At 38.4% G+C, this 115,343-nt stretch carries 118 protein-coding genes, 18 tRNA genes, 3 rRNA genes and 1 pseudogene (2 of these 140 cut by a window edge); 22 read left to right on the forward strand and 118 right to left on the reverse strand.

Features of this window, described 5'->3' with window-relative positions; translation table 11 throughout:
- Both LEGAS_RS08455 and hflX read left to right on the forward strand, forming a co-directional pair.
- Positions 1-567 carry the 3' portion of a histidine phosphatase family protein gene (locus LEGAS_RS08455; protein ID WP_013231980.1) on the forward strand. It extends 99 nt beyond the left edge of the window, so the window shows 567 of its 666 coding nt (coding positions 100-666); its start codon lies beyond the left edge, outside the window; it ends in the stop codon at positions 565-567.
- A 199-nt stretch (positions 568-766) separates the two neighbouring features.
- The gene (gene hflX / locus LEGAS_RS08460; protein ID WP_013231981.1) at positions 767-2,065 is read left to right on the forward strand and encodes a GTPase HflX; all 1,299 of its coding nucleotides are present in this window, start codon (positions 767-769) and stop codon (positions 2,063-2,065) included.
- 103 nt (positions 2,066-2,168) lie between these two features.
- On the opposite strand, the gene LEGAS_RS08465 is transcribed toward hflX, so the two are convergent.
- Positions 2,169-3,125, reverse strand: a complete 957-nt coding sequence (locus tag LEGAS_RS08465) for a Dyp-type peroxidase (RefSeq protein WP_013231982.1) — start codon at positions 3,123-3,125, stop codon at positions 2,169-2,171.
- Between the two features lie 185 nt (positions 3,126-3,310).
- Here LEGAS_RS08465 and LEGAS_RS08470 point away from each other — a divergent pair, with 185 nt between their 5' ends.
- On the forward strand, positions 3,311-4,672 hold the full coding sequence (locus LEGAS_RS08470) for an MFS transporter (RefSeq protein WP_010389964.1): 1,362 nt from the start codon (positions 3,311-3,313) through the stop codon (positions 4,670-4,672).
- A gap of 306 nt (positions 4,673-4,978) precedes the next feature.
- Here LEGAS_RS08470 and rpsI read toward each other — a convergent pair whose 3' ends face one another.
- From rpsI to LEGAS_RS08500, 6 genes are all read right to left on the reverse strand, one after another.
- Positions 4,979-5,374 (reverse strand): 30S ribosomal protein S9, encoded by a 396-nt coding sequence (rpsI, locus tag LEGAS_RS08475; protein WP_010389963.1) that lies wholly within the window; start codon positions 5,372-5,374, stop codon positions 4,979-4,981.
- A gap of 18 nt (positions 5,375-5,392) precedes the next feature.
- Complete coding sequence (gene rplM, locus LEGAS_RS08480) at positions 5,393-5,836, reverse strand: 50S ribosomal protein L13 (protein WP_010389961.1); 444 nt, start codon at positions 5,834-5,836, stop codon at positions 5,393-5,395.
- Positions 5,837-6,070: 234 nt separating this feature from the next.
- The gene (gene truA, locus LEGAS_RS08485; RefSeq protein WP_013231983.1) at positions 6,071-6,838 is read right to left on the reverse strand and encodes a tRNA pseudouridine(38-40) synthase TruA; all 768 of its coding nucleotides are present in this window, start codon (positions 6,836-6,838) and stop codon (positions 6,071-6,073) included.
- Positions 6,839-6,911: 73 nt separating this feature from the next.
- A complete protein-coding gene (locus tag LEGAS_RS08490; protein ID WP_013231984.1) occupies positions 6,912-7,718 on the reverse strand; it encodes an energy-coupling factor transporter transmembrane component T family protein in 807 nt (268 codons plus the stop codon).
- On the reverse strand, positions 7,711-8,568 hold the full coding sequence (locus LEGAS_RS08495) for an energy-coupling factor transporter ATPase (RefSeq protein ID WP_010387915.1): 858 nt from the start codon (positions 8,566-8,568) through the stop codon (positions 7,711-7,713). The genes LEGAS_RS08490 and LEGAS_RS08495 overlap by 8 nt, the downstream gene beginning before the upstream one ends.
- Positions 8,544-9,365: an energy-coupling factor transporter ATPase gene (locus tag LEGAS_RS08500; protein WP_013231985.1), complete on the reverse strand. Its 822-nt coding sequence runs from the start codon at positions 9,363-9,365 to the stop codon at positions 8,544-8,546. Before LEGAS_RS08500 ends, LEGAS_RS08495 begins: the two co-directional genes overlap by 25 nt.
- Positions 9,366-9,552: 187 nt before the next feature.
- Between LEGAS_RS08500 and LEGAS_RS08505 the strand changes: the two genes are divergently transcribed.
- Together LEGAS_RS08505 and LEGAS_RS08510 are read left to right on the forward strand one after the other, a co-directional pair.
- Complete coding sequence (locus LEGAS_RS08505) at positions 9,553-11,223, forward strand: FAD-dependent oxidoreductase (protein WP_013231986.1); 1,671 nt, start codon at positions 9,553-9,555, stop codon at positions 11,221-11,223.
- Between the two features lie 93 nt (positions 11,224-11,316).
- Positions 11,317-12,315 carry a polyprenyl synthetase family protein gene (locus LEGAS_RS08510; RefSeq protein ID WP_010391472.1) on the forward strand — a complete coding sequence of 333 codons (999 nt, stop codon included), beginning with the start codon at positions 11,317-11,319 and terminating at the stop codon, positions 12,313-12,315.
- Between the two features lie 61 nt (positions 12,316-12,376).
- Here the strand turns inward: LEGAS_RS08510 and rplQ are convergent, their stop codons facing one another.
- The 36 genes from rplQ to rpsL all read right to left on the reverse strand — a co-directional run bounded on the left by rplQ (position 12,377) and on the right by rpsL (position 35,031).
- Entirely contained in the window at positions 12,377-12,760 is a 384-nt protein-coding gene (gene rplQ / locus LEGAS_RS08515; RefSeq protein ID WP_010391469.1) for a 50S ribosomal protein L17, read from the reverse strand.
- A 38-nt stretch (positions 12,761-12,798) separates the two neighbouring features.
- Positions 12,799-13,743: a DNA-directed RNA polymerase subunit alpha gene (locus LEGAS_RS08520; protein ID WP_010391467.1), complete on the reverse strand. Its 945-nt coding sequence runs from the start codon at positions 13,741-13,743 to the stop codon at positions 12,799-12,801.
- Between the two features lie 46 nt (positions 13,744-13,789).
- Positions 13,790-14,176, reverse strand: a complete 387-nt coding sequence (rpsK, locus tag LEGAS_RS08525; RefSeq protein ID WP_010391465.1) for a 30S ribosomal protein S11 — start codon at positions 14,174-14,176, stop codon at positions 13,790-13,792.
- Positions 14,177-14,306: 130 nt separating this feature from the next.
- Positions 14,307-14,678 carry a 30S ribosomal protein S13 gene (rpsM, locus tag LEGAS_RS08530; protein WP_010687979.1) on the reverse strand — a complete coding sequence of 124 codons (372 nt, stop codon included), beginning with the start codon at positions 14,676-14,678 and terminating at the stop codon, positions 14,307-14,309.
- Positions 14,679-14,754: 76 nt separating this feature from the next.
- Positions 14,755-14,874 carry a 50S ribosomal protein L36 gene (gene rpmJ, locus LEGAS_RS08535; protein ID WP_002816013.1) on the reverse strand — a complete coding sequence of 40 codons (120 nt, stop codon included), beginning with the start codon at positions 14,872-14,874 and terminating at the stop codon, positions 14,755-14,757.
- Positions 14,875-14,919: 45 nt separating this feature from the next.
- Positions 14,920-15,135: a translation initiation factor IF-1 gene (infA, locus tag LEGAS_RS08540; RefSeq protein WP_002816015.1), complete on the reverse strand. Its 216-nt coding sequence runs from the start codon at positions 15,133-15,135 to the stop codon at positions 14,920-14,922.
- Positions 15,136-15,240: 105 nt separating this feature from the next.
- The gene (locus LEGAS_RS08545; RefSeq protein ID WP_010391461.1) at positions 15,241-15,804 is read right to left on the reverse strand and encodes an adenylate kinase; all 564 of its coding nucleotides are present in this window, start codon (positions 15,802-15,804) and stop codon (positions 15,241-15,243) included.
- Positions 15,797-17,131 (reverse strand): preprotein translocase subunit SecY, encoded by a 1,335-nt coding sequence (gene secY / locus LEGAS_RS08550; RefSeq protein ID WP_013231987.1) that lies wholly within the window; start codon positions 17,129-17,131, stop codon positions 15,797-15,799. Before secY ends, LEGAS_RS08545 begins: the two co-directional genes overlap by 8 nt.
- A complete protein-coding gene (gene rplO / locus LEGAS_RS08555; RefSeq protein WP_010391457.1) occupies positions 17,131-17,565 on the reverse strand; it encodes a 50S ribosomal protein L15 in 435 nt (144 codons plus the stop codon). Before rplO ends, secY begins: the two co-directional genes overlap by 1 nt.
- Positions 17,566-17,593: 28 nt before the next feature.
- Positions 17,594-17,776, reverse strand: a complete 183-nt coding sequence (gene rpmD, locus LEGAS_RS08560) for a 50S ribosomal protein L30 (protein WP_010391454.1) — start codon at positions 17,774-17,776, stop codon at positions 17,594-17,596.
- 11 nt (positions 17,777-17,787) lie between these two features.
- On the reverse strand, positions 17,788-18,294 hold the full coding sequence (gene rpsE / locus LEGAS_RS08565; RefSeq protein ID WP_010391452.1) for a 30S ribosomal protein S5: 507 nt from the start codon (positions 18,292-18,294) through the stop codon (positions 17,788-17,790).
- Positions 18,295-18,313: 19 nt separating this feature from the next.
- Entirely contained in the window at positions 18,314-18,667 is a 354-nt protein-coding gene (gene rplR, locus LEGAS_RS08570) for a 50S ribosomal protein L18 (protein WP_010391448.1), read from the reverse strand.
- 94 nt (positions 18,668-18,761) lie between these two features.
- The gene (gene rplF / locus LEGAS_RS08575) at positions 18,762-19,298 is read right to left on the reverse strand and encodes a 50S ribosomal protein L6 (protein ID WP_013231988.1); all 537 of its coding nucleotides are present in this window, start codon (positions 19,296-19,298) and stop codon (positions 18,762-18,764) included.
- Positions 19,299-19,322: 24 nt separating this feature from the next.
- Positions 19,323-19,721, reverse strand: a complete 399-nt coding sequence (gene rpsH, locus LEGAS_RS08580; RefSeq protein ID WP_010391488.1) for a 30S ribosomal protein S8 — start codon at positions 19,719-19,721, stop codon at positions 19,323-19,325.
- 142 nt (positions 19,722-19,863) lie between these two features.
- Complete coding sequence (gene rplE, locus LEGAS_RS08585; RefSeq protein ID WP_010391489.1) at positions 19,864-20,406, reverse strand: 50S ribosomal protein L5; 543 nt, start codon at positions 20,404-20,406, stop codon at positions 19,864-19,866.
- Between the two features lie 23 nt (positions 20,407-20,429).
- Positions 20,430-20,738 carry a 50S ribosomal protein L24 gene (gene rplX, locus LEGAS_RS08590; protein ID WP_010391490.1) on the reverse strand — a complete coding sequence of 103 codons (309 nt, stop codon included), beginning with the start codon at positions 20,736-20,738 and terminating at the stop codon, positions 20,430-20,432.
- 23 nt (positions 20,739-20,761) lie between these two features.
- Positions 20,762-21,130, reverse strand: a complete 369-nt coding sequence (gene rplN, locus LEGAS_RS08595; RefSeq protein WP_010391491.1) for a 50S ribosomal protein L14 — start codon at positions 21,128-21,130, stop codon at positions 20,762-20,764.
- Positions 21,131-21,182: 52 nt separating this feature from the next.
- Positions 21,183-21,449: a 30S ribosomal protein S17 gene (gene rpsQ, locus LEGAS_RS08600; RefSeq protein ID WP_010391492.1), complete on the reverse strand. Its 267-nt coding sequence runs from the start codon at positions 21,447-21,449 to the stop codon at positions 21,183-21,185.
- 22 nt (positions 21,450-21,471) lie between these two features.
- On the reverse strand, positions 21,472-21,678 hold the full coding sequence (rpmC, locus tag LEGAS_RS08605; RefSeq protein ID WP_010391493.1) for a 50S ribosomal protein L29: 207 nt from the start codon (positions 21,676-21,678) through the stop codon (positions 21,472-21,474).
- Positions 21,678-22,091 (reverse strand): 50S ribosomal protein L16, encoded by a 414-nt coding sequence (gene rplP, locus LEGAS_RS08610; protein WP_010391495.1) that lies wholly within the window; start codon positions 22,089-22,091, stop codon positions 21,678-21,680. The genes rpmC and rplP overlap by 1 nt, the downstream gene beginning before the upstream one ends.
- Positions 22,092-22,105: 14 nt before the next feature.
- Complete coding sequence (rpsC, locus tag LEGAS_RS08615; protein WP_010687971.1) at positions 22,106-22,777, reverse strand: 30S ribosomal protein S3; 672 nt, start codon at positions 22,775-22,777, stop codon at positions 22,106-22,108.
- Positions 22,777-23,133 (reverse strand): 50S ribosomal protein L22, encoded by a 357-nt coding sequence (gene rplV, locus LEGAS_RS08620; RefSeq protein ID WP_004899456.1) that lies wholly within the window; start codon positions 23,131-23,133, stop codon positions 22,777-22,779. Before rplV ends, rpsC begins: the two co-directional genes overlap by 1 nt.
- A gap of 16 nt (positions 23,134-23,149) precedes the next feature.
- Positions 23,150-23,431, reverse strand: a complete 282-nt coding sequence (rpsS, locus tag LEGAS_RS08625) for a 30S ribosomal protein S19 (protein ID WP_010391499.1) — start codon at positions 23,429-23,431, stop codon at positions 23,150-23,152.
- Between the two features lie 17 nt (positions 23,432-23,448).
- On the reverse strand, positions 23,449-24,282 hold the full coding sequence (rplB, locus tag LEGAS_RS08630; RefSeq protein WP_010391500.1) for a 50S ribosomal protein L2: 834 nt from the start codon (positions 24,280-24,282) through the stop codon (positions 23,449-23,451).
- A 23-nt stretch (positions 24,283-24,305) separates the two neighbouring features.
- Positions 24,306-24,593 (reverse strand): 50S ribosomal protein L23, encoded by a 288-nt coding sequence (gene rplW, locus LEGAS_RS08635; RefSeq protein WP_010391501.1) that lies wholly within the window; start codon positions 24,591-24,593, stop codon positions 24,306-24,308.
- Positions 24,593-25,216 carry a 50S ribosomal protein L4 gene (rplD, locus tag LEGAS_RS08640; protein ID WP_010391502.1) on the reverse strand — a complete coding sequence of 208 codons (624 nt, stop codon included), beginning with the start codon at positions 25,214-25,216 and terminating at the stop codon, positions 24,593-24,595. The genes rplW and rplD overlap by 1 nt, the downstream gene beginning before the upstream one ends.
- A 31-nt stretch (positions 25,217-25,247) precedes the next feature.
- The gene (rplC, locus tag LEGAS_RS08645; RefSeq protein WP_013231989.1) at positions 25,248-25,931 is read right to left on the reverse strand and encodes a 50S ribosomal protein L3; all 684 of its coding nucleotides are present in this window, start codon (positions 25,929-25,931) and stop codon (positions 25,248-25,250) included.
- Between the two features lie 75 nt (positions 25,932-26,006).
- Complete coding sequence (rpsJ, locus tag LEGAS_RS08650; protein ID WP_002816040.1) at positions 26,007-26,315, reverse strand: 30S ribosomal protein S10; 309 nt, start codon at positions 26,313-26,315, stop codon at positions 26,007-26,009.
- Between the two features lie 283 nt (positions 26,316-26,598).
- Positions 26,599-27,678 (reverse strand): ABC transporter substrate-binding protein, encoded by a 1,080-nt coding sequence (locus LEGAS_RS08655; RefSeq protein ID WP_010390482.1) that lies wholly within the window; start codon positions 27,676-27,678, stop codon positions 26,599-26,601.
- 1 nt (position 27,679) lies between these two features.
- Positions 27,680-28,507 (reverse strand): ABC transporter permease, encoded by an 828-nt coding sequence (locus LEGAS_RS08660; RefSeq protein WP_013231990.1) that lies wholly within the window; start codon positions 28,505-28,507, stop codon positions 27,680-27,682.
- A 3-nt stretch (positions 28,508-28,510) separates the two neighbouring features.
- The gene (locus LEGAS_RS08665; RefSeq protein WP_013231991.1) at positions 28,511-29,332 is read right to left on the reverse strand and encodes an ABC transporter permease; all 822 of its coding nucleotides are present in this window, start codon (positions 29,330-29,332) and stop codon (positions 28,511-28,513) included.
- Positions 29,319-30,431 (reverse strand): ABC transporter ATP-binding protein, encoded by a 1,113-nt coding sequence (locus LEGAS_RS10370; protein ID WP_013231992.1) that lies wholly within the window; start codon positions 30,429-30,431, stop codon positions 29,319-29,321. Before LEGAS_RS10370 ends, LEGAS_RS08665 begins: the two co-directional genes overlap by 14 nt.
- A 79-nt stretch (positions 30,432-30,510) precedes the next feature.
- Entirely contained in the window at positions 30,511-31,701 is a 1,191-nt protein-coding gene (locus tag LEGAS_RS08675; protein ID WP_013231993.1) for a CynX/NimT family MFS transporter, read from the reverse strand.
- Positions 31,702-31,815: 114 nt separating this feature from the next.
- On the reverse strand, positions 31,816-33,927 hold the full coding sequence (gene fusA, locus LEGAS_RS08680) for an elongation factor G (protein ID WP_010383884.1): 2,112 nt from the start codon (positions 33,925-33,927) through the stop codon (positions 31,816-31,818).
- Between the two features lie 204 nt (positions 33,928-34,131).
- Positions 34,132-34,602, reverse strand: a complete 471-nt coding sequence (rpsG, locus tag LEGAS_RS08685) for a 30S ribosomal protein S7 (RefSeq protein ID WP_010383886.1) — start codon at positions 34,600-34,602, stop codon at positions 34,132-34,134.
- 15 nt (positions 34,603-34,617) lie between these two features.
- Entirely contained in the window at positions 34,618-35,031 is a 414-nt protein-coding gene (gene rpsL, locus LEGAS_RS08690; RefSeq protein ID WP_010383887.1) for a 30S ribosomal protein S12, read from the reverse strand.
- 274 nt (positions 35,032-35,305) lie between these two features.
- Here rpsL and LEGAS_RS09930 point away from each other — a divergent pair, with 274 nt between their 5' ends.
- On the forward strand, positions 35,306-35,977 hold the full coding sequence (locus LEGAS_RS09930) for a prepilin peptidase (protein WP_013231994.1): 672 nt from the start codon (positions 35,306-35,308) through the stop codon (positions 35,975-35,977).
- Positions 35,978-35,994: 17 nt separating this feature from the next.
- On the opposite strand, the gene LEGAS_RS08700 is transcribed toward LEGAS_RS09930, so the two are convergent.
- From LEGAS_RS08700 to LEGAS_RS08960, 53 genes are all read right to left on the reverse strand, one after another.
- The gene (locus tag LEGAS_RS08700) at positions 35,995-38,469 is read right to left on the reverse strand and encodes an ATP-dependent Clp protease ATP-binding subunit (protein WP_013231995.1); all 2,475 of its coding nucleotides are present in this window, start codon (positions 38,467-38,469) and stop codon (positions 35,995-35,997) included.
- A 132-nt stretch (positions 38,470-38,601) separates the two neighbouring features.
- The gene (gene prfB, locus LEGAS_RS08705; protein ID WP_013231996.1) at positions 38,602-39,720 is read right to left on the reverse strand and encodes a peptide chain release factor 2; all 1,119 of its coding nucleotides are present in this window, start codon (positions 39,718-39,720) and stop codon (positions 38,602-38,604) included.
- A 112-nt stretch (positions 39,721-39,832) separates the two neighbouring features.
- Positions 39,833-42,247 (reverse strand): preprotein translocase subunit SecA, encoded by a 2,415-nt coding sequence (gene secA / locus LEGAS_RS08710; protein ID WP_013231997.1) that lies wholly within the window; start codon positions 42,245-42,247, stop codon positions 39,833-39,835.
- A 127-nt stretch (positions 42,248-42,374) separates the two neighbouring features.
- On the reverse strand, positions 42,375-43,685 hold the full coding sequence (gene serS, locus LEGAS_RS08715; protein ID WP_010382544.1) for a serine--tRNA ligase: 1,311 nt from the start codon (positions 43,683-43,685) through the stop codon (positions 42,375-42,377).
- A 335-nt stretch (positions 43,686-44,020) separates the two neighbouring features.
- Positions 44,021-44,094, reverse strand: a tRNA-Ile gene (locus LEGAS_RS08720).
- 30 nt (positions 44,095-44,124) lie between these two features.
- Positions 44,125-44,195, reverse strand: a tRNA-Gly gene (locus tag LEGAS_RS08725).
- A gap of 35 nt (positions 44,196-44,230) precedes the next feature.
- A tRNA-Phe gene (locus LEGAS_RS08730) sits at positions 44,231-44,303 on the reverse strand.
- Positions 44,304-44,328: 25 nt separating this feature from the next.
- Positions 44,329-44,402, reverse strand: a tRNA-Asp gene (locus LEGAS_RS08735).
- 2 nt (positions 44,403-44,404) lie between these two features.
- Positions 44,405-44,478 (reverse strand) — tRNA-Met (locus LEGAS_RS08740).
- A gap of 27 nt (positions 44,479-44,505) precedes the next feature.
- Positions 44,506-44,595, reverse strand: a tRNA-Ser gene (locus LEGAS_RS08745).
- Between the two features lie 33 nt (positions 44,596-44,628).
- Positions 44,629-44,702: transfer RNA gene (locus LEGAS_RS08750), tRNA-Ile, on the reverse strand.
- Between the two features lie 13 nt (positions 44,703-44,715).
- Positions 44,716-44,789, reverse strand: a tRNA-Met gene (locus LEGAS_RS08755).
- Between the two features lie 25 nt (positions 44,790-44,814).
- Positions 44,815-44,888 (reverse strand) — tRNA-Pro (locus LEGAS_RS08760).
- 65 nt (positions 44,889-44,953) lie between these two features.
- A tRNA-Arg gene (locus LEGAS_RS08765) sits at positions 44,954-45,027 on the reverse strand.
- A gap of 5 nt (positions 45,028-45,032) precedes the next feature.
- Positions 45,033-45,116, reverse strand: a tRNA-Leu gene (locus LEGAS_RS08770).
- Positions 45,117-45,121: 5 nt separating this feature from the next.
- Positions 45,122-45,193: transfer RNA gene (locus tag LEGAS_RS08775), tRNA-Gly, on the reverse strand.
- A gap of 8 nt (positions 45,194-45,201) precedes the next feature.
- A tRNA-Thr gene (locus LEGAS_RS08780) sits at positions 45,202-45,274 on the reverse strand.
- Positions 45,275-45,323: 49 nt separating this feature from the next.
- Positions 45,324-45,396 (reverse strand) — tRNA-Val (locus LEGAS_RS08785).
- Between the two features lie 3 nt (positions 45,397-45,399).
- A tRNA-Ser gene (locus LEGAS_RS08790) sits at positions 45,400-45,488 on the reverse strand.
- A gap of 74 nt (positions 45,489-45,562) precedes the next feature.
- Positions 45,563-45,679, reverse strand: a 5S ribosomal RNA gene (rrf, locus tag LEGAS_RS08795).
- Positions 45,680-45,767: 88 nt separating this feature from the next.
- A 23S ribosomal RNA gene (locus tag LEGAS_RS08800) occupies positions 45,768-48,681 on the reverse strand.
- Positions 48,682-48,874: 193 nt separating this feature from the next.
- Positions 48,875-48,947: transfer RNA gene (locus LEGAS_RS08805), tRNA-Ala, on the reverse strand.
- 116 nt (positions 48,948-49,063) lie between these two features.
- Positions 49,064-50,613, reverse strand: a 16S ribosomal RNA gene (locus tag LEGAS_RS08810).
- The 16S, 23S and 5S rRNA genes sit together here with 16 tRNA genes alongside, the layout of an rRNA operon.
- A gap of 548 nt (positions 50,614-51,161) precedes the next feature.
- Positions 51,162-52,571, reverse strand: a complete 1,410-nt coding sequence (gene cysS / locus LEGAS_RS08815) for a cysteine--tRNA ligase (RefSeq protein ID WP_013231998.1) — start codon at positions 52,569-52,571, stop codon at positions 51,162-51,164.
- Between the two features lie 164 nt (positions 52,572-52,735).
- On the reverse strand, positions 52,736-53,953 hold the full coding sequence (locus tag LEGAS_RS08820) for a phosphoglycerate kinase (protein ID WP_013231999.1): 1,218 nt from the start codon (positions 53,951-53,953) through the stop codon (positions 52,736-52,738).
- 81 nt (positions 53,954-54,034) lie between these two features.
- Positions 54,035-54,868, reverse strand: a complete 834-nt coding sequence (locus LEGAS_RS08825; protein WP_013232000.1) for a glycosyl transferase — start codon at positions 54,866-54,868, stop codon at positions 54,035-54,037.
- Positions 54,865-56,313 carry a glycosyltransferase gene (locus LEGAS_RS08830; protein ID WP_010388564.1) on the reverse strand — a complete coding sequence of 483 codons (1,449 nt, stop codon included), beginning with the start codon at positions 56,311-56,313 and terminating at the stop codon, positions 54,865-54,867. The genes LEGAS_RS08825 and LEGAS_RS08830 overlap by 4 nt, the downstream gene beginning before the upstream one ends.
- A gap of 138 nt (positions 56,314-56,451) precedes the next feature.
- Positions 56,452-57,129, reverse strand: coding sequence for a DUF4811 domain-containing protein (locus tag LEGAS_RS08835; RefSeq protein ID WP_013232001.1), 678 nt, complete (start codon positions 57,127-57,129; stop codon positions 56,452-56,454).
- Position 57,130: 1 nt separating this feature from the next.
- Entirely contained in the window at positions 57,131-58,633 is a 1,503-nt protein-coding gene (locus tag LEGAS_RS08840; RefSeq protein WP_010388566.1) for an MDR family MFS transporter, read from the reverse strand.
- A 122-nt stretch (positions 58,634-58,755) separates the two neighbouring features.
- Positions 58,756-59,430, reverse strand: a complete 675-nt coding sequence (locus tag LEGAS_RS08845) for a nucleoside/nucleotide kinase family protein (RefSeq protein WP_013232002.1) — start codon at positions 59,428-59,430, stop codon at positions 58,756-58,758.
- Positions 59,423-61,792, reverse strand: coding sequence for an RNA polymerase recycling motor HelD (helD, locus tag LEGAS_RS08850; protein WP_013232003.1), 2,370 nt, complete (start codon positions 61,790-61,792; stop codon positions 59,423-59,425). Before helD ends, LEGAS_RS08845 begins: the two co-directional genes overlap by 8 nt.
- Before the next feature lie 120 nt (positions 61,793-61,912).
- A tRNA-Glu gene (locus LEGAS_RS08855) sits at positions 61,913-61,984 on the reverse strand.
- A 109-nt stretch (positions 61,985-62,093) separates the two neighbouring features.
- A complete protein-coding gene (locus LEGAS_RS08860; protein WP_013232004.1) occupies positions 62,094-63,338 on the reverse strand; it encodes an NADH-dependent flavin oxidoreductase in 1,245 nt (414 codons plus the stop codon).
- Positions 63,339-63,451: 113 nt separating this feature from the next.
- Entirely contained in the window at positions 63,452-65,029 is a 1,578-nt protein-coding gene (locus LEGAS_RS08865; protein ID WP_010390338.1) for a polysaccharide biosynthesis protein, read from the reverse strand.
- Between the two features lie 187 nt (positions 65,030-65,216).
- The gene (locus tag LEGAS_RS08870; protein ID WP_013232005.1) at positions 65,217-65,837 is read right to left on the reverse strand and encodes a LysM peptidoglycan-binding domain-containing protein; all 621 of its coding nucleotides are present in this window, start codon (positions 65,835-65,837) and stop codon (positions 65,217-65,219) included.
- Between the two features lie 145 nt (positions 65,838-65,982).
- Entirely contained in the window at positions 65,983-67,488 is a 1,506-nt protein-coding gene (locus LEGAS_RS08875) for a bifunctional metallophosphatase/5'-nucleotidase (protein WP_013232006.1), read from the reverse strand.
- A 48-nt stretch (positions 67,489-67,536) separates the two neighbouring features.
- On the reverse strand, positions 67,537-68,346 hold the full coding sequence (phnE, locus tag LEGAS_RS08880; protein ID WP_010381688.1) for a phosphonate ABC transporter, permease protein PhnE: 810 nt from the start codon (positions 68,344-68,346) through the stop codon (positions 67,537-67,539).
- 12 nt (positions 68,347-68,358) lie between these two features.
- Complete coding sequence (phnE, locus tag LEGAS_RS08885) at positions 68,359-69,180, reverse strand: phosphonate ABC transporter, permease protein PhnE (protein ID WP_013232007.1); 822 nt, start codon at positions 69,178-69,180, stop codon at positions 68,359-68,361.
- Positions 69,177-69,926: a phosphonate ABC transporter ATP-binding protein gene (gene phnC / locus LEGAS_RS08890; protein WP_010381686.1), complete on the reverse strand. Its 750-nt coding sequence runs from the start codon at positions 69,924-69,926 to the stop codon at positions 69,177-69,179. The genes phnE (LEGAS_RS08885) and phnC overlap by 4 nt, the downstream gene beginning before the upstream one ends.
- A 160-nt stretch (positions 69,927-70,086) precedes the next feature.
- Positions 70,087-71,133, reverse strand: coding sequence for a phosphate/phosphite/phosphonate ABC transporter substrate-binding protein (locus LEGAS_RS08895; RefSeq protein ID WP_013232008.1), 1,047 nt, complete (start codon positions 71,131-71,133; stop codon positions 70,087-70,089).
- A gap of 341 nt (positions 71,134-71,474) precedes the next feature.
- On the reverse strand, positions 71,475-72,380 hold the full coding sequence (locus LEGAS_RS08900; protein ID WP_156415759.1) for an IS3 family transposase: 906 nt from the start codon (positions 72,378-72,380) through the stop codon (positions 71,475-71,477).
- On the reverse strand, positions 72,323-72,823 hold the full coding sequence (locus LEGAS_RS08905) for a helix-turn-helix domain-containing protein (RefSeq protein ID WP_010388672.1): 501 nt from the start codon (positions 72,821-72,823) through the stop codon (positions 72,323-72,325). The genes LEGAS_RS08900 and LEGAS_RS08905 overlap by 58 nt, the downstream gene beginning before the upstream one ends.
- A 117-nt stretch (positions 72,824-72,940) precedes the next feature.
- Complete coding sequence (locus LEGAS_RS08910; protein ID WP_010381871.1) at positions 72,941-73,390, reverse strand: F0F1 ATP synthase subunit epsilon; 450 nt, start codon at positions 73,388-73,390, stop codon at positions 72,941-72,943.
- A 14-nt stretch (positions 73,391-73,404) separates the two neighbouring features.
- On the reverse strand, positions 73,405-74,805 hold the full coding sequence (gene atpD / locus LEGAS_RS08915; protein WP_010381874.1) for a F0F1 ATP synthase subunit beta: 1,401 nt from the start codon (positions 74,803-74,805) through the stop codon (positions 73,405-73,407).
- 183 nt (positions 74,806-74,988) lie between these two features.
- On the reverse strand, positions 74,989-75,897 hold the full coding sequence (locus tag LEGAS_RS08920; RefSeq protein WP_010381880.1) for a F0F1 ATP synthase subunit gamma: 909 nt from the start codon (positions 75,895-75,897) through the stop codon (positions 74,989-74,991).
- A 15-nt stretch (positions 75,898-75,912) separates the two neighbouring features.
- A complete protein-coding gene (atpA, locus tag LEGAS_RS08925; protein ID WP_010381883.1) occupies positions 75,913-77,427 on the reverse strand; it encodes a F0F1 ATP synthase subunit alpha in 1,515 nt (504 codons plus the stop codon).
- A 12-nt stretch (positions 77,428-77,439) separates the two neighbouring features.
- The gene (atpH, locus tag LEGAS_RS08930; RefSeq protein WP_013232010.1) at positions 77,440-77,982 is read right to left on the reverse strand and encodes an ATP synthase F1 subunit delta; all 543 of its coding nucleotides are present in this window, start codon (positions 77,980-77,982) and stop codon (positions 77,440-77,442) included.
- Between the two features lie 11 nt (positions 77,983-77,993).
- The gene (gene atpF, locus LEGAS_RS08935; RefSeq protein ID WP_010382571.1) at positions 77,994-78,503 is read right to left on the reverse strand and encodes a F0F1 ATP synthase subunit B; all 510 of its coding nucleotides are present in this window, start codon (positions 78,501-78,503) and stop codon (positions 77,994-77,996) included.
- Between the two features lie 26 nt (positions 78,504-78,529).
- The gene (gene atpE, locus LEGAS_RS08940; protein WP_010016495.1) at positions 78,530-78,757 is read right to left on the reverse strand and encodes a F0F1 ATP synthase subunit C; all 228 of its coding nucleotides are present in this window, start codon (positions 78,755-78,757) and stop codon (positions 78,530-78,532) included.
- 246 nt (positions 78,758-79,003) lie between these two features.
- On the reverse strand, positions 79,004-79,729 hold the full coding sequence (atpB, locus tag LEGAS_RS08945; RefSeq protein WP_013232011.1) for a F0F1 ATP synthase subunit A: 726 nt from the start codon (positions 79,727-79,729) through the stop codon (positions 79,004-79,006).
- Positions 79,730-80,148: 419 nt separating this feature from the next.
- Positions 80,149-81,420: a solute carrier family 23 protein gene (locus LEGAS_RS08950; RefSeq protein WP_013232012.1), complete on the reverse strand. Its 1,272-nt coding sequence runs from the start codon at positions 81,418-81,420 to the stop codon at positions 80,149-80,151.
- A gap of 556 nt (positions 81,421-81,976) precedes the next feature.
- On the reverse strand, positions 81,977-83,488 hold the full coding sequence (locus LEGAS_RS08955) for a peptide chain release factor 3 (protein WP_013232013.1): 1,512 nt from the start codon (positions 83,486-83,488) through the stop codon (positions 81,977-81,979).
- A 48-nt stretch (positions 83,489-83,536) separates the two neighbouring features.
- Positions 83,537-84,163 (reverse strand): carbonic anhydrase family protein, encoded by a 627-nt coding sequence (locus tag LEGAS_RS08960; RefSeq protein WP_013232014.1) that lies wholly within the window; start codon positions 84,161-84,163, stop codon positions 83,537-83,539.
- Positions 84,164-84,298: 135 nt separating this feature from the next.
- Between LEGAS_RS08960 and LEGAS_RS08965 the strand changes: the two genes are divergently transcribed.
- Positions 84,299-84,970, forward strand: coding sequence for an NAD(P)H-hydrate epimerase (locus tag LEGAS_RS08965; RefSeq protein WP_010385385.1), 672 nt, complete (start codon positions 84,299-84,301; stop codon positions 84,968-84,970).
- Between the two features lie 72 nt (positions 84,971-85,042).
- Here LEGAS_RS08965 and LEGAS_RS08970 read toward each other — a convergent pair whose 3' ends face one another.
- Entirely contained in the window at positions 85,043-85,888 is an 846-nt protein-coding gene (locus LEGAS_RS08970; protein ID WP_010385387.1) for an undecaprenyl-diphosphate phosphatase, read from the reverse strand.
- Positions 85,889-86,077: 189 nt separating this feature from the next.
- Here LEGAS_RS08970 and LEGAS_RS08975 point away from each other — a divergent pair.
- Positions 86,078-86,150: transfer RNA gene (locus LEGAS_RS08975), tRNA-Lys, on the forward strand.
- A gap of 83 nt (positions 86,151-86,233) precedes the next feature.
- Here LEGAS_RS08975 and trhA read toward each other — a convergent pair.
- From trhA to LEGAS_RS08995, 4 genes are all read right to left on the reverse strand, one after another.
- Positions 86,234-86,872 (reverse strand): PAQR family membrane homeostasis protein TrhA, encoded by a 639-nt coding sequence (gene trhA / locus LEGAS_RS08980; protein WP_010385389.1) that lies wholly within the window; start codon positions 86,870-86,872, stop codon positions 86,234-86,236.
- 111 nt (positions 86,873-86,983) lie between these two features.
- Positions 86,984-87,865, reverse strand: a complete 882-nt coding sequence (locus LEGAS_RS08985; protein ID WP_010385391.1) for a DegV family protein — start codon at positions 87,863-87,865, stop codon at positions 86,984-86,986.
- 44 nt (positions 87,866-87,909) lie between these two features.
- Complete coding sequence (locus tag LEGAS_RS08990) at positions 87,910-88,260, reverse strand: fluoride efflux transporter FluC (RefSeq protein WP_010385394.1); 351 nt, start codon at positions 88,258-88,260, stop codon at positions 87,910-87,912.
- Entirely contained in the window at positions 88,257-88,655 is a 399-nt protein-coding gene (locus LEGAS_RS08995) for a fluoride efflux transporter FluC (protein ID WP_010385396.1), read from the reverse strand. The genes LEGAS_RS08990 and LEGAS_RS08995 overlap by 4 nt, the downstream gene beginning before the upstream one ends.
- 187 nt (positions 88,656-88,842) lie before the next feature.
- Here LEGAS_RS08995 and LEGAS_RS09000 point away from each other — a divergent pair, with 187 nt between their 5' ends.
- Together LEGAS_RS09000 and LEGAS_RS09005 are read left to right on the forward strand one after the other, a co-directional pair.
- Entirely contained in the window at positions 88,843-89,094 is a 252-nt protein-coding gene (locus tag LEGAS_RS09000; protein ID WP_013232015.1) for a hypothetical protein, read from the forward strand.
- A 169-nt stretch (positions 89,095-89,263) separates the two neighbouring features.
- Entirely contained in the window at positions 89,264-89,878 is a 615-nt protein-coding gene (locus tag LEGAS_RS09005) for a helix-turn-helix domain-containing protein (RefSeq protein WP_013232016.1), read from the forward strand.
- Between the two features lie 351 nt (positions 89,879-90,229).
- Here LEGAS_RS09005 and LEGAS_RS09010 read toward each other — a convergent pair whose 3' ends face one another.
- The 3 genes from LEGAS_RS09010 to LEGAS_RS09020 all read right to left on the reverse strand — a co-directional run bounded on the left by LEGAS_RS09010 (position 90,230) and on the right by LEGAS_RS09020 (position 92,496).
- On the reverse strand, positions 90,230-91,051 hold the full coding sequence (locus tag LEGAS_RS09010) for an oxidoreductase (RefSeq protein ID WP_013232017.1): 822 nt from the start codon (positions 91,049-91,051) through the stop codon (positions 90,230-90,232).
- A 101-nt stretch (positions 91,052-91,152) separates the two neighbouring features.
- On the reverse strand, positions 91,153-91,872 hold the full coding sequence (locus tag LEGAS_RS09015; RefSeq protein WP_013232018.1) for an SDR family NAD(P)-dependent oxidoreductase: 720 nt from the start codon (positions 91,870-91,872) through the stop codon (positions 91,153-91,155).
- A gap of 42 nt (positions 91,873-91,914) precedes the next feature.
- Complete coding sequence (locus LEGAS_RS09020) at positions 91,915-92,496, reverse strand: helix-turn-helix domain-containing protein (RefSeq protein WP_010385405.1); 582 nt, start codon at positions 92,494-92,496, stop codon at positions 91,915-91,917.
- Between the two features lie 529 nt (positions 92,497-93,025).
- On the opposite strand from LEGAS_RS09020, the pseudogene LEGAS_RS09935 reads away from it, so the two are divergent.
- The 6 genes and pseudogenes from LEGAS_RS09935 to LEGAS_RS09050 all read left to right on the forward strand — a co-directional run bounded on the left by LEGAS_RS09935 (position 93,026) and on the right by LEGAS_RS09050 (position 97,789).
- Positions 93,026-94,185: pseudogene (locus LEGAS_RS09935) on the forward strand (PTS sugar transporter subunit IIC).
- Between the two features lie 14 nt (positions 94,186-94,199).
- Positions 94,200-94,547: a MupG family TIM beta-alpha barrel fold protein gene (locus tag LEGAS_RS10330; RefSeq protein WP_013232019.1), complete on the forward strand. Its 348-nt coding sequence runs from the start codon at positions 94,200-94,202 to the stop codon at positions 94,545-94,547.
- 41 nt (positions 94,548-94,588) lie between these two features.
- Positions 94,589-95,287, forward strand: coding sequence for a phospho-sugar glycosidase domain-containing protein (locus tag LEGAS_RS10335; protein ID WP_013232020.1), 699 nt, complete (start codon positions 94,589-94,591; stop codon positions 95,285-95,287).
- Positions 95,288-95,315: 28 nt separating this feature from the next.
- Entirely contained in the window at positions 95,316-95,624 is a 309-nt protein-coding gene (locus LEGAS_RS09040) for a PTS sugar transporter subunit IIB (protein WP_013232021.1), read from the forward strand.
- 1 nt (position 95,625) lies between these two features.
- Positions 95,626-95,946, forward strand: coding sequence for a PTS lactose/cellobiose transporter subunit IIA (locus LEGAS_RS09045; protein ID WP_010385414.1), 321 nt, complete (start codon positions 95,626-95,628; stop codon positions 95,944-95,946).
- 244 nt (positions 95,947-96,190) lie between these two features.
- Positions 96,191-97,789 carry an APC family permease gene (locus LEGAS_RS09050; RefSeq protein ID WP_010385416.1) on the forward strand — a complete coding sequence of 533 codons (1,599 nt, stop codon included), beginning with the start codon at positions 96,191-96,193 and terminating at the stop codon, positions 97,787-97,789.
- Positions 97,790-97,910: 121 nt separating this feature from the next.
- On the opposite strand, the gene LEGAS_RS09055 is transcribed toward LEGAS_RS09050, so the two are convergent.
- Genes LEGAS_RS09055 through ulaG form a run of 7 tightly spaced genes read right to left on the reverse strand, consistent with a single transcriptional unit; the run spans position 97,911 to position 103,584 of the window.
- Positions 97,911-98,639 (reverse strand): L-ribulose-5-phosphate 4-epimerase, encoded by a 729-nt coding sequence (locus LEGAS_RS09055; protein ID WP_010385418.1) that lies wholly within the window; start codon positions 98,637-98,639, stop codon positions 97,911-97,913.
- A gap of 2 nt (positions 98,640-98,641) precedes the next feature.
- Positions 98,642-99,505 carry an L-ribulose-5-phosphate 3-epimerase gene (locus LEGAS_RS09060; protein WP_013232022.1) on the reverse strand — a complete coding sequence of 288 codons (864 nt, stop codon included), beginning with the start codon at positions 99,503-99,505 and terminating at the stop codon, positions 98,642-98,644.
- Between the two features lie 2 nt (positions 99,506-99,507).
- Positions 99,508-100,146 carry a 3-keto-L-gulonate-6-phosphate decarboxylase UlaD gene (locus tag LEGAS_RS09065; RefSeq protein ID WP_013232023.1) on the reverse strand — a complete coding sequence of 213 codons (639 nt, stop codon included), beginning with the start codon at positions 100,144-100,146 and terminating at the stop codon, positions 99,508-99,510.
- Positions 100,147-100,156: 10 nt separating this feature from the next.
- Positions 100,157-100,462: a PTS sugar transporter subunit IIB gene (locus LEGAS_RS09070; protein WP_010017203.1), complete on the reverse strand. Its 306-nt coding sequence runs from the start codon at positions 100,460-100,462 to the stop codon at positions 100,157-100,159.
- 36 nt (positions 100,463-100,498) lie between these two features.
- Positions 100,499-102,010 (reverse strand): PTS ascorbate transporter subunit IIC, encoded by a 1,512-nt coding sequence (locus tag LEGAS_RS09075; RefSeq protein ID WP_013232024.1) that lies wholly within the window; start codon positions 102,008-102,010, stop codon positions 100,499-100,501.
- 10 nt (positions 102,011-102,020) lie between these two features.
- On the reverse strand, positions 102,021-102,500 hold the full coding sequence (locus LEGAS_RS09080; protein ID WP_013232025.1) for a PTS sugar transporter subunit IIA: 480 nt from the start codon (positions 102,498-102,500) through the stop codon (positions 102,021-102,023).
- A 10-nt stretch (positions 102,501-102,510) separates the two neighbouring features.
- Positions 102,511-103,584 (reverse strand): L-ascorbate 6-phosphate lactonase, encoded by a 1,074-nt coding sequence (ulaG, locus tag LEGAS_RS09085; protein ID WP_010384106.1) that lies wholly within the window; start codon positions 103,582-103,584, stop codon positions 102,511-102,513.
- A gap of 214 nt (positions 103,585-103,798) precedes the next feature.
- Between ulaG and LEGAS_RS09090 the strand changes: the two genes are divergently transcribed.
- The gene (locus LEGAS_RS09090) at positions 103,799-105,283 is read left to right on the forward strand and encodes a BglG family transcription antiterminator (protein ID WP_013232026.1); all 1,485 of its coding nucleotides are present in this window, start codon (positions 103,799-103,801) and stop codon (positions 105,281-105,283) included.
- A gap of 16 nt (positions 105,284-105,299) precedes the next feature.
- Complete coding sequence (locus LEGAS_RS09095) at positions 105,300-106,115, forward strand: Cof-type HAD-IIB family hydrolase (RefSeq protein WP_013232027.1); 816 nt, start codon at positions 105,300-105,302, stop codon at positions 106,113-106,115.
- 445 nt (positions 106,116-106,560) lie between these two features.
- On the opposite strand, the gene LEGAS_RS10120 is transcribed toward LEGAS_RS09095, so the two are convergent.
- Complete coding sequence (locus tag LEGAS_RS10120; RefSeq protein WP_013232028.1) at positions 106,561-106,683, reverse strand: putative metal homeostasis protein; 123 nt, start codon at positions 106,681-106,683, stop codon at positions 106,561-106,563.
- Positions 106,684-106,849: 166 nt separating this feature from the next.
- Here LEGAS_RS10120 and LEGAS_RS09100 point away from each other — a divergent pair, with 166 nt between their 5' ends.
- Positions 106,850-107,314, forward strand: a complete 465-nt coding sequence (locus tag LEGAS_RS09100) for a Fur family transcriptional regulator (protein WP_010390541.1) — start codon at positions 106,850-106,852, stop codon at positions 107,312-107,314.
- Positions 107,315-107,338: 24 nt separating this feature from the next.
- On the opposite strand, the gene LEGAS_RS09105 is transcribed toward LEGAS_RS09100, so the two are convergent.
- From LEGAS_RS09105 to LEGAS_RS09125, 5 genes are all read right to left on the reverse strand, one after another.
- Positions 107,339-108,316: a LacI family DNA-binding transcriptional regulator gene (locus LEGAS_RS09105; protein WP_010390542.1), complete on the reverse strand. Its 978-nt coding sequence runs from the start codon at positions 108,314-108,316 to the stop codon at positions 107,339-107,341.
- Positions 108,317-108,391: 75 nt separating this feature from the next.
- Positions 108,392-108,634 (reverse strand): hypothetical protein, encoded by a 243-nt coding sequence (locus LEGAS_RS09110; protein WP_013232031.1) that lies wholly within the window; start codon positions 108,632-108,634, stop codon positions 108,392-108,394.
- A gap of 3 nt (positions 108,635-108,637) precedes the next feature.
- Positions 108,638-110,062 (reverse strand): glycoside-pentoside-hexuronide (GPH):cation symporter, encoded by a 1,425-nt coding sequence (locus LEGAS_RS09115; RefSeq protein ID WP_013232032.1) that lies wholly within the window; start codon positions 110,060-110,062, stop codon positions 108,638-108,640.
- 17 nt (positions 110,063-110,079) lie between these two features.
- A complete protein-coding gene (locus LEGAS_RS09120) occupies positions 110,080-111,789 on the reverse strand; it encodes a glycoside hydrolase family 13 protein (RefSeq protein ID WP_013232033.1) in 1,710 nt (569 codons plus the stop codon).
- 157 nt (positions 111,790-111,946) lie between these two features.
- Positions 111,947-112,270 carry an ArsR/SmtB family transcription factor gene (locus LEGAS_RS09125; protein WP_010384382.1) on the reverse strand — a complete coding sequence of 108 codons (324 nt, stop codon included), beginning with the start codon at positions 112,268-112,270 and terminating at the stop codon, positions 111,947-111,949.
- Between the two features lie 83 nt (positions 112,271-112,353).
- Between LEGAS_RS09125 and LEGAS_RS09130 the strand changes: the two genes are divergently transcribed.
- On the forward strand, positions 112,354-112,929 hold the full coding sequence (locus LEGAS_RS09130) for a cadmium resistance transporter (protein ID WP_010384380.1): 576 nt from the start codon (positions 112,354-112,356) through the stop codon (positions 112,927-112,929).
- Between the two features lie 180 nt (positions 112,930-113,109).
- Here LEGAS_RS09130 and LEGAS_RS09135 read toward each other — a convergent pair whose 3' ends face one another.
- The gene (locus LEGAS_RS09135) at positions 113,110-114,471 is read right to left on the reverse strand and encodes an MFS transporter (RefSeq protein WP_041771795.1); all 1,362 of its coding nucleotides are present in this window, start codon (positions 114,469-114,471) and stop codon (positions 113,110-113,112) included.
- A 123-nt stretch (positions 114,472-114,594) separates the two neighbouring features.
- Between LEGAS_RS09135 and LEGAS_RS09140 the strand changes: the two genes are divergently transcribed.
- Complete coding sequence (locus tag LEGAS_RS09140; protein WP_010384378.1) at positions 114,595-114,921, forward strand: winged helix-turn-helix transcriptional regulator; 327 nt, start codon at positions 114,595-114,597, stop codon at positions 114,919-114,921.
- Positions 114,922-115,254: 333 nt separating this feature from the next.
- Positions 115,255-115,343 carry the beginning of a tryptophan ABC transporter substrate-binding protein gene (trpX, locus tag LEGAS_RS09145; RefSeq protein ID WP_013232035.1) on the forward strand. It continues 916 nt past the right edge of the window, so 89 of the gene's 1,005 nt are visible here — the first part of the coding sequence; the start codon lies at positions 115,255-115,257; the stop codon falls past the right edge of the window.

Below are 115,343 nucleotides of genomic sequence, written 5' to 3' on the forward strand. Positions count from 1 at the left end.
ATTCAACACGGACTTGATGCAGGCTCAAGATTAGCTAATATACATTTTGATGGTGTATACTCTTCTGATTTAACACGCGCTATCCACACTGCTCGCTACATTTTAAAAAATAATACATCCAACTCTCCTGTTGAACCACATGAACTGCCTGACTTTCGAGAGCAATTTTTCGGTTCGTTTGAAGGCATTGACAGTGAAATTGTTGCAACTACGATGAGTGCATATACCACAAAAAATTTTACCACTTACTCAGACCTTGTAACAGAGTATGGCATGGCAGAAACGATGAACACAATTAGATTAGCAGACCCGTTCGATTTTGCAGAAAATGATGAGCAGTGGTGGACACGCGTATCTCATGGATTTGCTGATATTCGTGATCGTCATCAAGATGGCGACAATGTTCTCATCGTATCACACGGCACAACAATTCGTGGTATTGCAGAGAAATTAAATCGGCATGACCTTGCCAGCGACGCTGTTAAAAATGGTGCCCTCATGCAAATTGAATTACTGCCAAATTCAGCAAATATCTCTCGTTTTAATGATGATTCAACCGTTTTTTAATGGACAATATATTAAAAAACTGTTACACTGATACTAACTTAAATAAAGGAAGTGCAATACATTGTTGACTAAATTTTAAGATTCCGCATACAAAGATATCTTGACTGTTTTTGTATGTACATCTTGAGATTGGTCTGTAATTTTGCCTTCAACATGTCAAAATGCCCCCAGTCTCATATATACACTGGAGGTTTTTTTTATGACACAGCAACACTCAAATATTGAAACAGCCCGACAAGTCTTTCTCGCCGGATTAACCACAAGCAATACTAACTTAACTTATGAATTAGAAGAATTGGCAAATCTAACAACAGCCAATAACTTAGACCCAGTTGAAACATTTACACAAAAGCTGGAGAGGCCTAATCCTGCCACATATTTTGGTAAAGGAAAAGTAGAAGAACTAGCTGAAGCTGTTAAAAGTTATGATGTTGATATGATTGTTGCAAATGATGAGTTATCCCCTTCACAAATTCGTAACTTAGAAAAAGCAACAAACGCAACTGTCCTTGATAGAACAGGCTTAATTTTAGATATTTTCGCACAACGGGCACAAACAAAAGAAGCCAAACTACAAGTTCAGCTAGCGCGACTACAATATCAATTACCGCGCTTACGTACCAGTATGTCTATCAGTTTAGATCAACAAACTGGTTCCGGTGGTAGTGGTTTTACCTCTCGTGGATCCGGTGAAACTAAGTTAGAAGAATCTCGTCGTCGTATTACTGCCCAAATGGTTCATATTCGTCAGGACTTATCTGACTTAAAAAAAGGTGATACCACTAGGTCTGCGCGTCGACAAGAAAATGACCTGCCAAATGTTGCCTTAGTCGGTTATACCAACGCGGGCAAATCTACTTTAATGAATCGTCTACTTGAACGATTTGGTGTCGGATCTAACACAGCAGATTCTAAACAGGTTTTCGAAAAAGATATGTTATTTGCTACTCTCAATACAACAGTTCGACAACTCACTTTGCCAGATAAAAAACAATTTTTATTGAGCGATACTGTTGGCTTTGTTTCAAAATTACCTCACAACCTGGTGGCAGCATTCCAGTCAACTTTGCAAGAAGCTGCAAATGCCGATCTTTTATTGCATGTTGTTGACGTATCTGATGAACATCACAAAGACATGATGGCAACGACTGAAAAAACACTATCTGAAGTCGGTATTACTGATATACCTATGATTACAATTTACAATAAAGCTGATCGTACCGAACTAACCTATCCTGAACTATCAGGAGAAAACGCTATTACAATTTCAGCGCTAGATTCAGATTCCCAGACAGCCTTGATTGATTTAATTAAAAAGCACATCTTTAACGATGTTGAAGTAGTTACCTTACACATCCCCCTTGATCAAGGTGCTGTACAGGCTAAATTAGCAGCCAATCATACCTTCTTATCCGAATCGTACGACGAAACAGGTTCACTCCTAACTGTCGAACTTTCAAAATTAGAACGTGAGTTATTTACAACATATATTGTTTAATGAATTTATTTTTAAAAAGCGAAGCGCTGATTTGATGTCAACATTTCGCTTTTTTAATTTGTCAATATTATGACACTGAAATGGAAAATTTTCCTAGTAATACTTAATCATTGAAATGACCATCAGCGATGTCAGCTAAAGTATCACGAGAAGGAATAAAAAATAGTTGACCAGATAAAATATCGGAAAAGCTTAACAGAAAATCAGATTTTTCAAGCATATTTTCCAACATGCCTTTTGTAATTGACCAATGACGTGAATAACCCATGAAATAAGTGCCAGTTTTACCAGATGCTGGTTCTGAAAATGGTACGTTCATTCGAATAATTTTTTGTTCTTCACCATCCTGTTCTAATTTAGAGGCAACATTATGGGCATTTTGAAGCTTATCCTCATCTTTTAACTCAATATCAGTAAATTTTTCACGACCAACAGCTTTTTCTTGCTCTTCAGTTTTAAGATGTTGCCAGACGTCCATATTATGAAGCCATTTTTGTGCGAAAGCGTATGATCCATTAATAAATTCTTTATCTTCTTCACCAACTAACGCATATGGTGCTGCGTCTTCAACAGCTGGTGCCTCTGTCCCATCTATAAATCCAATAATCGCACGTCCTTCAAAATAACGGAAACCTTTTGTCTCATCGACAACTGTAGTCACCTCTCTTAAGAAACGCATAAATTGTGTCTGCGCCTCATACACAACAGCTTCATTACTGGCACGAATATGGAAAAAAATATCCCCCTCAGTTGCTGGCATACTGTATTGTGGTCCTGATAATGATTCATAAGTTTCTAATTCAGCCGGTTTTGGTTGATTAGGAAATAAATAATCCCAAGCAGAGCTGCTGAATCCGAAAGATACCTTTAATTCTGATCCAGCTACTTTTGAATCACGAATTCTCAAAGATCGAATAATAGCTTGAGAACGATCAGCAAATTCCTGAATTGCTTCTTGTACTGCAACTTGATTTGTTCGTTTTAATTTTAAAACAGTGAATTGAACATGCTCACCAATATCTTTCCATACATCTTGTGCTTTGGATGGTTCGATTACCATTTTTAATTCCTCCGAATATTTATTCTTACTCTATAATACATCACATTTTGTTTTTCATCAAGAATGGTTCTAAATTAAAGATACTATCATTTTTATTTGCTCTGTTTTATCAAATCTCTATCAGGTTGAAATATCTAATGAACTAGTTTAGAATTATTATAAACAATACCAAAAAGGAAGCCATTATGTTTAAAAATATACGCCAATTAACACCATTTTCCCTGATGCTGCTATCAATTTCATTTATTATGTCAATTAGTCAATCCACAATGACCACAGCCTACCCAATTTTAATGAGAAATTTTAATGTGAGTGCAACAACAGTACAATGGCTCACGACAGGTTTTATGGTGGCAATGACACTGGTTATGCCACTAAGTCCTTGGCTACTAGACAATGTACATTTGAAGCCGCTATTAAATAGTATTGTCGCCATCTTCTTAATCGGTACTGCCATAGCTATGCTATCACCAAATTTTTTAGGCATTATTGTTGGCAGATTACTTGAAGGCATGGCCGTCGGTGCTTTATTTCCAACATTTCAAAGTGTCATCATGGAAAACACAACAAAAGGACAGCGTGGTCTCACAATGGGTGTTGTTGGACTCGTGATGGGATCAGCGCTAGCTGTGGGGCCTATTATTTCTGGTGTTATTTTACAATGGGTGTCTTGGCGCGCGTTGTTTGCTTTGTTTTTCTTTACCCTGTTAATTTTAATTATTGCTTTCCAACACTTAATTAAAAACACACATTCTATTAACAAGTCTAACTTTGATTGGTTATCAGCCATAACACTCGTTGGTTTTGGTGGTGTTTTATACACTATTGCTAGTCTGCCGAGCACCGGATTTAATTTAACATCATGTTTTATTCTTATAATAAGTATCCTCCTACTGCTTGTTTTTATTGTACGTCAGCAAAAACAATCTCAACCGTTTTTAAATCTAACCGTCTTTAAATATCAAGGCTTTTTGCCTGGTTTAATCTTAACCGGCATATCTTACTCCGGTTTAATCATTGCAACCGTATTGATGCCACTTTTTTATCAACGTGTTTTTTATTTATCCCCACTGTGGTCAGGGTTATTAATGGTGCCAGCGGCAATTTTTCTCAGTCAACTCAATCCGCGTGCAGGCCGTTTGTTAAATCAAATTGGATTGAAAAAGTTAGTTTATATTGGTATGTCGATGATGATCATGGGCTATTCCCTACTCGCCCTTGCCGGAACAACTTCGTGGTTCTATGGACTAGTCGCGGCTATGCTTTTAGAAGGCGGCAACGCGTTTGTTATGATGCCATCTGTAACGGCTGCTAACAATGCTTTACCAAAAAATTTAGTTAGCCATGGCACGGCACTCATCACAACTATGCGCCAAGTTATTGGTGCTAGTAGTGTTGTCGTAGCAACTATTTTACTGACCTTTTTCAATGAACACGTTTCAGTTGGCCAATCATTAACACAAACAAGTGGTTGGTTTATTATTGTTCCAGTTATTGGGTTTTTATTAGCCACTAGGCTTCAGAGCCATTCTCAACAACAAATATGATTGTATCCATTACCTTGTTTTCACTGTTTATATCAGCATTTGTTCTTGTAAAGTAAAAGATATTGCTAGCTTAATGTGCTTATTTCATCTTGATAACTTGCCGACCAATTTCTTCGGAACTTAAGAAAACAAATTCCTATATCTGATTATAAAATTAAATGATGCCACAAAAAAAACGTCTTAACCTCTATGTCAGCAGACATTTTAGAGATTAAGACGTTTTTAATCATTATAATAACAGCAACTTAAAGGGAAACAAAAACCCCGTCATGACGGGGTTTAGGCCAGTTTCTTGGCGATAAAATATTAACGCTTTGAGAATTGAGAAGCCTTACGAGCCTTCTTCAAACCTGGCTTCTTACGTTCCTTCATACGTGAGTCACGAGTCAGCAAACCTGCTGCCTTCAATGCTGCACGAAAATCAGGATCAACTGTCAACAACGCACGGGCGATACCGTGACGTGTTGCACCAGCTTGACCAGAATAACCACCACCAATAACATTAACTAATACATCATAATTTCCCAATGTTTCAGTTGTGTTAAATGGTTGCAAAACAACTTCACGCAAGTTAGCGAAAGGAATATATTCTTCGATTGACTTGCCGTTCATTGTGATTTGGCCATTACCTGGAACCAAACGCACACGAGCAACTGAGTTCTTACGACGGCCTGTGCCGGCATATTGTACTGCTGTAGCCATAATTTAGATTCTCCTTTCTTAAATCAACGTGTTGATGTCAAGTGCTTCAGGTTGTTGTGCTGCATGACCATGTTCTGATCCTGCAAACACGTGCAAGTTCAAGCCTTGCTTACGACCCAAAGTGTTCTTTGGCAACATACCGTGTATTGACAATTCAAGCAACTTTTCAGGGTTGAATTCACGATAGTTTCCAGCAGTGCGAGCCTTCAAACCACCTGGGTGATTTGAGTGATGGTAATAAATCTTATCAGTGGCTTTTTTACCAGTCAACTTAACTTCGCCTGCATTAATAATAATAACATGGTCACCCATGTCAACGTTTGGTGTAAACGTTGGCTTGTTCTTTCCACGTAAAATTGAAGCTACTACTGTTGACAAACGTCCCAAAACGACGTCTTTGGCATCAATAATATACCACTTCTTTTCTATTTCACCTGGTTTTGCTAAAAATGTTGTACGCATGTTTGCGCTCCTTTGATTAGTTGTTTACAGGCGTGACCGTTCCTTGTCACGCAATGACAATAAGTTTCCGGGGCTTATCGTGAGGTAAACAATACCATTTACTATCTTACCGAAAATAAGATAGTTTGTCAATAATTTAAACTAACATTATTCGTTTAAATTGAACGCATGACGTATTGATTATTTTTCAATAAAAACGATTTTCAAACCTAGCACTTAGCTTATTTTGATAACTTAGTCATAATAAATTTCATCTAAATATAGGCCACTAGCAGGTGCAGTGAATCGTGCCTGTTCCCTGTCCTTAACTGCTATTAGACGGATAATATCGTGCACGTCACGTCGGCCGTTGCCAATCTCTAACAAAACACCGACCATAATTCTAATCTGATTATACAGGAAGGCATTTCCTTCAAAAGTAAAAACTAGTTCTTGCTCGTCGTTATTCACCTTAAGGTCGGCACGCGTAATCGTACGTATTGTCGTAATTGTTTGATTGCCAGATGCTGCAAAACTAGCAAAATCATGTTCTCCCAACAAATCAGGTAATGCTATTTTAATACGTTCAACGTCTAGTTGCCACTGAAAATGTCCAGTATAAAAGCGTTTAAATGGATCTGTAAAATCCTGAGTTGATACCCGATACACATAGCGTTTAGCATGCGTATTAAAGCGTGCGTGAAAATCATTTGCTACTTGATCAACAGATTGAATGATAATATCTTTTGGTAATAATGTGTTTAGTCCTTTACGTACACCAATAACATTAATATCAAACGGTAAATCAAAATGCACAACTTGTCCAAAAGCATGTACCCCAGTGTCTGTTCGTGATGCACCAACTACTTTAATGGCAGGCGTTGGATTTTTAGCCATTTGATTGACTGCCTTGTTCAACTCACCTTGTACCGTCCGTTGTCGTTCGACACCGTTCTTAGTTTGGACTTGAAATCCAAAAAAATCGGATCCGTCATAAGATACTATCGCCTTATATCTTGGCATATGATTTAGCAGTGTCCAAATTTTTTTGGCACACTTTTCCTCCACTAATTTAGCGCACAGATCACCTTGTCAATTATCCGTGCAGCCATGTTTTAATTACAAAAAAAATGATTACAAATCCAATAAGAGCAGCAAATGCCACCTTATCTATTTTTTGATAACTCAAAATACGATATTTAGTGCGTTGCACAGCATCTTTAAAGCCACGCACCTCCATCGCATTAGCTAAGTCTAAAGCCCGTTGTAGTGCCCCTATAAAGAGTGGAATCAAAAGCGGAATAATAGCTTTAGCACGTTTAATTGGTCCACCTGTTGAAAAACTCATGCCACGAGATTTTTGTGCATTCATAATTTTTTGCATTTCATCCATTAATAATGGTACAAAACGAAGAGCAATAGCCAACATTAAAGCTAATTCTGCAACTGGGACGCCAATTTTTTTGAGTGGACTAAGAAGTGATTCTAGTGCATTAGCAATACTTGTTGGTGGTGTTGTCAAGGTCAAAATTGTGGACATTAAAATAATCAACACAAAACGCACCATCACATAAATGGCATTTAAAATGCCTGGTACTGTGACTTGAAACGGCCCAACACTAAATAATATGGGCGTTCCTGGTGTAAAGAGTAGCTGTAAAATAACAGTAAACAATATCAACCAAAAAATTGGTTTTAAACCATCCCAATACAGTTTGAATGGTTGATCTGTTAATTTAACCATCGCCACAACAAATGCTGCTGTCCAAGCATATGTTTGCCAATTACTAGCCCAGAGCATCACAATAATATACACAAATGTTACAATCATTTTTGTGCGTGGGTCAAGACGATGTATCCATGAATTACCTGGCACGAAACGACCAATCATAATGTTATTCATGACTAACCTCCGTATTTATCAAATCAGCTAATTCATTTAGAGTCAAAGGGCGTCTAGACAAAGTAATCCCCTCGTCTCGCAGTTTTTCTGCTAACTGACCTGCTTTGGGTAGATCTAATTTCATGGTCTTGAACCAGGTAATATCCCGATTAAACAATATCTGTGGGGACTCCTGTGCGACCACACGTCCTTCATGCATAACAACAACATGATCTGCTACTGCAATAACATGATCCATTTGATGTGAGATGATAACAATCGTTTTACCTAATTTTTTGAGTTCTAAAACTAATTGTAATAATTCGCCTTGTCCTTTTGGGTCTAAGCCAGCAGCTGGCTCATCCATTACCACAACACTCGGGTCACTAGACAACGTACCAGCCATCGCAACACGGCGCATCTGACCACCTGACAATTCGAAAGGTGATTTCCCCCACAGTTCTCTCACAACCCCCGTGCGCGTCAAAGCATGTTCTGCAGCCAATTTAGCCTCTGACTTTGTTGCTCCAAAATTTACAGGCGCATACATGACATCTTCCAAAACTGTATTAGCAAATAACTGATTTTCAGGAAATTGAAAAGCAATGCCGACGCTCTTGCGTAGTTTTACTAATTCTTTTTCCTTAGTATGATGCGTTAATTCAAAATTATCTATGGTAACACGCCCACTAGTTGGTTTTAAGAGACCGTTAATATGTTGAATTAGTGTTGATTTACCAGAACCTGTTTGCCCGACAATAGCCGTTACTTGCCCCGTTGGCATCTCCAGTGTCACATCGTGTAAAATGCTTTGAGCCAATGTTGTGCCTGCACCGTAACTGAAATTTACTTTTTCAAATCTGATAGCCATTTTATTAATTCTCTCTCATCTAAATAACCATCAGGTTTTGGATCTAATCGCACCGCTAATTCACCAACAAAAGGTAATTCTAATCCATTGTGGTGCATGACATCATATTGACTAAACACTTCTGATGGCGCACCATCTAAAATAAGTTGTCCATCATTAATGACTACGACTCTATCTGCTAACATTGCTTCATTCATGTCATGCGTAATTGTAATCAGTGTTAACTCTGATCCAAACCGCTGTTTTAAACCCTGAAGCGTTGCCATGACTGTGGCACGACCATCTGGATCAAGCATCGCCGTCGCTTCATCCAAAATAATAATTTTTGGTTGTAAGGCTAAAACGCTCGCCAATGCTACTCGTTGTTTCTGCCCACCAGAAAGCATGTGTGGCTCTCGATCTTTAAAATCTTGCATCCCAACTATTGTTAATGCTTCATCAATCACGTTAGGCATGTCACTGCTTGGCATTTCTTTATTTTCTAAACCAAATGCGACGTCATCAGCGACAGTCGCACCAACAAATTGATTATCTGGGTTTTGAAACACCATACCAATTTGTTCACGAACATGGTGAACTGTGTCAATACGTAATTGCTCGCCAAAAACCGTAATGGTGCCATTATCTGCTTCAATTAATCCTAAAATCAATTTAGCCAAAGTTGATTTCCCTGAACCATTATGACCTACTAACGCCAACCACTGACCAGCATTGATTTCTAGATTAAAGTCATCAAACACAGTATCTTTATCATCATAAGTATATTTTAAATTGTTTATTTTAATTGCTTGAGTCATTAGTCCTTATTTTATCATAGGTTGTACCATTTATACTATAATTAATTTATTTCACTCTCAATGTCCACAATAGGTATTTCACAAAGAAACTTTATCGTAAACCCTTTTAAAATAACGATAATTAGTCTATAATTAAATAGACATTTCACAATAATACGAGATAATTCACAAAAGGAAGAAAATAGTCATGGCAGAAAAAAATATTGTCATCGTTGGCGCTGGATTTGGTGGTGTGTTTGCAGCAAAAACTTTGTCAAAGAAGCTAAAATCACACAAAGAATACAACATCATTTTAATTGATAAGCATTCTTACTTCACATACATGACCGAATTACACGAAGTTGCATCTCAACGTGTTGCCCCAAAACACGTTCAAGAGGACTTAGAACATCTCTTTTACCAAGATAAAAACGTTAAATTATTGACTGCCGAAGTTAATGGTATCAATAAAGAAGACAAATTTATCAAGACAACACATGGCGATATTAGCTATGAAAAGCTAATTTTGGCAGTTGGTGGACAATCTAATGACTTTGGTACCCCCGGTGTTAAAGAACACGGATTTGAAATGTGGTCAATGGAAGAATCTCTACAGATTCGCAACCACATTGAAAATATTATTGGTCAAGGTGCCGCTGAGCTTGATCAAAATAAGCGCGAACAACTATTAACAATTGCCGTTGTTGGATCTGGATTTACTGGCGCTGAATTAATGGGTGAGTTTATCGAGCAACGTAAGGTACTTGCACAAAACTATAAATTAGATGAAAAAGAAATTAAACTAGTCTTACTAGAAGCTGCACCAACAATTTTGAACATGCTAAAAGATCGTAATTTAGCCGACAAAGCGTTCAAATATATGAAAGATAACGGTGTTGAGATTCGATTAAGTGCCAGGGTAACAGGTGTTGACGAAAATGGTGTTATCTTCAAAGATGGCTCAACTTTACCAACCAAATCATTAATTTGGACTGCTGGTGTTAAAGCTAAATCATTTATTTCTGATTGGGGATTCAAATATGGCCGAGGTGGACGTATTGAAGCAGATGATTATATGCGTGCTACGCTTGATAATGATGAGTCAGCACAAGATATTTATGTTGCTGGAGACACGTTATCATATGTTGACGAAAAAACAGGTCCCGTTCCTCAAACCGTTGAAGGTGCCGAAAGCGCAGCGCGTGCAGCAGCACACAACATTTTAGCAGATCTTGGTTTTGGCAAAACAAAAACATTTTCTGAGGCTGTTAAGTATCATGGTTTTGCCGTTTCTATCGGTTCTCATTTCACAGTTGCTAGTTTAATGGGCTTGAATTTTTCGGGATTTTTTGCAAGTATTGCTAAACACGGCATTAACTTATTTTTCTACTCACAAATTCGTTCAATGTATTCAATTTTTCATTATGTACTGGATGAATTCTTCCGTACTGAAAACGGTCGTAATCCATTTAGAGGTGCCATATCTCGTCTTGGTAATGTTTTATGGTCAACACCACTCCGTATATTCCTTGGACTCTTCTGGATTTTAGCGGCATTAGGGAATCTTGGTAGTTTAAATAGTTTATTTTGGCAACATGATTTAGTCAGTTTTATTGAAATAATTACAGGCGCTGGTATTTTAATTGGTCTATTAACTTGGCCTTTAGCGCTTGTGTCAATTATTTTAGCTATTACCGCTTGGACAGTAAATGGATTTGATGTGATTCATTTGTTCTTAATTTTCTCGAGCATTGCTGTTATGAATGGCTCTGGTCGCGGATTTGGTCTAGACTTTTATGTGATTCCTCTACTACAAAAGCTATTTGGTGGTCTTTGGTATGGTAAAGCAAAATCATTGTACGATGAATTAGATAAATAAGTTATAATAATAATATGCGAGAAGTAATTTTCTCGCATTTTGTACATAATATACGTATACTTGTGTATGCATGAGAGAAGTAGAGAATTTGACATGGCAACACCTACCTTACCTAAAATTTGGGAAACATTCCCCGAACTATCTGAACCATTACACGCTATTTTAACTGAAATGTCTGCCAGCTGGCATATTGGCTTTGATGAAATTGATCGTGCAATTCGCTCACAATTAAATGCTGGTAAACTTGTTCGCCCAGCACTTACACTCATTTTTTCACAATTATCAGACCAAAATTATAATAAAAGCGCAATATCTCTTGGCGCAAGTGTAGAATTATTACATCTAGCAACTTTAATTCACGATGATGTTATTGACGAATCCAAGCTTAGACGCGGACATGAGAGTATTCAAAGCCAATTTGGTAAAGACACTGCTGTGTATGCTGGTGATTATTTGCTAACGGGCATGTTTTCTCTATTAGACAGTGCTGATAAGCCTGTTGCAAATAAACTAGCTTTAACAGCCTTACAAGAGATTTTATTTGGCGAATTGGTTCAAAAGCAAAACCGTTATAACCTTGACACGACTTTTCCAACTTATTTTTCTCAAATAAAAGGCAAAACAGCGGCACTTTTTAAACTTAGTGCAACTTTTGGATTGGTTAGTAGTAAAACGTACAACACCGAATTATTAGACACAGTTAGTAAACTTGGCGAAAATATTGGTATTACATTTCAGTTGTTAGATGACTACTTAGATTTTGAATCGATTATGGACAATTTATCATTAGGTAAGCCTATTGGCCAAGACATTAGAAACGGTATTTATACTGCTCCAATATTATTTGCTCTAGCTGATAGTGAGGTACAAGAATCTGTCAAATCCTTGCTACTTAAGCGCGATGAAATTTCCGATTCAGAAATGATTTTACTACATGACTTGATTATTAGCAGTAATGCAATGATTAAATTAGAAGCTTTACTTACAGAATATAGCGAATCACTTGTTACACTAATTACCGCGCTACCTAATATAGCTATGCAAAATCAACTCAATCAACTCAGCCAATTATTATTAAATCGGCATAATTAAAAAAAGTCCTTGCAAGTTATAACTTGCAAGGACTTTTTAAATGCTAATTTTTTAATAGTAATTAATCAACAAGTTCCAAGATGACCAATTGCGCGGCGTCACCACGACGTTGGACAGTCTTGAGAATTCGTGTATAACCACCATTACGTTCAGCAAAACGTGGTGAAACGTCGTCAAAAAGCTTTTGTAAAGCTGATTGCACTTTAACATTATCGCCTTCTTCAATCACATCCGCAACTTCGTTACGAACAAAGGCAGCGGCTTGGCGACGAGCGGCCAAGTCACCACGCTTGCCTAATGTAATCATTTTATCAGTAGTCTTACGAACTTCTTTAGCGCGAGCTTCAGTAGTTGTGATACGACCATTAATCAAAAGATCAGTAGTCAAGTCACGCAACATAGCTTTACGTTGTGAAGATGTACGACCCAATTTACGATATGGCATTGGTGAATCCTCCTTTATTAATAATTTAAAGACATGTGTTAATCTTCCTTACGGAATCCTAAACTCATTTCAGTAAGTTTTTCTTGGATTTCGTCAAGTGATTTCCGACCGAGATTACGCACCTTCATCATGTCTGCTTCAGTGCGATCCGTTAACTCAACAATTGTGTTGATACCGGCCCGTTTGAGACAATTATAAGAACGCACCGACAAATCCAAATCTTCAATTGGTGCAGAATCCGAAGCACTCACTGCTACAGGTTCTACTTCAACCATAACATTAGCTTCAGCTGCAACTGGAGAAATATCCATGAACAAGTTTAAGTGTTCTGCCAAGATTTTTGAACCAAGGCTCAATGCATCACTTGGTTTAATTGAACCATTAGTCCAAATATCAAAAGTGAGCTTATCATAATCATCACGCGAACCCACACGTGTATTTTCCACATGGTAGTTCACACGCTCAATCGGTGTGTAAATAGAGTCAACTGCTAAAACACCAATAGGCATTTCGTCACGCAATTGTTTATTTTCGTCAGCTGATGAGTAACCACGACCTTTAAATGCCGTGATTGTCATATGAAGTGACTTACCTGCTGCTACGGTTGCAATATGTAGATCAGGGTTCAGAACTTCAACATCAGCCCCTGCTTGCAAATCTGCAGCAGTAACATCAGCAGGACCTTGAATATCAACTTCAAGGCTTCGTTCTTCATCTGAATCAATTGCCAACACAACTTTCTTTAAGTTCAAGATAATTTGTGTTACATCTTCAACGACACCATCCACGGTTGAAAACTCGTGAACAACACCATCGATTTGAACTGTATTAACAGCTGCGCCTGGAAGTGAAGACAATAAAATACGACGTAATGAGTTACCTAACGTTGTACCGTATCCACGTTCAAGAGGCTCTATGACAAACTTGCCATAGCGGGCGCCCTCTTCGATGTTATGAATATTTGGCTTTTCAAATTCAATCATCTGTAATTCTTACCCCTTCTTTCAAAGCAAGAGCAATGAAAATCAATTAAACACGACGACGCTTTGGTGGGCGTGATCCGTTGTGGGGAACTGGAGTAACATCTTTAATTGATGTCACTTCCAAGCCAGCTGCGGCCAAAGCACGGATAGCTGATTCACGGCCAGAACCTGGTCCCTTAACAGTTACCGCAACAGTGCTCATGTTCATTTCCATGGCACTCTTTGCTGCTGCTTCCGCTGCCATTTGAGCAGCGAATGGTGTTGACTTACGGCTTCCTTTGAAGCCAAGCGCACCAGCTGATGACCAGGCAACTGCGTTACCCTGGACATCAGTAATCATGACGATTGTGTTGTTGAATGTTGAATGAATGTGAGCCACACCAGCTTCAATATTCTTTTTCACACGACGCTTACGCGTTGTACGACCTGCCATAATGTTTGCCTCCTTTTCAATACTTTTGTATAATTTCTCGGGTTAATTTCTTAACCAACATTACGCAACTGTGGTTGCGATAATCATGTGTCGTATCGATGAGGATACAACAGAAAAAAATAATTCTAAATTATTTTTTTCTACCAGCAATTGATTTAGCTGGGCCTTTACGTGTACGGGCGTTGTTCTTGGTGTTTTGTCCATGAACAGGCAACCCTTTACGATGACGAATGCCACGGTATGAAGCGATTTCTTGCAATCCTTTAATATCTAATGATACTTTACGACGCAAGTCACCTTCAAGTTGTAAGTCCAACTTGTCAACTGTTGCACGGATGGCATCTTCTTGATCTGCTGAGAGATCACGAACACGGACGTCTTCTGAAACGCCTGCTTCAACCAACACTTTTTGTGCAGTATTATTACCGATTCCGTAGATGTAAGTTAAGCCAATGACAATGCGTTTGTCACGTGGCAAATCAATACCTGCTATACGAGCCATAACAATTTACCTCCTAATTAGTATTTTGAAAACGACAATTATGTCTATTTACAATAATTTTTAGTGTGCTGAAAAATTACTTTCCAGCGCGTTGCTTATGCTTTGGGTTAGCTGAGCATATGATCATTGTGCGACCATTACGCTTAATAACACGGCAAGCATCACACATCTTTTTAACTGATGGGCGTACTTTCATAATCGATTCCTCCTATTCGGTTAACTGATTATTCCAAATCACTTCTTAACGGAAACGATAAGTAATACGACCTTTTGTTAAGTCGTACGGTGACATTTCCACTGTGACACGATCACCTGGCAAAATTCGAATAAAATTCTTACGAATTTTACCTGAAACATGCGCTAAAATAACCGCCCCATTTTCTAATTCTACTTGGAACATCGCATTTGGTAAAGTTTCTTTCACTTTACCTTCAATTTCGATGACATCGTTGGCCATGCACTTAACCTCCTGTGCTAATAATGTTCAACATTGCTGATAAGTGCTTAACCTATCAAATTATACCAGAAATACTGGTACTTCTCAATGTAATTTTAGAAACTTTCATAAGGTATCTAAAATATTTCTCACATCATGATACACCTCAGTCAGTTCACGACCGCCATCGATTGTGTGCAAAATACCTGCTTTTTTGTAATAATTTACTAAAGGCAAATTAGCTGCTTTATTGACTTCTAAACGGTTGTCAATAACTTCGGGTGTATCATCTGCGCGCCCACGTCCCAAGAGACGTTCGCGCAATAATGAATCAGAAACTTTAAAGTAAAGCGTAGCCAAAATTGATTTCCCAGTTTCAGATAAATAGTCATCCAAAAATTCAGCTTGAGCCTCATTACGTGGATAGCCATCTAACATAAAACCATCTGTTTCAACATCTGCTTGACTTAAGCGATCAGCAACCATTGCGTTTGTAATCTCGTCAGGAACTAGGTTTCCAGCATCCATATATTCGCGTGCTCTCTCACCCAATTCTGTATTATTAGTTAAGTTCGCTCGGAAAATATCTCCTGTTGAGATGTGTACCATTGCGTAGTCCTTAACAATAAAGTCTGCTTGTGTGCCTTTACCGGCACCGGGCAAACCCAACAAAATTAAATTTTTAACCATTAGTTGCCTCCCGATTTGCTAACTGATTTTTGGTAATAAACCCAATATAATTTCTTTTTTGCATCAAACCATCAATTTGCCTAATTAAATCTAGTGCAACACCAATGGCAATAAGCAAACTAGTACCACCCAAACCTATTTTTTCATTTAGACCCCAAATATTTGAGGCAATAAGTGGTACCAATGCAACAAAGCCTAAGAAAATTGATCCAACAAAGCTTAAATTTAACAGTAATTGTGAAACAAACGATTTTGTCTCATCACCAGGACGAACACCAACAATGTAGGCCCCTTGTTTTTGCAAATTTTCAGATAGCTTTTCTGGATTAACTTGCACAAATGCGTAGAAATAAGTGAATACAATAATTAATACAGTATACAAAATCGCACCAGGCAATGTTGTCATACTAAAAATTTGTTGCAACACTTGATACCATTGCGCTGATGCATATTTCTCTTGAAATGCCATCATAATTGTTTGCGGTGTACTAATAAATGATGAAGCAAAAATTACTGGAATAACACCTGAAACGTTAACTTTCAGGGGCAAATATGCTTCACTGCCATATGAGGTTGCAGAACGTGTATACTGCATTTGTAACCGACGTGTTGCCTCATAAAACCATGTTGTAACTGCAATAACTAAAATCATTGCTATAACTAACACAACCATGAAAACAATACCATTGGTTAAATCACCTGATCCAGCTTGTAATATATTTTCTCGAAAAATTTCATACAAACCTTCTGGTGCTTGCGCAATAATTCCGGCAAAAATAATCATAGAAACACCGTTTCCAAGACCTTTTTCAGTAATCATTTCACCAAGCCACATGGCAAAAAAAGTTCCAATAGTCATAACCGATCCAATTATAACAAAAGACATCGCATTATTCGTTTGATTAACTAAACCATAAGCAGAAAGTGAATTGAATCCTGCTGTAATACCAACAGATTGGACAAAAGCAAGTACAAGTGTTAACCAGCGTGTGGCGTTGTTCAACTTTCGCCGCCCAACTTCCCCTTGCTTACTCCATTCAACAAAGCGAGGCACGATATCTAATTGCAAAAGTTGCACAACAATTTGTGCCGTCACGTATGGTGAAACACCCATTGCAAACAATGAATAATTCATCAAGCCACCACCAGAAAAGATGTTTAAAATATTCATCAATCCTGAGTTAGCCATATTCGCCATAGCTGATGGGTTGACACCTGGCACAGTAATATGTGTCCCAATTCTGTAAATAAACAAAATTAGAAGTGTCCAGCCCATCTTTCTACGAATATCTTTTTCACGTACTGCATTAAATAACGTGCGTAGCATTAAATCACCTCAGTCGATCCACCGGCTTGTTCAATAGCAGCCTTAGCAGCGCTTGAAAACTTATGTGCCTTAACAATTAGCTTTTTGTCAAGTTGACCAACAGCCAAAATTTTGATCCCTGATTTTTGGTTTTTAACAATACCATTCTCAATCAAAAGTGTTGGTGTGATTTCTGTGCCATCTGTAAATGTATTTAACTTTTCCAAGTTAACCACAGCAAATTCCTTGCGTGAAATGTTTGTAAATCCACGCTTAGGAATACGACGGTACAAAGGCATTTGACCACCTTCGAAACCTAAACGCACTTTGCCACGGGCTTTTTGACCCTTTTGACCACGTCCAGATGTCTTACCGTTTCCTGATGACGTACCGCGACCGACACGGTTACGTAACTTGCGTGAACCTTCAGCAGGTTGTAATTCGTTCAAGTTCATCTTTCGGTACCTCCTATTTTAATTGTTATTACTTTACTTCTTCAACACTTACCAAATGTGCAATATGAAAAATTGCGCCACGGGTAGCTTCGTTATTAGGCTTCACCACTGAGCTAGATACACGGCCAAGTCCAAGAGACTTAACAATCGTGCGTTGCTTAGGTAAACGATGAGCCACACTCTTAATCAAAGTGATTTTCAAATCAGCCATTTTATCGCTCCTTATTCAGCCAAGTGTTCCAAAGAAACACCACGTAAAGCTGCTACTTGTTCTGCATCTTTTAAACTTGTTAAAGCATCAAAAGTTGCACGAACAACGTTAACTGGTGTTGATGATCCAAGTGACTTTGCAGTCACATCTGTGATACCTGCTAATTCCATAACAGAACGTGCAGCACCACCAGCAGCAACACCTGAACCTTCTTCAGCTGGTTTGACCAAAATCTTACCGCCGCCCCATACGCCAAGAACGTCGTGAGGAATAGTTGTAGATACTGTAGGAACAGTGATCAACTTACGCTTAGCATCTTCAATAGCTTTACGGATAGCTTCAGGAACTTCCTGTGCTTTACCAGTACCGAAACCAACGTGTCCTTGCTTATCGCCTACGACAACCAACGCTGCAAAACGCAAACGACGGCCACCCTTGACAACTTTCGTAACACGATTAATAGCAACCACGTTTTCTTCTAACTCACCAAGTGACTTAGGGTTAACGAATTCAACCATTTTTATATTCCTCCTTTCTTTAGAACTTCAAGCCGTTTTCACGGGCTGCTTCTGCCAATGCTTGAACACGACCATGGTACAAGTAACCACCACGATCAAAGATAACATCTTCTAATCCTGCAGTTTTCCCACGTTTAGCGATCAATTCACCAACTTTAGTTGCTTGTTCTGTTTTTGTGCCTGATACTTCTGTATCATGGCTTGAGGCACTTGCTAGCGTTACACCCGCTACGTCATCAATTAATTGCGCGTAGATGTTTGCATTAGAACGGAATACGTTCAAACGTGGGCGAGCAGCAGTACCAGAAATCTTACCGCGGACGCGCTTATGACGCTTTACGCGAAGCTTGTTTTTATCTGGTTTTGAAATCATAGCTGTGCTTTCCTTTTCTTATGGCTTATGCCATTTTAAATTTACTATTTATGATGAAAATAACACTGAGTGAGTAAAAGAATATAATATTCTTTTACTTACCAGTCTTACCTTCCTTACGACGAACAATTTCGCCTTCGTAACGAATACCTTTACCTTTATAAGGTTCAGGTGAACGTACGGCACGAATTTCAGCTGCCAAATCTCCAACACGTTGCTTTGAGATACCTGAAATTTTAATAGTCAATGCGTCGGGCACTTCAACTGTCAAATCTTCACGTTCTTCAAAATCAACGGGATGTGAATAACCAACTGCCAAAGTCAATTTTGAACCTGACTTTGATGCGCGATAACCAACACCGACAAGCTTCAAAGTTTTGGTGAATCCATTAGAAACACCTTCAACCATGTTAGCAACGTTTGCACGAGTAGTGCCGTGCAAAGCTTTTGTCTTGTTGTCTTCACTTTGACGTGAAAATGCTACAGTAGTACCCTCAACAGACATTGAAATTTGTGAAGCAATATCACGAGACAATGTTCCCTTAGGTCCCTTAACAGTCACAACAGTACCTTCTTGAGATACTTCAACATTTGTTGGCAATGTAATTACTTTATTTCCAATACGGCTCATGGTAAGTCTCCTTTCTTAGATATATTACCAAACGTAAGCGAGAACTTCGCCACCAATTTGCTTTGAACGTGCTTCTTTGTCAGTAATAACACCAACTGAAGTCGAAATAATAGCAATACCTAACCCGTTCAAAACCTTTGGTAATGAATCAGATTTAGCATACTTACGCAAACCTGGCTTTGAAATACGCTTAATTCCTGTAATCACACGATTACGGTCTTCACCGTACTTCAGAAATACACGAATAACACCTTGCTTGTTATCTTCAATGTACTCTACGTCGCGGATAAAACCTTCTGATTTCAAGATTTCAGCGATGCTCTTTTTAATTTTCGATGCTGGAATTTCAACTATTTCGCGGTGAGCCAAATTGGCGTTACGAATACGTGTCAATAAGTCAGCAATTGGATCAGTCATAGACATCTATCGATATCCTCCTTTAATTTTTGAACGAGACATAATTAAATGACACGCTCTTAACTATTATAGACTATTTCAGTCAATTACAGTTAAAAACGTGTCACTCTATTTAATGTTAAGAGCGACAGTCGTTTTTAGAATACAATTACTTAGTAAATGGCATCCCTAAGAGTGTCAACAATTCACGACCTTCTTCATCGTTTTGCGCTGTTGTAACAACAACAATGTCTAATCCGCGAACGCGGTTAACTTTGTCAAAATCGATTTCAGGGAAGATCAATTGCTCACGAATACCTAAAGTGTAGTTACCACGACCATCGAAGGCCTTTGATGATACACCTCTAAAATCGCGAACACGAGGTAATGAAATGTTAATCAACTTGTCTAAGAATTCATACATACGTTGTCCACGCAATGTAACCTTAGTTCCGATTGACATACCTTCACGCAAACGGAAACCAGCGATTGATTTCTTTGCCTTTGTGATAACTGGCTGTTGCCCAGCAATCAACTTCAATTCTTCAACCGCTTCATCCAAGTTCTTAGAGTTTGAAACCGCATCACCAACACCCATGTTAAGAACAATTTTATCGATCTTAGGTGCTTGCATTGGTGACTTAAAGCCAAACTTTTCGATTAAAGCAGGTTGAACTTCATTAACATATTTTTCTTTTAATGCGTTAGCCATGAAAATGATTTCACCTTTCAAAATTAGCCTAGTACGTTACCAGACTTTTTAGATACGCGAACTTTTTTGCCTTCTTCAATTTTAAACGCAACTTTAGTTGGTTCATTAGTTGAAGGGTCAAGCAGTTGCACGTTTGATACGTGGATAGGTGCTTCAATATCGATAACACCACCCTGTGGGTATTCGTTAGAAGGTTTTTGATGCTTCTTAACGATGTTCACGCCTTCGACAACTACGCGATCTTTTCCAGCAACAATTTTAGTAATTGTGCCTTCTTTTCCCTTATCTTTGCCGGCAATCACGCGAACCTTATCACCTGTTTTTACAAACATGTTTTGGCTCCTCCTTGTCAGTATTAGAGCACTTCTGGTGCCAATGAAACGATACGCATGAAATCACTGTCACGTAATTCACGTGCAACAGGACCAAAAATACGTGTACCAACTGGTGACTTATCTTCCTTCACGATAACAGCGGCATTTTCATCAAAATTGATGTATGAACCATCTGTACGACGAACGTCAGAAACAGTACGAACGATAACAGCCTTAACGACGTCACCCTTCTTTACGTTACCACCAGGGATAGCTTGCTTAACTGTAGCAACAATCATGTCACCCACACCAGCAAACTTACGGCCTGAACCACCGAGCACTTTAATCGTTAAGATTTCACGTGCGCCAGAGTTGTCAGCCACTTTTAAACGACTCTCTTGTTGAATCATGGTTCTTCCTCCTTAGTTAGCAATTAATTACGACGATTTAGTACGGAACGAATTAGAGAATTACTGCCTCTTCAACGATCTTAACCAAACGGAAGTGCTTAGTTGCAGACAAAGGACGTGTTTCCATAATTTGAACAATATCATTCATCTTAGCGCTATTGTTTTCATCATGGGTTTTAAACTTCTTCGTGTACTTAACTCGCTTGCCATAGACTGCATGTGTTACATAAGTATCAACAGCGACAGTAATTGTCTTGTCCATCTTATCTGAAACAACACGGCCTTGGTAAACTTTTCGAGCATTACGTTCTTCACTCATTTTTCAGCTTCTTCCTTTCGTCTTATTTACTGGCGTTTGCCAATTCTTGTGCACGAATAACTGTTTTAACTCGTGCGATGTCCTTACGAACTTGTGCGATACGCGCCGTGTTTTCAAGTTGACCAGTAGCCAATTGAAAACGTAGGTTGAATAATTCTTCCTTGAATTCGGCTTCGCGCTTTTGCAAATCCGCAAGTGACAATTCTTTCAATTCACTTGCTTTAGCCATTATTCAGCCTCCCGAGCAATAATCTTTGTACGTACAGGCAACTTGTGTTGTGCCAATCGCAATGCTTCACGTGCAGTTGCTTCAGAAACTCCTGCCACTTCAAACATTACCTTGCCACGTTTAACTGGTTCAACCCAACCTTCAGGTGCACCTTTACCGTTACCCATTCGAACACCAACACCTTTAGATGTATATGACTTGTGGGGGAAGATTTTAATCCAAACCTTACCTCCACGTTTCATATAACGTGTTATTGCAATACGGGCAGCTTCAATTTGACGGCTTGTAATCCAGCTTGATGTTGTTGCTTGTAAGCCAAAATCACCGAACGTTACCATCTTTCCACCTTTTGCTTCGCCACGCATGTGACCACGGTGTACACGACGGAATTTAACACGCTTTGGTACTAACATGTTCGCTTCCCTCCTTACTTACTGTTCTTTTTTTGTGGTAAAATATCACCACGATAAATCCAAGTTTTAATGCCCAAGTTACCATAAGCAGTCATTGCTTCGTCCCATGAGTAGTCAATATCAGCACGTAAAGTATGCAAAGGCACAGTGCCTTCAGTGTACTGTTCAATACGGGCAATATCTGCACCATTCAAACGACCTGAAACCATAACTTTTATACCCTTGGCACCTGAACGCGTTGCACGTTGGATTGCGCCACGCATTGCACGACGGAAAGCCACACGGCGTTCTAAGTCACCAGCAATTTGCTGCCCAACTAAGTGTGCAGACAAATCAGGCTTTTTGATTTCAACAATGTTGATGAAGACACGCTTTGAACGTCCCTTTTCATCAACATCAGTCAACTTAGCCAATTGTGTACGAAGCTTTTCAACCTCGGAACCACCTTTACCAATAACCATTCCTGGCTTGGCAGTATGGACAGAAACATCAACACGTGATTTCGTGCTACGTTCGATTTCGATGCGATCAACTGCGGCGTCAGCTAAGTTCTTTTCGATATACTTACGAATACGTAAGTCTTCGTGAAGTTGGTTAGCATAATCAGCCTTGTCAGCAAACCACTTTGCATCCCAGTCGCGAATAACGCCGACACGGAATCCAGTAGGGTTAATCTTTTGACCCATTACTTTGCCTCCTTCTCAGCAACCACAATAGTGATGTGACTTGTACGCTTGTTGATAGGTGAAGCAGAACCTTTGGCACGAGGACGGAAACGCTTAAGCGTTGGTCCTTCATTAGCAAAGGCTTCCTTCACGATAAGATCTTCTCGGTCTAATGAGAAGTTGTTTTCAGCATTAGCAACTGCTGAGTTCAAAACCTTGTAAATATCTTCAGTAGAAGTGTTAGGTAGGAACTTCAAAATTGCATATGCTTCGTTTACGCTCTTACGACGAATTGTGTCAAGAACTAGGCGTGCCTTACGTGGGGCAACGCGAACGATCTTAGCTGTCGCGCGAGCTGAAGTAATTTGTTCAGCCATTTTTCAATTTCCTCCTTTATTTTTTAACAGTCTTCTTATCATCAGCTGTGTGGCCTTTGAATGTACGAGTTGGGACAAATTCGCCCAACTTGTGGCCAACCATGTCTTCTTGTACAAAAACTGGAACGTGCTTGCGCCCATCATAAACGGCAATTGTAAAGCCGACAAAGCTTGGGAAGATTGTTGAACGACGTGACCAAGTCTTGATCACTGACTTCTTCTCAGAATCCGCTTGCGCTTCAATCTTCTTAAGCAAGTGTGGGTCCGCAAATGGTCCCTTTTTTAAACTACGAGCCATTAGTTATCTCCTTTCCCTTACTTACTCTTACGACTGCGAACAATAAGCTTCGTTGAAGCCTTCTTCTTATCGCGAGTCTTCTTACCAGCAGTCTTCTTACCCCATGGTGACATAGGACTTGGACGACCAACTGGTGCTTTACCTTCACCACCACCGTGGGGGTGATCGTTAGGGTTCATTACTGATCCACGAACGTGTGGACGCTTTCCACGCCAACGGTTACGTCCAGCCTTACCCCAGTTAATTAATGAGTGTTCTGCATTACCAACTTCACCAATTGTTGCGCGGTTAGTTGCCAAAACCAAACGAACTTCGCCTGAAGTCAGACGAACAATGATATACTTACCATCTTTACCCAAAATTTGTGCTGAAGTACCAGCCGAGCGTGCTAACTGTCCGCCCTTACCAGGCTTCAATTCGATGTTATGAATCAAAGTACCTTCAGGGATATTACTTAATGGCAAGGCATTGCCGGGCTTAATATCGGCATCAGGACCAGATTGAACTTTATCGCCAACCTTCAATCCTTTTGGCGCCAAGATATATGATTTAATACCATCTTCATAAACTAACAAAGCAATGTTTGCAGTACGATTTGGATCGTATTCGATAGCTTTAACAGTAGCTGTCTTATCATCTTTGATACGTTTGAAGTCTACCAAACGGTAAGCTTGCTTGTGTCCACCAGCATGGTGGCGAACTGTCATACGACCAGAATTGTTACGAGCTCCAGTTTTTGACTTTTTGGCCAACAAACTCTTTTCGGGCGTTGACTTCGTGATTTCAGCGAAATCTGAAGTCGTCATGTTACGACGTCCGTTAGAGGTTGGCTTATACTTCTTGATAGCCAATGTCTTATCCTCCTACTTTATTTTTAACCTTCGTTAAAGATTTGAATATCTTTTGAGTCTTTTGACAACGTTACTGTTGCCTTTTTCAACTTACGTGTGTAACCAACGTAACGACCTTGACGCTTTTGCTTTCCGCGGACGTTAGCTGTGTTCAAGCCAGAAACTTGAACGTCAAATATTTCTTCAATCGCTTTTTTAATTTGAGGCTTTGTCGCACGAACATCAACTTCGAAGACATAGCGCTTACGTTCTGTTTGCGCCATAGAAGCTTCGGTGATAATAGGGCGACGGATAATATCGCGTGCATCCATTAGGCAAAACCTCCTTGGATTTCTTCGATTGATGATTGAACAATCACCAGCTTATCTGCATTAACAACGTCGAGTACATTAATACCCTTTGTTGTCATAACTTGAACATTTGACAAGTTACGTGCCGACAAGATTGCGTTTTCGTTGTCTTCATCAACAACTACTAATGTCTTTGTGTCAACTGACAAGTTAGCCAAAACTTTCTTGAAGTCTTGTGTCTTTGGTGCTTCAAATGACAAAGCATCAACAACAACTAACTTACCTTCAGTAACTTTTTGTGACAAAACTGATTTCAAAGCTAATTGATAAGCTTTACGGTTAATACGGTATGCGTACGAACGAGGTGACGGTCCGAAGACAATTCCACCACCACGGAATTGTGGTTCGCGGATTGATCCGGCACGTGCACGACCAGTACCCTTTTGCTTCCAAGGCTTACGTCCACCACCAGAAACCGCTGAACGGTTTTTAACAGCATGTGTACCTTGACGCATCGATGCACGTTGCATCAACACAGCATCTGTAATAACGGCGTTGTTAGGTTCAACGGCAAAAACTGCATCATCTAATTCGATTTCAGCAGCTTGGCTACCGTCTTGCTTTAATACAGCAACTTTAGTCATGATTGATTGTTCTCCTTTCTAATATTTTATATTAAGCTTCTTCAGTTGCAGCAGATGCAGATACACCAGCCATCTTCACTTCAGGATGCTTTGCGTTAACTTTAACAGTTGATTTAACTGTTAATAATGACTTATTGGCACCAGGGACGTTACCCTTAAGCAGCAATAGGTTGTTTTCTACGTCCACGTGGACAATAGCAACGTTTTGCATTGTGCGCTTGTGATTACCCATGCGTCCAGGTAAAAGTTTACCCTTGAAAACACGGTTGATAACAGCGCCCATTGAACCAGGACGACGATGGAAACGCGATCCGTGAGACATAGGTCCACGAGATTGGCCATCCTTTTTAATATTACCTTGGAAGCCATGCCCCTTCGTAATACCGGTTACATCGACGTATTCGCCAGCTTCGAATGTATCAACTTTGATTTCATCCCCTGCGTTAAATTCGCCTTCCGCATTGCGGATTTCACGAACGTAGCGCTTAGGGGTCGTGTTCGCTTTAGAAGCGTGACCTTGTTCAGGTTTGTTTGACAAAACTGTGCGCTTGTCTTGGTAACCAAGTTGTAGTGCACTATATCCGTCTGTTTCTGCATTTTTGACTTGCAAAACAACGTTTGGTGTAGCTTCAACAACAGTTACGGCGATCAATTCACCAATTTCAGTGAAAACCTGAGTCATACCGACTTTACGGCCTAAGATACCTTTAGTCATGACTAATCTCCTTAATTATTTTTGTTTGACTGTATTTTGTCTCATTAGCTGAGACGCGAAGTGTATTCCGTAGAATTACAACTTGATTTCAATTGCAACGCCTGATGGCAATTCGAGCTTACGCAATGCGTCAACTGTCTTGTCAGTAGGGTTCACAATATCAATCAAACGCTTGTGCGTACGCATTTCAAATTGTTCGCGGCTATCCTTGTGCTTATGTGGTGAACGTAATATTGTATATAATGTACGTTCAGTTGGTAGCGGAATAGGACCAGCAATTTCTGCGCCCGTGCGCTTAGCCGTCTCAACAATTTTTTCCGCTGATTGGTCTAAGATACGGTGTTCGTATGCCTTTAAACGGATACGGATTTTCTTTTGTGCCATTCTTTCGTGCCTCCTCGTTGATTTTGTAAATCAGCTAACTCCGATTAAAAACCGACAACACTGCTTGTGTTTTGCGCGCCCATGGCAACGCGGCCGCGCGTGTCGCAACCTTAATCATCATCGCTAAACATTGATACACCAGGCTTTCGGTAGGTTTATGTGACTACTGTTCCAAAAGCGTACTTATTTATGTTAACAGAAATTCTATTACAATGCAACTGTTTTTTAAAATTTATCGATGCATCTTTTATTTTTCCTATTTCAAAATTAACTTGTCATTTTTTCATCTTTGTGTCATTTTGAATTCTAAAAATGCATCATTGTATCTTTCCGTCCATGTTTGTCCTAAATCATCATATACTTGTAAATGACTGACTGTTTGATTACTTGGATAAAATTGCTTATCATCACGAATAGCTTTAGGTAGTAAAGCTACGGCTTTTTTATTGGGTGTTGCATAACCAATGTATTCTGCGTTCTGTGCAGCATTCTTAGGCTCACTAATAAAATTAAGAAAAGCGTAGGCTGCCGCTTTATGTTTAGCAGTCTTTGGCATAACAATATTGTCAAACCAAAGATTAGAGCCTTCACTAGGAACAATGTAATGCAAGTGCTTATTGTTACTCAACGCTTCAGCTGCTTCACCTGAGTAGGTAACTGCAATCGACGCCTCATTTTGAGCCATATACATTTTAATTTCATCTGCCACAATAGCTTTAATATTTGGCATCAAAGTGCGTAACTTTGCCTGAGCTGCCGCAAGATCAGCACGTGATTTGTCATTAACTGACTTATTTTGTGTGATTAATGGTATAGCAAGCCCATCGCGCGCAGAATCCACTAACATGATTTGATTTTTAAATTGGGGCGACCATAAATCATCCCAGTGTTGTATGTCTTTAGCATTAACATATTTATCATTATAGATAATGCCTAATGTTCCCCAAAAATATGGTAGAGAATAACGATTATTTTTATCAAACGATTGATTTAAAAAACGATTATCATAATTACCGATACCCGTTAGTTTAGAATGATCTATTGGTAAAAGTAGTTTCTCACGTTTCATTTTTTGGATCATATAATCAGAAGGCACAGCTAAATCATATGATGTACCACCCTGTTTAATTTTTGTATACATGGCCTCGTTTGAATCAAATGTTTCATAACTAACTCTATATCCGGTTTCTTTGGTAAATTTTTTAAGTAACGCAGGATCAATATAATCACCCCAATTGTACAAATTTAAAACCTTATCAGAAGAAACATTAGTGCCAGTCTTTGACGATAAATAACGCTGTGTCCCAAATAATATAAGGATGACCATAAGAATAGCCATAATACTAGTTATTATTTTTCTCATACTATAACCCCTCAGATGCAGGCAAGACAAGTCTTGTGCTACGTTTTTTATTCTTCACAGCACGCGTAGATATGACATAATAAAACAGCACCAGCAGCAACGACACCACAAACATCATTGTCGATAACGCGTTAATTTCCAAACTCACGCCTTGACGCGCACGAGAATATATTTCTACAGATAAGGTTGTGAAACCGTTCCCTGTTACAAAAAACGTTACTGCGAAATCGTCGAGCGAATAAGTAAATGCCATAAAAAAACCCGCCAATATACCTGGTGAAATAACTGGTAAAATCACGCGAGAAAGCATTTGCCAGTTGTTGGCACCTAAATCCTTTGCTGATGCCACTATTGATTGATTCATTTCCTGTAACCGAGGCAGTACCATTAGCACCACAATTGGAATGCTAAAAGCAATGTGTGCTAACAAAACTGATGTAAAACCAAGCGCAAATCCCATGACAGTAAATAAAATTAAAAATGATGCACCAATAATGACATCTGGTGAAACAAGTAAAATATTATTTAATGAGAGAAAAATATTTTTCACCACTGTATGTTTTAGATTGTAAATATACAATGCCCCTGCTGTACCAATAATACTAGCAAGCAATGATGACAATAGTGCAATCAAAAAGGTACTCACAACAATTTCTAGTATACGTACATCTGAAAATAATTCACTGTAGTGTTTTAAAGAAAACCCTGCCCAGCCCTGCATGATGTCCCCCGCATTAAAAGAATATACAATTAGGAAAAGAATAGGTAAGTATAATAGTACAAAAACACTTCCTAGATAAAAATTACCCCACTTAAACTTTCGACTCATGCGTTAACCTCGCTTCCTAGAACGCTTACGATCACGTGTGAAGATCATAGTAATTACCATAGCTACAATCAAAATAATGCCAATAGTTGATCCCAACTGCCAATTTTGCGTGACTAAAAAATGTTCTTCAATTGCAGTTCCTAAGGTAATTACACGGTTACCACCTATCAATCGCGTAATCATAAACAAAGATAGGCTGGGAATAAAGACTGCTTGAATGCCCGCCTTAATACCAGGCATTGACAATGGCATGATTACACGGCGCAAGGTTTGCCATCTATTCGCGCCTAAGTCTCGACTCGCCTGTTCTAACCTGGGGTTAATTTCGGCTAATGAATTAAAAATCGGTAATATCATAAAAGGAATTTCAATATAAGCTGCAACTAACAGAAAACTCCAATTTGAAAAAAGTAGTTGTTGTGGCACGATACCAAATAAACTCATAAAATTATTAACAGTTCCAGTTTTTGCAAGTAAACCGATAAACGCATAGGTTTTCAATAATAAATTAATCCACGTAGGTAAAATAACCAAGAGCAGCCAAAATTGCTTTTGCTTTAACTGATTCAGTAAATAGGCGGTAGGATAACTAATTACTAAAGTTATTATCGTGATTAGAAAAGCATAAAAGACTGAATTAAAAGTCATCAATAAATAGGTGCCACTAGAAAAATAAAGCGCATAATTGTGTAATGTGAAATGTCCATTCTGTGTTGTTAAGGACTGAAACAGCAACAATATCAGAGGTGCTATCACAAATAATAATAGCCATAAACCATATGGCATTAAATAAAATAATTGCCTTTGCTTTTTACTTTTCGGCATCCTCCTCGCCCTCATAACTTTCCAAGCGGGCATCAAAATCATTTTCAGATTCATTAAAACGCATAATATGAATATCTTCGGGATCAAAGGTCAAGCCGACACGCGCATCTATTTTTGATTTATTTGTTGCTTGTACTTGCCATTCGTTTCCGTCGTCATCAATTGCCGTAATTTCATAATAATCGCCACGAAATGATTGATCAGCAATAGTGACAATTAGTTTACCGTTTTCAATTGTCGTCAAATCCAAATCTTCTGGTCTTAACACAATTTCAACACGCTCATTTGGACGCATACCAGCATCGACATTTTCAAAATCTTTCCCCGTAAAGTGCACAAGATAATCCGTTTTCATAATGCCATCTAAAATATTTGATTCGCCAATAAAATCAGCTACAAAATGATTAATTGGTTCATCATAGATATCTTCTGGTGAACCATTTTGTTGGATAACCCCATCATTCATCACGAAAATCCAATCAGACATTGCCAACGCTTCTTCTTGATCATGCGTTACAAATACAAACGTAATCCCAAGACGTTGTTGAATTTCTCTTAATTCATATTGCATTTCTTTGCGTAATTTATAATCTAACGCAGATAGTGGTTCATCCAGCAGTAAGACTTCAGGGTCATTTGCCAGCGCGCGCGCTATGGCTACACGTTGACGTTGTCCACCAGACAATTCTGTAATTTCGCGATCAGCATACTGATTTAATTTAACCAACGTTAACATCTCTGTTACTTTGGTCTTAATATCCTTTTTGCTCATGCCCTTAATACTTGGACCAAAAGCTACATTTTCAAAAACTGTCATATTTGGAAATAAGCCATAATCTTGAAAAACAGTGTTCATATGTCTTTTTTCAACAGGCACATCATTAATAATATTTCCTTCAAACAAAATATCACCGTGTGTGACAGTTAACTGGCCTGAAATGAGATTTAAAATAGTTGTCTTACCAGAACCTGAAGGTCCTAACAACGTATAAAATTTACCGGCCTCTAACTCAAGATCAATATTCTTCAAAACCTCATCGTCACCATAAGACAAGCCGACGTTTTTAAATTCAATAATTGGTGTTGATATATTTGTCAATTCCCAACCCTCACTTTTAATCAATAAATCTATTGTAACAAGAAAAGCACACAACTTCACTGGTTGCATGCTTTTCTTGCTACAATATTTTATCTTTTTTCTCAACTATAACCATGGCAATAATCATTAGTATAAATAACACCAAAATAACAAATATTTGTGGTGTCCAACTGTGAAACCAAGAAAAAGCATAACCGAATAATGCTGGTCCTAGTGCTGCAATTAAGTAACCACCGCTTTGAACCATGCCAGATATTTGTGCTGTTTGACTTGGACTACTTGTTTTCAAACTAAATGTAGTTAATAAGTAAGGGAACAAGCCAGATGTGCTAACGCCAATTAATATATTGACTATTAACCAGTAACTAAAGGTCCCTACGGGATGCAATAACAACAAATAGCCAAACACACCACTCAAAGAAATAATGCTCATTAAAATTTGTCGCTGTTTGCGTGTCGACCGCGCAATGATCGTTGGTATAATCAATGCAAATGGTAAACCTATCAGGGAATTTAAGCCGGAAAAAATACCCGCAACAGCAGGTGACAAACCTGTCTGCACTGCCATAGTAGGTCCCCATGCCATTAAAACGTAAAACATCGCTGATTGCATGCCACAAAAGAACAATAACAGCCAAGCATATTTATTTTTCCAGACACTTATTTTTTCTTGCGTCCGAATAACATGACTTGTTGAAACTTTATTTTGCTTATGTTTTACTGCAAATCTTTCATTTGGTAACCAAATTATTAACGCAATAAATAATGCTATACTCAGTATAATGATAAACATATGCCAATTAGTCATCGCTGTAATTGGTGCTGCCATACTAGCCCCCAAGGCTGTTGATAGCATCATACTGAATGTAAATAGTGATGTCATCGGACCAATTTTAGTTGGAAAATATGTGCGAATGACACTTGGTAATAAAACATTTAAATGTGCAATACCAATGCCAATTAACAATGTTCCAAAATACAAAAATGGTGTATTAATCACTCTAACAATTGAACCAATAATCATCAACCCTAACATCAATGCAAAAGCACGTTCTAAACCAAATTTTTGAGCAGTCTTCGGGGCAAGAGACGAAAATATAGCAAAAGCTATCAATGGAATGGTCGTTAACATCCCTAATTGACCTACTGACACATGCTGCGATTTAGCAATACTACCAAGAATTGGTGGAATTGATGTAAATGGTAAACGTAAAACCATGCCAACCACAATAATACCCAGAATCAAAAATTTACTATGTTCTTTATTCATACTATTCTCTATATTCCTTCAAATAAAACGGTATCACTCTCAAGAGCGATACCGTTTTTAATGAACCGTCGATCATCATACTAAAACAACGATAGTTCTATACTATTTGAAACATTAATCTTCTTTACCACTGTTTTTAATAATTTCTTCTTGAATATTCTTAGGCACAGCTTCATAATGGTCAAATACCATTTGGAATGTACCACGACCTTGCGTAGCTGAACGCAAAGTTGTAGCATATCCAAACATTTCTGACAAAGGTACCTTGGCCTTAACAGCCAAAACAGGTCCACGTGACTCTTGACCTTCAATCATACCACGACGTGCAGAAACATGTCCCATAACATCGCCAAGATTATCTTCAGGTGCAACAATGTCAACAGCCATAATTGGTTCCAAAATAACAGCACCGGCTGTTTTAGCAGCTTCTCTCAAAGCTAATGAAGCCGCAATTTTAAAGGCTGCTTCAGAAGAATCGACATCGTGATATGAACCATCATACAACTTCGCCTTCAAATCAACTAATGGGAATCCAGCCAAAGGACCAGCATTCAATGAGTCTTTCAAACCAGCTTCAACTGAAGGAATATATTCACGAGGCACGACACCACCAACAATAGCGTCATCGAATTCAAATCCTGCACCCTCTTCGTTTGGTGAGAATTCAATATAAACGTCACCATATTGACCCTTACCACCAGATTGACGCTTGAAGTAACCACGCGCCTGCACTGTTTTTGTAAATGCTTCACGGTAGGCAACTTGAGGTGCACCAACAGTTGCTTCAACGTTGAATTCACGACGCATACGATCAACCATGATATCCAATTGCAATTCACCCATACCAGCAATTAAAGTATCACCAGTTTCAGGATTTGTTGTTGCACGGAATGATGGATCTTCTTCTGCTAACTTTTGAATAGCATTAGACAACTTGTCTTGATCAGCTTTTGTTTTTGGTTCAATTGCTAATTCAATAACTGGTTCTGGGAACTCCATTGATTCAAGAATCAATTGATGATCAACAGATGTCAATGAATCACCAGTTGTCGTATTTTTCAAACCGATAGCAGCAGCGATATCACCGGAGAATACTTCTTCAATTTCAGTACGTGAAGTCGCATGCATCTGCAATAAGCGGCCAACACGTTCACGTGTATCTGAAGACGTATTTTGTACATATGAACCTGATTGCAAAGTTCCTGTATAAACACGCATAAATGTCAAACGGCCAACGAAAGGATCAGTCATGATCTTAAATGCTAAAGCAGCAAAAGACTTACTATCATCGGCAATCAAATCAATTTCTTCACCGGTTTTAGGATCATTCGCAATATAGGCTTTAACATCCAAAGGTCCTGGCAAATAATCAACAACAGCATCCAACATCATTTGGACACCCTTATCTTTATAAGCTGAACCGGCAAGCACTGGGTAGAATTGTAATGCCAAAGTAGCACGACGAACAGCTGCTTTCAATTCTTCAACTGAAATGTCTTCGCCTTCAAGATACTTTTCCATCAAGTCATCATCAACATCAGCAACAGCTTCAATTAATGTATTACGCTTTTCTTCTGCCAAATCTTTCAATTCAGCTGGAATATCGCGTGCTTCCCACTTTTCACCCAATTCATCAACTGGATAATAAGCTTCTTGTGTAATTAAATCAATAACAGCTTCAAAGTCATCTTCTGCACCAATTGGCCATTGGATAGCTTCAGCATTAACTTGCAAACGTTCGTGAATTGAATCCACTGACATTTGGAAATCAGCACCCATCTTATCCATCTTGTTGACAAATACGATACGTGGTACATCATATGTTGTTGCTTGACGCCAAACAGTCTCTGTTTGAGGTTCAACACCAGCAGCACCATCCAAAACCGCTACAGCACCATCCAAAACACGCAGCGCACGTTCAACTTCAATTGTGAAGTCCACGTGACCTGGTGTATCAATGATGTTCACACGATAGGGTGTTTTTTCGAATTGGTCAAAGAAACCATGCCAAACAGCCGTTGTAGCAGCTGATTGAATTGTGATTCCACGTTCCTTTTCTTGTTCCATGAAATCCATTTGTGAAGCACCGTCATGTGTTTCACCAATTTTGTGAATTTTACCTGTGTAGTATAAGATACGTTCCGTAGTTGTTGTCTTTCCCGCATCAATGTGGGCCATGATACCAATATTACGTGTACGTTCTAGTGGGTATTCACGTTTTGCCATTGTGAGTTATCTCCTGGTTTTTTTGTTCTGTATGCAACAAAAAGCGACACAGAATTGTGTTCGCTTTTTGACGGTAAACACTGGTAGCATATTACCGTCTACTCTCATTTTACGCTATTTATTGTGTTTGGGAATAATTAAATTCTTAACAATCATAAATATTGTTAATGATACACAACGCAACACTAAATTGCGTCGTACGTTTTACCAACGATAGTGAGCAAATGCGCGGTTGGCTTCAGCCATCTTATGCGTATCTTCACGCTTTTTAACAGATGCACCAGTGTCATTAGCTGCATCCATAATTTCTTTAGCCAAACGCTCATCCATAGTATGTTCATTACGTAAACGTGAATAGTTTACTAACCAACGTAATCCCAATGTTGAACGACGGTCTGGACGAACTTCAATAGGCACCTGATAGTTAGAACCACCAACACGGCGAGCTTTAACTTCTAATACCGGCATAATATTTTCCATGGCTTGTTCGAAAACTTCCAATGGTTCGTTACCAGTAGATTCCTTGATACGATCAAAAGCATCGTACAAAATAGTTGAAGCTGTACCACGTTTACCATCAAGCATCAACTTGTTGATCAAACGTGAAACGAGTTTTGAATTGTAAATTGGGTCAGGCAAAACTTCCTGACGCTTAGTATAACCTTTGCGTGGCATTAGTCAGTCTCCTTCTTACTTCTTTGGCGCCTTTGTGCCATATTTTGAACGTGAAGTCATACGACCATCAACGCCCGCAGTATCCAATGCACCACGAATAACGTGGTAACGTACACCAGGCAAATCCTTAACACGTCCACCACGGATCAAAACAACCGAGTGTTCTTGTAAATTATGTCCAATACCTGGGATATAAGCAGTAACTTCATACAAGTTTGAAAGACGCACACGGGCATACTTACGCAAAGCAGAGTTAGGCTTCTTAGGTGTCATTGTTCCAACACGCGTAGCAACACCACGCTTTTGTGGTGCAACATTGTTTGTTGCTTTCTTTTTCATTGAATTGTAGCCAAAGTTCAAAGCCGGTGACTTTGACTTAGTCACTTGTGACTTACGAGGCTTGCGAACTAATTGATTAATTGTAGGCATTCTACGATCTCCTTAAGATTTTTATTAATAACACAGTTCCAGGTGTATCATAATTGTACTTAAACAAAAATGCCCACTAGAAATCTGCTGACAATTGCCTTTACAGCGCTATTCAGCACGTTGTGATGATATCACAGAACAGATTACTTAAAAGCACGTTCAATATAATACCAGATTGAGTGTGATTGTCAATAGATAACAACCCACTTTATTTATTTTGTATCTAAATTAACATTTTTTGTGCATAATTTCAGCATGCTGCGTATTATTTAGCATGGAAAAATTACTCATTATTATTTTAAATGCGGTTCTCATATCAACTGTTATGTGTCTTGCTGATCGCGTGAATAATCATATTCATATTTCTGTTAAGCGCTCATTTTGCATGCATTGTGGGCATATTCTGTATTGGTACGACTTAATACCTATATTATCAGCTTTCCTAACACACGCACGTTGCCGGTACTGCCATGACACTTACGGTATGCATTATGCATACTTTGAATTAGTGGGTATGATAGTCGGTACTTATTTATTTTCGGACACATTAGCTTGGATATCAGCCTACTTACTATTATTCCTCGCCTTAGAAGATTGGCATACCAAGCGCATTCACGCCGATATTTTAATACCTTATATTATTTACTTATTCATCCAATCTTGGGGTGATCCAAAAATATTGACAGCTTGTGTCGTAATGATCATTAGCTTATTTTTGGTATACCATCGTCAGGCTATGGGCAGTGGTGATATTCCGGTACTCCTATTGATCACATTAACGACTTCCTCACAAATTTTTCCACTAACATTGCTCGTGGCTTCTATATCTGCGGTGCTTTATCTTGTCAAGCACCATGTTCATCGTCTACCGTTTGTACCGTTTCTTTATTTTGGTTGGCTAAGTATGACTTTAATTGAAAAAATAGTCACACCTCTTGCATTGTGAAATTAATTCGCATATTTTTAAGCTTTTGCGGATAATTTTTCAACTGGTTTGATATTAATTTTAATGACTCCATTTTTTGCACCAATTGTTACAGCACTTTCAGTTGTAATGTTGCCACGGAGCAATTCTTCGCTCAATGCATCTTCAACCTTGGTCTGCAAAGCACGCCTTATTGGACGTGCCCCGTACTCAGGATCAAATCCAGCACTAGCTACAACATCAATTGCTGCAGGCGTTATTTTAACGGAGATGCCCTGTTCTGCGACACGTTGCAGAACTGATTGGCTCATTAATTTAACAATCTGATGTAATTCGTCTTTTGTTAGTGAGTTAAATACAACAGCCTCATCCAAACGGTTAATAAATTCTGGACGGAAAGTTTCTTTTAAAGTCTCACGAATTTTTTCGGCGACAGCTTCATTATTATTTTTTAAATCAACTGCGCCAAATCCCATTGATTTTTCATCACGTAGGCGCGTTGCACCAAGGTTAGACGTCATAATAATGATTGTATTTCTAAAATCAATCTTACGCCCCTTAGCATCCGTCAAGAAACCGTCATCAAACACTTGTAACATCAGATTAAATATATCTTGATGTGCCTTTTCTGCCTCATCAAGTAAAATAACAGAATACGGATGGTTTCTCACTTGTTCAGTTAATTGACCACCTTCATCATAACCAACATATCCTGGTGCTGAACCAACTAAACGCGAAGAAGACCATCTTTCTTGATACTCTGACATATCAATTCGAATCATATTATCTTCACTGCCAAACATAGCTTCAGCTAACGCCTTAGCTAGTTCTGTTTTCCCAACACCTGTTGGCCCTAAGAACATGAATGCACCGATCGGACGACTGGGGTCTTTTAGTCCAGATCGTGCACGACGAATTGCACGGGCAACAGCAGAGATAGCTGTTTTTTGTCCAATAACACGTTTACCCAAAACAGTTTCTAGGTTTACCAAACGTTGTTGTTCATTTTTTTCAAGCTGTGTTAATGGTACGCCTGTTTGTTGTGATATTACTTCACTGATATCTTCTGCTGAAACATGTAAACTATAGTGCGGTTGATCAGTATTTTCATTAATCAACAGTTTTGCTGTCATCTTATCAATTTTTGTTTTTAGTTTCATTTCTTCTGCACGTTGTTTAGCAGCTTCTTCGAAATCCAACGCTGCAATCGCCGCATCTTTAGCAGTTGTTACTGCTGATAAACGTGCCTTGTTTCGACTCATTGGTGTTGGTTTATCCACAGCATCAATACGTACTTTTGCGCCCGCTTCATCCATCAAATCAATTGCCTTATCTGGCAAAAAGCGATCTGTAATATATCGAGAGGACAATTTCACGGCAGCTTCAATAGCAGCATCATCAATATGTACTTGATGATGCGCTTCAAATTTTGGACGAATACCTGTCAATATTTCAATCGCATCTGCCTGCGTAGGTTCATTCACCGTTACTGGTGCAAAACGTCTTTCTAATGCGGCATCAGATTCAACATATTTTTGATATTCATCAAAAGTTGTTGCCCCTAAAGTCTGCAATTCTCCACGTGCCAAAGCTGGTTTCAAAATATTAGAAGCATCAATGGCCCCCTCTGCACCGCCAGCACCAATAAGTGTATGTAATTCATCAATAAATAAAATAACGTTACCATCTTGATAAATTTCATCAATGATTTTCTTTAAACGATCCTCAAACTCTCCTCGGTACTTTGTTCCTGCAACTAGCGAACCCATGTCTAAAGCCATTAAACGTTTATTTTGTAAAGTGACTGGTACGTCATTTTTAACAATTTGTTGTGCTAGTCCTTCAGCAATAGCTGTCTTGCCAACACCAGGTTCACCAATAAGAACTGGATTGTTTTTTGTACGCCGTGATAAAATTTGTATCACCCGACGAACTTCTTTTGAGCGACCAATAATTGGATCTAGTTTTTCTTCTTTAGCCATCTGTGTTAAATCACGCGCTAATCCGTCTAATGTTGGTGTTCCTTGAGGTTGCTGTTTATCTCGTTGTTTCATCTGTTTACGTACATCAGTAACACCTAACTTACGCAAAATGGCACGTCTCATTTCTTGTAAATTAGCATCTAAAGCCAGTAAAATACGTGATGATAGAATACTTTCATCTTGAAGAAGTGCTAACAAAATATGTTCTGTCCCAATTTTTGTTTGGCCTAATGCACGTGATTCCTCACCTGACTGACGAAGAATATCGGACGCTTTTGGTGAATATGGCAAATAACTATTCTTGTCATATCGTGCTGTCATGCCATATCCAGTAAAGTGTTCAATTTCTTCACGAATGTCATCATCTGCTACATTAAATTGACCAAGTATTTTACTAGCAATACCTTCTTTTTCAATAGCTAGCGCAAGCAATAAATGTTCTGTCCCCACTGCTTGATGTTTGAAATATTTAGATTGTTCTTGTGCTAACACTAATACATTTTGTGCACTTGGTGTATAATTGGTATCCATATTTTGCCCTCCGTTTTTTAGGCAGTTAATGTCTAATGTTGACTTATATTATAGCGCATTACAGGCGCATTAGGAACTGATTTGTTTGAAAATTCAAAAAGCCGAAACTAACTGTTTCGACCTTTACTCACGTTAATTTGGGTTTTTTAAACTTAATTGCCACTGTAAATAGGCATTTATAAAAGGATCTAAATCACCATCCAGCACTTGTTGTGGTTGGTTAGTTTCGTAGTCAGTTCGATGATCTTTGACCATTTGATAGGGATGCAGGACATACGAACGTATTTGAGATCCCCAACCATTCTCTAATTTATCACCTGTCAAGGCAGCTCTTTCTGCTTCTTGTTTTTCCAATTCAAGCTGATATAACTTTCCTTTTAACAGGCGCATAGCATAATCTCGGTTACCATACTGCGTACGCTCGACTGTCGAGGACACTACAATGCCTGTTGGTTCATGTGTTAGACGTACACCGGTGGACACCTTGTTAACGTTTTGCCCACCAGCACCACCAGAACGGAAAACATCCATCTTAACATCGTCATCACGTATTTCTATATCAATCGTGTCATCCAATTCCGGCATAACATCTACACTTACAAAACTCGTGTGACGTCGCCCAGCCGAATCAAACGGTGAAATACGTACAAAACGGTGGACACCCTTTTCGCTACGTAAAAAGCCAAAGGCATTATGCCCCGTAATTTTAATAGTCGCACTATCAATACCTGCTTCATCACCAGCATGGTAGTCTAACACATCCACCTGGAAACCATGTTGTTGTGCCCAACGCGTATACATACGATACAAGTTAGCCCCCCAATCAGTTGATTCGGTACCACCTGACCCAGGATGCACTTCCAAAATAGCATTATTAGCGTCATATGGCTCAGTTAATAGTTGTTCTAAATTATATGTTTCAATATCTTTCTGTGCTTTGACAATACTTTCTTCAAGTTCTGACATCATTTCAGAATCAGTAACGTCTTCAGAAAGCATTTCAATTAACAAATCAATTTCTTCAGCTTGACTTGTTAAATTTAAAAAAGAATCACGTCGATTTTTCAAAACATTGTTTTCTTCAATTATTTTTTGTGCTTTAACGTTATCATCCCAAAATCCAGATTCTGTCATACGATTTTCAAAATCAGCAATTTCTTCTGTTAATGCCTCTAAATCTAATGTTGCGCGAAAGCGTGCGATATTTTCTTGAATATTTGCCTCAGCATGTTTAGCGTCGATAATTTCCATGATTATTGTATCCCTTCAAAAACATAAACGTTTACATCCATTGATATATTTAATGTTAAATTTACTAACAGCAGTACGACATATCCTGCTAATTATTGACATCAAATATTGCTTACGCGTTCAAATTTTGACGGATTTCAGCCTTCATAAACGTACGAGTCGCGTCATATTCAACATCAACAATCATTTTGTTAAAGTTTGTAAATGCTTCATTTTGATACTCTATAAGAGGGTTCAATTGCCCATAACCACGTAAACCTACGCCTTGTCTCAATCGGTCTAATGAATCAATATGATCCGTCCAATGTTGATCAACTGCACGTAAAACGACAACCTTTTCAAACTCTAACATTTGATCTGGGTCATATAACTGCCCTTGTTTAGCTTTATAATTGACCTTAGTTAAGTTCAATAATTGTAGCTTAATATCGTCACGAGACAGGTCTTGTAACTGTTCAATTGTTACATCACCTTCACGGATTAATGCATTATTTGCAAAAGTAATAATTTGGTCCAAATGCCAATCGGTCGCTTTTTTGCTTTTCGTCTGCGCATCGACAACACGATTAATTGTCCGTTCAACCATAGGCATCAAAACCCATTCAAGAGATTCTTTTTCATCAATGACGACATCACGCTGGTGGTAAATTAGCTCACGTTGTTCACGTACAACGTCATCATATTGCAAAACATTTTTACGTGTATCATAATTATTACCTTCAACACGCTTTTGGGCTGACTCTACTGAGCGTGTAATCAAGCGATTTTTAATAACCGTTTCTTCTTCATCAAGATTCATTCGTTCCCAGAGCACACGAATACGATCGGCTCCAAAACGAATCATTAAATCATCTTCAAGAGATAAAAAGAACTGTGAAAATCCTGCATCACCTTGACGTCCTGCACGGCCACGTAGCTGGTTATCAATTCGACGAGATTCATGTCTCTCAGTCGCAATAACTACCAAACCGCCTAAATCAGCAACACCTGGGCCAAGTTTAATATCTGTTCCACGTCCCGCCATATTTGTTGCAACAGTAACAGCCCCTCGTTGTCCAGCATTTGCAATGATTTCAGCTTCTTTAGCATTGTTTTTAGCATTTAAGACATTGTGTGGCACATTTTGTGCCATCAAAATTTTAGATAACAATTCTGATGATTCCACAGACCCGGTACCAATTAAAATCGGTTGCCCCTTAGCATGTAGTTCCTGTATCATTTTAACAACAGCATTATATTTCGCACGAATTGATGGGTATAACAAGTCAGCATAATCAACACGTTTAATCGGACGGTTTGTCGGAATAGTAACTACTTCCATATTATAAATTTCACGTAATTCTTCTTCTTCTGTTTTAGCGGTTCCCGTCATACCTGACAATTTTTTATACATACGGAACAAATTTTGATAAGTAATTTGCGCCATGGACTTATTTTCTTCTTGAATATCCACGCCTTCTTTGGCCTCAATTGCTTGGTGTAGGCCATCTGATAGACGTGTTCCTTCTGAAATTCGGCCAGTTGATTGGTCAATTAATTTGACCTCACCATTTTGAACGACATAATCCTTATCGTTAATATAATTCAAATTAGCTCGTAATGCCTGATCAATATGGTGTGTTAAAGCAGTATCACCGGCATCGTATAAATTATCCAAATTAAAGAAAATTTCACCTTTATGGATACCTTCATTGGTTAACATCGTTGTTTTAGCTTCTTCATCGATTTTATAATCTTCTTCAGATTGAAGTGTCTTTACAAAACGATCAGCACGCGCATAAAGTTGAGAAACGCCTGAACCAGGCCCTGAAATAATCAAGGGTGTGCGGGCTGTGTCAATTAAAATCGAGTCAGCTTCGTCAATTAAAGCAAAGTTCAAGCCTTTTTGCATAACACGTTCATCCGCTCGACGTACCATATTATCGCGTAAGTAATCAAAACCAATATTAAAGTTAGTGGAATATGTAATATCAGCATCATAAGCCGCACGTTTCTCATCTGCGGGTGAATCCCCTACGTTAACTCCCACCGATAAACCAAGCCAATTATACAGTTGACCCATTTGTTCAGCATCACGTGCCGATAAATAATCGTTCACAGTGACAACATGAACACCACGACCTGATAAGGCATTTAAATAAACAGTCATTGTAGCTGTCAAAGTTTTACCTTCACCCGTACGCATTTCAGCTAAGTTACCATCATGTAACGCAGCTGACCCCATTATTTGTACATGAAATGGGTACAAACCCAGAACTCTTTTTGCACCTTCGCGAGCCACAGCAAAGGCTTCAGGTAATAGTTCATCTAAAGTTTTAGTCAATACCTTATTTTGTTTGTCTTGACCTTTAACATCAACCAATGCATCAGCAATAATTTGCTTAAATTGTGGTGTCTTTGCTTGTAACTCGTCATCCGACATCGCTGCCATTTGGTCAGCATAACTTTCTACTTGGTCAGCAATATGATTTAATTTTTTTAATTGTTTTTTTGAATTATCAACTAATTTACGTATTGGGTTTGCCATTGTTTTTAGCACACAACATTAATTTATCGTGTGTTTCTCCTCTGAAATCTAAATTTGTGTGTTTTTCCGCACAATAGTCTACTTTCAATTATATCAAAAAAACCTGATAAATACAGGTTTTTCATTATTAATGATGTGGCGTAGCAACTAATTTTTCTTGACCACCCATGTACGAACGTAAAATTTCAGGAATTGTTATCGAACCATCTTCATTTTGATAATTTTCTAGAATTGCTGCAACAGTGCGACCAACCGCTAAACCAGAGCCATTTAATGTGTGTACAAGCTGTAACTTATTGTCTTCATCACGATAAGTAATATGCATTCTACGTGCTTGAAAAGCCTCTGTATTTGATACAGAAGAGATTTCACGATATAAAGTTTGCTGTGGCATCCAAACTTCAATATCGTACGTTTTAGCAGCGGAAAATCCCATATCACCTGTTGACAGCATAATAACATGATAAGGTAGCCCTAATTTTTGCAAAATACTTTCAGCGTTGGCTGTCATACTTTCCAATTCAGCATAAGATTGATCCGGTTTAGTAAACTTAACCATTTCGACTTTATTAAATTGGTGCAAACGAATCAGTCCACGCGTATCTTTACCGGCAGCACCAGCTTCTTTACGAAATGAGGGTGACAATGCCGTAAACTTAATAGGTAAATCCTCAGCAGGTAATGTTTCTCCTGAATAATAGTTTGTTAGTGGTACTTCGGCCGTTGGAATATATGTTTGCGCCAAACCAGACACGCGATACGCATCATCTTGGAATTTTGGATATTGTCCCGTACCAAACATAGCAGCATCATTAACTACGATCGGGGTGATCATTTCAGTGTAACCCTCTTTACGATGTTCATCCAACATGAAATTATAAACTGCTCGTTCTAATCTTGCCCCATCACCAACATAATACAGAAAACGTGCGCCAGATACCTTTGCGCCACGTTCAAAATCCAAAATGCCTAACGCCTCACCAATTTCATAATGTGCTTTTAGCCATTTTGGCGTTTCTAGTCGTGCATGTGGCCTTTTTTGATAGTCAGTTGGTTCCCAAACACGTTGTTCGATATTAGTTGACTCATCCACGCCAACCGGCACTTCTGGGGCAGCCAAGTTAGGTAAGTGCGCTGCTAAATTTTGAACTTGGTCATTTAATTCCAATTGCCGTGCATCTAATTTTTTGATTTCTTGACTAACTCTTTGCATCGCCAAAATAGATTGACTGGCATCTTCTTGATTACGCTTAGCATATGCAATTTTATCAGATGCAGTGTTTCTGTCTGCTTTAAGATTTTCAACTTTTTGAATTGTATCACGTCGTTCTTGATCCAAATTTAATAATTCTATCAAATTATCTGGTGAAACACCTCGGTCTTGCAATTTTTGTGTTACTTCTGTCACATTTTTTCGCAAATACTTCATATCTAACATAATCTTCTCCTCTGCTGATGTGCCTAAATAGTTAAATTAAAAAACGCGTTTTTCATCCCATCCAAAAAGGACAAGGGACGAAAAACGCGCTTCCGTGGTACCACCCAGATTCTATGCAAATTAATGCATAACACTCATTATCTGATAACGGTGAATAACCGAGTGGCATTACCCACTATCGTGACTTACTGGAATTTCAGCTCGTTGTTTCGCATTATCCAACAACTTTCTTAGATAGCCTACTTATGGTAAGTTAATAGGTTTATTGTATCTAAAATAATCATAAAAAGCAAGCAAAAAAAGTGAATGACTGCTGCCAGTCACTCACTTATCTATGGGCCATCCAGGACTCGAACCTGGGACCTCTGCGTTATCAACACAGCGCTCTAACCAACTGAGCTAATAGCCCTTATCTCTTTTATGCCCAGCTGTGCATAAAAGCGAATGACGGGAATCGAACCCGCATAGCCAGCTTGGAAGGCTGGAATTCTACCATTGAACTACATTCGCATCGCTTTTCCCTGATGCCCCTACTGGCACATCTATGGCGCTGGACGGAGTCGAACCGCCGACACTACGAGCTTCAATCGTATGCTCTACCAACTGAGCTACAGCGCCATCTTAGCATGTCGTCCACACTAAACGGTCACAGCGGGGCTCGAACCCGCGATCTCCTGCGTGACAGGCAGGCGTCCTAACCAACTGGACCATGCGACCAATTGCGGGAGCAGGATTTGAACCTGCGACCTTCGGGTTATGGGCCCGACGAGCTACCAGACTGCTCCATCCCGCGATAATAGTATTCAGGTATCGCTACCTAAGGAGAATGTGGGATTCGAACCCACGCGCCGATTTCTCGACCTGACGGTTTTCAAGACCGTTCCCTTCAGCCAGACTTGGGTAATTCTCCATCATCTGTGTTGCAATACAGTATAGCCCTACATGGACCTTGTTGGACTCGAACCAACGACCGGACGGTTATGAGCCGTCTGCTCTAACCAACTGAGCTAAAGGTCCTATATCGATCCTATCGCGGCAGGGGGGATCGAACCCTCGACCTCCCGGGTATGAACCGGACGCTCTAGCCAGCTGAGCTACACCGCGATCTTCTTTGACAATTCCTTGTCAATCGGGACGACAGGATTCGAACCTGCGACCCCCTGGTCCCAAACCAGGTGCTCTACCAAGCTGAGCTACGTCCCGATAAGTTCTTTGCGGCCTCTGCCCCTTTAAACTTAAAAAAAGAGTTTGAATTACTTCAACCTCTATGCACCTAGCAGGAGTCGAACCTGCAACCTCCTGATTCGTAGTCAGACGCTCTATCCAATTGCGCTATAGGTGCATATATGCCGACGACCGGGATCGAACCGGTACGATATCTCTATCGCAGGATTTTAAGTCCTGTGCGTCTGCCTATTCCGCCACGTCGGCATATAAGCGGAAGACGGGATTCGAACCCGCGACCCCCACCATGGCAAGGTGATGTTCTACCACTGAACTACTTCCGCATGGATCATGCCGACTAAAGGACTCGAACCTTCGACCCCCGCTTTACAAGAGCGGTGCTCTACCAACTGAGCTAAGTCGGCAGCGCTTTATCCCGACGTGCCACGGTTTTGTTTCCTTGGCTTTCGCCAATGGACGCTACAGGGATCGAACCTGTGACCCCCTGCTTGTAAGGCAGGTGCTCTCCCAGCTGAGCTAAGCGTCCCTATGGAGAGGAAGGGATTCGAACCCTCGAAACAATTCCTTGCTTACATAGTTTCCAACCATGCTCCTTCGGCCAGACTCGGACACCTCTCCGATTCTTCCACTCTCTCACTATCTTCTTACTTCATAAACCAAAAGTACCCTTCTCAGAGTACTCTCTATGTACGGCACCGCATCTTCCTATCCTCGCAGCCAGCGATCCGGCAACTACTTTCGGCGTGATAGAGCTTAACTTCTGTGTTCGGAATGGGAACAGGTGTGTCCTCTATGCTATCAATACGACACCTTTGAGTTTTACACTCAAAACTAAATAGTATCAAATTCTTCTTCTAAATTTTGCCACTCATATCTCTTGAACTTCCGTTCTTGACTTTGGTTAAGTCCTCGACCTATTAGTACTAGTCCGCTTCATTGATCACTCAACTCCCACTTCTAGCCTATCTACCTCATCATCTCTAAGGGGTCTTACTTCTTTCGAATGGGAAATCTCATCTCGAGGCGAGTTTCACACTTAGATGCTTTCAGCGTTTATCTCTTCCAAACATAGCTACCCAGCAATGCTCCTGGCGGAACAACTGGTACACCAGCGGTTTGTTCACCCCGGTCCTCTCGTACTAAGGGCAACTCCTCTCAAATTTCCTGCGCCCGCGACGGATAGGGACCGAACTGTCTCACGACGTTCTGAACCCAGCTCGCGTACCGCTTTAATGGGCGAACAGCCCAACCCTTGGGACCGACTACAGCCCCAGGATGCGATGAGCCGACATCGAGGTGCCAAACCTCCCCGTCGATGTGGACTCTTGGGGGAGATGAGCCTGTTATCCCCAGGGTAGCTTTTATCCGTTGAGCGATGGCCCTTCCATGCGGAACCACCGGATCACTAAGTCCTACTTTCGTACCTGCTCGAGTTGTTGCTCTCGCAGTCAAGCTTGCTTATGCCTTTACACGCTACGAATGATTTCCAACCATTCTGAGCAAACCTTTGAGCGCCTCCGTTACCTTTTAGGAGGCGACCGCCCCAGTCAAACTGCCCGCCAGACACTGTCCACGATCACGTTAAGTGACCAGTGTTAGAATGTTCATACAACGAGGGTAGTATCCCACTTTTTGACTCCGACTAGACTGGCGTCCAATCCTCTTCGTCTCCTACCTATTCTGTACAAGCAGCACAAACATTCAATATCAAGCTACAGTAAAGCTCCATGGGGTCTTTCCGTCCTGTCGCGGGTAACCCGCATCTTCACGGGTATTTAAATTTCACCGAGTCCCTCGTTGAGACAGTGCCCAGATCGTTACGCCTTTCGTGCGGGTCGGAACTTACCCGACAAGGAATTTCGCTACCTTAGGACCGTTATAGTTACGGCCGCCGTTTACTGGGGCTTCAATTCGTACCTTCGCCGAAGCTAAGCACTCCTTTTAACCTTCCAGCACCGGGCAGGCGTCAGCCCCTATACTTCATCTTACGATTTTGCAGAAACCTGTGTTTTTGATAAACAGTCGCCTGGGCCTATTCACTGCGGCTCATCTTTTACAATGAGCACCCCTTCTCCCGAAGTTACGGGGTCATTTTGCCGAGTTCCTTAACGAGGGTTCTCTCGCTCACCTTAGTGTTCTCCACTCGACTACCTGTGTCGGTTTGCGGTACGGGCAGTGTAATACTCCCTAGAAGCTTTTCTCGGCAGTGTGACATCACAGACTTCTCTACTTTATTTCGATCCGCATCACAGCTTGTTCTTATCAGAAAAAAGCATTTCACTCTTTCCCAAACTTACTGCTTGCACGCACATTTCCATCAGTGCGCTTCTGTTAGCCTCCTGCGTCCCTCCATTGGTCAAACGCATTACTACTGGTACAGGAATCTCAACCTGTTAGCCATCGACTACGCTTCTCAGCCTCGCCTTAGGTCCCGACTAACCCTGGGAGGACGAGCCTTCCCCAGGAAACCTTAGTCATTCGGTGGACAGGATTCTCACCTGTCTTTCGCTACTCATACCGGCATTCTCACTTGTAAGCGCTCCAGTAGTCCTTACAGTCTACCTTCTTTGCCCTTACAACGCTCTCCTATCGCGTGCTTTACGCACACCCGCAGTTTCGGTAATATGTTTAGCCCCGGTACATTTTCCGCGCAATGGCACTCGACTAGTGAGCTATTACGCACTCTTTAAATGGTGGCTGCTTCTGAGCCAACATCCTAGTTGTCTATGCACTATCACATCGTTTTCCACTTAACATATATTTAGGGACCTTAACTGGCGATCTGGGCTGTTCCCCTTTCGACGGTGGATCTTATCACTCATCGTCTGACTCCCATTCATACATAGCTGGCATTCGGAGTTTATCAAACTTTGGTAACCCGAGATGGGCCCCTAGGCTTAACAGTGCTCTACCTCCAGTATGCTTATAATGAGGCTAGCCCTAAAGCTATTTCGGAGAGAACCAGCTATCTCCAGGTTCGTTTGGAATTTCACCGCTACCCACAGTTCATCCGAGCATTTTTTAACATGCACCGGTTCGGACCTCCAGTAAGTTTTACCTCACCTTCATCCTGACCATGGGTAGGTCACCTGGTTTCGGGTCTACAGCATCGTACTATTCGCGCTATTCACACTCGCTTTCGCTGCGGCTCCGGTCTTTCCACCTTAACCTCGCACGATACCGTAACTCGCCGGTTCATTCTACAAAAGGCACGCCATCACCCATTAACGGGCTCTGACTTCTTGTAGGCGTCGTGGTTTCAGGAACTATTTCACTCCCCTTCCGGGGTGCTTTTCACCTTTCCCTCACGGTACTGGTTCACTATCGGTCACTAGGGAGTATTTAGCCTTACGGGATGGTCCCCGCAGATTCCGACCGGATTTCACGTGTCCGGCCGTACTCAGGATCCTGAAAGAAGTGTGCTTTATTTCGCGTACGGGGCTATCACCCTCTTTAGCCAAGCTTCCCAACTTGTTCTGCTATAAAACACTTTTGTAACTTCTATTTATCAGTCCTACAACCCCAGAATGCAAGCACTCTGGTTTGGGCTCTTCCCGTTTCGCTCGCCGCTACTTGGGGAATCGATTTTTCTTTCTGCTCCTGCTGCTAATGAGATGTTTCAGTTCACAGCGTGTTCCGTCAATAATCTATGTATTCAACTATTGACAACTCTTTGCGAGTTGGGTTTCCCCATTCGGAAATCTCTGGGTCTTAGCGTACTTACCGCTCACCAAAGCTTATCGTAGTTAGTCACGTCCTTCATCGGCTCCTAGTGCCAAGGCATCCACCACGCGCCCTTATTAACTTAACCGTCACAACCAAAGTTGTGCTTTAAGTTTATGAGTTGGTCTTCTTTCAGACCTGCGTTTTTTTCCATTCCTGTTACAGAACTTCTTTATTGCTTTGTTTCTCGGCTTAATTTATTAATAATTTTACTTATCTTTAAAAGAATTTGTTACTATTCAGTTTTCAATGTGCAACTCCGGCAGCTTTGACACTGCCTATGGAGAATAGCGGGATCGAACCGCTGACCCCCTGCTTGCAAAGCAGGTGCTCTCCCAGCTGAGCTAATTCCCCATAGGTGTCATCTTTGACCATGATCCCTATGTCGGTATCACACTCAAAACTAAACAAAACTTTGAACTTCTTGAACTGGCAATCTAATGCCCCTGCTACTTTCCGTTTATCCTTAGAAAGGAGGTGATCCAGCCGCAGGTTCTCCTACGGCTACCTTGTTACGACTTCACCCCAGTCATCTGTCCTGCCTTAGACGGTTCCCTCCTTACGGTTAGGCCACCGGCTTTGGGCATTACAAACTCCCATGGTGTGACGGGCGGTGTGTACAAGACCCGGGAACGTATTCACCGCGGCGTGCTGATCCGCGATTACTAGCGATTCCGACTTCGTGCAGTCGAGTTGCAGACTGCAGTCCGAACTGAGACGTACTTTAAGAGATTAGCTCACCTTCACAGGTTGGCAACTCGTTGTATACGCCATTGTAGCACGTGTGTAGCCCAGGTCATAAGGGGCATGATGATCTGACGTCGTCCCCGCCTTCCTCCGGTTTGTCACCGGCAGTCTCGCTAGAGTGCCCATCTGAATGCTGGCAACTAACAATAAGGGTTGCGCTCGTTGCGGGACTTAACCCAACATCTCACGACACGAGCTGACGACGACCATGCACCACCTGTCACTTTGTCTCCGAAGAGAACACTTCTATCTCTAAAAGCTTCAAAGGATGTCAAGACCTGGTAAGGTTCTTCGCGTTGCTTCGAATTAAACCACATGCTCCACCGCTTGTGCGGGTCCCCGTCAATTCCTTTGAGTTTCAACCTTGCGGTCGTACTCCCCAGGCGGAACACTTAATGCGTTAGCTTCGGCACTAAGAGGCGGAAACCTCCTAACACCTAGTGTTCATCGTTTACGGTGTGGACTACCAGGGTATCTAATCCTGTTTGCTACCCACACTTTCGAGCCTCAACGTCAGTTACAGTCCAGTAAGCCGCCTTCGCCGCTGGTGTTCTTCCATATATCTACGCATTCCACCGCTACACATGGAGTTCCACTTACCTCTACTGCACTCAAGTTAACCAGTTTCCAATGCCTTTCCGGAGTTGAGCTCCGGGCTTTCACATCAGACTTAATTAACCGTCTGCGCTCGCTTTACGCCCAATAAATCCGGATAACGCTCGGGACATACGTATTACCGCGGCTGCTGGCACGTATTTAGCCGTCCCTTTCTGGTATGGTACCGTCAAACTAAAGTCATTCCCTACTCTAGCTGTTCTTCCCATACAACAGTGCTTTACGACCCGAAAGCCTTCATCACACACGCGGCGTTGCTCCATCAGGCTTTCGCCCATTGTGGAAGATTCCCTACTGCAGCCTCCCGTAGGAGTTTGGGCCGTGTCTCAGTCCCAATGTGGCCGATCAGTCTCTCAACTCGGCTATGCATCATTGTCTTGGTAAGCCTTTACCCCACCAACTAACTAATGCACCGCGGATCCATCTCTAGGTGACGCCGTAGCGCCTTTTAACCTGGTATCATGCGATACTAAGTTTTATTCGGTATTAGCATCTGTTTCCAAATGTTATCCCCAACCTTGAGGTAGGTTATCCACGTGTTACTCACCCGTTCGCCACTCACTTGAAAGGTGCAAGCACCTTTCGCTGTGCGTTCGACTTGCATGTATTAGGCACGCCGCCAGCGTTCATCCTGAGCCAGGATCAAACTCTCAATTTAAATGAATTTAAATTCATCGCTTGAAGATGTACTCTTCGATTAAACTGACTAATTGTTATATCTCTATAACGTTGATCCGTTTTATTTGTTTGTTACGAATTGACTTCGCAAATTTGTTTCTTTAGCAATACTTTCGTACCACTAGCAACAGATTCGTTTGTTCAAAGTTTTGTTCAGTTTTCAATGTGCTACGCGCTGTCTCTCGCTTGAGACAACTATATTATCTTACCACGCTTCGCTCGCTCTGTCAACTACTTTCTGAAACTTCTTTTTAAAAGCTCTTCAAGTTCTTGTTTCCTGACACTTCGTCGCGCCTGTCCTGCCTTAGAACATATACTAATATACCAACTTCCTTCCCTGCCGTCAACACTTTCTCCCCTTCTTTTTCCCCTTTCTTTTTTTCCTCCCTTTTTGCCCCCTTTCTTCTCTACTACATTCGCTTTTTATCCTGATTTATTCCCCTTACCTATTCCCTCGTTCGCTTTTTTCTCCTCGCCCTTTACCCTTTCTTTACTATTTAAAAAAACCGCAAAAGCGGTTTTTCTTTTCTATGCTTGATGCCATCTTTGTCCTTGTGTTGTATCTTCAACAATTATCCCACTCTCACTTAATTGCTGACGTATTTGATCTGATAATTCAAAGTCATGTGCAGCGCGTGCTGATACTCGTGCTGCTAGTAATTGCTTTTGTGCGTCTGTTATTTGCGGCTTGTCATTTAATTCTGTTATACCAAAAACACCTAGTAACAATAATATAGTATCAAGTAAATACTGTACTGTTTCAATTTTAACTATTTTATTATCAGCGTACGTATTGGCTAATGTAACAAGCTCAAAAACTGCTGCTAGCGCGTTTGGTGTATTGAAGTCATCATCCATCGCCATCTCAAAAATATTAATTTGTTTTTTAATAGCGCTCTCTAGATCAGCATCTTTCCCAACATCAGCGTTAGTCAAGCGAAATGACAAATTGCGGTAACCTGTACGAATACGATCTAGGGCGACACGTGCCTGCGTTAATGTATCAGATGAATAATTAATAGGTCGCCGATATTGCGTTGTCGCTAATAATAATCGAATTGTCATCGGATCATCGTAATGTTTCAACATATCATGAATAGTGGTAAAATTCCCTAATGATTTAGACATTTTTTCATTATTAACATTAACAAAACCATTATGCATCCAATAGTTTACAAATTTTTGACCCGTATGAGCCTCAGATTGCGCCATCTCATTTGTATGGTGCGGAAAAGCTAAATCTATTCCTCCCCCATGAATATCAATAGTATTTGATAAATACTTTTGTGCCATAACCGAGCATTCAATATGCCAACCAGGACGACCACTTCCCCATGGGGATTCCCATGAAATTTCATCCTCTGCCTGTGTCGCTTTCCAAACAGCAAAATCTATCGGATCTTCTTTGCGCGTCATCTCTTCATCATTCAATCGACCAGCAGCATTTTCTGCCATTTCATTGAGATCTTGATGTGCCAAAATACCGTATCCTTTAAATTTTTTGGCTCGAAAATAGACATCCCCCTTTGCTTCATAAGCATAACCTTTATTAATTAAATCTTGAACAAAAACAATAATGTCAGGAATAACCTCTGTAGCACGAGCACGTACTGTTGCAGGTTGAATATTCAAGGGTAGCGTATCTTCAATAAAAGCATTGGCATACTTGTTAGCAATGGTCATCTCATCTACGCCTTCTTCACGTGCCCGCTGAATGATCTTGTCATCAACGTCAGTAAAATTAGATACATAATTCACCTGATAGCCACGATATTCAAAATAACGACGGACAACATCAAACGCAATTGATGAACGTGCATTGCCAATATGAATGTAGTTATATACTGTCGGTCCACAAACATACATATTAATTTTTCCTGGAATAATTGATTTGAAAATTTCTTTTTCACGGGTTAAGGTATTATAAACTTTAATCATGATGAACTCCTTTATCATTACTTAGCACCCATTATACAGGACACAACAACCTTTTTACCAGCGACATGTTAAGCCAGTTAAGTGTAAATGTAATTAAACAGGCAGTCATTAAAAAAAGTTTTTCAAACTTAAGCAGCTTGAAAAACTTTTTATCATAAGATTTTTTACTTTTCAGAGATAGCAGCAATACCAGGTAATTCTTTACCTTCAAGGTATTCCAATGATGCGCCACCACCAGTTGAGATGTGTGACAATTTATCAGCAACACCCAGTTGTTGTACGGCAGCTGTTGAATCACCACCGCCAACAATGGTTGTGCCACCATTTTCAGTTACTTTAACTAATTCTTCGCCAATTGCTAATGTTCCCTTAGCAAAGTTAGGCATTTCAAACACACCCATTGGTCCGTTCCAAACAACTGTCTTAGCGTCTGCCAAAGTGTCTTGCAACAACTTGATTGACTTAGGACCAATATCAAGACCCATGTAACCATCAGGAATGCCATCTTTGGCATCAACAGTTTCAATCTTAGCATCATTTGAGAAAGCATCAGCAGCAATTGAATCGATTGGCAAAACTAGCTTGTCACCAGCTTCAGCCATCAACTCTTTAGCTAATTCAACTTTATCAGCTTCAAATAATGAGTTACCAATTTTTTCACCTTTAGCGGCATCAAATGTGTAAGCCATACCACCACCAACAATGACCTTGTCAGCCTTAGCTAATAATGACTTCACGATTTCAATCTTATCAGAAACCTTGGCACCACCGATGATTGCAACGAATGGTCGAACTGGGTTAGCCACAGCATCACCCAAGAATTTAATTTCCTTTTCCATCAAGAAACCGGCAGCTGCTTGTGAAACATTTGAAGAAATACCAACGTTTGAAGCGTGCGCACGATGTGCTGTACCAAAGGCATCGTTGATAAACAAATCATCACCCAATGAAGCCCAATACTTACCTAATTCAGGTTTGTTCTTTGATTCATTTTTAACTTCAACACCATCAACAACGTCTTCAAAACGAGTATTTTCAATCATCAAAACTTCACCATCTTGCAAAGCATTGATTGCTGATTCTAATTCTGTACCACGTGTGAATGGTACAAACTTAACGTTCTTACCTAACAATTCACCCAAGCGAGCAGCAACCGGTGCCAATGACAATTCTTTTTTATCATCTTCAGACTTAATACGTCCCAAGTGTGAAAACAAGATTGCACGACCATTATTTTCCAACACATACTTGATTGTTGGCAATGCTGCCACAATACGGTTATCGTTTCCAATAACGCCTGCTTTGATAGGCACGTTGAAATCAACGCGCATCAATACTTTCTTACCTGAAAGTTCCAAATCTGAAACAGTCAATTTAGCCATGATAGCCTCCAATTTTTTATTGTTACAAACTCTATTATAAAACAAAAAACGTTTTTTGTGTTAGGATATGTGAAATGCTACTCAAATTCTACCAACGCGTAATTTATGCGTAGCGAAACCAAGTGATTTTAAAACGTCAAAATCGCGTTGTGTGACTATCACTTGCTTAATTTTATGCGCCTCTTCACGCAATACGAGCGCTAAATTATGCCAGACCTGTCCTTTTTCATCCAAAACACCACCGATTATTGTTAAAGTTGTATTTTTCGGTGCAAAATGAATTTCACGTCCTAACTGTGTAATATTAAACGTCTCTGACGGCCATTTGTTTCCAACACTCGCTATATAGTCTTCAGCTTGGGGATATTTTTGGTCATAAGCATACACAAAATTACGATGATTTTCAAAGTAGAAGTCTCTAATTTGAACTACTTTTTGCCCAACATAAAAATCAGACTCTAACAAATTACCCGCACTAAAATATTGTTTAGCAAACAATTTCCCATCACGTCGGTAAATGTCTTTATAATCAATTTTGCCGTCTAAATCATACCACACAACCGCTTGTATTATACGCTGTGAATCATTAAACCACCTGACACGTGCGATTTCGTGCCCAAAACTCATGATGCTTTTAGTCCGATCCTTATTCAAAATAAACTGCGCATTATTGGGAACTGGTAAATCTGTCCACCAAATACCATCTTCACTATTAATATTTTCCACGTAACGCTGTGCGTACATATCGTAAACAAGCGCAGGATTAAGTCCCATTTTAACCAGTAAGTACGCAGCATCCTCATGTGGCGTAGCTAACCACAGCGCACTACTTTTACCTGATTTTACGCGTTCAATTTGCCATGCAACCCCAGGAGAATCTGTATAAGTTAATGAATTAATAATTTCGATTGTCATAGTAATTTTACCATCGCTTTTTGCCATTGGTCAGCAATCGTTTTATTGTCAAAGCGCTTCGCCACCTTAGCAGCCCCAACTGACAGTTCATTGTAATGTTCAAACACATGCCTCATAGCTTCAGCCAATTGCTTAACATTAGCTGCCTCATCAGCTTTTTTGTGACTAAACATTGCCAAATGACCATTAACACCTTCATGAACTAGCTCTTGTGCACCATATAAATTGGCATAAGTTGCAATAGGCATCGCATTGCTAATCGCTTCAATATAAGTTAACCCAAAACCCTCAGAATAGGAAGCAGACACAAATACATCATATGCTTTCATGTCCTGCACCATATTTTGACTTAATCCTTTCAACTGTATAAATGGTTCCAAATTAAGCGATTTAATGTATTCTGTTAACTGATTTTCCTCGCCTCCAGCACCATAAATAGTTAGCGTTGCAGGCATCCCCTTTAAACGCAACTGACTGACTGCTTGGATAATATGACTGATATGTTTTTCTGGATGTAAGCGTGAAGCTGTTATAAATTTTGCCGTTGTTCCATCCCAAATTTTAGGAGATACTTTAGCAGATACACCACCAACAGGGATGACGTTAATTTTTTTGGATACATTTGCTACACCAATAGCAGTTAACTGTGAGAGCAGTGCTTGTCGTTGTAACTGTGTTGCCACAATTACCAGATCGACGTCATTAAAATTATCAAACAGATACTGATAATAGTTATTCCAAAGTGGATGGCCACCATCCCATGTGACAAAATGTTGTGCATGAACCACAGCGACAATTTTCAAAACTGCACCTTGCTGTTTCATACGAATCAACACCTCTTCATTTTCTGCCCCTCGATCAATCATATAAGCATTATCTTCAAATCGCCGTTGCAGCTCTAAAAAAAAGAAAGCCAATAACTCTTCAAAGGTTGTGAATAAGTAATGCTTACCACGGAAGTTATCCACTCGAATATTTGTAGCACGCCGACCACGCGATCCATCTTGTCGATAATGCCAAGAAACTTTTCGCTTGCCATTTTCAAGTATGACACGATCATCTTCTATATGGTAAACGTTTTTTTCTGTTAAATATTGTTTACGGCGTTGTACTGTTTCTGTATAATTGCCAGTTGCCTGCCGTTTAACGATGCGTTGTGTGCTTGTTGTATCCCAAAGCACTTTCTCATAATAATCATGTGTGTGCTGCTCGCCTTCACGCAAATAGTTATCCGGATCATCACTCAATAAATAATCATAAATGCCGATGACTTCCGATTCAGCAACATGCCACTCTTTCATATGTTGATGTAGTTGTGGCAAACGGTCAGTAAAAATTAATTTAAATGGGATGCTTTTCTCACGAAAACGTTCGGCACGATAAAATTGTGCATGTTCAACACCACTATTTCCACGGCCCATACTTTTATTGACAAAAAAAATCATCGTATGATTACCTCCTAATCTGACTGCTATTTATAAATTGACATTCATAACTAATTATCATGTATTTGCCATTATCATAGCACAAAAGCGACAATCTCTGAAATAGAGATTATCGCTTTTTGTGCTATATTGCATTGATCAATCAATTCGTAAAACTTTCTTAACTTGATTGACTGTTAGTCTAGCAGCCTGATCTGGATCAGATTTTGCTAAGTCAGAGAGTTGTTTTTGTTGTTGTGCTGCAATCATTTTTTCAGCCTCATTTTTTGGCGCTAATTTACTAGCCAAAGATTTTGCCTGTCCTGTCGTTAGTGCCACCCAAGTAGGGGGCACTTGATAGATGACTTGACGATGCTTTATTTCTCCATCGTTGTCTGCAATACCAAACAATAATTTAAAACCATTTGATTTGTACACGAAACGTGTTGTTTTAATTACTTTATAAGCCTTATTACCCGAAACGCTTACATGACTAGTCGTCATAATCAAATCAGGCTTAGCCACCGTCGTTTTTTTATCTTGTGCTGCAGTTTTATAAATATAAGCATTTTCTTTGCCGTTAGTTCCAATCTGTTGGTACAATAGCATACCAAAATTTTGTGTACTTGGACCTGCGGAGTGAATTTCTTTTTTGGTTGTTGTTGTAACTGAAGTCATGCCATAATGATCATGCATGTTTGCAATCACCATTATCACACTCAAAATCAAACCAGCAAACATAATCAATGTGACCGCATAGCGTATCCCAGACTTTTTGATTGTCATACTAGCCAGAAATGCAAGTATGGCAAATAGCGCCATAATTAAGATAACCATGTTATGCTTCCTCCTTCATTGATATGTTCACTTTGCCACTATGCAATAAGAATGTGACAAGTAAGGCAACAACTGCAAACGTAGCAGCCAAAAGAAACGAAGCATGAAAACCGCTAAGCGTTGCATCTAAAGCTCGGCGTCCAAATTCTATTGGATCTTGACCCTTCAAAGTACTTTTAGGCATATTATTTTTTGTCACAGACTGCATAACTGATGCCAATACTGCTGTTCCCAATGAAGCAGCAATTTGTCGCATTGTATTATTAGCAGCAGTTCCTTGTGCAGCCGTTTTGGGCGACAATGCCCCCATGGCCGATGCAGTTAATGGCATCATTGTCATAGCAATACCGAACATACGCAACGTATATAGCGTTGTAATATATATGGTTGGTGTTGTAGCTGTCATATAGACTAGTGGCACTGTGCCAATGATTAAAATGGTAAATCCTATCATTGCTAATCTCTTAGCCCCATGTTTATCATAAAAAGCCCCTGCAATCGGTGAAACAATTCCCATCATCAATGCACCAGGAAGCAGTGTCAATCCTGAATGAAGTGGTGTTAAACCACGAATATTTTGCATATAAATAGGCAAAACCATTTCAACCCCAATCATTGCCATCATTGCCAAAGATACTAATATCGTTGTAATCGTAAACTGCTTTGACTTAAAGACTGACATATCCAAAAATGGTTTATCCATATGAGATTGATGCCACATAAACTCAATTACAGTGATCAGTCCAACGATTAATGGCAAAATAACATTGACGCTGCCCCAACCGTCTGTTGCAACCATTGCAAAACCATACAATACTAAGCCAAATCCTAATGTTGACTCAATCAATGAACGGACATTTAATGTCACTTTTTGTGTAGGTAAGACATCATGGAAAAAGAAAAATGACGCAATCATCACAATAATAACAACCGGTAATACAACCCCAAAAATTGATCGCCATGAATTTTGTAATGTCAAACCAAACAGTGTGTGATCTTTTTCTAAAATCCACCCTGATAAGGTTGGTCCAATAGCTGGTGCCATACCAATTACTAGCCCACCAAGACCCATCGCTTTTCCACGTGAGTTGGCATCAAATAACGATAATGATACCACTTGCATCAAAGGCATCAAGATTCCTACAGCCATCGCTTGCAAAACACGTGCTACCATTAACAACCAAAATGCGTTAGTCGGTGTCACAAATGCAACTAATGTGCCAATTGTGAACAAACTCAATGCTGACAAATATAATCTTTTTGTTGGAATACGCGTCGTTAAAAATGCTGAAACCGGGACCATAATACCATTGGCCATCAAGAAAATTGTTGTTAACCATTGTACTGTTGATGCATTCACATCGAATGCTCGCATTAATGATGGTAGCGCTGTTCCAAGTGCCGTCTGCATTAACATTACTGAAAATACGCCGACAAGTAGCACCAACATCATTGCCATACGATTGACTGGTTTCCCATGTCTATCAAGTATTTCTTCACTCATATTTATTTTCCTTTTTTAATTCTTTATTAACCAATAATGCTCTAAAAATAGTTGGTCTAATTACTTAAGGTATCTTACGCCTAACTAAATAGATTGTCAACAAAGTTGACAATCTATTTTACTTATTTTATTGTGACCTGCTTAATATCATGATTTTCATCAAACATAACTAATGCGTCTGCACGTTGCTTACTAGGTAAAATATAACGATCTAGATTGACTTGGTTTGTTTCATCCCAAATTTTCATCACTAAATTTGAAAATTCAACAATTGGCATACGTGTATACTGATATCGCCAAGATTTAGGATCGTTTTTTGATAATGCTGTCATTGCTAAAGTTCGCGTTAAATACCACGCCTTAATATCTATCAAAGAGGCATCTAAGTAAATTTTAAAATCAGTTTGTTGCAGTTGTAAAGCTACCACACCTTCAATAATCAAAATTTCAGGTTTTTTAATAGTTTGTTTTTTTTTCGGATGAATATCCGCTAATTCTTGCGTGTAGCAAGGTATCTGAACCGATAACTCTCCCGACTTAAAACGTGTCATAACCTGTTCTAATTTTTCTAAATCATATGTTTGCGGAAAACCTTTTTGATTAAAAAGATTTTTGGTCATCAACATGCTATTTGGCATTAAAAAATCATCTGTACTAATTACTGTCGCTTGTTGCGTCAATGCGCTAGCTAATTTGTTTGCAAACGTACTTTTACCAACAGAAACTGGACCTGCAACAGCGATAGTCATAAAGTCATCATTGAATTCTTGATTAATTTTTTGAACCAACTCATCCATTATTAACCTCGTATAAATCCGTTGGCACAGTATCTAATAAAATAGATCCACTGTTTTCTGCTAATAATGTCAACGTATGCATGGCACGACTTGCCACAGTGTACAACAAGCGACGTTCCGAATCAACCCCATAACGCGAGTTATCCGCGTGCCAAATAATGACAGCATCAAACTCTAACCCTTTAGCTAGGTATGAAGGCACAATAATCATTCCCTTGGCCAATCTTTGATTTTCTGATTGAATGAGTGTCACTTTTTTATCGCCAAGTGCCGTAGCAAGTGTCTGTGCATCCGCGCGTGTTTTTGTAATGATCGCTGTTGTATCTTGATTTATAGCGTGTTGCTGTATCTGCAAGCGTAATTTTGATAACATCTCAGACTCATTAGGCAAAGTATAGAGTACAGGCTTTTGGCCATCACGATTAAAGGCATCAATATCTTGGCCATCACGCAAAATATATTTTGTAAAATCAGTGATTTGCTGTGTTGAACGATAAGTTTGGGTTAATTTAACGCTTTCAACCCGTTCACTATCAAATAGTGATGAAAAGTCTACTTGCAGATTTGTGGCATTGTCTTTTGTAAAAATTGCTTGATTTAAATCGCCTAGAACAGTAAATTTAGCTCTAGGAAAGCTAAATTTTAAAAACGCTAGTTGAAACGGCGTATAATCTTGAATTTCATCAATAAATAAGAAACGAATGTCACGTTCACCACGTTTACCAGTAATTAAATCATATAAATAAAGATATAACGTTGTGTCAGTCAAAGACAATTGTTTGGCGCGTAATGATGCAATAACTGTTTCAACATGAGCTAACCAATCGGACTCAGCAATATTAAATGATTTCAAATCAAAATAGTGATGCGCTTGTCTTAAAAAGTCAATAAACTGCGCGTTAATATTTAAGAAGTTAGCACGCCGTATTTGACGCGCCAACGGCCTTAATGATTGCGTGACAATCTGTCTTGACAAAAATTGGCGCTCTGCTTTTTCACTTGCAAATTCACGTTCTTTAGGTCCCTCTCCAAGTTGGGCAAGGCGTGTACGTGCTGCAGCATCAGTCTCTTGATCATCTCCTATACGTACTTTCCCAGCACCAACAAGTTCGTCATATTCTTGTTTTGATAGGTTTTCAATAGTTAATTCAACCCAATCTTTACGTACCTCTAGACCAACTTGTGAACTTAATATACGCATCAAAGTGTCACGTGTCGCTTCTAGTCTTTGACCTAATTTATAATTATCATTGTATTGGTAATAAATTTCAGAAATTCGTTCTTTTGAGATTAATGGTTCACCGCGAAACATCACACTGCGGATTTTCATATCTGAACGATTCAAATGATCAGCATAAGCTGTAACAGCGTCAAACATAGCCAAACTACCCTTTGCTAGGTTAATCGGTGTATCCTTTGCATCATGTTCAAATCGTTCCTGCAAGGTTTCTACGTCAATCTTTGGTAATCGACGTGACGCATACTGATAAAACGTCATTTGCACCATATTTTGCTCACCAAGTTCTGGTAAAACATTATCAATATAGTCATTGAATAGTTGATTTGGACTAAATAACACAACTTGTCCAGATGTTAATTTTCCACGATAACGATAAAGTAAATAGGCAACACGTTGTAGCACAGCTGCTGTTTTACCAGATCCAGCAGCACCTTGAACAAATAATAAATCTGCAGCGGTATTACGAATAATTTTATTTTGCTCTTTTTGAATCGTTGTAACAATTGATTTCATTTTGGTTGACGATTCACCAGACAACGCATTCATCAGCATTGCATCGCCAATCGCCTCTTCTGTGTCAAACAATGTTACAATCACACCATCTTCAATTTGAAATTGACGTTTAAGTGTCACATTGGCCTCTTGCGTCCCATCAGGCGTTATATAGGACACATTTCCAATACCACCATCATAGTAAATTGATGCAACAGGTGCACGCCAATCATACACTAGAAAACGATTCTTTTCATCACTAAACGAACCTAATCCGATATAAATTGTTTCTTGTTCAGGATGTTGGCTAGTAGACTCACTAAAATCAATGCGCGCAAAGTATGGTTTATCAATTTGTTTTGTTAATGTGGCAAAACGACGTTCAGCGCGTGTTTTAGAATTTTCACGTTCAGATAACATTTGCTGTTGTTGACGAATTGAAGCAGCCGTCTCCACAATACCAGAGTAAGTGTCGGTTTTTAAACGGACATCTCCCCAATTTTGCGCAACTGAGTCAAGGCTTTTATTTGTTGATTTAATACTAGATTTTGTTGTTTGAAGCGATTTTTCCATCGCATATAGTGTTTTATTGAGATATTGCGTTTCGTCAGTTTTAATTTTATTGTCCAAAATGAGTCTCACTCTCTTCAAATTCAGTGCTTTAATTATACGCTTTCTAGTGGTTAAATACAAAAAACATTTTCATTAAAATGACACATAAAAAGCCGCAACCGAAGTTGCGACTTGATATAGCTCGTGAGAGAATCGAACTCTCGATTCCGCCGTGAAAGGGCAGCGTCTTAGCCGCTTGACCAACGAGCCATGGTCAGTGATGTCTGATATCTATCAGACAACTATATTAGTATATCAAGAATTAAATTAGTCGTCAATACTTTTTTGTAAATTGTTTTTGTATTTTGCTAAATACTATTCAATCCGATCGTTTTTTTAACGTCATTAATTGTGTTGGATCAATGGGTTTAGCTGTTTTAATCACAGCATGCTTATAATATTGCCATGGTTGCATAGGATCAAATTCAGAATCTGTCGTCACCGGTAAGCCATTCCTAAAACGTGTTAATAGCCATTTTTCTAACATTTTTGGAATACCAAGTAATTCAAAATCTGATGGTGATAAAGCATAACGAATTGCTAACTCATCATTATTTTTAACTTTTTGAACCCAATTTGGTTCGATAATCAATTCGCGCCCCAGTGCGGCAAATGTAGCCTCGCCACCATCATCTAATAATGATTCTACCTGCTCTGGTTTTTTGAGTAATCCTGCTATGATTAACGGAAAATCTGGCGGCAAAATTGCTCTGTAATAATCCATCACTTTTTTAGTATCTGACTTATCACGAAAAGGCGTTTGAAACGCATCATTTAATGACAAATGGAGATAATCAACAGGCAATGCCATTAGTTTTTCAGCGAATCCAAGTGAATCCTCAAGTGTAATACCTGGTGTCATCGGTTCTTCTGGGGATTGACGGTAACCTAACAAAAATGGCTTATCAGCAAATTTTTCAATTGTCTGTGCCACTTTAGCCGTTATAGCTAAACCAAAACGCCGCCTTTTTTCGACTGTACCACCCCAAATATCATCACGTCTGTTACTATCTGGCGAAAAAAACTGCTGCATAAGATAAAGATTGGCACCATGTAGTTCTATGCCATCAAAGCCTGCCAAAATTGCACGTTTTGTGGCTTGAGCAAAATCTTCAATCGTTTGAGAAATTTCACTATGGGTCAAGGCACGTGGTATTTCATGCTCACCATGTGGATAGGCCTGTGATGAAGCAGATACCGGTTGCTGTCCGCGCAAAATTTCAGTTGTGGTTTGTCGACCAGCAGCAAAAATCTGTAAAATAGCTTTAGCACCACCTGATTGGATTGTGCTGGCTAACCGCCGCAAACCAGGTATTTTATCATCATCAGAAACTGAAATGCCACCTTCCCAACCACGTCCAACATCATTAACATAGGCCGCCTCAGTGATAACCATCGCAGGCCCCTGAGCACGCATACGATAATAGTTTAATTCATTATCACTTACACTGCCATCTGCCAAAGAAGCTCTCAGTGTTGTAGGTGCCATAATAACATGATTACCTAATGTAACAGCTTTATTTTTAAAAGTATAATTGTCTAAAAAATCATAATTAATTTGCATAATTTTATTATACAAAAAAAATTGTTTTTAGGCGAGTTTACTCATAATAAAATTAATGTTTCAAAGTTAACCATCATCAAAAAGGCAACCAATTTTTTTTGGTCGTCTTTGATTTATTGATTCTTTATCGTTCCTAAGATACCAAGTTTCTTATACACACCTAGCAATAGCCCACCAAAAATACTACCGACTACAATAAGAAAAATACCTGCATTAATTCTAGTAGGGACTACAAATCTCGCCTCCCAATAACTAATTAGTGAAAAAGTCACTAATAAGAATAACGTACTTATATATATCACATTTAACTTTTTTATATCAAGATGTGCCAAAATATTGAATCGCCTAATAATATAGATACCCATTAATAGTGTAATGACAGTCATTGATATTAGAGTGGCTAATAACGCACCCATTGTCCCAGTCAGATAAATCATTATTGGTTGGGCTAATAATTTAACAATCATACCAATACCAATTGCTCTTAAAGCAATACGTGTCTTGCTAAGCCCTTGTAGTATCATGGCAAGTACTGTAGTCAATCCCATAAATAAAGCTATAAGAGCTGAAATTTGAACCATTGGTATATATGCCTGTGGTTGCGCGTAATTACCATAGAACAAGATATAAATGGGCTTAGCTAGTGTATACAGCGTGGCACATGCTGGTAGCGTAATTAAACAAAATAATAAATAGGCTTGACTAATATATTTTTCCAAAATCCGTGAATCAAAACGATTTCTAGTCACAAGTGGCAACACAGTAGAAGCGATAGATACAGATAGTGAAACGATGATCATGATTAGTTTATTACTATTGAAATTAAATATACCAAATATTGTTTCAATATCATCGCTTGATAATTTATCATAAAACATTGTCATCAAAGGATGAAACGTAAATTGATCAATCCATTGATAGGCTGACAAGAAGCCACCTATAAGAACGAATGGTAATGCTTGAACAAGTATGTGCCGCAAATTAATTTCTTGGTTGTTCTGATTGATCAGTGCATCATGAGTGACTGGTTGTGGCAATCGTACGCTTTTATTTGGATGATAAATACTAAAAAGCAAAAAAAGAGTGGCTAACCAAGCCCCCAAGGAGGCAGCGAAAGTCGAATGAACAACGACTGTCTTCCAACTACCATGTTGAATGTTTAAAATAAAATATGCTGAAGATAGCATATAAGCTACTCGGAAAAATTGTTCAATAATATCAGACTTAGCAATATCCACCATTTTAAGTTCGCCTTGCAATTGTCCTCGCAATACCGAAAGAAAAGGAAAAATAAGCACAGCAAAGGTTAAGGAACGTAAAACAGGGATCACGTTAGGATCTCCTACTGATAAAAATGGCGCTAAGAACCAAAGTAATAGACTACATAACAAACCCGCACACAAACTAATTAAAGTTGCTTTACCAATAAATTTATGCTTTTCATATCCCTGCAACTGGGCTGTTAATTTTGCAACAGCTGATGGTAACCCAGCTGTTGAGAGCATTAAGAAAAACTGATATAAATTATATCCTTTCCCCATTAACGTGTTTGCTTGCAGGGACAGTGTCCCTAACATTAGTGTCCATGGAATAACATAAAGCGCACCCAGCACTCTGGAAGTAATGTTACCAAATGCAAGCCATGCTGTGCCATTAGTTAGCTGATTTTTTGGTTGATTCACTTGTTTCATAAAATCCTGTACACTCTATTCCCCATAGTTATCATTCCCCCAACTCTTCAAAGTATTAACAACGTATAACATTTAACATTAGTCATATTTTAACACGAAAAAGATTTAAAACTATAAAATTATTTTTAACTCATCATTTGTCAAAAAAAAAAACGCCGAAGCGTTTTAAATTTATAGATTATTCTAATTAATACCAACCAGTAGCTTGTGAATGTGCCCAAGCGTTTTCAGCAGTACCATAACGTGAGCTGATATAAGACTTCATTGCATTCAACTGATCGTTATAATCAGTTGAGTTACCACCATACATTGCACGAGCTTGGGGTGATAATTGACCAATACCATAATATTGACCATTTGTGGCGTTAACATTGCCACTTGATTCACGGGCAATCAAAGCATCTAATGCAGAAGATGATGAAACATTTGATGTAGGAGCTGCTGCTTGTGCTACAGGCTGTTGTACTTGTGTTGTCACTGTTGTTGTAGATTGTTGTACTTGTGAAACAACTGTTGTTGCTACAGGTTGTTCTACTTGTGCTGCAACTGCTGACTTTTCAGCAAAAGTTAAATGTTGTCCAACCAGAATAACATCAATGTTGCTAATATTATTGTTAGCTGCAATTTGAGCCACAGCGACATTAAATTCTTTAGAAATTTTATTCAATGTGTCGCCTGACTTAACAACGTAATCTGCTGATGTATTTTGTGATCCATCTGTTGTATCAGCGTTAACATTTGATGCACCAAGTGCGAATGCACCAGCAACACCAGCAGCAATAGTTAATGACTTTGTAAAACTAAACATGTATTTTCTACCTCATAGATTGATTTAAGTTCTGTTGTCGTTCTGTATGTAGATAAGTTTATGCTTTGAATATAATAACGAAACATCGAGACGATGTCAGTTCTATTACGATCTGTTATTTAATAAACATTTTATTCCGATTTGTTTATAATTTCACCTTTAATTGCAATTTAGGTGAATCAGATAGATGTTTGTTTGTCTTAAAAAACGTTATTAACATATCTTGTATTGATTGATCGCCGACTAAAATTGTTTTTGATTGTGCATATTCTTGATAATTGCCACCACCCACTGCCCGATAGTTGTTCATCGAAATAGTAAATTCGTCTTTATCTTCTATATCAACATCATGGTATTGCAACTTTGTAACCCGCTCATTCATGGGACGCGTGATATCCAATTCATACGTAATGCCAAAAGCAAGATCGTAATTATAATGTTCCACTTTTGGCATTAACCACTCAGGATTAACGACTAATTGACCATTATTTAATACGAAATACTTTGCAGTATGCTCCAAACTCAAACGCAAATCGTGGCCACTGACACGCTTAGTTATCAATGTATTGTCAAACGGATAATTCTGTAAGATATTTCGCAGTGTTAAGTTCTTCGGTAAGCTTGATGGATTATTATTTAGACTCACTAAAGTAATGTCTGATTGTGATGCCTGTAACTGCACATTAGCAATCCAAGCTAAAATTTTATTCCCATATTGTGCTAAAAATAAAGGTTCTTGTGTTGGAATACCAGTATCTAGTTGCACAATGGGTTGATCTAACCAATTTTCTACTTGAGTCTGTAAAGGTTGCAAGGCAGTTACTATGTTGGCTTGGCTAACTACGCCAGCTGGCTTTGTTTCAGCGCTTATTTCCCATTGGTCATCTGTTTTGATGCCATCAATTTCGGCATACATCTTTGCCTGATTAGGCATTTGTAAGGTCAATACACCATTAATAACACGTGGGGAAACGTTGCCGTGCTGATGACCTGTTAATAATACGTCTAAATCAAGTTCCTTCGTCAATTGCCACGCAATATTTTCTGATGTGTCGCTCACAACTTTTCCCGTCACCATGTCTCGTTCATATCCACCATGGTACACACCAATCACGACATCTACTTCTTGACGTAATTTTGCTATGGTATGTGATGCTTTGATGAGAGGTGATTCAATCATTATCCCTGTCAAATGTTCTGGTTTCTCCCAGACATTGATGTAATCTGTCACCAAACCTATTAACCCTACTTTAGTGCCATTTTCCAATACCTTAACTTGGGCAGGATATAGCGTGTTACCAGACTTGTCAACCACATTTTCGGCAATGACCGTTGCATTTAATTGCGTCAAATGCTTTTGTAATGTATCATAGCCAAAATTAAAATCATGATTTCCAAGTGTCACATAATCATATTCTGCCAAGTTCATAGCGACCGTGACTGCATCTATATCATGTGTTTTTTGTAAATACTGTAACATTGGCGACCCCTGATACATGTCACCACCATCAATAATAATTGTGTTACCATCTTTTTTAAAGTTAGCTGCCACATTGCTCAACCCAAGTGGTTGATTTCCTTTTTTTATATAATCTGTTGGCAATAAATAACCATGTACATCAGACGTATAATAAAGTTTAAACTGTTTCATATTTTCCTCCAAAAAAAGAACGACAAGAGTCGTCCATTCCATATACTGTTACCCATGTAAAATCTTTTGGCGCAATTTATCTGATAAAATTTCAACAATAAAAACTAATAGGAACAATCCAATTAGTATGGCACCAACTTGATGCCAATGATAAGCACTCAGAGCAAAAATCATTGGTGCTCCAATACCACCAGCACCAACAAGACCCAAAATAGTTGCTTCACGTAAGTTCATATCAAAGCGATAAACTAGAATTGATATGAAATCTGATCCAAGTTGCGGTAAAATGCCATATCTTATCTTTTGAAATAGTGTTGACCCAAAAGCATCTAGGGATTCTAAAATGCCTGTATCCAAGTCCTCAATTGTTTCAATAAACAATTTTGAAATCATCCCAATTGAGACGATTGCCAATGTCATGACACCAGCAAAAGGCCCAGGGCCTGTCACTCTAATAAACATCAAACCATAGACCAATGAAGGCACAGTACGGATGGCCATAATAATAAAGCGCGTCACTAACACAACTGGTCGTGGCACAATATTTGTAGCTGATATAAATGACAGTGGCACCGCAATAACTGCACCAACTAACGTGCCTAAAAATGCAATAGCTATCGTCTGCAATATCAAATATGCAACACCACTATCACCAAGGCCAAACAGTAAACTTGTATCAGGTGTGAAAATACCAGTTAAGATGTTCCAACCAATTTCAAAGCCTTTAGACGTCATATTGGCTCCGCCTAATGCAGGCGAAGAAGATACTAAAAGTATCAAAAGTATCGCACCAGTAATGCTATACCGAACGCGACGACTAGGTTCTTGACTGAGAACAGTTTCTAATTTCTTATTCATATTGTTCTCTCCCTAACTTAAATACTTTCGTAATTGTTGACTCACAGTTTCAATAATGACTACAGCCACAAAGATTGATAGCAGAATCATGCCGACACTTTGAAATTCCCGCCAACCAATTTTTTCATTCAAAATCATACCAATGCCACCAGCACCCACATACCCAAGAATGGCTGCATAACGCACATTTCCTTCGAATGCAAATAGCGCTGTTGATAAATAAGTTGGTAAAATTTGTGGGAAAATTGTTGTCACAAATGCACGTGGTGTGTCAGCTCCCGTTGCCGTTAAAGCCTCATAGGCGCCCATATCAACAGTTTCAATATATTCAAATAGTTGCTTTCCAACAAATGAAAAACTAAATAAGAAAATAGCGACTGTTCCAGCAAATGTGCCTAATCCAAAGATATAAGTCGCAATCAGCGCAGACACTAATGTTGGTATCGTACGTACAACAGTTAAAATAAAACGCACAACAAGGTTTATTACGCGATTATTTGTAATATTACTGGCAGCCAATACAGCAAATGGTAACGCCATCAATGAACCAAAAAAAGAACCAAAAAAGGACATTTGAATTGTCATTAATAAAGGACGCCACACTTGAAAGAAGTAAGACAATTTAGGTGGAAACATACTAGCAAGTATTTGCCAAAAACCAGTAATATTAGTAAATAACATTGTTAAACTAAATCCTGTTACCCACACAGACACTGTGATACCAATTAGTAACAATAAGATGATTAACGGCATACGTGTAAACTTTTGGGATACTGTTTTTCCATTAGTAAGCGTAAATTTCTCAGCGTCAAATAATTTATCATACAATTTCATTTATCAGCTCCATCTTTACTATAAATCAAATCTAACATATCCTTGGTAATGCCTGAGACGGGACCATCGTAAACGATTTTTCCAGAACGAATGCCAATAATACGTTTAGAATATTCTAAAGCCAAATCTACATGATGAATATTAATTAATACTGTTTGACCCAGCTCTTCATTAATACGTTTAAAATCATCCATGACTTCATGTGCCGTCACCGGATCTAAAGCAGCAACTGGTTCATCTGCCAATAACACACTAGGATTTTGTGCTAACGTTCTAGCTAATGATACACGTTGCTGTTGCCCACCAGATAACTGGTCTGTACGAACAAAAGCTTTGTCTAACATGGACACACGATCCAATGCTTCTAAAGCCTTGATTTTATCTTCTTTTGAGAATAATCCAAACATAACACGCATAATAGGCATGTCTGGCACCAAAGAACTTAAGACATTTTTAATAACTGAAATACGTGGCACTAAATTATAAGACTGAAAAATCATGCCCACCTTGCGACGATACTGACGTAAGTTTTTACCTTTTAAGCCAGAAATTTCTACACCATCAACGGTTAGTTGTCCCTCAGTGATATCATTCAAACGATTGATTGTACGAATAAACGTTGACTTACCAGCACCAGACATACCAATAATACCGATAAATTCACCATCTTGAATTTCTAAATTAATATCTTGCAATCCCTTTACACCGTTGGGATATGTTTTTGAAACATGTTCAAATTTAATCATCATTGCCGTCCTAAATTTTTATGTGTTTATGCCTTAAAGGCTCTAACGCAAGAAAAGCGGCGCTATTTTGCGCTGCTTTTCTGACATTTTGAAACTTGTGAGTTTGATAAAATTTTGACCATTTATCATGCCATATATCAAAAATGACGTGATCGTGCTATTATTTCTGTGAGTCTTTTAGGACTTTTTGTGCTGCACGTTCTCCATCATAATTAGATGATTTTGCTGGTTCGTAACCTTCATGTGAATAAATGGCAATAACTTTCTTGCCTTCTTTGGTCTTTGCCAAGTTGATGAATGCTTTAGATAGTGCTTTTTCAAGTTCTGGTGTCATTGTCTTTGATTTTTTTGATACTGAAATTGTATCGTTATAAATTTCTTGTGATACACCAATAACATTTGTTTCTGCCCAAATCGATTTTGGTTGCTTATAATCTGTTGTCCATGCGCTTGCAAAATCACGGCGCGCATCAGCATATGTTGGCATAATATCAATTTGTCCTGATGCTAAACGAGCCATCCCAGAACCATATGAATCCACTGTTACTGTGTTCTTTAAATCTGCAACTGTTTTCTTATAATTTTTATTCAACCATAATGATGGGTAAATATAGCCAGCTGATGAAGTAGTTGATGACAATCCCCACTTAGCCGAGTTAAGATCTTCCCAAGTCAATTTCTCACCTGAATTGATTTTTTTAGCCAATGCTTGGCCTTTTTCTGATGGACCAGCAATGAATAGTGACCGATATTTTGATGATTGTGTCGTAGTTGCTTCGGTTGCCTTACCATTATTCCACTTAGCGGCATCAGAGAAATTCTTGTTTAAACCAGCACGAGTAGCTGTTAACAAAGGTTTGACACTATCTTGATACATGACATAAGTACCGCCTGGAATAAACCCTACATCAGCAGTACCTGATGAAAGTGCTTCACCGGCAGCTTCGTAACTAGTACCAACTTTGATATCAACATTCTTGACATCATAACCTTCTTTTTTCAATTCTTTCGTCAACAGACCTTTCAAAGGTTTTGTCATCGTAACGATCTGATCAGGTTGCTTTGAGGGTACAAAATAAATTTTTAAATCTTTTATAGATTTATCAGAAGATGCCTGTGATCCAGTATGTGTGAATCCAAAGTATGCTGCAATTGCAATTACAACAACAATGATAATTCCTACGAGTGTTTTCGTGTTCTTACTCATGGTGTTTTCTCTCCTATGTGCCTAGTGACAGATTATCTGTCAAAAATACTACAACTTAACTATATTAAAATCGAGTCAACATCTCGTCTCTTTTTTGTAAAGATACTGTATATTTCCCTTGATTACTAATATAACAGAAAATTAGCCCGTCAAACCATTTTTTTAGTTAGAATCATCTCATTTAAATATGGAACGTCCGGCACGTAACGAATATTAAACGAAAATATAGTGACTTTTCCGAACGTTTGTGTTTTAATTCTTTTAAATCATATCATTACTTATGTACAAGAAAAGCCGAATGTTGTGATGTGAACCCCAATAGTTGGACAACATAGAATTAATTAACTAACAGACTCAGTGGTAAGTTGCCGATATTGAACCGGCGACAGACCGTTGAGTTTTTGTTTGATCCGGTGATTGTTGTAATAATTGATAAAGTCGTCAACGACCACTTTGAAATCATGAAATGATTCGTACTGTTTATGATGCACGATATTGGCTTTCAAAATATGGAAAAAGCTCTCAATCGGTGCATTGTCGACTGGTGTTGATTTACGGCTCATGCTTTGCGTCATGCCAAAATCCTTCAACGTGTTAATGAACATCGGTGTCTGATAATGGAATCCCTGATCACTATGAATAATAGCTCCACGATGCTTTGACAATGCTTTTAATGGTCGCATGACAAGCGTCATGGTTGGTGTTTTGGCTAAATGATACGACAGGACTTCGCCTGCATATAAATCGACAAACGCCGTCAAATAAGCTTTATTATGATCGTTTAATTGCATTTCAGTGACGTCTGTGACGATCTTTTGGTAAGGTGCGTCAGCTTGAAAGTCGCGTTTGATAACGCGTTCGGCAATCCGCCCAACCGTACCGCGATATGAATTATAGCGACGCTTACGCGTGTTATACGTGGTGCTGAGGAGTGCGTTTTGACGCATAATGCGGAGCACGCGCTTGTGATTCACCAAATAACCTTGGTCGTGCAACAACGTTGTCACGCGACGATACCCATATTCGGTTTGGAATTGAGGTGACTTAATTTGACGGATTACGTCTGCTATTTTGTTGTCTGATGCCGTATTGAGCGGATGAGCTTCTAGATAATAATAGGTACTGCGTTTCAAGCCAATTAGAGCTAATAAATCATCCACTTTAAAATATTTAGTCCGCCTTAGTGACGTTACTGCCGTTTGTTTTTCTCGGTTCGTTGATCCACTAAGGCTTTTAATTTTTCTAATATCGCCACTTTCATCTTGAGTTGATAATTCTCTTGCTTTAAGTCAGCGAGTTCTTGTTGTTCGGGTGTGAGTGGATGAATGCGTTTGCGTCCCATTGTTGGTTGCCGGCCTTTCGGTTTAGGTTTTAACCCATTGTACCCGAATTTTCGATACGTTCTCAACCAATTAGCGATTGTTGTACTAGGGAAGACCGCAAAATAGCGTGCCGCCTCTGATTGTGAGTGTGTTTCAAGATAGTTCAACACGGTCATTTTAAAATCTGCTGAATAGGTTTTCTGGTTTTTAAAACCAATGGAACCAGTCACGAGATACTCATCACGCCATTCGCGAATCGCGTGATCATTATTGATGGCATATTTTTTGACTAATTCAATCAAACTATTTTGACCAGATAACCATTCCTTAACGACCATTAATTTAAATTCATATGAATATTTTGACATAGAAAAACCCAATAACTTTCTGAACAGATTTTTTATTCTGTCCAAGTTATTGGGTTCACTTCAGTTTCCACTCGGCTTTTAATATTGAGTCCAATACTGACTTTATCTATTTGTCTCTTATTTACCTTGTCTAATTGCGGCAACATGGATCCGGTTTACCGCACGCATCAAAGCAACTCGAGCACGTAATAATTCTGCATCGTTGTTATCATTTTGTGCATGTGCAATCCGTGTTTCAGCACGTTCTTTTGCATTTTCAGCACGTGTCAGATCAATATTACCAGATGTTTCAGCACTATCTGCGACAACAGTCAACAGATCGTTAGAAAATTCAGCAATCCCGCCGTTAACAGCTAACGTTTCCGTTTGACCGTTACTTTTAATCAGCAGTTCATTGATTGTCAAAGCAGCCAACAACGGTACATGCTTGCGCATAATACCAATTTGTCCACCTTGTGTATTTACAATAGCCAATTCAATGTTTTTCTCATTATAAACTTCACCAACAGGTGTCACAATTTGCACTGTGATACCCGTCGTTGCTACAGTCGCTGTTTCATCTGCCATTTTTCAATACCCCCTTATTGGGCCATTGTTTTGGCTTTTTCAACAACTTGTTCAATGGCTCCGACATTTCGGAATGCATCTTCAGGCAAATCATCATATTTACCATCTAATATATCCTTGAACGAACGCACAGTTTCAGCAACTGGGACATATTCACCATTAATACCTGTAAATGTTTCAGCAACAGAGAATGGTTGTGACAAAAAGAACTGAATACGACGTGCACGATTAACAGTCGTTTTCTCTTCATCTGACAATTCATCCATTCCCAAGATTGAGATAATATCTTGCAATTCACGGTAACGTTGTAGTGTCCGTTGTACTTCTGTTGCAATTTCGTAATGCTCTTGACCAACAATTTGAGGATCAAGCGCAGAAGAAGTTGAAGCCAATGGATCAACGGCTGGATAAATTCCTTGTTGTGTCAATGATCGTTCCAAGTTAGTTGTCGCATCTAAGTGTGCAAATGTCGTTGCAGGTGCAGGATCAGTATAATCATCAGCAGGCACATATACAGCTTGAATTGATGTAACTGAACCTTTTTTAGTTGACGTAATACGTTCTTGCAACTGACCCATTTCTGTTGCCAAAGTTGGTTGATATCCAACAGCAGAAGGAATGCGGCCAAGCAAAGCTGAAACTTCAGATCCAGCCTGTGTGAAACGGAAAATGTTGTCAATGAACAACAACACATCCTTACCTTCGTCATCACGGAAGTTTTCAGCCATTGTCAAACCAGTCAAAGCAACACGCATACGTGCGCCTGGTGGTTCATTCATTTGGCCATAAACCATGGCAGTTTGCTTCAAAACACCTGATTCTGCCATTTCATGATACATATCATTACCTTCACGAGTACGTTCTCCGACACCCGTAAAGACAGAAATACCATTGTGACCTTGTGCAATGTTGTGAATCAATTCTTGAATTAGAACTGTTTTACCAACACCAGCACCACCGAACAAACCAATTTTTCCGCCACGAACATAAGGTGCGAGTAAATCAATAACTTTGATACCCGTTTCCAAAATTTCTGTAGAGTTGGCTAATTCATCATATTTAGGCGCATCACGGTGAATAGAGTGGCGTGGCGTTTCGGCAGAAATATCGCCGTTATTATCCACTGGTTCTCCCAACACGTTGAAAACGCGACCTAAAGTAGCCTCTCCAACTGGCACTGTAATTGCATCGCCAGTATCAGTTACTGACATACCACGTTGGAGCCCATCCGTTGAATCCATAGCAATTGTACGAACAATACCGTTGCCCAATGCCAATGAAACTTCAACTGTCAATGTTTGGCCTTCGCCCTTATCGATCTTAAGCGCATTATTGATATCAGGCACTTGTTGGCCCGCTTCAAACGCAACATCGACGACCGGACCAATCACTTGTACGACTTTTCCAGTACTCATTGTCGTTTTCCTTTCAGTTTAAGCGCGTTCAGCAACGTATATGTCGCCGAAATACTACAAGGTCATCGTTAAGATGGCATTATAGTATTTGAGTGAATATTGCTGAACGCGTTGCTGCTCATGCAGTTTTGATTTTAATTGTGGTTAGTTGTTTGTTATAAACGTGTGCGCTGACACTTTCATTTACTCCAATGCAGCCATTCCACCTGTAATTTCTGTAATTTCTGTCGTAATTGCTGCTTGACGTGCGCGGTTGAACTGCAATTCCAGACGACCAATAAGATCCTTGGCATTGTCTGTAGCTCCCTTCATCGCTGTCGATGAGGCTGCATGTTCAGCTGTTTTTGCATCAAGCACTGCTTCATACACTAGACTTTGTGCAAATTGCGGTAATACAACATTTAAAACAGCTGTTGTATCCGGCTCAATTTCATACACGCTTTGAATGTTCAATTCTGCTTTTTCAGCTTCCGTACCACCCATGGCATCCAAGGTATCACCAGTTAATGGCAAAAGTTGCACGTCACGATATTCACTAGTCAAACGATTTACAAAGTGATTATATACAACATGAAGTGCATCAAACACTTCAGTTTCATACAAACTTGTCACCGTCTTAACAACTGAGCGAATTTCATTAAATGATGGTACATCTGAAACACCGCGGTGTTCTAATATGACTTCAAAGCCACGTTTTTTATAGAAATCAGCCCCGTTACCACCAACAGCAAGGATTGTTGTGTTAGTAGTATCCAAATTCAATCGTTCCAACAAAGCATTAGTCTGCTTAATGACATTAGCGTTATACGAACCAACTAATCCGCGATCTGATGTCACAACTAATATGCCAGTTTTTTCAATGGGACGTTGTGCAATCAAAGGAATATGCTTAGCATCTGCATTATCAAAAAGATGAGCAGATACAAGATGTTCTACAATCGCTTCTAAACGAGCAGCATATGATTGATAACCCTTACTGTAACGTTGAATTTGGCTTAACTTAGCCGTTGAGACCATTTGCATGGCACTCGTAATTTGACGCGTCTTTTTAGTGGATGAAATACGACGCTGAATATCTTGCAAAGAAGCCATTGCAGCGTCCTCCTATTATTCCGCTGTTGAACCAGCAAATCCCGCCTTAAAGGCTTCGATTGCTGAATTCATGGCAGCGTCTTCAGGCAAATTCTTTGTCTCAAGGATTGTCTTGAACAAGTCATTAGCATTGGCATCAACATAGGCAATTAATTCGTCTTGGAAACGTTGAATGTCAGAAATCGCAACATCATCAATGTAACCACGTGTCAAAGCATAAAGTACAATGACTTGTTGCTGTACTGGCATTGGTTTGTGCAATGGTTGCTTCAAAATTTCAACTGTACGGCGACCACGCGCTAACTTAGCTTGCGTAGCAGCATCCAAATCTGAACCGAATTGCGCGAAACTTTCTAATTCACGGAACGAAGCCAAATCCAAACGTAATGTACCAGCAACTTTTTTCATTGCCTTAATTTGCGCATCACCACCAACACGTGAAACAGAAGTTCCAGCATCAATGGCAGGACGAACACCTGCATAGAATTGATCAGCATCCAAGAACACTTGTCCATCAGTGATGGAAATAACGTTCGTTGGAATATATGCTGAAACATCCCCAGCCTGTGTCTCAATAAATGGTAATGCAGTCATTGATCCACCACCAAGTTCGTCAGACAACTTAGCTGCACGTTCTAACAAACGTGAATGCAAGTAGAAGACATCACCTGGATAAGCTTCACGTCCGGGCGGACGACGAAGAATTAATGATAATTCACGATAAGCTGTGGCTTGTTTTGATAAATCATCATACACAATCAAAACGTGTTTGCCATTATACATAAATTCTTCACCCATGGCTGCGCCAACATAAGGTGCTAGATATAACATTGGTGCAGGTTCTGAAGGACCCGCATTAACAACAATTGTATAATCCATTGCGCCAAGTTGACGTAACGTCTCAACTTGTGTACGAACAGTTGAGTCTTTTTGACCAATAGCAACATAGATAACAATCATGTCTTGGTCTTTTTGATTCAAAATTGTATCGATAGCCAAAGATGTTTTACCAGTCTTACGGTCTCCGATAATCAATTCACGTTGCCCACGTCCAATTGGAACGAGCGCATCGATTGCTTTAATACCTGTTTGCAACGGTTCAAAAACTGACTTACGTTGCATAACACCAGGTGCTTTAAATTCGACAGGACGTGTCTTGTCTGTTTTGATTTCACCCAATCCATCAATTGGTTGACCCAAAGAGTTGACAACACGTCCAATTAATTGTTCGCCGACCGGCACTTCCATGATGCGGCCAGTACGTTTAACTGTATCACCTTCGCGAATATCATCAAAACCACCAAGAATGATGATTCCAACTTCACTAGAGTCGAGGTTTTGGGCCATACCGAATGTGCCATTAGCAAATTCGAGCAATTCACCAGCCATAGCATTTGCTAGACCATTTGCACGAGCCACACCATCACCAATATAGGTAACAGTTCCCACTTCTTCTACAGTTAGCGTTGTGTCGAACTTTTCGAGCTGTTGCTTAATTAAAGCAGAAATTTCTTCAGCTTGAATAGCCATTATTCTTCCTCACTAACCTAATAATTGTGCCTTCATTTTGGCAATTTTTGTTTGTAAGCTACCATCAATTAAAGTTGACTGTGATTTTAAAATCACACCACCAAGTATGCTTTCATCCACAACATTTTTTAAATTCACATGTTTTGCACCTGTTTTTGATGCAAAAATTGCTGCTAATTTATCCAAACGTGTTTCGTCTAGCGTAACGGCTGTAGTTGCTGTCACATCCACAATACCATTAGCTTCATTGTAACGATCACCAAACGCATCAACCACTTGCGATAAAATATTCAAACGATTATTGTAAACGAGCAGCTTAACCAAGTTCTGAATTGATTCAGAGGCACCGTTTGTCAATGTTTGTAACAGATTATCACGTGAAGCAGGATCAACATCATCAGATGTTACCACCATAACAAAGTTAGGATTGTCGTTTAGAACGGTTTTTATGCCGTTCAAACTTGTCCTAGTTTCTTCTATGTTGTTTTGCTCGCTAGACAATTCAAAAATTGCTTTGGCGTATTGGTCAGCTATATCTTTAAGATTTTTTGCCATCCCAATACTCCTTATTTAGTTTCTAAATCTGAAATGTAAGCATCAATCAATGCTTGTTGATCATTTAACGATAATTCTTTTTGCATAAGTTTTGAAGCAATCGCTACTGATAGCGCTGCAACATCGTTCTTTGCGTTAGAAATCGCGTCTTCCTTGAGCTTTTCAGCATCAGTTTGCGCTTGCTTATTAATTAAAGTAGCACGGTCAGAAGCAGTAGAAATTAATGAATCACTCTGCTTTTGCGCGCTGGCTTTTGCGTCAGCCACGACTTTTGTTGCTTGCTGACGTGTATCTGCCAGTTCACTTTGCCGTTGTACTGCTAATTTTTCAGCATCTTGACGTGCTATCTCAGCACCATCAATATCAGCAGAAATTTTATCAGCACGTTCGTCAAGAACCTTTGTCAATGGCCCGTAAGCCACCTTCTTCAAAATGAGCATCAACAAGAGGAATGAAATGATAATAAACAACATATTACCCAATGGCAATTTATTTGCTGCTAAGGTTGTTAAACCAAACATAATTTTCCTCCACTATATACTTGTGATTACTTGCCCATCAACATGAAGGCGAAGACAATTGACAAAATTGGCATAACTTCAACCAACGCGACACCCAAGAACATACGTGACAACAATCGGCTTTCAAGCTCAGGTTGACGGCTCATGCCTGCCAAGAATTGCGAGATCAAAACACCGTTTCCAACACCACCACCAATAGCGGCTCCAGCGGCCGCAAGGCCCGCTGCGATTACACCAAGATTGTGCAAATCCATGAGATTACTCCTTATTGTATAGCGTTTGGCAGTCCTTGACTCAACTCTATAACGCAGACTATAATTATCAACCCGACTTAACTCGGTTAGAAAACTATCGTCTGTGTCTCAGTCATTAAGTACCACCAAACACGATTCTATTTTAATTGGATGAAACGCTCCCGCGTAATTCACAAACCAACTCGTGTCATACCTTGATTATTGCTAGTCAAACTGTGGCACAAATCTCATTTGCTTAAACACTCTTCATTCATCACCAGACAATTGTGCAATAAATACACCTGTCAAGATAACAAATACGTAAGCTTGTATGCCACCAATAAAGAGTGAGAATCCTTGCCAGACCATTTCAATCGGCAATGCCAACACAGTCACGAACCCATTTAAGTGTCCTGGCCATGCTAAGCTATTGGCCACGAGTGTTAATAACATCTCACCAGCGAAAATGTTACCAAACAAACGCAGTGATAACGTCAAGAAGTTAGCTAATTGTTCAATAATGTTTAGCGGTAACATCCAAGAATATGGTGTGAGTAACATGTTTTTAAGGTATCCCTTAAAGCCAAGTTTTTGAACACCCATCCCGTGTGCTACCATCAAAGACATAATTGCTAACGTCATCGTTACGATTGGGCTTGCTGTTGGTGACTTAATATAAGTTACACCATCAGTGCCCTGCAATTGAAGCAGCAATCCCATTTCGTTAGATACTACAACGAAGAAAAACAACGTAAATGCATACAAACCAAATTGGCGTGCCTGCTTCTTTTGCAATTGTCCAGCAACAATTCCATTAGTAAAATCAAGTAAGTATTCAATAACATTTTGTCGCTTACCTGGTCTTACTGTAGGTCTTCGTGTGAGTACAACCGATACAATCACAACGATTGCCATAGCCAGCAACGTTGAAAGTATCGTGCCCCAATCAAATGTGAGGCCAAGAAACTCAAACGGTGCCGTAGGGTCATCCATGCGCCTTCTCCTTTCTCAATAAATTTGGCGAAATGGTCGTAAACGGCTATTCGTCATAACATATAAACCTATAATACGCCTTTCAAAATGAAATACAACTATTTTATGGCACTTTTTCACAAAGAAATAAGGTGGTGTCAACCAGAGCATTGGTATGCTAGTTTGTAACGGTTGATTATTAAAATCTGCTTTGTATTTAATTATTTATATCCTGTTAAAGTTCTTAATGGATTCAAGTAAAACCTTGATTTTTTTCGAATTTAACTTAACCCTTTCACACTTAGTTCAATGATTGTTAGGGTTTTCGTTTTGTCACTTTCAATAAGCCTGGCTTAATCATATTACAGCTAATATCCCTTAAACTTGTGACAAAACAAACAAAAATCCGATAACACTATCGGATTTTTTACGTGTTTTATTTATTTTTCACTAGCTGCTATTTTTGGTAAAACAAGATTCAAAACAATCCCTAGTAACGTGGCAATAGCAACACCAGAAAAATTAACTTGCGCACCAAGTTGTAGGTGGAAATCACCAATACCTACAACTAAAATAGGTGCCGCAATCATCAAATTACGTTTCTGACTGTAATCAACTTTATTATCGACAATAACCTGCAAACCAGCTGCTGCAATAACCCCATAAAGCATAAATCCAACACCACCAGTTACAGCCCCTGGAATAGTTGAAATCAGTGCTGATAATTTACCTATGAAGCTAAATATTACGGCAAAAAACGCTGCCCCACCAATGACCCAAACAGAGTAAACACGACTAAGTTGCATGACACCAATATTTTCACCGTAAGATGTGACTGCTGGTCCACCAACTAAGCCGGCGACAACAGAAGCTGCGCCATCACCGGTTAAAGTGCGTTTCAAACCAGGATTAGCAAAGAAATCATGTCCTGTAATTTTTGATAACACCATTAAATGCCCTAGATGCTCCGACAAAGTGACCAATGCCAACGGTGCCATACTTAAAATAGCAGCTGGGTAAAATTTAAACCCATCCTTGCCAATAAATGTTTCATAGTCAGGTAGTTGGAACCAGTGTGCTGCTGAAATTGGTGATAAATCGACCAGACCAAATAGCAACGCAACAATGTAACCAAAAATAATGCCTAATAGGATAGGTAATAGACCTAAAAATCCTCTCAAAAACATGTTAAAAGCTATAGTTGCTAATAAAGTAATAAGCGCAACCACAAAAATCTTCCAATCATATTTGCCATTAACTGTTGTTGCTGAACTCGCTGCTGAACTTGCCAAACTCAAACCAATAACCATGATGATTGGCCCAACAACTTCTGCTGGAAAAATAGCATCAATCCATGCCGTGCCAGTAAACGTGATGACGAAAGCCACAATCAGGTAAACTAAGCCAACGGAAATAATCCCCTGCGCCACTGCTGGATAACCAATCGTCTTCATTAATGAAGCCATTGGAATAATGAACGCAAAACTCGATCCCATGTATGCTGGCACTTTACCCCGTGTAATTAACAGGTGAAGTAGGGTTCCCACACCTGAAGTAAACAATGCCACTCCAGGGTTTAGACCAACCAGCAATGGCACCAAAACTGTTGCGCCAAACATCGAGAAAAGATGTTGCAATGATAGACCAAGCCATGTAAAAAATGGTGGTTTATCATGTAAATCATAAATTGCGTTATTTTGTTTCGTTGCCATACTTTTATTGTGCACGCCTAGATTTTCGTACACATCCTCCTAAAATATTCAAAATATGATGCCCAATGACAAAGTTTCAAACATTCTAATTATAAACCAAAAACCCAACATAGTGTTTTACTATGTCAGGTCCTAGGTTTATTTAATTATGGTTTGCGCTGCAAACGCATTGTTGATGCTGAAATATCCACAACAGACTATTGTCTTGCCTCTCGTCAATTCATCACAACTACATCATCGTTATTTGGTGTCCAGACAACCATTTGTCTGCGTTTAATTTTATTATTTGCAGTTGGTGAATCTTTGTAACTCTAGTTAATCACTCAAATCATTTGTCAATGTTATTCCTACTGGAATTTATTATTTATTAACCGTCGTCTACAATATAATAGCCCATGAAGTTTCAATTTCTGTCAAATTGTTTTGCGTCATTCATGGCCTCCTCTTTATTTGTTAACATTATTATATCACATATTGTAAGCGCTTACAATGTATTTAAATAAAAACAGAATTTATGATTTTTTGCCAAATAAATCACTGTTTTATGCCTCAGCATTTACATTTTTTCTTCTAGCACAACATCCGGATACTTATCATGGAACCAATTCATAGCGAATTTGTTTTCAAACAAGAACACAGGTTGATCATAGCGATCTTTTACTAATAAATTACGACTAGAAGCCATTTTTTCATCTAATTGATCTGGTGAAACCCATCGCGCTACTTTTGAACCAATTTGTTCAAATTGAATTTCAACATTGTATTCATTTTCCATACGGAATTGGAACACTTCAAACTGCAATTGACCTACAGCACCAATAATGTACTCACTTCCTTGCCAAGACTTGTAGAGCTGAATCGTTCCTTCCTGCACTAACTGTTCAATCCCTTTGTGATATGATTTTTGTTTCATCACATCTTTAGCAATCACGCGATTAAATAATTCGGGTGTAAATGTGGGTAGATCCGGAAATTGCACCGCTTTTTTACCAGCGTAAATTGTATCACCAATTTGAAAATTACCAGTATCATAAACGCCAATAATGTCACCTGGCACTGCCGTTTGAACATTTTCACGTTCTTCCGCCATAAACTGAGTTACATTTGATAATTTCAATTTTTTATTGTTTCTTCGTAGTACGACATCCATTCCACGATTAAACTCACCAGAGACAATACGGACAAACGCAATACGGTCACGATGACGCGGATCCATATTCGCCTGAATTTTAAATACAAAACCAGTAAATTGTGACTGATCTGGCGTAATTATTTCGCCATCATTTGTTTTAGTAGCAGCAGGTGCTGGCGCATAGATTAAATATTCACGTAAGAATTCTGTTACACCAAAATTAACCAATGCGGATCCAAAAAAGACAGGTGTTAATTGACCGTGTGCAATTGCTTCTTGATCAAAGGCATTCCCAGCGTCTCGTAAAAGTTCCACCTCATCCATTGTTTCTGCAACAATTTCTGGATGTGCAGTTGCTTTTTTAAATGGGACCATTGCGTTTTTTTGTAAATCATAAATGCCTTGCAATATTTGCCCTGAACCAACCGGCCAGTTCATTGGATAAGCTTGAATACCCAAAATTGCTTCCAATTCATCCAGCAGATCTAGAGCTGGTCTGGCATCACGATCAATTTTGTTGAAAAATGTGAAAACAGGTATACCGCGTTGCGCAACAATTTCAAACAATTTTTTAGTTTGTGGTTCAATACCTTTGGCAGCATCAACAACCATGACAACTGAATCAACAGCCATCAGCGTACGATAAGTATCTTCCGAAAAATCTTCATGCCCAGGCGTATCCAAGATATTAATACGTTTACCATCATAATCAAACTGTAAAACAGAAGAAGTCACTGAAATACCACGTTGCTGTTCTATCGCCATCCAATCAGATGAGGCTAATTTATGTGACCCACGGCCTTTGACTGTCCCAGCTTCACGAATAACACCACCATGTAGTAATAGTTGTTCTGTTAAGGTAGTTTTACCGGCATCTGGATGCGAAATAATAGCAAAAGTTCGGCGATTTTTTAATTGTTCTTGAAAGTTTTCCATAATCTTTAGTTTACCTGATATGGCAATGTATCACAACAAAAAAATGAATCATTCTGTGACTCGAACTGATAGCACATCACGACCAGCAATATCCTGCACATCGCGATAGTTATCAGGATAATGTTCATGTATGACTGATAAGTCATCTTTCCCAACTGAAATTGTTTCTTTTAGTATCACCCAAATAACGTCTTGACCAAGAGGTGGCGTTGTCAGAGAACCAATATAACTATAATATGAATGGTTTTTAGGCAACCAATCAGCCAATATTTTTGCATCTATTGTATCCGAAAATACATCTTGAATATGTGTATTAATTGGTTCATTTGACACATCGCCAAATATAGCCAAAACTAAAATGTGGCCTTCACGTCGATATACAAAATGAATTTCGACATCATGACGTATGCCGTCAACAGTATGTTCAGCGCCATCATGAAAATGAAAACGTTCTAATGACCACATCTCTCCTGCAATCATTAATTCACCAGAAACTAAAAATTGCTCGCCTACGATGCGATCATCATATTGTGTCTGCCCATTAAAAGTGAGCACTAAATCAGACGATTTATGGACAGGATATGTGTCTTCACTATTAATTGCAATGGGTGATTGTAGCGGCGTGTCCCCTGCTTCACGCCAATCCTCTTGTTGACTGTAATCTAAGTGTTTCATATGATCCTCGCAAAACATTTATTTTATATTGTATCAAATTTAGACCCGAACATTACTAATTTCAATAAAACGCGTCCACTTGTCCATCATTATCCTGTATAATAAAAATAAGATTGAGAAAGAAAAGTGACTATAATGCAACTTGTAACTGCTTCTGAAATGCAAAAAATTGATACCTATACTGTTAACACGATTGGTATGCCTCAAGATGTACTCATTGAACGGGCAGCCCTATCAGTAATCGACGTCATTGGTGCCGGCCATTTTAATTTAGAACACATTTTAGTGTTAGCTGGACTTGGTAACAATGGTGCTGATGGCGTTGCCATCACGAGACTCTTATACGCACAAGGTTTCAATGTTTCTTTACAATTTGTTGGTAATGTCTCGCGCGCCAAAGAAAGTGTCCAGCGTCAATTGGCTATCATTGAAAAATATGGTCTTGTTCGATCTGAAAAAAGTGACTTTAACGAAGCGACACTCATCATTGATGCTATTTTTGGTACAGGATTGAACAATCTACTGCCCGAAGGATTGCAAAAAATGATCAAAGCTGCTAATCACATCGAAAAAACAGTCATTGCCATTGATACACCCACGGGCATTGACGCAACAACTGGCGAAGTCCGCGGTGCAGCATTAAAAGCACATACGACTGTCACATTTGGCTATAATAAGATTGGCTTAACGCGACGCGTTGGTGGCTATTTATCTGGTAATGTAATTGTGAAAGATATTGGTTTATTAACACCACCAGATTTTTCGTTTTCAGATACAGAAGAAAATCATTCGACTAAAGATGTTTAATAAATGTTCAAAAATAAAATGTTGTCATCTAACCAGATGACAACATTTTATTTTTGAACATTTACAACACTTTTATTTAACAAAGCCAGCAAAACCAAGTAGCAAGAAGATAGCACCAATTGCAATACGATACCAACCAAAAATCTTAAAGTCGTTATTTTGAATGTAACGCATCATAACTTTAATAGCAAAGAGTGCAACAATCCATGATACGACAAAGCCAACTAGCATCACAATGCTTTGCATACCTGTAAATCTGCCACCGTGCAATAGAAATGTCCCAACCTTTAAAATTGTCACGCCAAACATAACTGGGATAGACAAGAAGAACGAGAATTCTGCCGCTACGAATCGTGAGGCACCTAGGATAACCGCACCAAGAATTGTAGCTCCTGAACGTGATGTTCCAGGAACTAAGGACAACACTTGAAACAGACCAATGAACAATGCCAGTTTGAATGTTATTTTATTAAGACTCGTAATTTTTGGTGCAATGTTCTTTTGACGATTTTCGATCCAAATAAAAGCAATACCATAGATGATTAGGGTTGCGGAAACAACCCGGAAATTAAGAAGATGTGCATCCATAAAATCATTGAATAAGAAACCAAATATCACTGCCGGAATGACACCAACAACAACTTTGATCCACAATCGCCAGGTTTGAAAACGTTCCTTTGACGTCTTTTTTTGTGAAAATGGGTTTAACCGATTAAAGTAGAGTTGAATAACCGCAAAAATGGCCCCAAGCTGAATGGCGTAATCAAAAACCGCTGTAAAACTATTCGTCCAAACGTTGCCGCTAGGTATCCTCATCAAAGCCTCTGCCAGAATGATGTGTCCAGTAGACGATACTGGTAAGAATTCGGTAATGCCTTCGACGATACCAATAATAATTGATTTTAATATATCTAACATATGCTATAGCTTATGTGAGCAGTCATCAGGCTTATTTAGCCTAGAAAGCGTCACGTTTCCTTCCAATTTAACTCCCTTTATTCTATACTATATTGCAACGTTGTGCCACAATTCGCTGGTTTTCAAAAAAGTATTGTAATTTAAAAATTCACATGGTATTATATTATATGTTGTAAAAAATAATTGTTTGGACAGCTAGCTCAGTTGGTAGAGCAACGGACTCTTAATCCGTGGGTCCAGGGTTCGAGCCCCTGGCTGTCCACTAAGTTAAACCAGTAGAAATACTGGTTTTTTTAATGTCTATATCGCACAAAAATAACCGAAGCAACTGCCTCGGTTATTTGTTTATAAACTAATATATATACTGGCAAACATTAAACCCGCACCAACTAAGACAAACACATGCCAATAGACATGTCCCATTGGAATTTTTGGTACCAGATAAAAAATAGTGCCCGCAGAATATGTCAGTCCTCCAGCGACTAAGAGCCAGAAAGCAACTGGAGACAAGATACCCCACAAAACTGGCATCGCTAAGACGATTAGCCAGCCCATGACCATGTAAATTGTGACAGATACCCACGGCCAACGACCGACAAAAAATAAATCATAGGCAAATCCCGCTATCGTCATCGTGAGAATTGCGCCCCAAATTGCCCAGCCTTGCCACCCTTTAATCAGCAACCAAGTGTATGGCGTGTAACTTCCTAAAATAACCAAATAAATACCAGCGTGATCAAAAAACTGAAATAATTTAGCAGCACGTGTAAATATCAGAGAATGAAAAAGTGTTGAAGCGAGTAAAAAGAAGCCAATTGTACTAATATATATCACAATGGCTGTCATTTCAAAAGCTGTTACAGGTCGTCTTAACACATGAAAAATCAAGGCAATACCAGCTATTACAGCTAAGAAAAATCCTAATCCATGCGTTACAGCGTTTAAAACCTCGTATGTAATTTGATAACGTTTAGATCGTTGCATTTAGTTGTCCCCATAAATCAATTTATTGTTAATATTATAACATGATTCCCTGTTTTATTAATCATAAAAACCCCATAACTTTTTCAGCTATAGGGTTATTGATTGCGGATTTTAAATAAGTGTCTCCCAATCACGAGCCCATATGAGCCCCATAGCACCATCACCAGTGTGCACACCAATATAAGCACCAATTACACCACGTTCAAACTTAACTGTTGGATAATCATGTTGTAATTCCTTCAACCACTTATCCCCCAATTTAGCATCATTTCCATCTACCACAATGACTCGAACTGGAAAATCAACTTGCATTAAGTATTGATCAAGTGCTGTCTTAATTTCTTTTAGCGCACCACTCATTTTACGTGCCTTACCAACAGCACCTATTTTGCCTTCATCTTGAATATCCATCGACAAAATAGGCTTAATGTTAAGCAAACCACCGACTAACGCTGCGCCACGTGACAAACGACCAGTACGTTGTAAGTGTGAGATATCATTAACTACAAAACGCACATCAAATGTTTTTTGTAAAGTTTCTAACGCTATTATGATATCGTCTAATGTTTTGCCGTTTTCTGCCATGACTGCTGCCATGACCGATTGCATACCAGATCCCATCACCGCAAACTTGGAATCCCACACACGCACATCTGACAGCCCATCATAGGATCCTGCTACAAGATTTGCTGTCTGATAAGCACCTGATATGCCTGAAGAGATTGGTATAATTAGCGCTTTATCGTAGCCCGACGCCTTGGCAACACTTAAAACCTCTTCCCAGTCACCCGGAGCCGGTTGAGACGTTGAAGCCACCATTTTTTTATCTTTCATCATCTTAACTAATTCACCAAGATCATGAATATCAACTGTTTCTTTATAAACTTCTTCCCCAAAAATAATCGGGTCATTCACTTGGAAAATATGATAGCGATTACGAATTGTCGCTGGTATTGCTGATGCTGAATCACTAATTATTGCTATCTTAGACATTGTTTTTTCTCTCCAGAATGAACGCATCATGAATTGCGTTCTCGTTAAGCCATTGTACCAAATATGTTGACTATGATAACACCCATATAAAAGCAAAGCATACCACCAATTAATTGTATCATTAGATATCTCAATTGCTTATTAAACGGCAATTGAGCGCTTTGCACCATCATCGTACTAAACGTTGTAAACCCGCCTAATAATCCCACAGACCAAAATCCGTTCAAAGCTGACAGCTGTCCACTAGCAAACACGATTCCCATGCCAAGAGCACCGACCGAATTAATGATCAAAATTGCTGTAAAATATGATGATTGCACTGGCCAAATCATAATAATTACGTATCGCAGCATGGCGCCAAGCGCTGCACCAACAAAGACTGATAATAAAGTCATTTAATTACCTCATCGAATTGTTTTCCTATTTTTCGGCCAATGTTAACCATGATAATGCCACCAAAAATAGTAAAGAAAACATAGCCACCCGCGATAAGATAGTTATGACTCGCTAATTGATTGATTTGTAAAATCATTGCGCTAAATGTTGTAAACCCACCGAGAATGCCTGTACCAATAAAAGGTGGCCAAAGTGATAATTGTTTGCTTACTTGCGATATGTAGACGCCAAATATTGCTAGTAATAATGCACCCAACCAATTAATAACCATTGTTATGAAGAACATGTGCCCAATTATTGGGATTAAACTCAATATATAGCGCATACTACCACCAATGCCACCGCCTAAACCAACAATTACCAATTCAATTAAAAAGTTATGCTGTCTTTCCATAACTATTATTCTATCAAGTTTAGATATAATGAGCAAAAAAAGAGTTTCACCCTGTCTTATTATAATTAGCTGCTAATACACTACAACGATGAATATTGCTTTTTTATAGTGAGCATGTAACAATTAAAATACTGATTTCATTCGTTTTTCCAGACAAAAACTTACATCAACGCTATAGGGGACATCTATGTTTACATATTATATATTACCAACAATTTATATCATATTACTTTTCATCTTCTCATTGCTAAAACCTGTTCGTTTTGCAATCACCGCTAATGAGTTTCAAAGCCTCATGATGAAATCATTATTACTGGCACTTCTTGCTATGACTATTGCAGATAGTGGTTTAACACGTTTTTATGGGTTATGGTTTAACGTCACATTACTATTTTCAATTGGGCGTGTCATATCACGAATTAAAAAAAATAATGGATAACCTATTTTAAAAAAATGCATCAATCATGAACCATGACGTTCTGAACTGATGCATTTTTAATTAATATAAATAGCTAGAACGCCATTAACTATGCTGCGCAATGAATCATTGCTTACTATTTAAACGACATCTCTCTAGAATGGTAAGTAAGAATTAGGAGGAATTTTTTATGACATTCGGTAATCATTTAAAAAACGTGCGATTGCAAAAAAACTTAACCCAAGATCAAGTGGCCAAGGATTTTTTTGTGACGCGACAAACAATATCAAGTTGGGAAAATGAAAAAACTTATCCTGATATTACTAACTTAATTAATTTAAGTGACTATTATCATATTTCATTAGATACATTATTAAAGGAGGACGCTGGACTTCGTGACCATATTGAGAAAAAAGATGTATCACAAAGTCTCAAGCCAGTAAAAATCAGTTTACTAGGTATTGATGTGATTCTAGTATCAATCTTGTTATCAAATTTACTAAATTGGATTCAAATTAACAGTATCGTCATGTCGTTAATTTTGATAATAACTTCCTTGACAGCTGTGGCACTTAATAATATCAATAAATTCGACGAAACATATCACCTCAACCTGCAACAAGCTTGGCAAAAATATTTATCTGGTGATTATGGTTTGTTATATACAAGCATTATTCCTATCATATTCATTTTACTAGGTATCATTGTCATCTGTCATGAGAATAGCCTTAGTGGTCTTTACCCGATAATCATTGGTTTTGTTATTTTTATCGTGTTAATAATTCGGAAATTAAAAAAGTATTAAGGGCTATTGGAGCAAGTCAAAAAAGTCCCGCAGTTATCATCCGTATTGCTTTATTAGGTGATATTTTTTATTTCAATCCTAAATTTTTTTCACATGACTAGTAAACCACCAAACAATCCAGTTAATAAAAAACTAATGACTAAAAATTATGAAGTCTCTGCTAAATCACAAGTTTTCCCTACATAGGTGATGTGAAAGTACTTTTCTAGCATTGATATAGTAAAAAGTGATTATACTGCTAAATATATAGCAATATAATCACTTTTTATCAGAACAAAAATGTCTATTGACTATCATGAACATCACCCACTAACTGAATAACATAAAAGGTCATCATTTTGTGTTGCATGCTTAAATTAATTTTTGAACAATTTTATCGAAAACTTTTGCTGGCAAAATGGTGTGCAAAAACACTGAGAATTTGGCACCATAGCCGACAAGATAGCGGGCACGTGGCCGTTTGCTTTCAACTGCTTTAACAATAGTGCCGGCAATAACGCTTGGATCGGTTAGTTTATCTGAACTATAAAGTTTATGCATGCGATCTGCAGCTGCTAAAGCGTGTTCACTATATGCTGTATTTTGCGATGTGTCTCTGAGATGCTCTGCCGCAATAATACCCCAATCCGTTTTAATACCACCCGGCTCTACCAAGACAACCGCCACGCCAAAAGGCTTAACCTCCATGCGCAACGCATCACTAAAGGCCTCTAAAGCATACTTTGTGGCATGATACCAAGCACCCATATATGTCGTCACACGTCCTGCCATTGATGAGATATTAATGATTTTACCAGCATGCTGTTCACGCATATAAGGCATCACTAATTGTACTAACCTTGCTACACCAAATAGGTTCGTGTCAAATTGGCGCTTAGCTTCTTCAAGTGTCACATTTTCGATAGCACCATATGAACCGTAACCAGCATTATTAATCAAAACATCAATGCGCCCTTCTTGGTCAATAATTTTTTGCACAGCCTGATTGATTGATATTTCGTCAGTCACATCCATTTCAATCGGTGTAATACCCAATACTGACAGCGACGCCATTTTTTCAACACGACGCGCCGCCCCATAAACTTTATAATCTAATGATGCTAATAGCTCTGCTGTTTTGTATCCAATACCACTACTAGCACCTGTAAGTAAAACTATTTTTTTAGTTGTCATTGTTCTTACTTGTCCTTCACTATGAATGACCCCATTTTATCATATCATGATGACTAACGTACGCTTGACATGTTTGGCAATAGTTTTATTGATAACACAACTCACATTAAATATTTTTTCAGAGCTTTCTGTGCAATTTCAAAACTGAATTTTTTAGCATTTAGCGGAACAATAGTGCCATTTTTATCAAAAAAAACACCCGATAACTGTTTGATATCTGGGCTCATTGCCAAATATTTGCCAACTGGCACCGCTGTATTAGTCAATGTCTTCGTGTAATCCATTAATTCACTACGGACATCCCCAGGGAAAAAACTATTCACAGTTGTCGATTGCGCTTTCAATTGATTAGCTAATACAAGCATCAAAAGCGTCTTATGTGTCACTAACCAAGCCGCTCTTGCCAAAATATTATTTTGTGTATCACAAACCGGTACAAGGTTAATTACTTTGGGATTACCTGTCACGATTAAGATACGGCTATTAGACAAAACATCTCGCAAACCTAAAGTTAAATAGTAATGTGACAATAAATTACTATTTATGTTTTCACTAGCCGTACGTGGCATAATCCCTGCGCTATGAATCAAAACATCAATATGAGGGAAAATTGACTTAATTTGCGCGATCACTAACTGACGATCAGATTGTTTAGACAAGTCCCCAATGACAGTCTTGACATGGCTACCTAAGTTATTTCGAACAATCGTAGCTTTGTTTTTGTTCCGACCAATAATAATGATATTATTTTCTTGAGCCAGATCCTTGGCAATTGCTAACCCAACGCCAGATGAACCGCCTGTTATAACAATATTTTTCATAAATGCCTTTCAAAATACATGGTTAACCACCGACAAAATTGTCTAATGCACAAAAGTATCATAAGCAATATTAATAATTTTAGGTTGTTGCCCTTGACAGCCAACAACTGCTTTAGCAATGCGTAAATGAATGCGCTGTGGCAAAAATGGTTCGGCTAAAAGCGCCAGATAAGCATCAAAAGTCCAAAATCCTGTTAAATTATCAAAATAATCATTAACATCATTAGATAGTGGTTGATTAACATGAACACACGTTTCCAGAATGCGTTTAAAAACTTGTTCTTGTCTCAATAAAATCGCACGACGATTTAACTCATTTAAAATAGTTTCTAAAACAACTGGGTTATTTTGAAATTCATATGCTTTTTCAGCCATTTCATTAACGACAAACTCAGTAAACATGGGTGCATGACATAAATCTTCTAATGTTAACGACATGGCACTCAAAATCTTAATCATACTGCTGAATTGAATGTCTGTTTGCCCTCTTTCAAATTTAGAAATAACACTATGTGACAACCCTGTTACTTGTACAAGATCATTTGCCGATACACCGCGTGACTGACGCATTTCGCGAATTAAACGACCTAAATTTTGTATTTCTGAAAATGTATTATCTACCATTATTACCCGACTATTCCCCTTTAATTGCCCCAACTATTATACAAGTTATCTTTGTTTTATATGATTATTATACACGCCAAGCATACAAATAATTTTGATTTTTCTTATAAGAAATATTCCTAATAGTCATGTCAAAAAATGTTAATTAACATTTTTAAAACTACCCGTACCTATTTAACTTGCCTTTATAATTATTAAGTTTATATTAAATTGAAATCCAATAATAAAAATCATTAAAATTGGTCTATACCATTTAAATTAGAGGCGACTTTTTAACGCTCAATGTACACCCTCTCTTCTTTTATTTGGTATACATCTGTAATTTAATACGCTACACAAAGTCTCTAGACACAAACTATGAAAGCGTTTACAATTTAAATATAAGGAGGATTATACTATGAATAATAAAATATCGTTTTGGCTGGAAAAATATTTGCAGCCCGTTGGTGCTAAATTAGCTGCCAATAAACCACTTAATTCTATACGTGATGGTATCGCGTTGAGCATGCCGCTAGTCATTGTAGGATCAATGGCATTACTAATTGCCAATGGCTTTTCTATCGACCCATTTAAAAACTGGTTAATGACAACTGGGATATTCGATTGGCTCGTTAAAATCATTAACGCTAGCTTCGGATTAATGGGATTAGTAGCAGCATTTGGTATTGCTTATCGTTATGCTGAATCTCATGGAACAGATGCTCTGTCGGCTGGTATTCTTTCCCTAGCTAGTTTTTTCCTGGTTACACCAGATTTAATAACTTCTGGTAGTACGCCTCAAACAGGTATTTCTTATACCTATCTAGGTGCCTCGGGATTATTCGCTGCAATTCTCATTGCCTTGATTAGTACGGCTATTTTTAACTGGTTCGTGAAACGAAATATTCAAATTAAAATGCCTGATGGTGTCCCCCAGCAGTGTCAAATTCCTTTGCTGCTTTAATTCCTGGTGCCGTTATTTTGATATTTTGGGGACTAGTCTATGCTGGCTTCAAAATGACATCATTTGAAAATATTCATCAAGTGCTTCAAGTTATTCTTGGCAAGCCATTAGGCGCGTTCGGTGGTTCGCTGGCAGGTGCCATCATCGTCAGTTTCATTACCTCATTACTATGGTTCATTGGTATTCATGGTGGTAATATTACTGGTGCCATTATGAGCCCAATCTGGTTGGCACTCATGGGTGAAAACCTAAAAATCTATCAAAATAACCCTTCTGCAACGATGCCACATATTGTCACTCAGCCATTTATGGATTTCTTTGTCTACATGGGCGGTGGCGGCGCAACATTAGGACTTGTCTTGGCTATTTGGTTAATTGCTAAATCAAGTAGATATAAAACACTAAAGACTTTAATAACACCACCCGGCCTATTTAATATCAATGAGCCTACAATGTTCGGTATTCCCATTGTTTTAAATGTTAGTTTGCTCATTCCATTTATCTTAGCTCCTATTTTAAATGCAATTATCACATACATCACCATGGCCACTGGTATCGTTCATGCGACAGTTGGTGTCGTTGTGCCTTGGGTTACTCCCCCTATTATTTCAGGATTCCTCGCTACTGGGTCACACATATCTGGATCAATATTGCAGATAGTGCTAATAATACTAGATATCATCATATACTTACCTTTCGTAAAAAATATTGATAGATTGGAGCTTAAAAATGAGCAAGCAAATTGAAAAAGGAGCCCACTATGAGTGAATTAGGTATTTCGATTTATCCCTCTAAAAGTTCTTTTGATGAGATGCAATCCTATCTCACCCAAGCACGCGAGTTAGGATATAAAAAGATCTTCACGTCACTGCTAGAAGTCACAGGCGATACAGCTACTGTCGTTGACCACTTTAAAAAAATCATCCAATATGGCAATCAAATCGGCATGCAAATTTGTATTGACATTAATCCAAAGTTATTTAAGCAGCTGAACATTGACTATTCAGATTTGAGTTTTTTTAAAGAATTAGGTGTCACCACTATTCGACTAGATGAGGGATTTACAGGATACGAAGAAGCCAAAATGACTTTTAATCCTTGGCATTAAAAATAGAAACGAATATTTCACGCGGCCAGCACTATATCGATATGGTTTGTGATTTTGGTGCAAATACTAAAAATCTTAGCGGTTCACATAATTTCTATCCACAAGTGCGTACAGGCCTTCAAGAAAATTACTTTAAAGATACTGCCAAAATGTATAAAGCACATAATCTAGAAACCTCTGCCTTTATTGATGGTGACACAGGAAAAGTTGGTCCATGGCCCGTTTCAAATAAAATGGTTTCAATGGAAATTCAACGTGACATGTCTGCTGCCAGTCAAGTTCAACTCATAAAGCAGACAAACCTAATAGATAATATATACATTAGTAGCTCACTCTTAGAATTAGAAGAACTATCAGCTATTAAAGCAGCATTTTTAAGTCCTTATCCCGTATTAGAAGTTAGCTTGAATCCAAATATCTCTGACGTTGAACATCGTATAGCTATAGAAGAATTACAGATGTTTAGAGGCGATTATTCAGGTTATATGATTAGATCAAGTCAATCACGTATTAAATATCGTGATGCCGAAATTATGCCCAATAATCTAGACAATGTTCAATTCGGAGACATTGTCATTGGCAATAGTAGCTTTGGTCAATATAAGGGTGAATTACAAATTGCCCTCCAACCTTGGGAAAACGATGGACATTATAACGTCGTTGGCAAAATAGATGAAACAAATTTGGCTATTTTGAAAACACTTAAACCTTGGCAAACATTTAAATTAATCAACAATTAAGGAGAAATCATGTCTAAAAAAAATTATTATGTTAGCTTGCGCTGCCGGTATGTCAACATCACTGATGGTTCAAAAAATCCAACAAGCTGCTACAGCGCAAAATAAAGAATACGATATTTTTGCAAAATCAACCTCTGATATCGACTCACAATTAAATTCTGATAAAGTACCAAACGTTGTATTATTAGGTCCTCAAGTATCTTATCTTAAAAAAGATATTCAATCAAAAACTGATTCTAAGAACATTCCAATGGCCGTTATGCCTATGATAGATTATGGTACTATGAACGGTGAAAACATACTTAAGCTTGCCGAAAACCTGATGGGAGTTGAGTAATATGGATGATAACTATTTGAACGTCGTCATGGGCATCATCATGAATGCTGGCAATGCAAAAGGATTAGCTCATGAAGCACTTGAAGCCGCTAAACTTAATGACTTTGAAAAAGCAGATCAATTAATGACAGAATCTAGCCAAGCGTTAGCAGAGGCACACAATGTCCAAAGTGATATGTTAACCAAAGAGGCGCAAGGCGATCATACTGAGGTCAATCTATATATGGTTCATGCACAGGATCACTTGATGACCGCTATTACCTATCAAGATCTGGTAAAAGAATTAATCACATTATACAAGAAAAATATGAATTTCGCTTAAACGCAGATAATTTTGTCAACATTATTGGATGTTAAAATTATCATTTATAAAAATTCAATACTAGGTTATTTAAATTGTAAAAAACCTTAGTATTGAATTTTTTTATGATCAACATTGTAACCATGAAACACATTATTTTAACTGTTTCTTAAATATTTCCTCCAAATAACGACAATTGTCAACATTAATTTTGTTATTATAATGAAAAGTGGTATTATTTTATGAATAATATTACGGAGGACACATGGACACAAATCATAATAAAAAGATCGGACTGTTTCAGCTCATTATGCTAGGCCTAGGGTCACTTATCGGATCTGGTTGGTTATTTGGTGCTTGGGAGGCTTCAAAAATTGCCGGCCCCGCATCAATCATTTCTTGGGTAATTGGTGGGATCATTATTGGTACGATCGCTTACAATTATATTGAACTCGGAACGATGTTTCCACAATCAGGTGGCATGAGTAAGTACGCGCAATATACCCACGGCTCGCTGCTTGGCTTTATTGCCTCATGGGCAAACTGGATATCATTAATTACATTAATTCCTATCGAATCAGTTGCAGCGGTTCAATACATGAGTTCATGGCCTTGGTCATGGGCCAATTGGACGCAAAATTTCATCTCAAACGATTCAATTACAACAGCCGGTTTACTCGTTGTGTTTGCATTTATTGTTATTTTTACGTTACTCAATTATTGGTCTGTCGCACTATTAACTAACTTCACAAGTGTGATTTCTATTTTCAAAATTGGCGTACCTATACTAACAATATTTATGCTCACATTATCAGGATTTCACCCTGCAAATTATGGGACTAACCTGCACGAATTCATGCCTTACGGTACGGCACCTATATTTGCAGCAACGACAGTATCAGGTATCATATTCTCATTTAACGCTTTTCAAACAGTGATTAATATGGGTAGCGAAATTGAAAATCCCAAGCGTAACATTGGACGTGGCATTGCCTATTCTCTTATTATTAGTGGTATCTTATACATTTTACTGCAAAGTACTTTCATTACATCACTCAACCCAGCTATGATTGCTAAAAACGGTTGGCATGGTATTAACTTTTCATCGCCCTTCGCTGATTTGGCTATTTTGTTAGGTATTCATTGGCTTTCAGTGCTGCTATACATGGACGCTTTTGTGTCCCCTTTTGGAACTGGTGTGTCTTTTGTGGCATCTTCAAGTCGAACTTTGGCAGCAATGGTGTCAAACAATCACATCCCAAAATTTGTAGGTAAAATAAACCAACAATATGGCACACCACGTATCGCTATGGTTGTTAACGCTATTTTGAGCATGCTTATGGTGTCAATTTTCAGATCATGGGGAACACTTGCCAGTGTTATTTCAACATCAACATTAATTGCTTACTTAACCGGCCCAGTGACTGCTGTTTCATTGCGTGAAATGGCACCTGAATTCACAAGACCATTTCGTGCTAAATTGTTAAAATACATGGCCCCCTTATCTTTTATACTCGCATCTCTGGCTACTTATTGGGCTATGTGGCCTACAACCGTGGAAGTTATTTTAGTGATTCTGTTAGGGCTACCTTTTTACTTCTATTATGAATGGCAACACGGTTTTAATAAAACCAAGCGCGCTTTCAAAGGTAGCTTTTGGATGATTGGTTACTTAATTTTCATTTCTATTATGTCCTACATCGGATCAAAAGAATTCAATGGTCAAAACTGGATTCATTATCCGCTGGATTTTGTTTTCATTATTGTCGGTTCCCTTCTCTTTTTCTATTGGGGAACTGTTAGTTCAGTTATGACAAAATACTTTAAACAAGCACAACGTGTTAACGCAAAAGTTAAAAAATAATCAGAAAAGTTAAAAGTATACTAAAATACCGGACAAAATAAAATTTGTCCGGTATTTTAGTATACTTTTAATTGGGAAAATTATTCACAATACACAGAATATTGTATGCCATATCATGGCATTATACGTGCGATATATGGGCCATTGATTGTGCAGAACCTTGTCCATAATAAGCATTAGCACCATGCTTGCGATAGTAATGTTTATCTAATAAGTACTGTGGCACGTGAATATCAGATCGTGTTGACTGCAGTGCGTGATAACTAATTTCAGCTGACACTTCTAATACTTTAGCATTATATACTGATTTTTCAGGTGTTGGCCCCCAGGAAAATGGTCCGTGCTGACTAACTAATGCCGCTGGTGTCGCATCAGGATCTATCCCTCGACGTTCAAATTCTGATACAATGACTGCCCCCGTATTCATCTCGTAGGCTGATCGAATCTGTTCTTCATTTAATGCCGGTACACATGGAATATCACCATAAAATGTGTCCGCATGGGTTGTGCTCACCGCTGGAATATCCATTTTCGCTGCCGCAAAGGACACACCCCAAGGTGAGTGTGTATGTGTAATACCACCAATATTTTTAAAATGGCGATACAGATAGGCATGCGTTGGTGTATCACTTGATGGATTTAAGTTACCTTCAACCACCTCACCATCTAAATTAACAACAACCATATCAGCAGGTTGCAATTGCTCATACGCAACACCAGATGGCTTAATAACAAATAACCCTTTTTCACGATCAATGCCTGAAACATTGCCCCATGTGAAAGTCACTAATTCTAACTTGGGCAACGACATATTGGCATTGTAGACTTCTTGTTTTAGTTTTTCTAACATAGTTACATCTCCACTAATAAACCAGATTGCGTTAATAAATCAACAATGAAATCATGGGCAAAAACGACTTTGCTATCGGCATCTATATCATTTTCTGACCACATCTCAATTGTGAACGTGCCTTGATAGCCAACACGCTTTAATGCTTTAAACAAACCCAGGAAATTAACATCGCCTTCACCAAACGGCACATCTTTAAATTTTCCAGACGTCTGATCAGTGACAGATAACACATCTTTTACATGAATAGCAATAATGCTATCTAATCCTTGCGTCAAATCTTCTATTGGCTGATTATCTGGCCAAGCCGAAATGTTTCCTAGATCAGGGTAAGCTTGTAACCAAGGTGATACAATAGATTTTTTGACATTTTTTATTTTAGCAATTGAATTGATAAAACAATCATCCATTGTTTCAATAGAAATCATGACTTGATGTTCTGCTGCAAAATTCACGACACGTTGCAAATTTTCAATAAAGTTTTCATGTGTCAGTGGTGTTTTTGAACCGTAATACTCATCATAACCAGCAATTTGAATATTTCTTATACCGAGATCTTTGGCTAAAATAATGGCTTGTTGACACATATCAAACGATTGATCATAGATGGCTTTGTTTTCTGAACCGAGCGGAAATCTTCTGAGTGCCGACAACATCATCGTGTCAATGGATACACCAGATTGATAAATATCTTTAACTAAGCTAAATCGCTGCTCTTTATTCCAACTCAATCGCGCAATACGAGCATCGGTTTCATCAATAGACATCTCTACAAATGAAAAACCTTGATTTTTAGCAAAATTTAATTTGTCAAACCATGACATCGCTGCTGGCAATGATTTTTCGTTAATTCCAAGTTTCACCATTATTATGACCAGTACTTTTTAATTTCATCCTGGAATTTTTGCGCAGCTAAAGCTGGATCAGCCTGACCAGTAATCGCACGACCTGCAATAAACGTATAAACCGGCACATCTTTAAAGAGTTTGATAGTATCTAAATTCAAACCGCCAGTTACAGAGACTTTAAAGCCCATATCAATAAATTTCTTCACAATGTCTAGATCTTTTTTTCCCCAAACCTCTCCAGCAAGCAATGCGTCACGGCTTTGATGATAAATAACCTGTTCAATACCAATTTCTCGCCATTTTTCAGCTAGATCCCAGTTCCATGCCGAATATAACTCGACTTGAATACCATCTAACACTGTTTTTGCTGACTTCATAGTCGCGATCGTTGCAGAATCAATCACAGTCATCAAATCAGCGCCGGCATCTTTAGAATTCTGTGCGACTGTCGAGCCAGCATCGGCACATTTCGTGTCAGAGGCAATAATTTTATCTGGAAACATTGCCCGAAGAACACGAATTGCATCTTGCCCTGCTTGTAATTCTAAAATTGTTCCCACTTCAACAATGTCAACAATAGAACCAGCAAAATGCGCTATTCTAATCGCGTCTGCTAACGTATTTTGATCTAAGGCAATTTGTAAATTAGGTTTTGTCATTTTTCTATCCTCACTTTTTATATTTTTCTTCAAAATTAGTTTCATCAATAATACGTTGTGTAATTTCTTTATCACTCATAACATTTTTCACACCAACAACTGTCACGCCTTTTTTTGCAACATCTGCAAACATATCTACAAAGTTTAAAGGGGTAAAAACTGCGTCATATTGGGCAGCTGTCGATTTTCCCTCGGCAATACTAGTATGATTAATCTTCGTTACTGGAATGCCTAGTTTTTTCATTGATTTTTCGACACTCTTCATCATCATTAAACTGGTACCAGAACCATTAGCACAAGATACTAAAATATTCATTATATTTCTCCATTTCTATTTGTGTACAAGGTATTCTTAATCAATACCTTTGTTTTTTTTATAAGCTTCATAATCTTCAACCATCAAAAAGTAATTTTTAGGGTCTTTACGATACTCAAGTTGTGGAATAATCAGTAATAGTGCAGCTACAACAACAACGCCAAAGTAACCTAAATATTTCAAAATAACTGCAAATCCTGGCCAAACAGTGTCCCAGTCAAACATTCCTAGATAACCACCAAATTTTGACATACCAATCCACGTTGAAATTAAGGCAGCGCCCATCACTTGAATGATGCCAGAGAAAAACGGCAAAATCATAGCGGCTTTAGCACCCGCGCGATTATTGGCGATAACACCGAAGACAGCATTATCAAAGAATAGCGGAATAAAACCAGCAATAATAATCGTGGGTGAATGGCAAATCATTAGCGCACCAATAGCTAAGAATTGTCCTAATGCACCAAATAAGAAGCCAATCGTTACAGCATTCTGTTCACCGAAAGCAAATGTTGCGGCAACATCAATACCAGGAACTGAGTTTGGTAAGATTGTGTCACTGATGCCAGTGAAGCTTTCTGTCAATTCACCAACGAATGTTCGCACACCCAGTTGCAAAATGGCTAAATTAACTGCAAATCCCAATGATGTTGTTAAAATATAGAAGAAGAAACTTGCACCACTAGGGAGTCCTGATGCCCCTTTACTCGTAATAAACACTTGATGGAAATAACTTGGTCCTAAGACTACCATGATAATGCCGAAAAACAAAAACATCAGAATGGCTGTCGCTACCATATTTTCATTAAATATTCTCAAAAATCCTGGTAAGATAACATCTTCCAAACGTTTTGATGATTGCTGACCTTTTTTAACAGATGATTTCTTCATTTTGTCAGAAATCCAAGCCACAAGCGCTATCCCAAACATTTGTTGATGGGCAATGGCGAAACCTCCGCCATCAGTTAACTGCTGTATCGGCTTAATTGTCATGTTAGATCCAACAGCCCAGTACAAGCCAAGAATAATACCCATAACTAGCAAAACTTCAATGCGCCCCAAACTAGGAATAGCAAACAATATAATCCAAAATGCGGTTGCTGCTTGTTGAACCTGTACGTTTCCAGTTGTAAATACGGCACGTAATTTCGTATATTTTGAAAAACGAACCAGTAAAATGTTGAAAACAAAGGCTATCAACAATAGAATCATGACATCCCCAAATGATCTACCAAATGTCTTTTCTAGACCATCGGTCACAGCATTTTGACCAAAGTATGGGTCAATCACTGTGGCTGTTAGGTGAAATCGGTCTTTCAAACCCGTTAATATTGGTCGAAAACTGGTAACCAATCCAGTGGAACCCACCATCAAAATCATATAGCCAATTGTTGCTTTCAAAAAACCAGCTAAACTTTCATACCAAGGTTTCTTTTCTAACATATAACCAATCAACACAATGAATCCGATCATGTAGGCTGGTTGTGTCAAAATATTGTTGGCAAAAAATGCCCAAATATTTAATATTCCTGCAAATATACTACTCATCATTTTCTCCTCATTGCTCCGCAGGGATATTTTCAAATTGACTCATCACTTGAACAAAGTCTGCCAACGTTTCAATATCTGATAAGGCCTCAATCATGCCATCTGTCATTAGTAACGTCATCAAATTTTGAATATTTTCCAAATGTTGTGTCTCATCCTTAGCTGCCAACGTAAAGAACAATTTTCCTTGTTTATCTGGATTACCATCTTCGAAAGATACTGGTTCGCTAAATTTAGCAAAGCCAATACCTGTCCCTAATACGCCTTGTCCGGTCGCCAAAGCATGGGGCATTACAACACCGGGTGTGATAACAATGTAGGCACCATTTGTCTCAACATTTTTAATCACTTCACGCACGTATTCGTCAGTGATGATGTTCTTTTCTTTTAAATTTTCACTTGCAACATTGATTGCTTCACGCCAATTTGTAGGTGTCTTATCATAAATTCGTACTAAATCATTGTCGTAAAAATATTTGAGCATTGTCATTTTTTTCTCCTTATAGGAATGATGGAAATGGTACGTCATTATCTGTTGAGAAGACATCTGAGAAGCCTCGGTCATAATGATATTGGACCCTATCTTTATCTTGTGGAAAGGTATAGCTACCGCCAACCTTCCAAATAAATGGATGGAATTTATAGTCCAATGTATCCTTTTTCATTTTCCAAATTTCAACAATTTCTTGTGGATCGGCATCAAAGTTAGACCAAATATCATAATGTACTGGAATAACAACTTTGGCTTTCAAGTCTTCTGCCGAACGTAGAACATCCAAAGATGTGACTTTGTCAGTAATACCACGTGGATTTTCACCATAGTTAATAATTTCGACATCAACATCATTTTCATTACCATGCTTAGCAAACATATTTGACATATGTGAGTCAGCAGCATGATACAAATTGCCACCTGTTGTCTTGAATAAGTAGTTGACAGCAATTTCATTCATATCTTGAGGCAATGAATCCTTTATTTGAACATCTGAGTTTACTGTCAAAAGAGCCGTACGATCAAATGCTTCCAACGCTTTAATTGTTACTGACTTCACTTTGACTTCGTCACCTGGATGAACCACAACGGTTCGCTCCGATGGCACACCCCAACTTTCCCAAATATCAACCACAGCTTGTGGTCCAATGAATTTCGTCTCTGGACCACTATTTTGTAAAACAGCAGCGGCGGTATTAATATCTAAGTGATCTGAATGGATATGCGTCACAAGCAAAGCATCAACATTTTTAACGGCATAAGGATCAATAACAAATGGTTGTAACCTTAAATTAGGTTGCATTTTTTGGACACCACTCATCCGCATCATTTGATGCCCTTGTTTCATTAATCCTGAGCCATGAGTTTGCTTGCCTGTTCCATTCCATAAATCTACTAAGATATTGGTGTTTTCGTGTGTTTTTAACCAAATACCATTATTAGCTAACCACCACATTTTGAAATTCTTTTCAGGCACCTTTGCCTGTTCAATTTCTTCATTCAACCAAGTTCCCCACTCCGGAAACGTGTTTTCAATCCAATTTTCACGTGTTGCTTCTTCAATGTTTGTTGCTTTTGACATGATGCAATCCCTTTCTAATTCTGAAACCTTATTTTAAAATGTATGCGCTTACATTTTTTGGTACAATTATATTATCTGTTATCACGATATAAAAAAACAGTCTCATTGTGCCACAATAAAATTGCCCCAATGAGACTGTTTTGCTTGTCATCTAAGTTGTACAATTAATAACGAACAAAAATTATTTTAGTTCGTCAAAGAAGGGAATACCGCTATGCAAGTATCTGGTATGAACTATACAAAATTTATCAATTATATCTCTACACAACAGCTATTACCAAGTGTGCAAACAATTGCAAATCATCTCAACCTATCGAACCGTAAAATTTACTATTTATTGCAAGCAGCTAACTCTGAACTGCATTCTGTGCACCAACCTTTTTTAGTCCCAAATTTAGAAGTCACGGGTCAGCAGGTGTCTGCACTAACAACTAAACTATCCATTGCTGCTACTAATGAATATATCAATTCTTATGATCGACAACTCATTATGTCTATTTGCATTGCATTACCTTTAAAAAAGTGGACATTATCTGAATTCCAATTATTGTTTGATGTGTCGCGTAATACTGTTCTACGTGATATATCAGAATTAAAAAAGAGGCAAAAATTCAAACCTGCATTTTCCAAAAAAAATGGTTTTGAATTTAAGGAATCACTATTTGATCTATTAGTTAATGTGTATAACAATTTAATCTTATTGCAGTACCATGCCAGTGCTTTAGAACATTTTATTCATACATTAGATTGCCAGCTTTCTTATTCAAAGTTTTTATTAGTCAGCGATAAGTTAAAAAATATGTACAAAAGTAGTTTAAAAAAGCAAATATCAGCTTCCAATGCTATGACACTAACTATTTTCAGCGTCCTAGCATCCTTGTATAGTAACTATCATCCCATAGCATCTGTGTCAGCACTTTTTAATAATACAGATGTTGAATCCTTTAAGAAACGTCAAGAAAATCAAGTCATCAAAGACTTTTCGTTGATTGTCACAACCAATTTTGCTGTTACTATGCCAACATCTGTCAAGTTATTTTTAACGTTACAACTACTTAGCGTAACAAAAGAACAAGATGAACATTTTAGCTCACATTCTTTTCAAGACCTACTGATACTTAGTGAGCATATTGTGAACTCATTTATGAATACTGCTCATATTGACAGTACCCATTCTGAAAAAAAAGCGCTTACTCGAGAGATTCAAACACAACTAAAACCCTTTTGGTATTCAGTTCGATATCAAAGTATCACAGTATATGACTATCTCTATCACAACGCAATGTTAGAAAATGACGTTAAAAAATCATTAAATAATTTACCTGACCATTCCCTATATAGTCGCCTTTTTCCATTTGGTTTATTACCAGATCAGATTACGATTCTTGCCATGATTTTTTATAATTTCAACTTGCAACATCAAGAAGTGCAGCGATTACATATACTCATGCTTACCTCGTTACCAATATATAGTCAAAATTTATTTCAAACGTTCATTGAAAAAAACAATGTCACACCTTGTGATTTAACAATAAAACACCTAACTAATACTGATAGGTCTTTAATTGATAATGATAATTTTGATTTAATTATCACTGAATCAACGGATATTGATACTAAATTGCCTACTTTTTTAATCGATAGAGAATTGACCAACACTGAATTTGATCGCTTAAAAACAGTTTTATCCCAACTTTAACTTATGGAGGTCACAAATGACAAATATTCAAATGATTGCTTTAGATATGGATAATACTTTGCTACTGCCAAATAAAACACTATCTGAGAAAAGCACTCACGTGCTAAAAAAATTACATCAAAATGGTAAAAAAATAGTTTTAACTACCGGTCGGCCATTTCCTAACGTCAAAAATTTTATTGCACAATTAGATTTGAATCAGCCAAATGATCACGTTATTTTATTTAATGGTGGTTTAATTAAAAACATCCGCACTGATCAAAATATTTTAGATAAACATTTTGTTGTCAAAGATGTGATCGACGTATTTAACGTGATAGCTAATTTGAATTTACCTGTTGATATTGTGAGCCAGGAGAGCGTTTTTTCAATTAAAGATTTTGGTCAATCACATTATGTTGATTTGGTGGGTCAATTAATTCCTTATTTTCAATCGACATTAAGTCAATTACCACAAACCATAACATTCAATAAGTTTGTTGTTTGTGCAAATGAATCGGAATTAGATTACTTAGAAAAGGTTCTTCAACATACACCACTTCTAAGGCAAAACCTATCTTTTGTTCGTTCAAGGCGTATGTTATTAGAATTCATTCCCAAGGGTGTTAATAAAGGCACTGCTTTATCAAAATTACTGGCTCATTTTTCGTTAACACCAGAAAATTTAATGGCGTTTGGTGATGAGGAAAACGACTTCGCCATGCTCAAACTAGCAAAAGTCAGTGTTGCTATGGCTAATGCTATTCCAAGTATTAAACAAGTTGCTAATCATACGACTAAAAGCAACCAACAAGATGGTGTGGCTGTGTTTTTAGAAACATACTTTGATTAATCGTGACATCTCACGCACACGCCGTCTAACAGAATGCCTCAAGTGATTACTATTTTTCTTTGAATGGTAAAGAAACTTAATCGCTTAAAACTGTGTAAAAACCGGCTGTTTTTGCCCAGTAATCCACATTTAAAGATCATCAAAATTAATAGTCGACTGCCATTACCAAGACGGCTGAATCTAATGATGCGCTCCCTACATTAAAATAATAAGCCAATAAAAAATTCGTAACCACCCAATAATAACGGTGGTTACGAATTTTTATATACGACTGACAGTCATTTAATATAGCAGTGTAAGTTACAATCATCCCAACATTAGGAGTATTGTGAAATAACTGTCCGTGTTTATTTTGCTTTACAGCAGTGAGCCTGTTTTAACAACCTCATAAGAATAGTATAACACATTAAAAGTAATTATTACTATTTAATGCGTTATATTATTCTTATTTCTTTTGATTTCTTTTTGCTTTTAATTCCTTGATTAACTTTAAAGCACGATCTCTCGTTTTAGCATTAGGACTTTTTAAGCGCCGATAAGCGCTACTGAGGTCATTTTTTTCTGGCATAATTCGTTCTCCTGTTAATAGTAATAATTACTCTTTAAAGTATATAAACTTTTGTTTGATAAGTCAATAGCTTATGTCTGAAGATTGTCATATTGCGTTTTGAATTGTGGACAATATGTCGTATATAAGCCATAATAGAGTTAACTAAACTAACTGTGGATTAATAATGAAAGCGTCAAAACTAATGGTTGATAATACTTTAAAATATAATAAAGGTCTCGATATCCTTAAGCAAAGTACTTTTCGTATCACAAAACAACGTAAAGACTTGTTGGCATACTTATCAAAATTCGAAACAACATACATTCCTGTGACTGAAGTTGATGCATATATGCAGAAATTATACCCAAATGCTAGTCATACGACTACCTACCGCAATATTAAAGAATTTAGTGATTTAGGGATTATTGAACAACGGACTGAAGATGGCCAATTAAACGTTAAATTCCAATGTGATTTTGTAACACCTCATCATGGTCATTTCTTTTGTCAAAACTGCCATCGCGTGATTAAACTTGACGCGACATTGGCGCCTAAATTACAGGCTGATTTAGCACAATTCGTTGTTTTAACTGTCAAATTAGAAATATTTGGTTTATGTGATAAGTGTCAGAAAAATCAAGCGAGCTAATTCATAAATGCGTCTCGCATTATTCTACTTAGTTGTTATGCCCTTTTCAAATGATACTGGTATAACGGTCGTCTCTCCCAAAAAAGTACGTTCGTTTTTAGACTCGATTTGTAATAGTAACTTCTCAACCGCATATTTTGCAATATGAGCTGTTGATTGTTTGATTGATGATAACGTAATTCTTTGTCTGGCATACACACGCGATCCATCAAACCCAATGATCTGTACTTGATTGGGAACTTGAACGCCTGCTTGAATGAGTATATGATAGAAATCACTTGCATACTCATCAGAATCAGAAAAGACCCCATCATAAGGAAAATGCTGGTCAACAAAGTTATCCTTAACAAAACGCTTAAAGTCACTAATGAAATTTATTTTCTTTCTAGCTAGAAAAACATCAGCAAAAATATCATTTTCTTGGCAATAATCTAAGAACCCTCTTTCTCGTACTGCAGAAATATTCTTTACAGGTTTTTTAGAAATAAACAGCAATCGCTTTGCCCCTAGTTTTGCCAACGTTTCCCCAGCGAGTCTACCACCCATATAATTATCTGATGTAATTAGTGGTACATTTTGAGAAACACGCTTTTCTATGGAAACCAATGGAATGCTAGTATCAATTAAGTTAGCGACATTGGCATAAGACATCGTAATTAAACCAGCTACCTTTTGTGCATTAGCCATCTGTATATATTCTATTTCTTCTTCTGAAGTGTTATTAGAATTACATAAAATCATCTTATAAGCATGACGTTGTAACTCCTGTTGCATATGATAACTCAATTCCGAGAAAAAAGGTGAGTTCACTGTCGGGACAATAAATACGACGAAATTTGATTTGCTCGTTTTTAAGGCGCGTGCCATTGCGTTGGGAACATAATCCAAGGCAGCAATGGCTTCTTTTATTTTAGCTTGTGTCTCTGCTTTAGTCTTTTTACCATTAATGTAATTAGATACTGATCCTCTTGAAACACCAGCCAAGCTAGCAACATCATTCATATTTACCAATTTCAATGACCTTCTCTAAACTAATTATTTAATAAAAAAAATGCCGTGTCGGCATTTTTACAGTGATTATGGTGTAAATCTTCCTGATAACATTTTATCAAATAAATCTAACATTTGCTGTTGTTTCATCTTACCAATTTGATCAACTTCCAAACGATTAAAATCCTCTATCAAGAAGTACGCCTCTAGATAAAGCGTCAACTGTTTTTTAATAAATGTTTGATTAGTCATATTATCAGTTTGCTTCGTATCCTTGATTAATCCCATTGCAAATTCATTCGGATCAATAGTTATTTTTCTATCACTCATTTTTTACCCCTCTACACTATCCATAGCTGCTACATTATCTTCTGAATCTTCTCGAGCGTGCTTTGCATTAATATAATGTGTCATTTCTACTTCTTTTTCAGGCGTTAAGCGATAAAATAATATTAAAATAAATGAAATGACTAAGGCAACTAGCGGTACCCAGACATAATTTGCTTCAATACTAAATAGTGCTGCAGCCGATTGCGTTTTGTTAGGTGTGTAATGACCTATTGAGAGTAACATCCCCGTTATAGCACCACCAATACCCATACCAAACTTTGCAGTGAAGCTAGAGGCAGAAGTCACAATCCCTTCCGCACGAACACCATTTTTCCACTCACCATAGTCTACAGAGTCCGCAAGCAAAACAGCAATTAATGCCCCAACAAATCCGTTACCAAAGTTACCAACAATGGTACCAATAATGACTAACGGAATGCTCAACATTTGCGCGCCAACCCCTAAAATCAATTGTCCAAAAATACTTAATGCCAGTCCCGATAATATTGTCCGTTTTTTACCAATTTTCATGACAAGTTTTGGTGTCAAAAAGACAGATATTAACCCCACAGCATTAAAGAATAGTGCAAGTGAAGCTAGACCAGGCTTGTCCAAATTATATTTGAAAAAGTATATTGTTACCTGACCTTTTGTTTGCATACCCAGCCAGTAAATAAAGTTCAATCCAACCACAATCACCCAAGGCCAATTATTTTTGAGTGCTTTTAGTGATGTTTTAATAGGTAATGCTTTTTGAGACTGTCGTGTTTGCACATGTTCCCTTAAATTAGCAAAAACAACCAAATATATAACGAAAAATACTAATGCAGCCATAACGGCTAACCAGAAGAAACCACGACGAGGATTATCAGTTCCCCCAAATAGTGCTACCAAAGGTAATGCTATAACAGAGATTAATGTTCCACCAAAATTAGAGAATAGAGATCGAATTGTTGACAGCAACACACGTTCATCAGGGTCAGTTGTCATACTTGGTAGAATTGATGTCAGAGGAATATTAACTGCAGAGTACAAGACATCTATGCCAATATACGTGACGTAAGCCCAAACAATTTTCCAATTCATAGGTAAATCTGGCGTCGTAAAACATAACACTGTAAATATTGTAAATGGTGCATTGAACCACAGCAAGTAGGGACGACTACGTCCCCACTTTGTGTGTGTATGATCAATCATAATGCCCCAAAACGGGCCATCGAGCGCATCAATCACTCGAGCAACCAACATTAATGTACCAACAGCTGCTGCTGTAATACCAAAAACATCGGTATAAAAATACATAAGATAAGTACCGATCAAACTAAACGTAAAACTACATGCGAAATCACTGGCACCATAACTCAACCGTTCATTCCAAGGTAACTTACCTTGGCCTTTTTTTATTGTCATTTCTGCATTATCAACCATCTCACTAACTCCCTTCTTTACATAGATTCATTATCTCGATTAGAAAACAGATATGCCCTGATTTCATATGGCCTGAGTGCTAAACTGGTTACATCTGGATAATTTTGAATCAAAAGTTTACTATCTTTAGGTATATTGTAGGCGCGACTAACAGATTGTGCAGTAAAATTTGCTATCACTAGCAATACTTCTTTGTCATTTTTTCTTGTATATGCAAACACCGCTTCGTCTTTTTCATTGCCTGTGACGAGATCAAAAGTACCATCAGTGATAACAGGTAGTTCGTGACGTAACGTAATTAATCTTTGATAAAAGTAAAATAATGACTCTTTATCCTTTAATGCAGCGTCAACATTAATAGATTCATGATTGGCATTGACTTCTAACCAAGGTGTTACGTCACTAAATCCTGCATAAGTTGTACTATCCCATTGCATAGGGGTACGTGCATTATCTCTTGAGCGTGCGCGTAAATAATTCATCATCACATCAGCAGAAATCAAATGTTCTTGTTCAACGAGTTCATGATAGGCATTGATTGACTCAAGATCTTGATACTGATCCATTGTCTGGAAGTTTGCATTCGTCATGCCGATCTCTTCACCTTGATAGATATACGGTGTACCTTGCATAAAATGCAGTAACGCAGCGAGCATCTTACCTGAAACTAACCTATACTCAGGAGAATCATTTCCAAATCGTGATATAGCACGTGGCTGATCATGATTATTCCAATATAAACTGTTCCATGCCTTACCAGCTAATGCCTTTTGCCACTTGACCAAATTACTGCGCAGTGCCAGTAATGATACATGTTTATCAGACCACTTGCCAAGCGTTGGATTTTGATTACCATCTAAACCAACATGTTCAAATTGGAAAACCATGTTGAGTTCTGTACCGTCAAGATTAGCATATTTTTTGGCTTCACTTGTTGTCACACCAGCTGTTTCACCCACAGTAATCCAATCATGCTTTTGTAAAACTTGCTTATTCATTTCAGTCAAATAATCATGCACATGTGGTCCATTAGCAGCTGCATCTCCTGAATTCCCATATAATGCACCTTCTGTAATTGGTGCGTTTGGCAAACCGTCAGGTTTTGAAATTAAAGAAATGACGTCCATTCTAAAGCCATCAATGCCTTTAGCAGCCCACCAATTCATCATATCAAAAATAGAATTTCTCACTGCTTCATTATCCCAATTCAAATCTGGTTGTTCCTTAGCAAATAAATGCAAATAATATTGACCAGATTTTTCATCGTATGTCCATGCGGGACCTGAAAAAAAGGAGCCCCAATTATTTGGTTCATGTCCATCAACAGGATCACGCCAAATATAATAATCACGGTATTTATTATCTTTACTGTCATCTTGAATGCTTTTTTGGAACCATTCATGTTCAAAAGAACTATGATTAACCACCAGATCCATCATGATTTTCAAACCCTTTTGATGAGATTTATCAAGGAGTTCTTCAAAATCAGTCATGTTTCCAAAAGTTGGATTGATTTTTTGATAATCTGAAATATCGTATCCACCATCAATATTTGATGTTTTATAAATCGGATTTAACCAAATAACATCAACTCCTAATTGTTTAATATAATCTAATCGATTGATAATCCCACGCAAATCACCAATGCCATCATTATCACTATCTTGAAAACTCTTAGGATATACTTGATAAACCACGGCATTTTGCCACCACATTTCTTTTGCCATTATATCTCCTTTTTGATATTTGGAACGTTCCATTTCTATACAGCAAGTATAAAACAATAAAAAGATAAATGCAAGCGCTTACATTTATCTTTTTTATTTAAGTTTATTAGTGGTAGCAAACTATAAGATGTGCCTTATAGTATATTAATCAGCAACATTACGCTTCATCATGTTTATTCCCAGTAATCACATGCGCTACATGTTGTTTTGTTGAATGAATGACACTAAGAATATGCGGATCACTCAATTGATATAAGCTTTTCTTGCCTATTTTTTTTGCACTTACTAGTTGCTGTTCTTTTAAAATAGCTAATTGGTGCGACACTTGCGGTTGTGTAATTTCAAGTTGTGTAACAATCTCATTGACACTAAGCTGCTCATGCTCTAATAACATCAAAATATTCAGCCGTGTGGGGTTACTCAATAATTTGAAAATACGTATCATTCCGCTTTGAAAAAGCATATCGTTATTTTTTCCCATAATATGTTGACTCCTTCATATGTTAATGATAACATATGTTTATACTAATATATTATAAGTATATCATGAACAGGAGAAACATTATGCCAGATTTATCACTTGTCACAATGCTATTTATTGGCGTTAACTTAGATTTTTTTATGATTTTATTACTTTTATTACAAAAATACCGTTTCAGAGATAATTTTATCGGCTATGAATTAGGTATGCTCATTGTTTTTGCTATCAGTGCCATTGCTGGCCAATTAATTCAAACTGTTATCCCTACATGGGCAATTGGCTTACTTGGTTTATTACCAATTTATATGGGTATCAAAGGTGAAAATGTTAATGACAATAACGCTTCAAAATCGACGCCAAAAAGAGGTATGCTCGCAGTTTTACTCATGTACCTTATTAGCTGTGGTGCTGATAATATTGCTGTCTATGTCCCTGTTTTAGCCACAATGACGACAGCTGCTATTCTACTGACAATGGTTTATTTTATTGTTTTAACCGCCTTATCATTAATATTGGCTTATCTCTTTGGACAGATACCAATCGTTAAGTATGTTTTTGAACGTTGGGGATCACCAATAGGTCGCATCATTTATATTCTAATCGGGGTTTTTGTTATGCTTGATACTGGGCTTATTCAGTTTATTTTTAACTTATTTTAAACAACCATTGTTAGCATTTCATCTTACTCTTGACCACTCAACAAGTGTGCCAATTTAACATGCATGATTCATACATCTAACATAATCCACGATAAAGCCAACCGTTAAGGTCATCAATCTCAATCAACTTGTTACTTGTTTACCTTATGTCATCATCTGTTCTTTTCCAAATTTATCAATTCAATGCGATTGTATATTTCTCTGTATCATGTATGCCACAGCATACAGCAGTAGATTAACAATGAAAAATACAGACAGTATCAATTGCCATTGATTAACCAAAAATGAAACAATGACACTCACAATAGCTGTGCCAAATAAACCACCAATTTGCTTATTTGCATTCAAGGTTGCGCCAGCAACACTAGATAATTCACTACCTGCTGATTCCATCAACAGCGTTGTTGATGCAGGCGTGAGCATACCAATACCAAAGCTAAGCACCGCAAAGCCAATAGTCACTAATATTATTGCTCTCTTGGTTGTTAAAATTGACACAAACATTAATATTAGTGATCCCAAAATGGCAATACTAATACTATATTTAATCAACTTGCTGACTGGGATAAATTTAATTATGCGCGTATAAAATATGTTGCCAACAACTAAAATAATCATACCAGGTAAAATCAGCAACCCAGACACCATAGCCGAATAATGCAGATCACTCTGATAATAAAGACCAAAAATAATCACAAGCCCATAAAGTGACACATTAACAATAAAACCAAATAAATTAGCAGTTAAAAAATCAATGTTACGTAGTAATATAAAAGGTACAATCGGGTTCTTTGTCCGTCGCTCTCGCAAAATCACAATGCTTAGCAAAACAATGAATGACAGTAAACATCCTAAAGACTGATAACTGAGATATCCTAACTGCTTCCCTATCGTTAAGTACAAAATAACTGTTCCGATACTCATCGTCAGCAAAATATTATCAAAATAATTTATTGATTTTCTACCCACTCTGACAACATTAGTTGATGTCATATAAATATAAACAATCGCAATCATACTTAATGGTACATTGATGAAAAAAATTGACCGCCAACCAAAAGATGTAATGAAAAAACCACCAACTAACGAACCAATCCCTGTCGCGACAGAAATAATTGCTGTCCAAATTCCTAGTACCTTAGCTCTGATCTTAGCGTCTCCATAAGCATTAAATAATAAACTCATGGCGCTTGGCATAAATAATGATGCTCCCACACCCTGTAAAAATCTAAAAAATAATAACTGGGGGAAACACACACTCAAACCACAAACGGCTGATGCGCATGCGAACAAAAACATACCAGTTAAAAACAAACGTTTATCGCCAAACTTGATCGATAAGTTTCCAGACAACAGCAGTGTTCCTCCTAACCCTAGAATATAAACGTTAATAAGCCACGCTGATTGTAATGTCGATAACTGTAAATACACTTCCAAATTTGGTATAGCTAAAGCTACACCTGTTGTGTCTAGAACCGCCATAATAAATCCCGTTGATAGCATAATCAACATCATATAATTCTTTGTATGCTTCTTCATCATAAACCCCCTTATGTTTTGCTCACCATTCATTTTAAAACACAACACTGTTTTTAGTAAGTAGGGAATTTTTTTACACTACCTGTCAATCACGGTATAATAAAAGGAATTCAAAGGAGAATTAGTATGGTGACCAATACAATTACAATTGCAGATAACTTATGTCCTGCAACTGAATTTTTAAAACTTTTTAAGGGCAAATGGACAGTGGTGATTCTGTCAGAAATACAAGCTGGTAATAATCATTATGGTAAATTAATGGCACATATTCCAGATATTAATTCACGGTCACTAGCCATACGACTGCGCGAGTTAGAGTCCTTAGATATTATCACTCGCAACGTCATTTCCGAGAAACCACTACAAGTCGCTTACGACTTGACCAATAAAGGCAGCAAGTTAAAAGTGGTTTTTGATAATATGAAAGATTGGTACAACCAATTTCAACTATAATTAGTCATTTAACAACATTTTAATAATTAATTTCAAAAATCCTATTGACAACTCATTAAATTCTTAGTATTCTTAATCTATAAATAACTCGGAGACAGCACATGCAAAAAGTAATCGCACAACTTAACAATGCCTGGTGGCGTCGGTAAAGTCAGCTTTTCGGTAACGGATAAAGCTGATGTTTAAAACATTTGTTTTATCCATACCGATGCATTTTGTGTAGCAATCGAGTCTGTATGGAAATATGCCATACAGACTTTTCTTTTGACCTTGGAAAGCCTTGTATGGCTGTCCAAGGTCAATTTTATTTTAGAGAAATTTCGGAGAAAAACTATGAATAAACGTCTCATAACTATCATTGTAGTTATTATTGCTTTTCTAGGAGTTGCCTTTGTTGCTACTGGCAAATCTGCACAGCAAGT

This window comes from Leuconostoc gasicomitatum LMG 18811 (genome assembly GCF_000196855.1).
GTDB lineage: Bacteria > Bacillota > Bacilli > Lactobacillales > Lactobacillaceae > Leuconostoc > Leuconostoc gasicomitatum.

Excerpts from the sequence above, each read along its gene's own strand:
- LEGAS_RS08845 (WP_013232002.1), bottom strand. The coding sequence starts at position 59,430 with ATGGATGAGTTGGTTCAAAAAATTAATCAAGAATTCAATGATGACTTT.
- LEGAS_RS09110 (WP_013232031.1), bottom strand. The coding sequence starts at position 108,634 with ATGAGTGATAGAAAAATAACTATTGATCCGAATGAATTTGCAATGGGA.
- LEGAS_RS09135 (WP_041771795.1), bottom strand. The coding sequence starts at position 114,471 with ATGATGAAGAAGCATACAAAGAATTATATGATGTTGATTATGCTATCA.
- LEGAS_RS08995 (WP_010385396.1), bottom strand. The coding sequence starts at position 88,655 with ATGGAAAGACAGCATAACTTTTTAATTGAATTGGTAATTGTTGGTTTA.
- rpsJ (WP_002816040.1), bottom strand. The coding sequence starts at position 26,315 with ATGGCACAAAAGAAAATCCGTATCCGTTTAAAGGCATACGAACACCGT.
- LEGAS_RS08970 (WP_010385387.1), bottom strand. The coding sequence starts at position 85,888 with ATGTTAGATATATTAAAATCAATTATTATTGGTATCGTCGAAGGCATT.
- secA (WP_013231997.1), bottom strand. The coding sequence starts at position 42,247 with ATGGCAAACCCAATACGTAAATTAGTTGATAATTCAAAAAAACAATTA.
- LEGAS_RS09020 (WP_010385405.1), bottom strand. The coding sequence starts at position 92,496 with ATGGTAGATAATACATTTTCAGAAATACAAAATTTAGGTCGTTTAATT.
- LEGAS_RS09130 (WP_010384380.1), top strand. The coding sequence starts at position 112,354 with ATGCCAGATTTATCACTTGTCACAATGCTATTTATTGGCGTTAACTTA.
- infA (WP_002816015.1), bottom strand. The coding sequence starts at position 15,135 with ATGGCCAACGATGTCATCGAAATTGAAGGTAAAGTGAAAGAAACTTTA.
- atpD (WP_010381874.1), bottom strand. The coding sequence starts at position 74,805 with ATGAGTACTGGAAAAGTCGTACAAGTGATTGGTCCGGTCGTCGATGTT.
- LEGAS_RS08545 (WP_010391461.1), bottom strand. The coding sequence starts at position 15,804 with ATGGTTAAAAATTTAATTTTGTTGGGTTTGCCCGGTGCCGGTAAAGGC.
- LEGAS_RS08675 (WP_013231993.1), bottom strand. The coding sequence starts at position 31,701 with ATGAATAAAGAACATAGTAAATTTTTGATTCTGGGTATTATTGTGGTT.
- rplO (WP_010391457.1), bottom strand. The coding sequence starts at position 17,565 with ATGAACTTGAACGAATTACAACCTGCTGAAGGTTCACGCAAGTTACGT.
- LEGAS_RS08820 (WP_013231999.1), bottom strand. The coding sequence starts at position 53,953 with ATGGCTAAATTGACTGTTTCAGATTTGGAACTTTCAGGTAAGAAAGTA.
- LEGAS_RS08905 (WP_010388672.1), bottom strand. The coding sequence starts at position 72,823 with ATGTCAAAATATTCATATGAATTTAAATTAATGGTCGTTAAGGAATGG.
- LEGAS_RS08895 (WP_013232008.1), bottom strand. The coding sequence starts at position 71,133 with ATGAGTAAGAACACGAAAACACTCGTAGGAATTATCATTGTTGTTGTA.
- LEGAS_RS09005 (WP_013232016.1), top strand. The coding sequence starts at position 89,264 with ATGACATTCGGTAATCATTTAAAAAACGTGCGATTGCAAAAAAACTTA.
- LEGAS_RS08510 (WP_010391472.1), top strand. The coding sequence starts at position 11,317 with ATGGCAACACCTACCTTACCTAAAATTTGGGAAACATTCCCCGAACTA.
- LEGAS_RS09070 (WP_010017203.1), bottom strand. The coding sequence starts at position 100,462 with ATGAATATTTTAGTATCTTGTGCTAATGGTTCTGGTACCAGTTTAATG.
- phnC (WP_010381686.1), bottom strand. The coding sequence starts at position 69,926 with ATGATTAAATTTGAACATGTTTCAAAAACATATCCCAACGGTGTAAAG.
- rplR (WP_010391448.1), bottom strand. The coding sequence starts at position 18,667 with ATGATTTCAAAACCAGATAAAAACAAGCTTCGCGTAAAGCGTCATAAG.
- atpE (WP_010016495.1), bottom strand. The coding sequence starts at position 78,757 with ATGGATTTGCACAATCTTGGTGTAATCGCAGCGGGCCTTGCGGCCGCT.
- LEGAS_RS08655 (WP_010390482.1), bottom strand. The coding sequence starts at position 27,678 with ATGAGAAAAATAATAACTAGTATTATGGCTATTCTTATGGTCATCCTT.
- rpsS (WP_010391499.1), bottom strand. The coding sequence starts at position 23,431 with ATGGCTCGTAGTTTAAAAAAGGGACCATTTGCGGACCCACACTTGCTT.
- cysS (WP_013231998.1), bottom strand. The coding sequence starts at position 52,571 with ATGATTAAAGTTTATAATACCTTAACCCGTGAAAAAGAAATTTTCAAA.
- LEGAS_RS08660 (WP_013231990.1), bottom strand. The coding sequence starts at position 28,507 with ATGAGTCGAAAGTTTAAGTGGGGTAATTTTTATCTAGGAAGTGTTTTT.
- prfB (WP_013231996.1), bottom strand. The coding sequence starts at position 39,720 with ATGGAAATTATCGACGCTAAACATGCTGAGGCAAATATTCAAGAAAAT.
- LEGAS_RS10335 (WP_013232020.1), top strand. The coding sequence starts at position 94,589 with ATGGTTTGTGATTTTGGTGCAAATACTAAAAATCTTAGCGGTTCACAT.
- atpB (WP_013232011.1), bottom strand. The coding sequence starts at position 79,729 with ATGGATGACCCTACGGCACCGTTTGAGTTTCTTGGCCTCACATTTGAT.
- LEGAS_RS09125 (WP_010384382.1), bottom strand. The coding sequence starts at position 112,270 with ATGGGAAAAAATAACGATATGCTTTTTCAAAGCGGAATGATACGTATT.
- phnE (WP_013232007.1), bottom strand. The coding sequence starts at position 69,180 with ATGAAATTGTATGATAAATTATTTGACGCTGAGAAATTTACGCTTACT.
- LEGAS_RS09115 (WP_013232032.1), bottom strand. The coding sequence starts at position 110,062 with ATGGTTGATAATGCAGAAATGACAATAAAAAAAGGCCAAGGTAAGTTA.
- LEGAS_RS08920 (WP_010381880.1), bottom strand. The coding sequence starts at position 75,897 with ATGGCTTCTTTGCAAGATATTCAGCGTCGTATTTCATCCACTAAAAAG.
- LEGAS_RS08505 (WP_013231986.1), top strand. The coding sequence starts at position 9,553 with ATGGCAGAAAAAAATATTGTCATCGTTGGCGCTGGATTTGGTGGTGTG.
- LEGAS_RS08665 (WP_013231991.1), bottom strand. The coding sequence starts at position 29,332 with ATGCCGAAAAGTAAAAAGCAAAGGCAATTATTTTATTTAATGCCATAT.
- rplP (WP_010391495.1), bottom strand. The coding sequence starts at position 22,091 with ATGTTAGTACCAAAGCGTGTTAAATTCCGTCGTGTACACCGTGGTCAC.
- LEGAS_RS08865 (WP_010390338.1), bottom strand. The coding sequence starts at position 65,029 with ATGAAACAAGTGAATCAACCAAAAAATCAGCTAACTAATGGCACAGCA.
- LEGAS_RS09090 (WP_013232026.1), top strand. The coding sequence starts at position 103,799 with ATGCAAGTATCTGGTATGAACTATACAAAATTTATCAATTATATCTCT.
- LEGAS_RS08495 (WP_010387915.1), bottom strand. The coding sequence starts at position 8,568 with ATGGCTATCAGATTTGAAAAAGTAAATTTCAGTTACGGTGCAGGCACA.
- LEGAS_RS09095 (WP_013232027.1), top strand. The coding sequence starts at position 105,300 with ATGACAAATATTCAAATGATTGCTTTAGATATGGATAATACTTTGCTA.
- LEGAS_RS08840 (WP_010388566.1), bottom strand. The coding sequence starts at position 58,633 with ATGAGTGAAGAAATACTTGATAGACATGGGAAACCAGTCAATCGTATG.
- LEGAS_RS08955 (WP_013232013.1), bottom strand. The coding sequence starts at position 83,488 with ATGGAAAACTTTCAAGAACAATTAAAAAATCGCCGAACTTTTGCTATT.
- rplN (WP_010391491.1), bottom strand. The coding sequence starts at position 21,130 with ATGATTCAACAAGAGAGTCGTTTAAAAGTGGCTGACAACTCTGGCGCA.
- LEGAS_RS08965 (WP_010385385.1), top strand. The coding sequence starts at position 84,299 with ATGCAACTTGTAACTGCTTCTGAAATGCAAAAAATTGATACCTATACT.
- ulaG (WP_010384106.1), bottom strand. The coding sequence starts at position 103,584 with ATGTCAAAAGCAACAAACATTGAAGAAGCAACACGTGAAAATTGGATT.
- rpmD (WP_010391454.1), bottom strand. The coding sequence starts at position 17,776 with ATGGCTGATTTGAAAATCACTTTGATTAAGAGTGTGGCTCATCGTTTA.
- rplC (WP_013231989.1), bottom strand. The coding sequence starts at position 25,931 with ATGACTAAAGGTATCTTAGGCCGTAAAGTCGGTATGACTCAGGTTTTC.
- LEGAS_RS09060 (WP_013232022.1), bottom strand. The coding sequence starts at position 99,505 with ATGGTGAAACTTGGAATTAACGAAAAATCATTGCCAGCAGCGATGTCA.
- phnE (WP_010381688.1), bottom strand. The coding sequence starts at position 68,346 with ATGAATAAGAAATTAGAAACTGTTCTCAGTCAAGAACCTAGTCGTCGC.
- truA (WP_013231983.1), bottom strand. The coding sequence starts at position 6,838 with ATGCCAAGATATAAGGCGATAGTATCTTATGACGGATCCGATTTTTTT.
- rpsC (WP_010687971.1), bottom strand. The coding sequence starts at position 22,777 with ATGGGTCAAAAGATTAACCCTACTGGATTCCGTGTCGGCGTTATTCGC.
- LEGAS_RS08490 (WP_013231984.1), bottom strand. The coding sequence starts at position 7,718 with ATGAATAACATTATGATTGGTCGTTTCGTGCCAGGTAATTCATGGATA.
- LEGAS_RS09040 (WP_013232021.1), top strand. The coding sequence starts at position 95,316 with ATGTTAGCTTGCGCTGCCGGTATGTCAACATCACTGATGGTTCAAAAA.
- rpsM (WP_010687979.1), bottom strand. The coding sequence starts at position 14,678 with ATGGCTCGTATAGCAGGTATTGATTTGCCACGTGACAAACGCATTGTC.
- LEGAS_RS08470 (WP_010389964.1), top strand. The coding sequence starts at position 3,311 with ATGTTTAAAAATATACGCCAATTAACACCATTTTCCCTGATGCTGCTA.
- LEGAS_RS08825 (WP_013232000.1), bottom strand. The coding sequence starts at position 54,868 with ATGACAATCGAAATTATTAATTCATTAACTTATACAGATTCTCCTGGG.
- LEGAS_RS09120 (WP_013232033.1), bottom strand. The coding sequence starts at position 111,789 with ATGGCAAAAGAAATGTGGTGGCAAAATGCCGTGGTTTATCAAGTATAT.
- LEGAS_RS08520 (WP_010391467.1), bottom strand. The coding sequence starts at position 13,743 with ATGATTGAATTTGAAAAGCCAAATATTCATAACATCGAAGAGGGCGCC.
- LEGAS_RS08875 (WP_013232006.1), bottom strand. The coding sequence starts at position 67,488 with ATGAAACAGTTTAAACTTTATTATACGTCTGATGTACATGGTTATTTA.
- LEGAS_RS08830 (WP_010388564.1), bottom strand. The coding sequence starts at position 56,313 with ATGATTTTTTTTGTCAATAAAAGTATGGGCCGTGGAAATAGTGGTGTT.
- LEGAS_RS09140 (WP_010384378.1), top strand. The coding sequence starts at position 114,595 with ATGGTGACCAATACAATTACAATTGCAGATAACTTATGTCCTGCAACT.
- LEGAS_RS08870 (WP_013232005.1), bottom strand. The coding sequence starts at position 65,837 with ATGTTTAGTTTTACAAAGTCATTAACTATTGCTGCTGGTGTTGCTGGT.
- LEGAS_RS09930 (WP_013231994.1), top strand. The coding sequence starts at position 35,306 with ATGGAAAAATTACTCATTATTATTTTAAATGCGGTTCTCATATCAACT.
- LEGAS_RS09050 (WP_010385416.1), top strand. The coding sequence starts at position 96,191 with ATGGACACAAATCATAATAAAAAGATCGGACTGTTTCAGCTCATTATG.
- LEGAS_RS09010 (WP_013232017.1), bottom strand. The coding sequence starts at position 91,051 with ATGACAACTAAAAAAATAGTTTTACTTACAGGTGCTAGTAGTGGTATT.
- LEGAS_RS08990 (WP_010385394.1), bottom strand. The coding sequence starts at position 88,260 with ATGACTTTATTATCAGTCTTTGTTGGTGCAGCGCTTGGCGCCATGCTG.
- rpmJ (WP_002816013.1), bottom strand. The coding sequence starts at position 14,874 with ATGAAAGTACGCCCATCAGTTAAAAAGATGTGTGATGCTTGCCGTGTT.
- LEGAS_RS09105 (WP_010390542.1), bottom strand. The coding sequence starts at position 108,316 with ATGAATGATGTTGCTAGCTTGGCTGGTGTTTCAAGAGGATCAGTATCT.
- rpsK (WP_010391465.1), bottom strand. The coding sequence starts at position 14,176 with ATGGCAGGTCGTACAACGCGTAAGCGTCGTGTGAAAAAGAATATTGAA.
- fusA (WP_010383884.1), bottom strand. The coding sequence starts at position 33,927 with ATGGCAAAACGTGAATACCCACTAGAACGTACACGTAATATTGGTATC.
- rpsL (WP_010383887.1), bottom strand. The coding sequence starts at position 35,031 with ATGCCTACAATTAATCAATTAGTTCGCAAGCCTCGTAAGTCACAAGTG.
- rplD (WP_010391502.1), bottom strand. The coding sequence starts at position 25,216 with ATGACTAAAGTTGCTGTATTAAAGCAAGACGGTAGCCAAGCTGCTGAA.
- LEGAS_RS08910 (WP_010381871.1), bottom strand. The coding sequence starts at position 73,390 with ATGGCAGATGAAACAGCGACTGTAGCAACGACGGGTATCACAGTGCAA.
- rplQ (WP_010391469.1), bottom strand. The coding sequence starts at position 12,760 with ATGCCATATCGTAAATTGGGTCGTACATCTTCACAACGTAAAGCTATG.
- LEGAS_RS08950 (WP_013232012.1), bottom strand. The coding sequence starts at position 81,420 with ATGGCAACGAAACAAAATAACGCAATTTATGATTTACATGATAAACCA.
- LEGAS_RS09055 (WP_010385418.1), bottom strand. The coding sequence starts at position 98,639 with ATGTTAGAAAAACTAAAACAAGAAGTCTACAATGCCAATATGTCGTTG.
- rpsG (WP_010383886.1), bottom strand. The coding sequence starts at position 34,602 with ATGCCACGCAAAGGTTATACTAAGCGTCAGGAAGTTTTGCCTGACCCA.
- trhA (WP_010385389.1), bottom strand. The coding sequence starts at position 86,872 with ATGCAACGATCTAAACGTTATCAAATTACATACGAGGTTTTAAACGCT.
- hflX (WP_013231981.1), top strand. The coding sequence starts at position 767 with ATGACACAGCAACACTCAAATATTGAAACAGCCCGACAAGTCTTTCTC.
- LEGAS_RS09100 (WP_010390541.1), top strand. The coding sequence starts at position 106,850 with ATGAAAGCGTCAAAACTAATGGTTGATAATACTTTAAAATATAATAAA.
- rplV (WP_004899456.1), bottom strand. The coding sequence starts at position 23,133 with ATGGCTGAACAAATTACTTCAGCTCGCGCGACAGCTAAGATCGTTCGC.
- LEGAS_RS08960 (WP_013232014.1), bottom strand. The coding sequence starts at position 84,163 with ATGAAACACTTAGATTACAGTCAACAAGAGGATTGGCGTGAAGCAGGG.
- LEGAS_RS09015 (WP_013232018.1), bottom strand. The coding sequence starts at position 91,872 with ATGAAAAATATTGTTATAACAGGCGGTTCATCTGGCGTTGGGTTAGCA.
- LEGAS_RS10330 (WP_013232019.1), top strand. The coding sequence starts at position 94,200 with ATGAGTGAATTAGGTATTTCGATTTATCCCTCTAAAAGTTCTTTTGAT.
- LEGAS_RS08835 (WP_013232001.1), bottom strand. The coding sequence starts at position 57,129 with ATGGTTATCTTAATTATGGCGCTATTTGCCATACTTGCATTTCTGGCT.
- rpsI (WP_010389963.1), bottom strand. The coding sequence starts at position 5,374 with ATGGCTACAGCAGTACAATATGCCGGCACAGGCCGTCGTAAGAACTCA.
- rplW (WP_010391501.1), bottom strand. The coding sequence starts at position 24,593 with ATGGATGCACGCGATATTATCCGTCGCCCTATTATCACCGAAGCTTCT.
- LEGAS_RS08465 (WP_013231982.1), bottom strand. The coding sequence starts at position 3,125 with ATGGTAATCGAACCATCCAAAGCACAAGATGTATGGAAAGATATTGGT.
- rplF (WP_013231988.1), bottom strand. The coding sequence starts at position 19,298 with ATGAGCCGTATTGGAAATAAAGTAATTACATTGCCAACAAATGTTGAA.
- LEGAS_RS09065 (WP_013232023.1), bottom strand. The coding sequence starts at position 100,146 with ATGACAAAACCTAATTTACAAATTGCCTTAGATCAAAATACGTTAGCA.
- LEGAS_RS09045 (WP_010385414.1), top strand. The coding sequence starts at position 95,626 with ATGGATGATAACTATTTGAACGTCGTCATGGGCATCATCATGAATGCT.
- rplX (WP_010391490.1), bottom strand. The coding sequence starts at position 20,738 with ATGTTTGTAAAAACAGGTGATAAGGTTCGCGTGATTGCCGGCAAAGAT.
- atpH (WP_013232010.1), bottom strand. The coding sequence starts at position 77,982 with ATGGCAAAAAATCTTAAAGATATAGCTGACCAATACGCCAAAGCAATT.
- LEGAS_RS08860 (WP_013232004.1), bottom strand. The coding sequence starts at position 63,338 with ATGCAAATTAATTATGATTTTTTAGACAATTATACTTTTAAAAATAAA.
- rpsQ (WP_010391492.1), bottom strand. The coding sequence starts at position 21,449 with ATGAGTGAAGAACGTAATGCTCGAAAAGTTTACCAAGGCCGTGTTGTT.
- atpF (WP_010382571.1), bottom strand. The coding sequence starts at position 78,503 with ATGTTTGGTTTAACAACCTTAGCAGCAAATAAATTGCCATTGGGTAAT.
- rplM (WP_010389961.1), bottom strand. The coding sequence starts at position 5,836 with ATGCGTACAACATTTTTAGCAAAACCAGGTGAAATAGAAAAGAAGTGG.
- LEGAS_RS08985 (WP_010385391.1), bottom strand. The coding sequence starts at position 87,865 with ATGTCTAAGATAGCAATAATTAGTGATTCAGCATCAGCAATACCAGCG.
- rpsE (WP_010391452.1), bottom strand. The coding sequence starts at position 18,294 with ATGGTTGAATTCGTTAACCCTAAGTCACTTGGTGAGTTAGAAGAAAAC.
- LEGAS_RS09075 (WP_013232024.1), bottom strand. The coding sequence starts at position 102,010 with ATGAGTAGTATATTTGCAGGAATATTAAATATTTGGGCATTTTTTGCC.
- atpA (WP_010381883.1), bottom strand. The coding sequence starts at position 77,427 with ATGGCTATTCAAGCTGAAGAAATTTCTGCTTTAATTAAGCAACAGCTC.
- serS (WP_010382544.1), bottom strand. The coding sequence starts at position 43,685 with ATGTTAGATATGAAGTATTTGCGAAAAAATGTGACAGAAGTAACACAA.
- LEGAS_RS08700 (WP_013231995.1), bottom strand. The coding sequence starts at position 38,469 with ATGGATACCAATTATACACCAAGTGCACAAAATGTATTAGTGTTAGCA.
- secY (WP_013231987.1), bottom strand. The coding sequence starts at position 17,131 with ATGCTACGCACGTTATTTAATGCAGTACGTGAAAAAGATATTCGTAGA.
- LEGAS_RS10120 (WP_013232028.1), bottom strand. The coding sequence starts at position 106,683 with ATGCCAGAAAAAAATGACCTCAGTAGCGCTTATCGGCGCTTAAAAAGT.
- LEGAS_RS09080 (WP_013232025.1), bottom strand. The coding sequence starts at position 102,500 with ATGACAATGCTCAAATATTTTTACGACAATGATTTAGTACGAATTTAT.
- LEGAS_RS09000 (WP_013232015.1), top strand. The coding sequence starts at position 88,843 with ATGTTTACATATTATATATTACCAACAATTTATATCATATTACTTTTC.
- LEGAS_RS08500 (WP_013231985.1), bottom strand. The coding sequence starts at position 9,365 with ATGACTCAAGCAATTAAAATAAACAATTTAAAATATACTTATGATGAT.
- rpmC (WP_010391493.1), bottom strand. The coding sequence starts at position 21,678 with ATGGCTAAAGCAAGTGAATTGAAAGAATTGTCACTTGCGGATTTGCAA.
- rplE (WP_010391489.1), bottom strand. The coding sequence starts at position 20,406 with ATGGCTAACGCATTAAAAGAAAAATATGTTAATGAAGTTCAACCTGCT.
- rpsH (WP_010391488.1), bottom strand. The coding sequence starts at position 19,721 with ATGTCTATGACTGATCCAATTGCTGACTTATTGACACGTATTCGTAAC.